Below are 111,085 nucleotides of genomic sequence, written 5' to 3'. Positions count from 1 at the left end.
GGTCGGGGGTGCTGTCGCGCGCGGACAGGTAGAGCTGCGCGCAGCCCTCGTAGTCGCCGCGCGCCAGCGCTTCCCTGGCTTCGCGCTCGTAGTACAGGGCGGCCTCGCGCGGGTCCTGCGGGGCTTCCCGGCGACTGAGTGCCAGGGCGATCTCCTGCTCGCCGAACTGACTGGCCAAGGCTGCCAGCCTATCCTGCCGCTCCTGGGGCCAGCCTTCCTGCGCCAGCTGGCGTATGTGCCGCCGCAGCCCATCGAGCAGCGCGAGCCGCCTGTCAGGCTCGCGGTCCGGGACATGCCGGTACTCGGAGTGGAGCAGGTCCCATTGCGCCCACAGCGCTTCCTTGCGCAATGCGGGGTCGGCCGAGTCCAGGGCGGGCTGCAGCGTCGTGCGCGCGCTGGCGGTGTCGCCATGGGCGATCTGGCGCTGCGCGAGCAGCAGGCGCAGGCGCGGGTTGTCGGGGTCGCTGCGCAGCAGGTTGTTCAGGTAGGCGGTGGACAGCTCGGTCTCGCCGCTCGTCGCCAGGCGCTGCTCCAGGTCCTGGCGCGGGTATAGCAGCCACAGCGCGCCGCACGCCATGGCGGTGAGCAGCGCGACGAGCCAGTTGGGCGCAAGGATGGGCCGCTCAACGCTCTGGGCAGAGGATCTGGATCTGGGCGGCGGCATCGGGCAGCTTGAACTGTTGCACTGCGGTGCGGTCCTGTGCGGCAGGGCGCAGGGCGGTGAGGGTGCGCTGGCCGGCGCGCACCTGGCAGGCCTGGGTGTTGGCCAGGGCAAACTCCAGCGGCACATGGCCCTGGAGCGTGAATTGCACGCGCCGGCCATCGCCCTCGGCCTGCCAGTCGACCAGGCGGGCGTTGGCGTCGTGCAGGTAGGGGGTGGCGGCCTCGCGGCCGTCCGTTTGCAGGAAGGCGGACGGTCCGCTCAGGTGCACGTACAGGCCTTCGCCGCCCCGGCGCCAGCCCGCCACGGCCTGGCTGGCGCCTAGCCGGGGCAGCCCCAGCGCCGGGGGCAGCCGCACGGTGCGCAGGGCGCCATTGCTGCTGCGCAGGCGCCAGCCCTCGCCATCGCGGGCCATGGCGTAGTCGTAGAAGTCCTGCACCTTGGTGACGAACTCGGAGGCGTGTACGGGGTGCAGGGGCTGCGCGAGGGCCCAGTCGTAGACTTTCTTCAGCGCCTTGAGCGCGGCGGGCTTGCTGGCCGAGTAGGTGTGGTAGTAGATGCCCACGGGCTTGATGCGCCGGGGGCTGTCCGTCATCTCGAAGGTCTCTATGGCGCGCTCGAAACCGTAGTACGGCCCCGTCCACAGGTTGGTGTAGATGTTCTCGTTGGTGATGGGGGCGTAGACCTGCAAGAACCCGCCCTTGCGGATGCCCAGCGCCCCCACGGCCGTGAGCGAGGGGTTGGCGCGGCTGATGGAGGTGTCGCCGCCGTTGATGTTCAGCAGCCCGGCGCGGTGGGTGATCTCCAGCGCACGGGCGCTGGGCGCCGTGTCGCCCGTCCATTGCAGGACCTTGACGGGCTTGCCGCTGGGCGCCAGGCGCTCGTTGATGTAGTGGCTTGAGCCCACGATCTCGCGCTCCAGGTCCATGGTGTAGCCGGGAACCACCAGGGACTGCGCCGCCTCCGGGTTCTCCTTGAAAAGACCGTGCTGCACGTTCGCGTCCCACAGGAAGGGGTGGCTATAGGTATGGCTGCCGACCTCGATGTGGGGCAGGCGGAACATCTTGCGCGCCACTTCCTCCATGCGCGGGCTCAGGCCGGGGTACAGGCCGTCGGGGGCCACCTCGGCTTCGATGACGGACATGGTCTGGGGGATGCGGTACTTCTCGAATATCTCCTTGAGCAGCACCTGGGCGGCCAGCGGGCTGCCGGGGAACTCCGCCAGCGAGGGAAAGCCGTCGCCGTCCACATGGGCCAGCAACAGGCGGCGGCCGTTCTCCGTGGTCGTGTCGGGCACCGGAATGGCGGGCAGGCGCAGGGCCTGCTGCAGGAAGGCGAAGGGATCGACCAGCCAGCGCGCGTCCTCCGTTCCGGGGATCTCGAACAGCACGTTGGGGTCGAGAATGAAGCCGCCCCAGGGGGTGATGGCGCCGCCAACGAAGGTGCGGCCGCGGGCGTCGCGCAGCTCCACCAGGGGCTGGGCCTGGCGCGCCATGTCGGGCGCCAGCTGCACCAGTTCGGTCTGCCGGGAGGGCAGGGGGAGCGGGTTCTCCAGCCCCATCATGGGGGCGAGCTGCACCTGGCGCAATGCGCCCTGGGGCTCGGCCCTGTCGAGCGCCAGCCCCAGGCTGCGCGTGAGGGCGCGGTCGGGCGCCATGCCCCAGTCGCCCACCACCGCCAGCGGCATGCCTTCGTGGATGCGCGCCTGCAGCCATTGGCTCAGGCCGGCGCGTTTCGCCGCAGGCACGTAGCCGGAGAACCAGCTCACCACGCCGGCATAGCGGTCGCGCGCCACCAGGCCGGGCAGGCTGTCGCGCACGTCCACGTAGTCCGTCACGTAGCCCATGTGGTTGAGCGGCATCTGCAGGAAGCGGTGGGCGTTGGCGTAGTTGAGCGCGGGCGATTCGCCGCCGTTGTAGAGCACCAGCACGCGTCGCGGCACCGGCTCGATGCTGCCCATGCCGATGGTCGCCAGCTGCGCGTCGGTGACCCAGGGGATGAAGCCGTCCTGCAGGATCCTCTGAGCGGTGGCGCGCGTGAGCGCCCGGTCGTGCGGCGAGACGTAGTCGATCACCAGCACGGGCAGGCCGTCGCGCTGCCGGACGGTGCGCAGCTGGTCCATGAGCCATTGCCGGTCCTGTTCGGGCACTTCCTCGTAGCGCCGGGTCCTGGCATTCCAGCGCTGGTAGAGCGATTCGGCGGCCACCATCTCGACCATGCCCCGCACCCGCGGCAGGATGTCGAAACCCCGGTTGAGGATGAGCCGTATGCCGGGGAAGCGCTGGTGCAGCGTCTCGATCACCCGCACCAGCCCCTGCTGCTGGGCCTGCTCGTCGAACGTGCCCGCCAGGCGGTAGGAGTCCAGCGTGTCGAGAAAGAACCCCCGAAAGCCCCGCTCCCACAGGGGGGCGACGACGCGGCTGGCGAAGAAATCGGGCCATGCCGCCACGCTCTGGTCGATGACCTCGGACTGCCAGTCCTGGTTGCGCGCCAGCTTCCAGTCCGCCGGGATGTCCGCGTGGTAGGCGCGCGAGGGCTGCACCTCGGTCACCGAGACATAGGCGTACACCTTGGTGGCGGGCTCCAGCGCGCGGGCCTGGCGCGCCGCCTCGTGGTCGGGGTCCACCACCAGCAGGTCGAAGGCGCGGAACTCGCCCAGGGGAATTTCATGGCCGTAGTACAGCGCCACCGCGGGCGTGGCGGCCTGGGCGCTCCAGGCCAGCGGCAGCAAGGCCAGCCCCCATGCCAGGCGCGTGCACAACTGCAACAACTGCAAAAGGAAGCGGAAGGCCATGGGACCGGAAGGGGCTGCCAATAGGGTTTTGGAGGGCTTGCGTACCCAAAATTCGAATTGTATTGGGTGCAAAATCGTATCGATTGATTTCCCAATCCATCGGATTGTCACGTTTGTTAACACTGCGTTTGCCACAATCCCGACCAGACTTGTACGCATATAGGAGGGATCTGTGATCTTGGTGACCGGAGGCGCGGGCTACATCGGCTCGCACATGTGTGTGGCGCTGGCTCAGGCGAACGAGCCGTTCCTGGTATTGGACAACTTTGGCAACAGCCGCCCCTCGGTGCTGGAGCGCATCGGGCGCATCACGGGGCGCGAGCCCGAATGCGTGCGGGGCGACGTGCGCGACGCGGCGCTGCTGCAGCAGTTGTTTGCACGCCACGAATTCACGGCGGTGATCCACTTCGCCGCGCTCAAGGCGGTGGGCGAATCGGTGCGCGAGCCCCTGGCGTACTACGACAACAACGTCGCGGGCACGGTCACGCTGCTGCAGGCCATGCGGCAGGCGGGCGTGCGCCAGCTGGTGTTCTCGTCGTCCGCCACGGTGTATGGCGACCCGGCCTCCTTGCCGATACGCGAGGACTGCCCGCTCTCGGCCACCAACCCCTACGGCTGGAGCAAGCTGATGATGGAGCAGGTGCTGGCCGACGTGGACCACGCCGAGCCCGGCCAGTGGCGCATTGCGCGGCTGCGCTACTTCAACCCCGTGGGCGCGCACGAGAGCGGGCTGATCGGCGAGGACCCGCAGGACATTCCCAACAACCTCATGCCCTACGTGGCCCAGGTGGCCACGGGCCAGCGCGAGGTGCTGAGCGTGTACGGCGGCGACTACCCCACGCCCGACGGCACGGGCGTGCGCGACTACATCCACGTGTGCGACCTGGCCGAAGGCCACGTGGCCGCGCTGCGCTACCTGCGCGCGCATCCGGGGCTGCTCACGGTGAACCTCGGCACGGGACGGCCGGTGTCGGTGCTGGAGATGGTGCGCGGCTTCGAGCAGGCCAGCGGCCGTGCCGTGCCCTACCAGGTGGTGGCGCGCCGCCCCGGCGATGTGGCCGCCTGCTGGGCCGACCCAGCCCTGGCCGAGCGCCTGCTGGGCTGGCGCGCGCGACGCGATGTGCAGGCCATGTGCCGGGATGCCTGGCGCTGGCAGGATGGCGAGGCGCGCCGACTGGGCGATGCTCCTTGATTGATAGCTGGGCGCGCTTGTCAGTCAAGGAATTGATGGGGGAAATGGTTTGGAAACCAAATCCGACGAGCGCGAAAAGCTATTGATTCAATAGCTGAGCACGGCGCCGCCCATGGTATCTTGCGGCCCTTCTTCTTCAAAAGCCGGAGTGCTGGCGCATGCTTGCCAAACGCATCATTCCCTGCCTTGACGTGACCGGTGGCCGTGTCGTCAAGGGTGTCAACTTCGTCGAGCTGCGCGACGCGGGCGATCCGGTGGAGATCGCCGCGCGCTACAACGCGCAGGGCGCCGACGAGCTCACCTTCCTGGACATCACCGCCACCAGCGACGAGCGCGACCTGATCCTGCCCATCATCGAGGCCGTGGCCAGCCAGGTCTTCATCCCCCTGACCGTAGGCGGCGGCGTGCGCACCGTGGAAGACGTGCGCCGCCTGCTCAATGCGGGCGCGGACAAGACCAGCTTCAACTCCGCCGCGATCGCCAACCCCGACGTCATCAGCCAGGCCTCGGCCAAGTACGGCGCGCAGTGCATCGTCGTGGCCATCGATGCCAAGCGCCGCCAGGGCGCGGAAGTGGCCGAGCGCGGCGAGGGCTGGGATGTGTACAGCCATGGCGGGCGCAAGAACACCGGCCTGGACGCCGTGCAGTGGGCCGTGGAGATGGCGCGCCGCGGTGCGGGCGAGATCCTGCTGACCAGCATGGACCGCGACGGCACCAAGAGCGGGTTTGATCTGCAACTCACCCGCGCGGTGAGCGACGCCGTGGGCGTGCCCGTGATCGCCTCGGGCGGCGTGGGCAACCTGGACCATCTGGCCGATGGCGTGCAGCAGGGCGGCGCGGATGCGGTGCTGGCGGCCAGCATCTTCCACTACGGCGAGTTCACCGTGCGCCAGGCCAAGGAGCGCATGCGCGAGCGCGGCATCCCCGTGCGGCTCTGACGCTGCGAATGGATGCCAAAAAGGCCTGTGGCGCGCTTCCAGTAAGCGCTATAAGCTATAAAAAAAGTAGCAAACATGGGCGTTGTAGCTGCCGATGACCGACAATGGACACCATGAACTGGCTTGATCAAGTGAAATGGGATGCGCAGGGCCTGGTGCCCGTGATTGCGCAGGAGGCCGCCACGGGCGACGTGCTGATGTTCGCCTGGATGAACCGCGAGGCGCTGGCCAAGACCGCCGAGCTGGGCCGCGCCGTGTACTACAGCCGCTCGCGCGGCAAGCTGTGGTTCAAGGGCGAGGAGTCGGGCCATGTGCAGAAGGTGCATGACATTCGCCTGGACTGCGACAGCGACGTGGTGCTGCTGAAGGTGACGCAGCTGGGCCACGAGCCCGGCATTGCCTGCCACACGGGCCGTCACAGCTGCTTCTTCAACGCCCTCCAGAATGGCGCGTGGCAGGCTGTCGATCCGGTCTTGAAAGACCCCGAATCCATCTACAAATAAGAAGCCATGACCCGCACCGATACCCATGCCCCTCTGTCGCAGGACGCGCTTGCGCGGCTGGCCGGCGTCATCGAAAGCCGCAAGCCCGCCAACGGCGGCGACCCTGACAAGAGCTACGTCGCGCGGCTGCTGCACAAGGGGCCTGACGCCTTCCTCAAGAAGGTGGGCGAGGAGGCGACCGAGGTGGTCATGGCGGCCAAGGACTTGGACCATGGCGCTGACAAGGCCAAGCTGGTGTACGAGGTGGCCGACCTGTGGTTCCACTCGATGATTGCGCTGGCGCATTACGGGCTTGCCCCCGCCGACGTGATTGCCGAGCTGGAGCGCCGCGAGGGCATCAGCGGCATCGAAGAAAAGGCCCTGCGCAAGGCCGCAGCCCGCAGCAGCGAAGAAGGAGGTGCGTGATGAACAACGATATCGTCGACGTGGAGCCCAGCGAGCGGGCCGAATCCCTCAAGACGGTCGGATGGGTCAGCTACATCCTGCACCTGATCGTGGCCGTGGCGGCGGTGCTGCCGGGCGCGCAGCCTAGCGCCGCGCTGCTCATCGTCGCGCTGGTGATCGACCTGGTGAAGAAAAGCGATGCCGCGGGTACCTGGCAGGCCAGCCATTTCTCCTGGCGCGTGCGCACCGTGATCTGGGCCGGCGTGCTGTACGCGGTCACTGCGCCGCTGTGGCTGGTTTTCTTTTTTCCGGGTTGGGTCGCCTGGGGCCTGATCTCCATCTGGTTCCTCTACCGCATCGTGCGCGGCATGGTGGCCATGAACAAGGGGCAGGCCATCGATGCCTGAGCAGGGCGCGCCGCAGCGGCTCAACCTCGCGCTGCAGGGCGGCGGCTCGCATGGCGCGCTGACCTGGGGCGTGCTGGATGCGTTGCTCGAAGACGGCCAGTTCCTCATCGACGGCGTGAGCGGCACCAGCGCCGGTGCCATGAATGCCGTTGCGCTGGCCCACGGATTCGCCCAGGCCGCGCGGGAACACAAAGACCCGCTGGAGGCGCACCGCGCCGGCTGCGAACTGGCGCGCGCCACGCTGGCGCGGCTGTGGGAAGGCGTGGGCACACTCGGCAGCCTGACCTGGGGCATCCCTTTGCCTGGTGCCGGGCCGCTGCTGGGGATGATGTCCCACTGGCTGTCGCCCTACCAGACCAATCCGCTGGACATCAACCCCCTGCGGAGGGTGCTGGAGCGCGAGGTGGACTTCGAGGCCCTGGCTTCTGCGCGTGTGCCGCAGTCCACCACTGTGCCGCAGGTGTTCGTGTGCGCGACCAATGTGCGCACCGGGCGCGGGGAGATTTTCACCGGCAAGCGGCTCAGCGCCGATGCCGTCATGGCTTCGGCCTGCCTGCCGCTGCTGTTCAAGGCGGTGGAGATTGACGGCGAGCATTACTGGGACGGTGGCTATTCCGGCAACCCCGCGCTGCACCCGCTGATCTACAAGACCGACTGCGCCGATGTGCTGCTGGTGCAGATCAACCCCATCGAGCACCAGGGCGTGCCCGACAGTGCCAGCGAGATCATGGAGCGCATGAACGAGGTCACCTTCAACGCCGCCCTGCTGTCCGAGCTGCGCGCCATCGAGTTCGTGCGGCGGCTGCTGGCCGAAGGCAAGCTGGACGCGCGCCGCTACAAGAGCGTGCGCATGCACCGCATCGATGGTGGCGCGGTGCTCGAGCCGTTCGGAGCCGCCAGCAAGCTGCGGGCGGACCTGGCCTTCGTGCGCCGCTTGTTCGACCTGGGCAGGGCGGCCGGCCAGGACTGGCTGCAGGCCCACCGGGCGGACGTGGGCGTGCGCACCACGGTCAACATCGCCGACAATGCGTGACCTTTCCACTGCCTGTTGACCGCCTTTTCGCCCTCCGCCATGCAGCACGACCCGAACTGCCTCTTCTGCAAGATCATCGTCGGCCAGATCCCCTCGAAGAAGGTGTACGAGGACGAGCGGGTGTTTGCCTTCCACGACATCCACCCCTGGGCGCCGGTGCATTTTCTCGTGGTGCCCAAGGTCCATCTGCATTCCATGGCGGCGGTCACGCCCGAGCACGCGGACCTGCTGGGGCACATGATGACGCTGGCGCCCCAGCTGGCGCAGGAGCAGGGCTGCAACCCTTACCCGGATGGAGGATTCCGCATCGTGGTAAATACCGGTTCCGAGGGCGGCCAGGAGATCCACCACCTGCACATGCACGTGATCGGTGGTCCCCGCCCCTGGCTCAAGGGGTAAGTTGGCACGCCTGCAGCCGCCGTGAAGTTGCTAGGGATATGAGGGGCCCGACATATCCGCCGTCTAGAATGGGCCGTATTCGTTAGGAGATTTTCATGGGTTCGTTTTCCATTTGGCACTGGCTCATCGTGCTGCTGATCGTCGTGATGGTGTTCGGCACCAAGAAGCTCAAGAACATCGGCTCCGACCTGGGCGGCGCGGTCAAGGGTTTCAAGGACGGCATGAAGGATGGCGCCAGCACCGATGACTCGGCCACCACCAGCGCGCCCGCGGGCCAGGTGACCAACAACAGCACGGCTGCCGACAAGACCACGATCGACGTCGAAGCCAAGCACAAGAGCTGAACGCCCACGCCTTTCCTGCCTGAGCGTTCCTCATGATCGACATTGGCCTGTCCAAGATGGCGCTGATTGGCGCCGTGGCCCTCATCGTCATCGGCCCCGAGAAGCTGCCGCGCGTCGCGCGCACGGTGGGCACCTTGCTGGGCAAGGCGCAGCGTTACGTGGCCGACGTCAAGGCGGAGGTCAACCGCTCCATGGAGCTGGACGAGCTGCGCAAGATGAAAGACACCGTGGAGAACGCGGCGCGCGACGTGGAGCAGACCATCCACACCAGCGCCAGCGATTTCCAGAAGGACATGGAGCACAGCCTGGGCGATGCCTCTGCGACCGGCAGCACCTACGGGGTGGACCAAGGCCTGTCCACCGTGGTCCCGGCGTACAAGCACCCAGCCAAGAACTGGCGCCTCAAGCGCGGTGCCATGCCCCAGTGGTACAAGGCGCGCGCGGGCGTGCGCACGCGGGTGCAGTCAGGCGCGGCGCGCGTGGCACGGTTTCGCCCCCAGAAATTCCATTGATCCCCTGATGGGCTGCGCCCTGCGCAGCCCGCGCGGGCCATGATCCCGCCCTCACCCCCACCATGTCCGAAACACCGAACCAAGAAGACGAGCTCGCCGGTACCGAGCAGCCTTTCGTGCAGCACCTGATGGAGCTGCGCGACCGCCTCGTGAAGGCCATGATCGCGGTGGGGGTCGTCGCGGCCGCCCTGTTCTTCTACCCCGGTCCCGGCCAGCTGTACGACTTCCTGGCCGCGCCTTTGGTGGCCCACTTGCCGCAGGGGGCTACCATGATCGCCACCTCGGTGATCTCGCCCTTCATGGTGCCGCTCAAGATCCTGCTGATGTCGGCATTCCTCGTGGCGCTGCCCTTCGTGCTGTGGCAGGTGTGGGCCTTCGTGGCGCCGGGGCTGTATTCGCACGAGAAGCGCCTGGTGCTGCCGCTGGTGGTTTCCAGCACGGTGCTGTTCTTCATCGGCGTGGCGTTCTGCTACTTCTTCGTGTTTGGGCAGGTGTTCAGCTTCATCCAGGGTTTTGCACCCAAGAGCATCACGGCCGCGCCGGACATCGAGGCCTACCTGGGCTTCGTAATGACCATGTTCCTCGCCTTCGGCCTGGCCTTCGAGGTGCCGATCGCCGTGGTGGTGCTGGCGCGCCTGAATGTCGTGAGCGTGGAGAAGCTCAAGAGCTTCCGCGGCTACTTCATCGTGGTCGCGTTCGTGATCGCCGCCATCGTCACGCCGCCGGACGTGGTGTCGCAACTGGCGCTGGCGATTCCCATGTGCCTGCTCTACGAGTTGGGGATCTGGGCGGCGCAGCTGTTCATCCGCCATACCAAGGCGCCCGAGGATCCGCAGGAATCCGCGCCGTGAGCGTGCGCTGAGCCACCGCCGCGCTGCGGGGGGCCGCCGGCGCCCGGTGGTGCACCGTTCAGGAGTGGAAACACAAATAGCTTCCCGCGCTTTGTAGACAACCGCGGGAAGCTATTTTTTTGATAGCAATGCCGTTCAGCGGCGCTGCTGCACGCGGGGCCGCGTGCCCGGCACGACCGATACCTCCAGCCGCGCGTCGCCGCGCTGCAGCGCAAAGCTGGCCGCGGAGCCGGGCTTGAGGGACGCCACCGCCGTGAGCAGTTGCGACACGTTGTTGGTGGCTTTGTCCTCCACGCTCAGGATCACGTCGCCCGGCCGCACCCCCGCCACTGCCGCGGGACCGCCCTGCAGCACGCCGGTGATGATCACGCCCTCCGTGGCCTTGACGCCAAAGGTCTGGGCCAGTTCCGGGGACAGTTCGTTGGGCTCCACGCCGATCCAGCCGCGCGTGACCTGCCCGTCGCGCACGATACCGTCCAGCACCAGCTTGGCCGTCGACACGGGAATGGCGAAGCCGATGCCCATGCTGCCGCCTGAGCGGGAGTAGATGGCGGTGTTGATGCCCATCAGGTTGCCATTCACGTCCACCAGCGCGCCGCCGGAGTTGCCGGGGTTGATGGCCGCGTCGGTCTGAATGAAGTTCTCGAAGGTGTTGATGCCCAGTTGGCTGCGGCCCAGGGCCGACACGATGCCGCTGGTGACCGTCTGGCCCACGCCAAAGGGGTTGCCGATGGCCAGCACCTGATCGCCCACGGCGAGCTGGTCGGAGTCGCCCAGCACGATGACGGGCAGCTTGTCGAGATCCACCTTCAGCACGGCCAGGTCGGTTTCAGGGTCGGTCCCGATGATGGTGGCGCGCGCGCGCCGGCTGTCGGTGAGCGTCACCTCGATCTCGTCGGCGCCCTCCACCACGTGGTTGTTGGTGAGGATGTAGCCGTCGGGGCTGATGATCACGCCGCTGCCCAGGCCGGTTTGCGCCTGGGTGCCTTGGTCGCCAAAGAAGAACTGGAACCACGGGTCGTTGCTGCGCGGGTGGCGCACGGCCTTGCTGGTGTTGATGCTGACCACCGCTGGCGCCGCCCTGCGCGCCGCCCCACTGAAGCTGCCCGCCGCGGGCTGGGCGGACGTGGAGGAGGGCGCCTCGATGAGCGAAATGCCAGCGCCGCTGCGTGTGGCGCCGCGCTGCAGCCAGTCGGGCTGCAGGGTGGCCACCACGAAGTACGCAGCCAGCAGCACGGTGACGGATTGGGAGAGCAGGAGCCAGAGGCGTTTCATGGGGCGTGATGCGGTTGGAAGGCGAGCGCAAATTGTAGGCGTGTGCCCCGGTTTCGGGGCGTGGGACGGCGCGGAGCGAGTCCCCACGGATGTAGTTGCGGGCCTGGCGTTGCGAGGGGCCTGCCTCGCGTCGCATCAGCGCATCTGGAACAGTTCCTGGTGGAAGGCCTGCGTGGGCAGGCCGTGCGCGGCCAGGTCTGCCCGCAGGGCAGAGGCGAACGGTATCGGGCCGCAGAACCAGACGCTGGCGTTTCGCCATTCGGGCACCAGCGCTCGCAGACGCTCGCCGTCCAGGCGTCCGTCCTGTGCATCCACGAACAGGTGCAGGCGCACGCCGGCGGCCTGCGCATCGACACGCAGCTTGTCCAGCGCCACCGGGTCGTGGTCGGCGGTGGTGTGGAACAGGTCGATGGGCCTGGTGGAGTGGGAGCCCCCGTGCGCGAGTTGTTTCATGCGTGCGATGAACGGCGTAATGCCGATGCCGGCGCCGATCCAGATCTGGCGTGGACGCGCGTCGTCGAATGTGAAGCAGCCGTACGGCCCCTCCACCGTCACGTGGTCGCCCACGCGCAGGCGGTCGGGCAGGCGGCTGGTGTGGTCGCCGAGGGCCTTGGTGATGAAAGTGACGCACGGGTCTTGTGGCATCCACGCCGATGCGATGGTGTAGGGGTGCGCGCCTTCCTTGGGGTCGGAGGTGACGAAGGCGAATTGCCCCGCGCGGTGCCCCGGCCAGAGGCCGTCGAGACGGATGCGCGTTTCCAGCACGCGCAGCGCGGGATAAGGCTGCAATGAAACGATGCGACCCTGAACGGTGCGGCGCCCGCCCACGCGGCGGGTCAGTACCAGCACGGCTGATACCGTGCCGGCGGCCACCAGCAGGGCCAGCAGCCAGCCGATCGGCTGCGACCAGTAGCTCCACTGCACCAGCACCACGGTGTGGAAGACCAGCGCCAGGTAAGCCACGGCCAGCAACTGGTGCGTCTTGGCGAACAGCCGGTACGGAAAGCGCTTGACCAGCGCCAGCACGATGAGCAGCACCGCTGCGTAGAACGCCCACTCGCCCACGCCTTCGGCGAGGCCGCGCCAATCGCGCAGCGTGGCCTCGGCAAGGCCCAGGTTCTCGGCAGGCGGGCGCGGCCCGCGCGGCGGTCGGGTGAGCCAACCCCATCCCACGGCCCATTTGGTGCCCTTGGCCCAGAGCCAGTGCACCGTGCCGATCGCCAGCGCGGCGATGCCCAGCCACTTGTGCAGACGGTACATCTTGTCCAGCCCGTCCAAATGCCGCTCCAGCCACACGGGGCGCACGGCCAGCAGCATGGCGAGCGACATCGCGCCCATCACCAGCACACCGCTGTATTGCACCCAGACGGTGCGCAGCGCGAAGTAGCCCGGCTGCGCGGGCCATAGCGTGTCGGCCATCAGCCACAGCGCGGTGAGGCCGAGCAAGAAGGCCCAGAAGGCCCACGTGATGCGTTTCATCCCAGTTCCCTGTTGGTTGTCATGGTGGTTTGCCAGGCAGTCTAGGAGCGCGTTTGCGCGGGATTTTTTAAGCAGTGTGAAGCATGGGTAAACACGTTTGATGTGGGTCAGCGCAGGGGCACATCGCGGACAATTGCCGCATGTCTCATCCTTCGCATACCGACCGGGAAGCGCTGCTGGCGGCCTTTGATGCCGAACTGCAGCCCGAACGCTTCAAGGATTACGGGCCCAATGGGCTGCAGGTGGAAGGCAGGCGCGAGATCGCGCGCATCGTCAGCGGAGTCACGGCCAGCCGCGCGCTGATCGATGCCGCCATTGCCGCGCGGGCCGACGCCATCTTCGTGCACCACGGCTTGTTCTGGCGGGGCATGGACGGCCGCGTGACCGGCTGGATGAAGCAGCGCCTGCAGCGCCTGCTGGCACACGACATCAATCTGTTTGCCTACCACTTGCCACTGGACGCGCATGCGCAGTGGGGCAACAACGCACAGCTGGGGCGCGTGCTGGGCTGGCAGCCCGACCAGCGGTTTGGCGAGCAGGACCTGGGCTTTGCTGCGCCGGCGGACTTCGCAGATGTGGGTGCGCTGGCCGCGCACGTGCAAGCGGCGCTGGGCCGTGCGGCCACGGTGGTGGCGCCGGAGCAGGTGCGTCCCATCCGTCGCGTGGCCTGGTGCACGGGCGGCGCGCAAGCGTTCTTCGAGTCCGCCATCGCCGCGGGGGCGGATGCCTTCATCACCGGCGAGATCTCCGAACAGCAGACCCACCTCGCGCGCGAGACGGGCGTGGCCTTCATCGCAGCCGGCCACCATGCCACCGAACGCTACGGTGCGCCGGCGCTCGCGGCCCATGTCGCGCAGCGGTTGGGGTTGGAGCACCGCTTCATCGATATCGACAATCCTGCTTGAGCTGTGCTATTAAAAATATAGCTACTTGCGCTTTATGGTAGAGCGCTGGAGCCCTATTTGATCTATAGGCTTATTCATGAATGCACTTCCCGCGCTTGCCATCACCCAGGGGGATCCCGCAGGCATCGGTCCGGAAATCGTGGCCAAGGCGTTTCGCGATGCGCCACAGGTGATGCGCGGCTGCTTCGTGGTGGGAGACCTGCCGACCATGCGCCGCGCGGCGTCGTGCATCATGCGGCCGGGCCAGCCCAGTTTGCCCGTGGCGCGCCTGGATGCGTACCGTGCGCCGGTCGACCTGGCCGACATTCCGCCGCGCTGCTTGCCCGTATGGCAACTGCCGGAATTGGAGGGCGTGGCCCCTGCGCCCTGGGGGCGGGTGAGCGCCGAAGCCGGGCGTGCCGCGGCGGCGTGCGTGGTGTGGGCTGCGCGTGCTGCATTGCGTGGTGAGGTTGCGGCGCTGGTGACGGCGCCTTTGCACAAGGAGGCGCTCGCGGCCGCGGGCGTGCACCATCCCGGTCACACGGAACTGCTGCAAGCCGAGTCGGCGCTCCATGCGGGCGTGTCCTTGCAGCAGATGCCCGTGCGCATGATGCTCGCGAATGACGAGCTGCGCACCGTGCTCGTCAGTATCCACGTCGCGCTGCGCGATGCCATTACCGCGGTGACGCAGGACAGCGTGCTGCAGACGCTGCGGATCACCCATGCCGCGCTCTCGCGCAGCCTGGGGCGCGCTCCGCGCATTGGCGTGGCGGGGCTCAATCCGCATGCGGGCGAGGGGGGCTTGTTCGGCCGCGAGGAGCTCGAAATCATCGCGCCGGCCGTGACGCAGGCGCTCAGTGAGGGGATCGATGCCCACGGCCCGTTTGCACCCGACACCATTTTTATGCGCGCCCGCTCCACGCCGCAGCGCGCCGGCGAGTTTGACGTGGTGCTGGCCATGTACCACGACCAGGGCCTGATCCCGGTGAAGTATTTGGGCGTGGACAAGGGGGTGAACGTCACGCTCGGGTTGCCGCTCGTGCGCACCAGCCCCGACCACGGCACGGCCTTCGACATCGCGGGGCAGGGGACGGCGGATGCGGAGAGCCTGATCGAAGCCGTGCGCATGGCGCGGCAGTTGGCGCGGCCCTGAACGTTTCCCTGAAATGCAAAGGCCCGCCGCCCCAGGAAGGGCGGTGGGCCTTTTTACGCGCCCTCTGGCGTGCTGTCAGCGCTTGAGGCTGTCGCGGATCTCGCGCAGCAGCTGGATGTCCTCGGGAGTGGCGGGCGGGGCGGGCGGCTCGACGGGTGTCTCACGCTTGAGCCGGTTGATCTGTTTGACCATCACGAAGATGATGAACGCGAGGATCACGAAATTGACCGCGACGGTGATGAAATTGCCGTAAGCCAGTACCGGCACGCCCGCTTTGCGAATCGCCTCCAGCGTATAGGGCGTGCCCTCCGGCACGCTGCCCAGCACGATGAACAGGTTGGAGAAGTCCAGCTTGCCGAACACCAAGCCCACGACCGGCATGATGAGGTCGCTGACGACGGAGTCGACGATCTTGCCGAAGGCACCACCGATGATCACGCCGACCGCGAGGTCAATGACGTTGCCCTTAACGGCAAACTCCCGAAACTCTTTGGCAATGCCCATTTCGTTTCTCCTTTGATATAGATGAAAACACTGAACTATTGCCTAGCTTAAGTCCAGCAGCAGCGTTGGAATAACCATTTTCACTCCGCTACAATTTGCGGTTGACCCCTTAGCGAAGCATACCGAGGATCCCCATGAGTGAAACTCCGATCGACTCCAGCAAGCGGACGTGGCTGATTGCGTCCGGCTGCGCTGGTGCGGTGGGCGGCGTGGCGACTGCCGTTCCTTTTGTGAGCACTTTCCAACCGTCTGAAAAGGCCAAGGCAGCGGGTGCTGCCGTCGAGGTGGATATCTCGGGTCTCAAGCCCGGCGAAAAAATCACCGTGGAATGGCGTGGAAAGCCTGTTTGGATTGTCAAGCGCACGCCCGAGCAGCTTGCCGAGCTGCCCAAGCTGGATGCGCAGCTTGCCGATCCCAAATCGGCGCGCAACCCTGCGGAGCTCACGCCGGAATATGCGCGCAACGAATGGCGCTCCATCAAACCCGAGGTGCTCGTGGCCGTGGGTATCTGCTCCCACCTTGGCTGCTCTCCCACGGAGAAGTTCGCGTCGGGTCCGCAGCCTTCCCTGCCTGACGACTGGAAGGGCGGTTTTCTGTGCCCTTGCCATGGCTCCACATTCGACATGGCGGGCCGTGTGTTCAAGAACAAGCCTGCGCCTGACAATCTCGAAGTGCCGCCGCACATGTACCTGTCGGAGACCAAGCTCCTGATCGGTGAAGACAAGAAGGCCTGAGGGAGGCACTGACAAATGGCTGCTTATCGCGAATTCAAGGAAGTCTCGCCCAACGCGTCCGCGGGCGTGAAAGTCACCAACTGGCTGGAAAACCGTTTCCCCACGGCTTTCGATGCCTACAAGGTGCACATGTCGGAGTACTACGCTCCGAAGAACTTCAACTTCTGGTACATCTTCGGCTCGCTGGCCCTGCTGGTACTGGTGATCCAGATCGTCACCGGCATCTTCCTCGTGATGCACTACAAGCCCGACGCTGCCAAGGCGTTCGAGTCTGTCGAGTACATCATGCGCGATGTGCCGTGGGGCTGGCTGATCCGCTACATGCACTCGACCGGTGCGTCGGCCTTCTTCGTGGTCGTGTACCTGCATATGTTCCGCGGCCTGCTGTACGGCTCCTACCGCAAGCCACGCGAACTGGTGTGGATCTTCGGCTGCGCCATCTTCCTGGCGCTGATGGCCGAGGCGTTCATGGGCTATCTGCTGCCCTGGGGCCAGATGTCCTACTGGGGCGCACAGGTGATCGTGAACCTGTTCTCCGCCATTCCCTTCATCGGCCCCGATCTGGCGCTGCTGATCCGTGGCGACTATGTGGTGGGCGATGCGACGCTGAACCGCTTCTTCAGCTTCCACGTGATCGCCGTGCCGCTGGTGCTGCTGGGCCTGGTGGTGGCGCACTTGCTGGCGCTGCATGACGTGGGCTCTAACAACCCTGATGGCATCGAAATCAAGGGCCCCGGCAAGCCCGTGGATGAGCATGGCCACCCGCTGGACGGCGTACCTTTCCACCCTTACTACACGGTGCACGACATCTTGGGCGTGGGCGTGTTCCTGTTCATCTTCTCAGCGGTGGTGTTCTTCGCTCCCGAACTGGGTGGCTACTTCCTGGAGTACAACAACTTCATCCCGGCCGATCCGCTGCAGACGCCTGCCCACATCGCCCCGGTGTGGTACTTCACGCCCTTCTATTCCATGCTGCGCGCCATCACCACCGAGATGATGTACGTGTTGATCGCATGTGTGGTGCTGGGTGCGGGCTTCGGTGTATTCAAGGCCCGTTTGCCTGCGCTCATCAAGGGTGGCGTAGCGCTGGCAGCCGCCGTGGCCATCGCCCTCATGCTGGCTATTGATGCCAAGTTTTGGGGCGTGGTGGTGATGGGTGGTGCCGTGATCATCCTGTTCTTCCTGCCCTGGCTGGACCAGAGCCCTGCACGCTCGATCCGCTATCGCCCGACCTGGCACAAGTACCTGTACGCAGTCTTCGTGGTTGTGTTCGTCATCCTGGCCTACCTGGGCGTGCAACCGCCATCGCCCATCGGCGAGCGGGTTTCGCAAGTGGGTACGCTGTTCTACTTTGGTTTCTTCCTGCTCATGCCCTGGTGGAGCCGCTTGGGTACACCCAAGCCCGTGCCGGACCGCGTGACTTTTGCTGCGCACTGAGCTGGAGACGACAACAATGAAAAAACTCATCCTCACGTTGGTTGCAGCTCTGGGTCTGGTGGCTGGGGCGCATGCCGCCGGTGGTGGCATGGCCTGGGACAAGGCGCCTGTCAACACCAGCGACACGGCGTCCTTGCAGAACGGTGCGAAGCTCTTCGTCAACTATTGCCTCAACTGCCACTCGGCTGCCTTCATGCGTTTCAATCGCTTGAAGGACATCGGTCTCACGGACCAGCAGATCAAGGACAACCTGCTGTTCACGACCGATAAGGTGGGCGAGACCATGAAGTCCGCCATCGATCCCAAGCAGGCCAAGGTGTGGTTCGGCGCCAACCCGCCTGATCTCACGGTGATTGCACGTTCGCGTGCAGGCGCTGGCGGAACGGGCGCCGACTATCTCTACACCTTCCTGCGCACCTTCTATCGGGACGACACCAAGGCCACGGGCTGGAATAATCTGGCGTTTCCCAATGTGGGCATGCCCCATGCCTTGTGGCAACTGCAAGGCGAGCGCCGCCCGATCTTCGAAGAGCGTGAAAGCCACGGCAAGACCGAGCATGTGCTCAAGGGCTGGGAGCAGGTCACTGCAGGCAGCATGACGCCGTTGCAATACGACCAAGCTGTAGGTGATCTCGTGAATTATCTGCAGTGGATGGGCGAGCCAGCGCAAAATACACGTGTTCGCATTGGCGTATGGGTGTTGATCTTCCTCGGCGTGTTCACGTTCATCGCATGGAGGCTCAACGCCGCCTTCTGGAAAGACGTTAAGTAAACGCTAGGTTCTTTGCCGCGCATTTCTGCGCTGCCGAGCATGTACAGAGTGGGTGCCCTGGCACCCACTCTTTTGATTTTTAGGAGCTGCTCACCATGATGGTGCTTTATTCGGGTACGACCTGCCCCTTTTCCCATCGCTGTCGTTTCGTCCTCTTCGAAAAAGGCATGGATTTCGAGATCCGCGATGTGGACCTGTACAACAAGCCCGAAGACATCAGCGTGATGAATCCCTATGGTCAGGTTCCCATCCTGGTCGAGCGCGACTTGATCCTGTACGAGTCCAACATCATCAACGAGTACATTGATGAGCGCTTCCCCCACCCGCAACTGATGCCGGGTGATCCGGTGGACCGCGCACGCGTGCGCCTGTTCCTGCTGAACTTCGAGAAGGAATTGTTCGTTCACGTGAACGCGCTGGAGTCGCGCGCCACGAAGGGGAATGAAAAGGCATTGGAGAAGGCGCGCACGCACATCCGCGACCGGCTGACGCAGCTCGCTCCGGTGTTCTTGAAGAACAAATACATGTTGGGCGAGGGTTTTTCCATGCTTGATGTGGCCATTGCCCCCTTGTTGTGGCGCCTGGACTATTACGGCATCGAGTTGAGCAAGAACGCTGCACCATTGCTCAAATATGCCGAGCGCATTTTCTCCCGCCCGGCATATATCGAGGCGCTGACGCCTTCCGAGAAAGTCATGCGCAAATAAGCTGCTGCGCCTTTTTCTTTTGCTTGCGTACGATGAAGCCCCAGGAATTTCCCTCCACGCGCCCCTATCTCATTCGTGCTCTGTATGAGTGGTGCACGGACAACGGCTTCACGCCCTATCTGGTGGTGCGTGTGAACGAATCCGTTCAGGTACCGCGTGAGTACGTCAACAACGGCGAGATTGTCCTGAACGCAAGCTACGACGCGACGAGCGGGCTGCAACTGGGCAACGATTTCATCGAGTTCAAGGCACGCTTCGGCGGCAGGCCGCACGACATCATGGTCCCGGTGCGCCGGGTCGTCGCCATCTACGCCCGTGAAAACGGACAGGGTATGGCCTTCCCGTTGGAAGAAGAAGAAGTGTCCGTGCCGCCGGCCGCTGCTGTAGTGTCATCCGAGGACTTGGACGCTGGACCGGGTGTCCCTGGCTCCGCGGTTTCCGAGCGTGGACCTGTTCAGTTGCAATCGGTTGACGGCTCTTTGAGCGATGCGCACGAGGAGGCGCCGCGACCGCCTCCGCCCACAGGAGGCGCAGGGCGTCCTTCGCTCAAGCGCATCAAATGAGGCATCTTTCAAGGTGCATCAATTTGAGCCGTGCGTTTTGAACGCTAGAATCTGGAGTTCGCCGATTTAGCTCAGTTGGTAGAGCACCCGCCTTGTAAGCGGTAGGTCGTCAGTTCGAATCCGACAATCGGCACCATTGCACAGGCCGCATGTTCGCAGGGACATGCGGCTTTTCTTTTGCGTGCGGCCTTTTCTTTACGACGCCATGCCTGCGGCATAGCTGGCGTCTTTCGCCTGAGTGCTCAGGTTTGAACTTTCAGGCGTATGGAGTTAACCTCCCATCCCCGACTGCGCAGATGTGCCTCGAATGCGGGCAGCAATTGCCGGACTTTTGCGGCGGCGGCATTGCTGCGGACCAGCAGGCACCAACAAGCGCCTTCAATCGGCCCTGCCTGAATGGCGGGGCGCAGCAGCGGGGGTATCAAGCCCTCGATGGCTTTCAGCCGGGCACTGGACTCCTGGGTGAGCGCGGTCAGCTTCGCCAACGTCGGCGACTCCTGCGTGGCTTGCTGGAGTGAGATGGCGTGGTGACGACGATTCATACAGAGACTGGTCCAACCAGCGACGAGGGAAAAACGTGCAGGTGATTATTACGGATGCGTGGCTCGCGCGAAGCCGCGCCATACACCTCAGCGGCGTGCAACTGATCTGCGCTCTAGCTGGGATTTTCATGGCACTGCTGTTCATGGCCGTGATGGCATACCACTGGGTGCTGATGCATGGCGTGCGCGAGGGCTGGCCCGTAGTGGGCTCCATGGCACGACTGGCTGTGCAGGATGAGCAAGCCCAGCGCGAGCGGTTCATGCGCGCCAACATCGATGCGATGGCGCGCAAGCTGGGAGACATGCAAGCCCGTGTGCTCCAACTGGAATCGCTGGGTGAGCGTGTGCGAGGCCTGGCCGGTCTGCCTGCTTCCGAGGTGCAGAGCCTGCCGGGCCGTGGAGGCATGCTGGTGGCTGGGCGCCCGCTGGGGCTCGACGAACTGAATGCGGCCTTGGACGACCTGGTCGCCATCACCGGCCGGCGGACGGATTTGATGACGGTGGCAGAGTCACGCCTCTTTGACCAGCACATCCGCAAGCACTTGATCCCGACCCAGGTTCCTGTGCGCGACACGGCTGTTGGTTCGCCGTTCGGCTGGCGCATTGATCCTTTTACCGGCCAGTCCGCGTTGCATACCGGGCTGGACTTCTCGGCCGGAACCGGCACGCCCATCGTGGCCGCGGCCGGCGGCGTGGTGATCGCCCAGGAGTACCACCCCGCCTATGGCAACATGGTGGAGATAGACCACGGAAGCCAACTCGTCACCCGCTACGCCCACGCCTCCAAAACCCTGGTGAAGGCGGGAGACATCGTGCGCCGGGGACAGAAAATCGCGGAAGTGGGAAGTACGGGCCGCTCCACGGGGCCGCATTTGCATTTCGAAGTGTGGGTGCAAGGCGTGCCGCAGGATCCGCAGAAATTCCTCTTCGCGGGAGAGCCCGCACCGATGTCACACGCCCTCACGGGGCGCGCTGCCATGGGGCACCTGGCGCACAGGTAGAATCTTTCGATCAGGCCCGCCACCTCGGATTGCAGGCACTTGCAATGGTGGACGGGGGTCTCCATCTGGATTCACATCATCACAGGGATTCCGGTCGCTCTGCCGCTCGTTGGCGTGTAGTGCGGTCGTGTTCGCATGGCCACCAACTTCCTCACCAAAATATTCGGCAGTCGCAATGACCGCCTGCTCAAGCAGTATCGCAAGACGGTTGCTCGCATCAATGCGATGGAGCCCGACTATGAGAAGCTGAGTGACGAGGCGCTGCGGGGCAAGACGCAGGAATTCAAGGATCGCATTGCACAGGGCGAATCGTTGGACGCTCTGCTACCCGAAGCCTTTGCCGTGGTGCGCGAGGGTTCCAAGCGCATCATGAAAATGCGCCACTTCGACGTGCAGCTGGTGGGTGGCATGGCGCTGCATTACGGCAAGATCGCTGAGATGCGCACGGGCGAGGGCAAGACGCTGACGGCCACACTGCCCGTTTACCTGAACGCCCTGTCGGGCCAGGGCGTGCACGTGGTGACAGTGAACGACTATCTTGCGGGCCGTGACGCGCAATGGATGGGGCGGCTGTACAACTTCCTGGGCCTCACGGTGGGTATCAACCTGCCTCAAATGCCCCGCGAAGAAAAGCAGGCTGCCTACCAGGCGGACATCACCTACGGAACGAACAACGAGTACGGGTTCGACTACCTGCGCGACAACATGGTGTACGACGCGCGCGAGCGCGTGCAGCGCGGCCTCAACTACGCCATCGTCGATGAGGTGGACTCCATCCTGATCGATGAGGCGCGTACCCCCCTGATCATCAGCGGCCAGGCAGAGGACCACACGGCGCTGTATGTGGCCATGAACAAGGTGGTGCCCCTGCTGGTGCGCCAGGAGGGTGAGGCCGACCCGCGTACGGGCGAGGGCGTGACCAAACCGGGGGATTTCACCCTCGACGAAAAGACGCACCAGGTGTTCCTGACGGAGCAGGGCCACGAGAATGCAGAGCGCATCCTGGCCAGCCAGGGGCTGATTCCGGAAGGGGCGTCGCTCTACGATCCGGCCAACATCACGCTGGTGCATCACTTGTACGCGGCGCTGCGCGCCAACCATCTCTACCACCGCGACCAGCACTACGTCGTGCAGAACGGCGAGATCGTGATCGTGGACGAGTTCACGGGCCGCTTGATGGCCGGCCGCCGCTGGAGCGAAGGCCTGCACCAGGCCGTCGAAGCCAAGGAAGGCGTGAACATCCAGGCCGAGAACCAGACGCTGGCCTCCATCACCTTCCAGAACTACTTCCGCCTCTATAACAAGCTCTCGGGCATGACCGGTACGGCCGATACCGAGGCCTATGAATTCCAGGAAATCTACGGCCTGGAAACCGTGGTGATCCCGCCCAACCGGCCCAGCAAGCGCGACGACCAGCTCGACCGCGTGTACAAGACGACGCGTGAGAAGTACGAGGCTGCGATTGCCGACATCCGCGAATGCCACGAGCGTGGCCAGCCGGTGCTGGTGGGTACCACTTCCATCGAGAACTCGGAAATCATCGCCGAGTTGCTGAACAAGGCAGGCCTGCCGCACCAGGTACTCAACGCCAAGCAGCACGCGCGCGAGGCCGATATCGTGGCCCAGGCGGGACGCCCCGGCATGATCACCATCGCCACCAATATGGCGGGCCGCGGTACCGACATCGTTCTGGGCGGCAACGTGGAAAAGGCGATCGCCGCGCTGGAGGCCGATGAGTCGCTGTCAGAAGCCGAGCGAGCCGCGCGTGTGCAGGAACTGCGCGCGCAGTGGAAGCTCGACCACGAGAAGGTGACGGCACTCGGCGGCCTGCGCATCATCGCGACCGAGCGCCATGAATCCCGCCGTATCGACAACCAGCTGCGCGGCCGCTCGGGCCGTCAGGGCGATCCGGGCTCTTCGCGCTTCTATCTGAGTCTGGATGACCAATTGATGCGCATCTTCGCGGGCGACCGCGTCAAGGCCATCATGGACCGGTTGAAGATGCCCGACGGCGAAGCGATCGAGGCGGGTATCGTCACGCGCAGCATCGAGTCGGCGCAGCGCAAGGTTGAGGCGCGCAACTTCGACATCCGCAAACAGCTGCTGGAGTACGACGACGTCGCCAACGACCAGCGCAAGGTGATCTACCAGCAGCGCAACGAGATCCTGGACGCCCCCGACCTGGGCGTGTTGATCGACGCCATGCGCGACGATTGCATGGCCGACGTGGTGCGCCAGTACGTGCCTGCCGAGTCCGTGGAAGAACAGTGGGACCTCGCAGGCCTGGAAAAGGCGCTGGCCAACGACTGGCAAGTGTCGTTGGCGCTGCAGAAAGAGGTGGAAGGCTCGGACGCCATCACCGACGAAGAGATTCTGGAGAAGGTGCAGCAGGCCGCCCGCGAGGCCTTCCAGGCCAAGGTGGGGCAGGTGGGCGCGGAGAACTTCACGCAGTTCGAGCGCATGGTGCTGCTGCAGAGCTTCGACACCAACTGGCGCGATCACCTCTCCGCGCTGGATTATTTGCGCCAGGGCATCCACCTGCGCGGCTATGCGCAGAAGCAGCCCAAGCAGGAATACAAGCGCGAGGCGTTCGAGCTCTTCCGCCAGCTGATCGACCAGGTCAAGAACGAAGTCACGCGCCTCATGATGACCGTGCAGGTGCAATCCAGCGCCCAACTGGACGAGGCCACGCAGGCCATGGAAGACCGGGGTGAGGGCATCAGCAACGTTACCTACAGCTCGCCCACCGAGACCGGCGAAGTGGAGACGGTGGCCGATGCCGCCACCGCCGCGCAGCCTGCCGCCGCCGGCGTGCGCGTGGGCCGCAACGACCCCTGCCCCTGCGGCAGCGGCAAAAAGTACAAGCAGTGCCACGGCAAGCTGGCGTGATGCCGGCACAATGAAGAACACGGGCTGCGGCCCGTGTTCGCACTTTGGCAGTGCCTTTTCTCCTGTTTCCCCGACGTCTCTTTCTGAAGGAATACGACGCATGCCCGTGAATCTCTCCGCTCCTCTTGCATCGGATTTGCACCCCGTGGCCGGTGTGCGCATCGGCGTGACCGAAGCCGGTGTGCGCAAGGCGCAGCGCAAAGACCTGACCGTGTTCCTGCTGGACGAAGGCACCACCGTCGCGGGCGTGTTCACGCAGAACCGTTTCTGCGCCGCGCCGGTACAGGTGTGCCGTGAGCACCTGGACGGCGGCCAGGCGATTCGCGCCATGGTGGTGAACACGGGCAACGCCAACGCCGGTACGGGCGCGGACGGCCTCGCGCGTGCGCGCGCCACCTGCGAGGCACTGGCTGGCCACCTGGGTCTGGCGGCCAGCCAGGTGCTGCCGTTTTCCACCGGCGTCATCATGGAGCCGCTGCCGCACGAGCGCATTGCAGCCGCGCTGCCCGCCGCGCTGGCCGATGCACAGCCCGGCCACTGGGCGCGCGCGGCCGAAGGCATCATGACCACCGACACGCTGCCCAAGGCGTTCAGCACGCAGGTGCAGTTGGGCGGTGCAACAGTGACCATTACCGGCATCTCCAAGGGCGCGGGCATGATCCGCCCCAACATGGCGACCATGTTGGGCTTCCTGGCCACGGATGCCTGCATCGCGCCCGAGTTGCTGCGCCCGCTCGTGCGCGAGCTGGCGGACCAGTCCTTCAACCGCGTGACCATCGACGGCGACACCAGCACCAACGACTCGTTCGTGCTGATGGCCACGCACAAGGCGCGGCACGCACCCATCACCTCGCTCGACAGCGCCGAGGGCCGTGTGCTCAAGGCCGCGTTGCTGGAAGTGGCGCAAAAGCTGGCACAGGCCATCGTGCGCGATGGCGAGGGTGCGACCAAGTTCATCACGGTGCGCGTGGAGGGCGGCCAGACGGGCGAAGAGTGCCGGCAGGTGGCCTATGCCATCGCGCATTCGCCGCTGGTCAAGACGGCCTTCTTTGCCAGCGACCCGAACCTGGGCCGCATCCTGGCGGCCGTGGGCTACGCAGGCATTGCGGACCTGGACCAGACCAAGATCGACCTGTTTCTGGACGACGTGCATGTGGCCGTGCAGGGCGGGCGCAATCCGGCCTACCGCGAGGAAGACGGCCAGCGCGTGATGAAGCAAAGCGAGATCACCGTGCGCGTGGTGCTGGGCCGCGGTGCGGCGGTGGACACGGTGTGGACCTGCGACCTGAGCCACGACTACGTGACCATCAACGCGGATTACCGCTCTTGAATGCTTCCCTTTTGATAGCTGTCAGCGCTTGTTAGATAAGCGCTAGAGCCGAAAATGACTGATAAATTCGACCAGCTGATCGCGCGTGCGGAGCAGCTCATCTCCCGTATCGAGGCGGTCTTGCCGCAGCCATTGTCGGCGCCGGACTGGGCGGCCTCCATCGCCTGGCGTTACCGCAAACGCAGCGGCGGCCATGGTGTGCTGGAGCCGGTGCGCCATGTGGCCGCCATGCAGCTGTCCGATCTCAAGGAGATCGATGCGCAGAAGGAAAAGATCCAGCGCAACACCCAGCAGTTCGTCGAAGGCAAGCCCGCCAACAACGTGCTGCTGACCGGTGCGCGCGGCACGGGCAAGTCCTCGCTCATCAAGGCATGCCTGAACAGCTATGCACCCCAGGGCCTGCGTCTGATCGAGGTGGACAAGGCGGACCTGACGGATCTGCCCGACATTGTGGACGTGGTCTCCGGCCGGCCCGAGAAGTTCATCGTTTACTGCGATGACCTGAGCTTTGAGGATGGAGAGGCCGGGTACAAGGCCCTTAAGTCGATCCTGGACGGCTCGGTCGCCGCGGCCACACCCAATGTGCTGGTGTATGCCACCAGCAACCGGCGCCACCTGCTCCCTGAATACATGAAGGAGAACCTGGGCTACACCCACACCGACGATGGCGAGGTCCATCCGGGCGAGGCGGTGGAGGAAAAAATCTCCCTGTCCGAGCGCTTCGGCCTGTGGGTGAGCTTCTACCCGTTCAGCCAGGACGAGTACCTGGCCATCGTGGCGCAGTGGCTGGCTGCGCTGGGCGTGCCCGCCCAAGCTATCGAGGCGGCGCGCCCGCAGGCGCTGGTGTGGGCGCTGGAGCGCGGCTCGCGCAGCGGCCGCGTGGCCTATCAATTTGCCCGGGATTTCGCAGGGCGGGAGGGCGAGGGCGCATGAGCGAATCGAACAGCACGCCACAGCGCAAGCACACCGAGGTCGCCGTGGGCATTCTGCTGCGAGAGGACGGGGCGATGCTGTTGTCCACCCGCCCCACGGGCAAGCCCTACGCGGGCTACTGGGAGTTCCCGGGCGGCAAGATCGAAGCCGGGGAAACCGTGGAGCAGGCGCTGCGCCGCGAACTCATCGAGGAATTGGGCGTGACCATCGGCCCGGTGGAGGCCTGGAAGGTGACCGAGCATGACTACCCGCATGCCCTCGTGCGCCTGCACTGGTGCAAGGTGCGCGAATGGAGCGGTGCGTTCGAAATGCGCGAGGGCCAGACCATGGCCTGGCAGCACTGGCCGCTGCAGGTCAAGCCGGTGCTGCCGGGCGCCTATCCCGTGCTGCAGTGGCTGGCCGAGGAGCGTGGCGAGGTGTTCGACGCTTCGCTGCTGGCGTGAGACGTTGCTTCAAAATACATAGCTGCTTGCGCTTGCTGGATAAGCGTTAGCAGCCTTTTCTTCAAATATCACGGCTGGCGCTTGGGATCGCCGAACTCCGCATCCTCCGGCGGCGCCTCGGCCGGCATGCGGAAATCTTCGGCTGCCCAGGCCCCCAGATCGATCTGCTTGCAGCGTTCACTGCAAAACGGGCGGAAGCGGTTGGCCGGGCTGTACAGGCTCGGGCCGCCGCAGGTCGGGCAAGGCACTCGCTTGCCTTGGGGCGCAGGTGTGTCGGAGCGGGAGGGTGTGCCGGTCATGTCGTGTCAGGCGCACAGGGTCAGTTCAAATGCCGCGTCCTCGGTGCTGGGAACCAGGCGGCCGCCTTCTTCCTGGCGCATCAGCCGCACCGAAACGATGAGGCGGTTGCCGCTGATCTCCGGGATGAGTTGCAGTGCAGGGTCGATTGCCAAGCGCAGCAGCTGGAAGGTGCGGCCCTGGGGCAGGTTCTGCTGGAACTGCCCGCGCTCGGCCGCCACTTTCTGCGGCAGCCCCGAATCACGCAGCAGGCGCAGCAGCACGTAGACGGACTCTGCCAACGGCCCCAGCGTGGCGGCCCAGTGGTGCAGGTCGTGCTGGCGGTCCTGGGGCGGACGGTGCTGCCACGCGTAGTAGGCGGGCAGATCGAAGCCGCAGGTGCCCCCGGGGATGCCCACGCGGCTGCGAATGCTCATGAGCCAATCGTTCTCGGTCAACGCCTGGCCGGCCTTGCCGGTTTGCGCGTTGAGTGCGGCAAAGCACTGGTCGAGCTGGGCGATCACGCCGTCCAGGGCTTCCTCGGAGATGGAGGGGTTGCCGCGATAGGCATCCAACTGGTGCTTGTGCTTTTCCAGATCCTTGAGCACGTCGGCTTTGAGATCGGCGCGGGCCGCCACGTCCATGACCTCGAACATGGTCACGAGGGCATAGTGATGGTCCAGGGGATGCGGGCGCGCGATGAGCTCGCCCAGCCGGCGAAACAGCTGCTCAAGCCGCAGATAGGTTCTCAGGCGTTCGTTGAAAGGGTATTCGTAAAGGATCACGCTACGGGGTTCCTGAGTGCGCACGGTGTGGGGCGGGGTGCGAGCGCTGCGCTGCGGCAGACCATTGCACACCACGCCGGTGCGAACACATCATAGCCCGAAGAATACGGCGATCTCGCGTGCCTTTGTTTGCAAATCTGACAGCGCCAACCCGTCGTTGTAGATCACCAGGTCGGCGGCCGCGCGGCGCGTGGCGCGTGGGCTCTGTGTGGCCATGATGGCGCGCACGGCATCGGCGGTCAGACCGCTGCGCATCTGCACACGCTGAATCTGCGTCTCCTCCCGGCAATCTACGACCAGGACAGCGTCCAGCTGCCGGGCCCAACGGGGCGACTCCGTCAGCAGCGGAATGTCGAGCACGATGAGTGCGTGGCCCGCGCGGTGCGCCTGTGCTGCAGCGTGTGCGATCTCGCGTCCCACGAAGGGGTGAACGATGGCTTCCAGGCGCTGCTTCGCCGTGGGATCGCTGAAAACGAGGGTGCGCATGCGTGCCCGGTCCAGCGCGCCGTCGGTGATGTAGTCGGGGCCGAACTCGTCGCGCAGGGCCGCGATAGCGGCGCCTTCCGCCTCGGTCACCGAGCGGGCGATGGCATCGGCGTCGATCAGTGCCGCGCCGTTCTGTCGCAACATGCCGGCCACCGTGCTTTTGCCGCTGCCGATGCCGCCCGTCACGCCCAGTTTCACCGAGCGGGGACCGGCCTGCCGAGAGCCCACCTTAGAGCCCCAGCACGGAAAAGACGGCCTGCATGATGCGCCCGGGGCCCCACAGCATGGCGGCCATGCCTCCTCCCACCAGGAACGGGCCGAAGGGGACGTACTTGCCTTCGCGCAGGGTGCTGGCCAGCTTCATGGCGATGCCGACGATGGCGCCGATGACCGAGGCCAGCAGAATGATCGGTACGAGCGCCTGCCAGCCAAACCAGGCGCCCAGGGCGGCGAACAGTTTGAAGTCGCCATAGCCCATGCCCTCCTTGCCTGTGGCCAGCTTGAACCCCCAGTACACGGACCAGAGGGACAGGTAGCCCGCTGCGGCGCCGATGACGGCATCCACGGGCTGCACTTCAATCCAGCGCAAGACGGCCGCAAGCAGGCCCGCCCACAGCAACGGCAACGTGATGTCGTCGGGTAAAAGCGTGGTGTCCCAGTCGATGCATGCCAGTGTGACCAGCGCGGCCGAGAAACCGCACCACGCGGCGGTCGTGAGGCTCCAGCCCCAGCGGAGCGCGCATGCATAGAACAAGGCACCCGTCGCCAGCTCTACCAGCGGATACCGGGGGCTGATGCGCGTGCCGCAACCCGCGCACCGGCCTCGCAGGGCTAAATAGCTCAGGACCGGAATGTTTTCGTACCAGCGGATCGCGTGGCCGCAGGAGGGGCAGCGTGAACGCGGCTTGGACAGGCTGAGGGGCTCGTTGTCGGTCTCAGGAGGCGCCGCCGTGGAAAGCAGCCCTACATCCTGCCCGTACTGCCGGCATTCTGCGGCCCATTGCCGTTCCATCATGCGCGGAAGGCGATGGATCACGACGTTGAGAAAGCTTCCGATCAGCATCCCCAGGACGCCCACCAGCACGGCGTCCACTGCTAGCGAGCCTGACATCAAACCACTTGCCCGAGCTTGAAGATCGGAAGGTACATGGACACCACGATGCCACCGATCAGCGTGCCCAGGAACACGATGATGATGGGCTCCATCAGGCTGGACAGGCCGGCCACCATTTCATCCACTTCGGCTTCATAGAAGTCGGCGGCCTTGCCCAGCATGTGGTCGATGGAGCCGGATTCCTCGCCGATCGCACACATCTGCAGCACCATGGAGGGGAATACGTTGGCATTCCCCATGGCGGCCGTCAGGCTGGTACCTGTGGAGACTTCCTGCTGAATCTTCTCCGTCGCGATGGCGTAGACCGAGTTGCCCGATGCACCGGCCACCGAGTCCAGTGCCTCCACCAATGGCACACCGGCAGCGAACATGGTCGACAGGGTGCGGGTCCAACGGGCAACGCAGGACTTGTCGATCAATGCACCGAAGATGGGCATTTTCAACAGGAAACGGTCCATGAAACGCTGCATTTTCTCGCTGCGCTTCCAGGCCTGCATGAAGAAGTAGAACCCCCCGCCGATGACGCCGAATATCAGCCACCAGTAAGCCACGAAGAATTCGCTGATGGCCATCACGAACAGGGTAGGAGCGGGCAGGTCGGCTCCGAACGAGGTGAAAACCTCTTTGAACGCGGGAATCACGAAAATCATGATGATCGTCACCACGACAAACGCAACGATGATCACCGAGATCGGGTACATCAGCGCCGACCGGATCTTGGATTTGATGGCCTCGGTCTTCTCCATGTACAGGGCCAGCCGGTCGAGCAACGCTTCCAGGATACCGGCAGCTTCGCCGGCCTCTACGAGGTTGCAGTAAAGGCTGTCGAAGTACATCGGATATTTACGGAATGCGGCATTCAGGGACGTTCCTGTCTCCACATCTCCGCGGATATCGTTGAGCAGCTTGGTCACACTGGGATTGGTATTACCCCGGCCCACGATATCAAATGCCTGAAGCAGTGGAACGCCGGCCTTCATCATCGTGGCCATCTGGCGCGTGAACAGCGCGATGTCTTTGGGCTTGATCTTTTTGCCCGCGCTCATCCGGCGCTTCTTGATCTTGGTTGGCAGAACGCCCTGCCTCCGCAGCGTTGCTTTGACCTGGTTCTCTCCCGCGGCGCGTACTTCGCCGCGCACGATCTTGCCGCTACGATCCTTGCCCTCCCACTCGAAGACAAAGTCCTTGATGCCCCTCGCTGCAACGGTCGCCATTGTTTTCTCTCTCGATTTGTTTATTCGTTGGTGACAGCCAAGACCTCTTCCAACGAGGTCAATCCCATTTTTGCCTTGTGAAGCCCGGATTCACGCAGAGAACGGACGCCTTCCAGGCGTGCCTGTTCGGCGATTTCCAGTGCGCTTCCATCGCGCAGGATGATGCGCTGGATTTCTTCGGACACCGGCATGACTTGATAAATGCCCACGCGCCCCTTGTATCCGTTATTGCAGGCGGAGCAGCCCACCGGTCGGTAGGTAACCCATGAGCCGTCGATCTCCTCGTCCCGGTAGCCGGCCTCCAGCAGCGTCTCATGCGGAATGTCCACGGGCGCCTTGCAATTGGGGCACAAGCGACGCGCCAGTCGCTGCGCCGTAATAAGAATCACGCTGGATGCGATATTGAAGGGCGCGATGCCCATATTGCGCATGCGCGTCAATGTCGTGGGAGCGTCATTGGTGTGCAGGGTAGAGAGCACCAAGTGACCCGTCTGCGCGGCTTTGATTGAAATGTCTGCCGTTTCCAGATCCCGGATTTCACCCACCATGATGATGTCCGGATCTTGGCGAAGGAATGACTTAAGCGCGACGGCAAACGTGAGGCCGGCTTTCTCATTGACGTTGACTTGGTTCACGCCCGGGAGATTGATTTCCGAGGGGTCCTCAGCGGTCGCAATATTGACGCCGGGCTTGTTCAACAAATTGAGACATGTGTAGAGCGACACGGTCTTCCCGGAGCCCGTGGGTCCGGTCACCAGGATCATTCCATAAGGGCGGTTGATGGCCTGCAGTAAACGCTCCTTTTCCTCGGGCTCATATCCCAGTGCGTCAATACCCAGCTTGGCGCTGCTCGGATCGAGAATACGGATCACGATCTTCTCGCCAAAGAGCGTAGGCAGTGTGCTGACGCGGAAATCGATAACCCGGTCCGGCCCAACCTTGAGCTTCATGCGGCCATCCTGGGGCACGCGTTTTTCCGAAATATCCAGACGGGAGATCACCTTGATGCGCGAGGCCAGCTTCTCCTTGATTGCAATAGGCGGCGATGCGATTTCGCGCAATTCGCCATCTATGCGGAAGCGGACACGGTAATGGTGCTCGTAGGGCTCAAAATGCAGATCGGATGCACGCATATTGAAGGCATCCAGCAGCATCTTGTGCAGAAATTTGACAACGGGAGCATCCTCGACTTCCGCGGGATTGTCGGCATCCTCGTCCGGAGCTTCATCAACGGGAATGTCGCCGAACTCAAAATCATTACTACTGTTAATGCCGTCGAGCGTTTCTGTACCGCTCTTTGTGCTCGCCTCAATCAAGCGGAGCAGTTTGTCATATTCCGCGATGATCCAGTCCACCCCCATTTGTGTGGTGAACTTGATCTTTTCTGCGGCCTCTTGAAATGTCGGATCCGCGGTGGCGACTATGAGCCGGTTATTGCGCTTACTGAGAGCGATGACTTTGTAGGACTGGCACAGTTTGACGTCCAACAGATCTTTGGGGATGCGCTGCCGGTCGATCGCATCGACATCTAGCAAGGGGGCACCAAATACGGTGGATACCGTATGGGCTAGATCACTTGGCGTGATGATTTTCGATTCCGTGAGCTCTGCAATAAAGCTACTGCGGCTATTTTGTGACTTTTTGTAAATCTCTTCCGCCGCTTTTTGATCCAATTTGCCCACAGACATCAACGCGCGCGCCAGTCCGGGTAAGGCAATGGGTTGAGCTTCTTTCTGTGTGTCGATAGCAGCCATGTAACTAGCGGATTCTTATGGAAGGAAGGGAAACTCTTCAATCATCGCCGATCGCCCAAGGTGTGTACAGGCTTAATGGCGCAAGCGTTGTGTGAGTGACATTTGCCCCAGCCGGCGGCTCAAGGGCAGCATGGGCTCTGCGAGGGCAACCGCATTAAAGATATGCGGTTCCTTGGCACCCGCGCGGCGTCCAGATGCAAAAAAGCCCCGCGATGCAGGGCTTGGGCATGAAAATAACTGGTCGGGGTGAGAGGATTCGAACCTCCGGCCTCTACGTCCCGAACGTAGCGCTCTACCAGGCTAAGCTACACCCCGATTCTGCCGCGGTCGCCGATGCTAAGTTCGACGCTCCAACAGCTGAGCCGCTAATTGTAGCAAACCTTTGGTGTATGGATTGGCGGGAAGCTTGGCGGCGGCATCCATCGCCAGCCGGGCCTGGGCGGCGGCCGCGTCGCGGGTGGCGGTCAGGGCGCCTGTCTCGCGGATGATGGCGATGACGGGCTGGAGTTCGTCGGCGCTGCCCGTTTCGATGACGTTGCGCAGCAACTCGCGCTGCGCCTGGCTGCCGCGCTGCATGGCGATGATGAGGGGGAGCGTGACCTTGCCCTCGCGCAGATCGTCGCCGAGGTTCTTGCCCATCTCCTGCGCGTCGCCGTCGTAGTCCAGCACGTCGTCGATGACCTGGAAGGCCGTGCCCAGCGCCTGGCCGTAGTCGGCGCAGGCTTGCTCGATGTCGGGCGTGCTGCCGGCCAGGATGGCGGCGAGCCGGGCGCTGGCCTCGAACAGCTTGGCGGTCTTGGAGCGGATGACGTGGAGGTATCCGGCCTCGTCCAGGGACGCGTCATGGGTGTTCATGAGCTGTTGGACTTCCCCCTCGGCGATCACGTTGGTCGCGTCGGCCAGCACTTGCAGGATGCGCATGCTGCCTGCCTCCACCATCATCTGGAAGGAGCGTGTGTGCAGGAAGTCGCCCACCAGCACGCTCGCCGGGTTGCCGAAGGTCTCGTTGGCGGTGGGCCGGCCGCGGCGCAGGGTGGATTCGTCCACCACGTCGTCGTGCAGCAGGGTGGCCGTGTGGATGAATTCCACTACCGCCGCGAGGTTGAATCGCTGCTCCCCCTTGTATTCGAGCGCGCCGCAGGTCAGCAGCAGCAGCGCCGGGCGCAGGCGCTTGCCGCCCGCCGAGATGATGTACTGGGCTACGCTGCCCACAAGCGGGACGGACGATTGCAGCCGCGCTGCAATGACCTTGTCCACCTCCCGCATGTCGTCGGCAATCAGGGCGAGGGTGGCGGCGGTGCTGGGGGAGTTGGCGGCCAAGGTGATCGGTGGTGGTGAAGTGAAGCGGCAATTATAGGAAGCGCCCCAGGGGGGCCTGGGGGACCCTCCGGCGCTGTGTCGCGTTGCCTGGATCGGTTTCGGGTGCTTGTGATAGAATCTTTGGTTCTGTGGAAATCCGTCCGCAGAACTCCAATTTCAGATTCGAGGTTTACATGTACGCGGTCATAAAAACCGGCGGCAAGCAGTATCGCGTTGCCGCTGGCGAAAAAATCAAGGTAGAACAGATTGCTGCGGAAGTAGGCCAGGAGATCGTGATCGACCAGGTTCTGGCAGTCGGCAACGGCGCTGAACTCAAGGTCGGCACGCCCCTGGTGTCCGGCGCAACGGTGAAGGCTACGGTCGTGGCCCACGGCAAGCACGACAAGGTGCGCATCTTCAAGCTGCGCCGTCGCAAGCACTATCAGAAACGTCAAGGCCATCGTCAGCAGTTCACCGAACTGCAGATCCAGGCGATTGCTGCTTAAATCAGGGAGCTGATCTCATGGCACAGAAAAAAGGCGGCGGCTCTACGCGAAACGGGCGCGACTCGAAGCCCAAAATGCTCGGCGTGAAGGCTTACGGTGGTGAGCTGATCAGCGCGGGTTCCATCATCGTGCGCCAGCGTGGCACGCGCATCCATCCCGGCGTGAACGTCGGCGTGGGCAAGGACCACACGCTGTTTGCCCTGGTGGATGGCCACGTGTCGTTCGGCACGAAGGGCGCTCTGTCCAAGCACACGGTCAGCGTGACGCCTGCTTAAGGCCCTTCGCCGCTGAAGCGACAACAAAGCCCCGACCCGTCGGGGCTTTGTTGTTTTCAGCGCCTGGCGCAGCCGCGCGCATGCGTGATGGCGCTCTTTTGCGCACCCTCCGGCGCCCAGGTGCGCTTTTTGTAAACTGGATACCCATGAAGTTCGTCGACGAAGCCTTTATTGACGTAGCCGCCGGTGACGGTGGCAACGGCTGTGTCTCGTTCCGGCACGAGAAATACAAGGAGTTCGGGGGGCCCGACGGTGGAGACGGCGGGCGTGGGGGGCATGTGTTCGCCGTGGCCGACCCCAATCTCAACACCCTGGTCGACTTCCGCTATTCACGCCGGCACGAGGCCAAGCGTGGCGAGCACGGCATGGGCTCCGACATGTTCGGCGCGGCAGGCGCCGACATCACGCTCAAGATGCCCGTGGGCACCATCATCAGCGACGCGGATACCGGCGAGCTGCTGTACGAGCTGCTCACGCCGGGCGAGGTGGTCACGATCGCCAAGGGCGGGGACGGCGGCTTCGGCAACCTGCGCTTCAAGAGCGCCATCAACCGCGCGCCGCGCCAGAAGACGCCGGGCTGGCCCGGGGAGCGCAAGAGCCTGAAGCTGGAGCTCAAGGTGCTGGCGGACGTGGGGCTGCTGGGCATGCCCAATGCCGGCAAATCCACCTTCATCGCCGCGGTCTCCAACGCGCGCCCGAAAATCGCCGACTATCCGTTCACCACGCTGCACCCCAACCTGGGCGTGGTGCGCGTGGGGCCGGAGCAGAGCTTCGTGGTGGCCGACATCCCCGGCCTGATCGAGGGCGCATCCGAGGGCGCGGGCCTGGGCCACCAGTTCCTGCGCCACCTGCAGCGCACGCGGCTGCTGCTGCACGTGGTGGACATGGCGCCGTTCGACGAATCCGTCGATCCCGTGGCGCAGGCCAAGGCCATCGTGGCCGAGCTCAAGAAATACGACACCCAGCTGTACGAGAAGCCGCGCTGGCTGGTGCTCAACAAGCTGGACATGGTGCCATCCGAAGAGCGCGCTGCGCGGGTGAAGGACTTCGTGAAACGCTTCAAATGGAAGGGCCCCGTGTTCGAAATCTCCGCGCTGACGCGCGAAGGCTGCGAGCCCCTGGTGCAGTCCATCTTCCAGCACGTGCACGCCCAGCAGTTGGCGCAGAATGCGCCGGCTGAGGTGGACCCGCGCTTCGCTGGTGAGCCACCGCGTGGGTGATGCGAGGATTGCTATTTAATTTATAGCTGTTGGCGCTTGCCTGACAAGCGCTAGGGCCTAATTTCTTATAAAAATGGTGTCCAGTGTATTGCGCGACGCGCGTCGCATCGTGGTCAAGGTAGGGTCCAGTCTCGTCACGAATGAGGGACGGGGGCTGGACGAGGTGGCCATTGGGGAGTGGTGCCGCCAACTGGCAGCGCTGGTGCGGGGGCAGGGGGGCGAGCCGCGCGAGGTCATCATGGTCTCCAGCGGAGCGATCGCCGAAGGCATGAAGCGCCTGGGCTGGAGCAGCCGCCCCGGCGAGATCCACGAACTGCAGGCCGCTGCCGCCGTGGGACAGATGGGGCTGGCGCAGATGTACGAGACCAAGCTGCGCGAGCAATCCATGGGCAGTGCGCAGGTGCTGCTGACCCATGCCGACTTGGCGGACCGCGAGCGCTACCTGAATGCCCGCTCCACCCTGCTGACGCTGCTGCGCCTGGGCGTGGTGCCGGTGATCAATGAGAACGACACCGTAGTCACCGATGAGATCAAGTTTGGTGACAACGATACTCTGGGGGCTCTCGTCGCCAACCTCGTCGAAGCCGACGCGCTGGTGATCCTGACCGACCAGAAGGGGCTGTACACCGCCGATCCGCGGCGCGACCCGCAGGCGCAGTTCGTCCACGAGGCACAGGCTGGCGATGCGGCGCTGGAGGCGATGGCCGGCGGCGCGGGCTCCAGCATCGGCAAGGGCGGGATGATCACCAAGATCCTCGCGGCCAAACGTGCGGCGGGCTCGGGTGCTTCCACCGTCATCGCATGGGGGCGGGAGCCGGACGTGCTGCTGCGGCTGGCCCGGGGCGAATCGATCGGCACGTTGCTCGTGGCGCAGACGCAGAAGAACCAGGCGCGCAAGCAGTGGATGGTGGACCACCTGCAACTGCGCGGCTCCGTGACGGTGGATGCCGGCGCGGCGGCCAAGCTGCGCGAAGACGGCAAGAGCCTGCTGCCGATCGGCATGGTGGCGGTGGAGGGCGACTTCGTGCGCGGCGATGTGATCGCGGTGCGCGACCCCGGCGGCACAGAGATCGCCCGCGGTCTCGCCAACTATGCGAGCGCCGAGGCGCGCCTGCTGTGCCGCAAGCCTTCCGCAGAGTTTGAGCGCCTGCTGGGGTACGCGGCCGAACCGGAGATGGTTCACCGCGACAACATGGTGGTGCTCGGCGCGCGATGACGCTTAAGAAGGGTGCGTCTTGCGGACGCGTGCCTTCTTACACACGCTAGGCATCCAGTGGCTTCTTGGGGACGGGCAGGGTAGGCAGCGCCTCCAACGGCGCTGGCACGCTGTTTTGCGGGTCAGGGTCGAAGCTGGCGCCCGGAGGCAGTTCCATACCGGGCTTGACCAACAGTGAACTGGTACGGGGCAGCGAGGCTTGACCGCTGCTTTCGTGCTCGCGCGTACGCATGCCGCTGCGCAAATAGCGGTTGCGCTGTTCGTGGCGCGGCAGAAAACGCGCCAGTTCAGTCAGCGCCATCTCATATACGCCTCGCTTGAACTCGACCACCACGTCCAGCGGAACCCAGTAGTCGTTCCAACGCCAGGCATCGAACTCTGGATGGTTGGTGGCGCGCAGGTTCAGGTCCCAGTCGTGCCCCAGCAATTGCAGCAGGTACCAGATCTGTTTCTGACCCTTGTAGTGTCCGCGTGCATCGCGGCGGATGAACCGGTCTGGCACCTCGTAGCGCAACCAGTCCCGCGTACGGGCAATCACACGCACCTGGGGCGGCAGCAGTCCTACCTCTTCGTGCAGTTCCCGGAACATGGCCTGCTCGGGGGTTTCTCCGCGGTCGATGCCGCCTTGAGGGAACTGCCAGCTATGGGTGCGTATGCGCTTGCCCCAGAATACCTGGTTTCTCTGGTTGAGCAGGATGATGCCGACATTTGGGCGGAATCCGTCCCGGTCGAGCATAATCTAACCCCAAATTTTTAAAACTGCGGTCATTATGCACGCTACCTCGCGTGCGGCAAGCGCACCCGCCCCAGTTGTCAAGCCCGTTCGATGAAAGCTTCCCAATTTTTCATTTCCACCTTGAAAGAGGCGCCTGCCGACGCCGAGGTTGTCAGTCACCAACTCATGATGCGCGCAGGCCTCATCAAGAAGTTGGGTGCCGGGATTTACAACTACATGCCCATGGGCCTGCGCGTGATCCGCAAGGTGGAAGCCATCGTGCGCGAGGAGATGAACCGCGCAGGTGCCGTGGAATGCACCATGCCCGTGGTGCAGCCCGCCGAGCTGTGGCAGGAGACTGGGCGCTTCGACAAGATGGGCCCCGAGTTGCTGCGTATTCACGACCGCCATGGGCGTGACTTCGTGATCCAGCCCACCAGCGAGGAAGTGGTCACTGACATCGCACGCCAGGAGCTGCGCAGCTACAAGCAGCTGCCCAAGAACCTCTACCAGATCCAGACCAAGTTCCGCGATGAACGCCGCCCGCGCTTCGGACTGATGCGCGGGCGCGAATTCATCATGAAGGACGCCTACAGCTTCGACCGGGACCAGGCCGGCGCCAAGGCGAGCTACCAGGTGATGGCCCAGGCCTATCGCCGCATCTTCGACCGCTTCGGCCTGCGCTACCGCGCCGTGGCGGCGGATTCGGGCGCCATCGGCGGCGACTTGAGCGAAGAGTTCCAGGTGATCGCCGCCACGGGTGAGGACGCGATCGTCTACTGCCCCGCCAGCGATTACGCGGCCAACATGGAAAAAGCCGAAGCGCTGGCCCCCGCGGGCGCGCGTCCCGCGGCCAAGCAGCCGCTGACGGTGACACCCACGCCCGGCAAGAGCACCTGCGCGGACGTGGCCGAACTGCTGAGCGTGCCGCTGAGCACCACGGTGAAGTCGCTGGTGCTGGCCACGGACGAAACCGACGCGGCGGGCGAGATCATCCGCAGCCAGGTCTGGCTGCTGCTGCTGCGCGGCGACCACGACATGAACGAGATCAAGGTGGCCAAGGTGCCGGGCCTGGACGCGGGTTTCCGCTTTGCCACCGTGGCCGAGATCGTGGACCACTTTGGCTGCAAGCCGGGCTACCTGGGCCCGCTGAACCTGCAGAAGCCGGTGAAGCTGGTGGTGGACCGCGACGTGGCCGTGATGGCCGACTGGATCTGCGGAGCCAACCAGGAAGGTCACCACCTCACCGGCGTGAACTGGGGCCGCGACCTGCCGGAGCCCGACATGGTGGCCGACCTGCGCAATGTGGTGGCTGGCGACCTGTCGCCGGACGGCCAGGGGGAACTTGCCATCGAGCGCGGCATCGAAGTCGGCCACGTGTTCTACCTCGGCACCAAGTATTCCAAAGCCATGAATGCCACCTTCCTCGGCGAAGACGGCAAGCCCGCCTTCTTCGAGATGGGCTGCTACGGCATTGGCGTCACGCGCCTGCCGGCAGCGGCCATTGAGCAGAACCATGACGAGCGCGGCATCATCTGGCCCGACGCCATCGCCCCGTTCACCGTGGTCATCTGCCCCGTGGGCATGGACCGCAGCGAAGCCGTCAAGGCACAGGCCGAGTCGCTGTACGCCGACCTGCTAGCCGCCGGTGTGGACGTGATCCTGGACGACCGCGGCGAGCGCCCGGGCGCCATGTTTGCCGATTGGGAATTGATCGGCGTGCCCCATCGCGTGACCATTGGCGACAAGAGCCTCAAGGAAGGGCAGGTCGAATACCAGCACCGCCGCGATGCATCTGCCACCAAAGTGGGCGTGGCGGACATCCTGGCGCATGTGAAGGAACGGCTGGCAGCATGAACGCGGCGGGAGGTGGTCCAATGAGCGACGAACGGCAGGGCCGGCTGTCGCGCCGCGCCTGCCTGGCTTCGCTGGCGGCGGGGCCGGCTGCATGGCTGGGCGTGGCTGCACCTGCGCATGCGGGGAGCCAGCTGGAGGAGCCGTTGATCGATTCCGTGCGCACCGCGCTCAGCTCCGCCGTGGCAGACCTGGCACCGCCCGAGCCGCTATTTGCCTCCACCGAGGCACGCCTGCTGTATCTGCGCTGGCTTGGCACCATGAGCGACCGCCTGCGCCGACGCAAGCCCGAATGGGAAGTGCGCCGCGACTTCCTGCAGACGGTGTGGTACGAGTCCAAGCGCTCGGGGCTGGATGTGTCGCTGGTCATGGGCCTGATCCAGGTGGAGAGCGCATTCCGCAAGTTCGCCGTCTCTCCGGTGGGTGCGCGCGGCTATATGCAGGTGATGCCATTCTGGACCCGCGTGATCGGTGACGGCGACCCGGGCAAGCTGTTCCACATGCAGACCAACCTGCGCTTTGGCTGCGTGATCCTGCGCCACTACCTCGACCGCGAGCGGGGCGACCTGTACATGGCGCTGGGCCGCTACAACGGCAGCCGGGGCAAGGCGCCGTATCCGAGCGCCGTGTTCGCAGCGCAGCGCAACTGGTTCTTCCAGGAGCGTACTTCGGACGCCTGATCTGCCGTCGGCCAGCGGGCCATACCGCGTCTTGCAGATGGCCACACACGCCGGCTGGTGCTGCCCTTGTCAGCAGCGCCGCCCCTTATTCAACGGGCAGCACTGGTTTGGACGCGCCTTCCAGCCTTGATACCATCACCTGGTCGATGCGATAGCTGTCCACGTCCAGCACTTCGAACTTGTAGCCCCCGAAGGTCACGCTGTCGGTGCGGCGCGGCACCCGGCGCAGCATCACCATCAGAAAGCCCGCCAGGGTCTCGTACTCATCGGCGTGCGGCAGCTCGTCCAGGCCGAGGGCGTGCAGCACGTCGGACACGGGCGTGGTGCCGTCGATGAGCCAGGAATTATCGTCGCGACGCACGATCTGCTCCTCATCCGCCGGGCCCACCAGGTCACCCATCACCGTGCTCATCACATCGTTGAGTGTGACCACGCCCACGACCAGGCTGTATTCGTTGACGATGACGGCGAAGTCCTCATGCACCTGGCGGAACTGCTCCAGCACTTCGGCCAGCGACAGCCGGTCCGGCACGATGAGCACCTTGCGTACCAGGCCCTCGTCGGCCAGCGAGATGGGTTGGTTGTTCAGCACGCGCTGGAACAGGTCCTTGGCGTCCACGTAGCCGACCACGTGGTCGATGTCGCCTTCGCACACGGGGTAGGTGGAAAACGGCTCGGCCGCAATGCGTGCGCGGATCACCGTGTCGGGATCGTCGCGCAGGAAATAAGCCACGCGGTCGCGCGGCGACATGCTGCTCGCCACGCTGCGCGTGTCCAGCTCGAACACGTTCTCGATCACCTGCTGCTCGCGCGCGGCCAGCACGCCGGCGCGCGCGCCGGCTTCCATCATGGCCAGGATGTCATCGGAGGTGACGCGGTCGTCGCGCAGCGCGTTCATGCCCAGCACGCGGAACAGCAGGTCCGCGCAGCGGCTGTACAGCCATACCACGGGCCGCAACAGTGCCATGGTGGCCTGCATGGGCGCCACCACGCGCAGCGCCAGGCGCTCGGGCTCCGCCATGCCCATGCGCTTGGGGAACAGGTCGGCAAACAGGATGAACAGCGACGTGATGACGGTGAATGACAGCAGGAAACCCGCCGTCTGCGCATGCGATGCGCCCAGCCACATACTGAAGAAGCCGGAGAAGTGCGGGCTCAAGGTGCCTTCGCCCACGATGCCGCCCAGCACGGCCACGGCGTTCTGGCCGATCTGTACGGCGGTGAAATAGTCGCCCGGGTTTTCCTGCAGCCGCAGCACGCGGTCGGCGCGGTGGTCCCCCTCGTCGGCCAGTTGGCGCAGCCGCAGGCGGCGCGATGCCGCAAGGGAAATCTCGGCCAGCGAGAAGAAGGCACTGGCCCCGATGAGGGCGGTGATGACGATCAGGCTTTCGGACAAAGGCATGGAGCGAGGATGCAATGCCGCGCGCCTGTCGTGCAGCGGGGTGTGCCAAGCACGCAGACACGGGGCCAGGTGCCGCCAAGTGTAGCGGGCCCGCGTGGCGGGGCGCTGCGCGCGCCGGCGAACATAAAAAAACCGCCCGGTGTGGGCGGTTGGTCCATTGGCGGCAGGACGCGGCGCTTCAGGCGGCGTCGCCGGTGCCCAGCACCTGCTGCAGTTCGCCGGATTCGTACATCTCCATCATGATGTCCGAGCCACCGATGAACTCGCCCTTCACGTAGAGCTGGGGGATGGTGGGCCAGTGGCTGTAGTCCTTGATGCCCTGGCGGATTTCCTGGTCGTCCAGCACGTTCACGGTGGCGATATTCTTGGGGTCCACGCCGCAGGCCTTGAGGATCTGCACGGCGCGGCCCGAGAAGCCGCACATCGGAAAGCTGGCGTTGCCTTTCATGAACAGCAGAATGTCGTTGGTCTTGACCAGTTGGTCGATGCGTTGCTGGACGTCGCTCATGGGGTTCTCCTGAAGGGGGGCGCCCTGGGGCAGGGCGGCGATGGGGGGATTATTTCACTGCGGGGCGCCGCCGGGCATTGACCCGCCGGAGCATCGGGCTATGCCGGCCAGATCGTGGCGGCTTTGCACCTGGTCAAAGCCTGCGTCGCGCAGCAGTGCTTGCACGGCCTCGGCCTGGTCCCACCCATGCTCCAGCAGCAGCCAGCCGCCGGGCGCCAGCCGCGCAGGCGCCTGCGCCACGATGGTGCGGATGTCCTCCAGGCCGTCGGCGCCGCTGGCCAGCGCGGACAGCGGCTCATGGATGAGCGCGGCCAGGTGCGGGTCCTGCGCGGGGATGTAGGGCGGGTTGCTCACGATGGCATCGAACGGACCGTCCACCCCGTGCAGCCAGTTGCCCTGGATGAAGCGCACGGGCAGGCCCAACTGCCCGGCATTGGCGCGGGCCACGGCCAGCGCGTCGGCGCTGGCGTCCACGGCCAGCACCTGAGCGTCGGGGCGCTCATGCTGCAGCGCCAGGGCGATGGCCCCGCTGCCCGTGCCCAGATCGGCCACGCGCGGCGCGGTGCGGGTGGCCAGCATCTCCAGCGCCCACGCCACCAGTGTCTCGGTGTCCGGGCGCGGGTCCAGCACGCGCGCGTCCACGGACAGCGGCAGGCCCCAGAACTCTTTGCGCCCAAGAAGGTAGGCCACGGGTTCTCCCTTGGCCCGGCGCGCGCACAGCGCGGCGTACTGCTCCATGGCCACCGCGGGCAGCGTGTCGCCGTCGTGCGCCAGCAGCCAGGCGCGGTCGGCCGGCGCACGCCCCAGCACATGCAACAGCAGCATCTGCGCGTCGATGCGCCCCAGCCCTGCGGCTTGGGCCTGGGCCAACGCCTGGGCCAGCGTGATTGAAGGCATGGGTGCTTCTCTATAGATAGCTGTTGGCGCTTGCTGCGTGGGCGCTAGAGGCCAAAATCACTCCAAACCCAGTTCGGCCAGCAGTTCGGCTTCACGCGCATGCTGCAGGGCCTGCAGCACCTCGCCCAGGTCACCTTCCATGATGGCCAGCAGCTTGTACAGCGTGAGGTTGATGCGGTGGTCGGTGAGGCGCCCCTGCGGGAAGTTGTAGGTGCGGATGCGGTCGCTGCGGTCGCCGCTGCCGATCAGGCCCTTGCGCATCGCGGCTTCCTTGGCCGCGCGCTCGCTGCGCTCCTTTTCCTGGATGCGCGCCTGCAGCACCTGCAGCGCCTTGGCCTTGTTGCTGTGCTGGCTGCGGCCGTCCTGGCACTCGGCCACGATGCCGGTGGGCAAGTGCACCACGCGCACGGCCGAGTCGGTCTTGTTGATGTGCTGGCCGCCCGCGCCGCTGGCGCGGAAGGTGTCGATGCGCAGGTCCGCCGGGTTCAGCGTGATGGCCTGGTGCTCGTCGGGCTCGGGCATCACCGCCACGGTGCAGGCGCTGGTGTGGATGCGGCCCTGCGTCTCGGTGGCGGGCACGCGCTGCACGCGGTGGCCTCCGGATTCGAACTTGAGTGCGCCGTACACACCGCTACCGGAGGGGCTCGTACCGGGCTGGCCCTCGATGCGCAGCACCACTTCCTTGTAGCCGCCGATCTCGCTCTCGTTGGCGCTCATGACCTCGACCTTCCAACCCACGGTGGCGGCGTAGCGCGTGTACATGCGCGCCAGGTCGCCCGCGAACAGGGCGGATTCGTCGCCGCCCGTGCCGGCGCGGATTTCGATGAAGGCGTTGCGCTCGTCGTCGGGGTCTTTGGGCAGCAGCAGGCGCTGCAGCTCGTCCTCCAACTGCACCAGTTCGGTTTCTGCGGCGTGGATTTCCTCCTGCGCCATCTCGGCCATGTCGGGGTCTTCGAGCATCTCGCGCGCGCCGGCCAGGTCGGCCTCGCGCTGCTGGTAGCGAGCGTAGCGGCCCGCGACCTGGGTGACCTCGGCGTGCTCGCGCGAGATGCTGCGGTACTGCTGCATGTCCGCCATGATGTCTTCGCGCGAGAGCAGGAAGTCGAGTTCCTGCAGGCGTTGCGCGTAGCGTTCCAGCTGGCTGCGGAGAAAGGGTTTCATCAAGGGGTGTGAAAGAAGGGTTTTGCTACCAGTCTGGTAGCTGCTTGCGCTTGTCTGGTAAGCGCGGTAGGCCGATGGGGCTTATGAAATCAGGGGTGCGCGAGCGAGCGCCGCTACAGCCCGTTTTTGCTGTGCGAGCGCAGGAACAGGCGCGAGACGGCCTGTGCAGTCTGGGCGCGCGCTTCGGCATCGCCCGCGCGCAGCTCGGCCATGGTGCCGTGCAGCATCTTTTGCGTGAGGCCGCGCGACAGCGCCTCAAGCACGGTCTCGATGTCCTCGCCCTTGGCCAGGCGCTTCTTGGCGCGGGCGATCTCCAGGGCGCGCCATTCGTCAGCCTGGGAGTTGAGTTGCTGGATCAGCGGCACCACGCCGCCGTTCTGCGCGGCGGGGCTGCGCAGCTCCATCCAGTGCACGAAGCTCTGCACGCCCGCGTCGATGATGGCCTCGGCCTGCGCCACGGCGGCCTGGCGATGCGCCTGTGCCGTCTGTACCACGCTGGCCAGGTCGTCCACGGTGTACAGGTACACGTCTTCGAGCTGCTTGACCTCGGGCTCGATGTCGCGCGGCACGGCCAGGTCCACCATGAAGATGGGGCGGTGGCGGCGCTTTTTCAGCGCGCGCTCCACGGCGCCCAGGCCAATGATGGGCAGCGTGCTCGCGGTGCAGCTGATGACCGCGTCGAACTCGTGCAGGTGGTCGGGCAGGTCGGCCAGGCGCATGACCTCGCCGCCAAAGCGCGTGGCGAGCTTTTCTCCGCGCTCCAGCGTGCGGTTGGCGATCGTGATCTGCTGGGGCGTCTTGGCCGCGAAGTGCGTGGTGCACAGCTCGATCATCTCGCCCGCGCCCACGAACAGCACGCGGATCTTCGTCAGGTCTTCGAACAACTGGCCGGCCAGCCGCACGGCCGCGGCGGCCATGCTGATGCTGTGTGCGCCGATGTCGGTGCTGGTACGCACCTCCTTGGCCACGGCAAAGCTGCGCTGAAAGAGCTGGTTGAGCGTGGTGCCGAGCGCTCCTGCGCCTTCAGCGGCGCGCACGGCGTCCTTCATCTGGCCGAGGATCTGGGCCTCGCCCAGCACCATGGAATCAAGCCCGCTGGCCACGCGGAAGGCGTGGCGGGCGACGAGGCTGTTTTCCAGGCTGTAGGAGTGCGAACGCAGCAGCGCGGGGCTCACGCCGCCGCTGTGGGCCAGCCAGTCCAGCGTGTGGTCCAGCGCCGGGGCCTCGGCTGCGCAGTAGATCTCGGTGCGGTTGCAGGTGGAGATGATGGCCGTCTCCACGCCCGGGTGGCGGCCCGAGGCGCTGGACAGCGAATCGCGCAGCCCGTGCAGCGTGGGTGCGATCTGGTCCAGGGCGAACGCGAACCGGCCCCGCAGATCGAGCGGAGCGGTGTGGTGGTTGATGCCGAGGGCCCAGACTGCCATGGGGTGGGATTATAAAATCCGCCGCGCACTCAGGCAGGCCACCGCGCCAATGGCTTGATCTGCATCATGACTCCATGGACCTGCTGCTCGCCCTCAACCATCTGCTGAACTTCACCGCACCGGCGCTGGCGGTCGCCGTGCTGCTGGTGGCATGCAGCCACGTCTTTATGCGAAAACTGGCCAGAGCGCACGGCTGGATTGCGCCAATAGCTATCAACTTTGTAGTGGGGTGTTGCGTCCTCGTGGCGGGGTTGGTGCTGCTGGGGCGCGACGGCCGCATGGCCACCTACGCCGGCTTGGCGGCGGCCTGCGCCACCAGTCAGTGGTTGCTGCTGCGCGCCTGGCGCGGCTGATTCAACCCCCGCCCTGTCCGCACGCCTGCGCCAGCAGCCAGCCGCGCAGGTCGTCCAGGGCCGGATTGGGCGCGCGCCCCGTCGGAATGCACAGGTGGTAGCCGCGGTCCAGCAGCACGGGGTGGTCGATGGCGATGGCGATGCGCCCGGCGGCCAGCTCCGGCTCCACCAGCGCGCGCTGCACCACCGCCACGCCCAGGCCGGCGATCACCGCCTGCACCAGCAGCGACACCAACTCGAAGTCCGCCGCCGGCGTGAGCGGCCCGTGGACACAGCCCACACCGGCGAACCAGTGCGCCCAGTTGTCCGGGTAATTCGTGTGGAACAGCAGCGGCCGCGCGAGCAGGTCGGCCGGTGCGCAGATGGCCTGGGGCCCCTGCAGATCGGCCGGGCGGCAGATGGGTACCAGCTCGCGCCCCACCAGGTAGTCGGCCGCGATGCCCGCAGGCCAGTCGGCGCGGCCCACACGGATCCAGGCATCGATCTCGGGCGCGCTCAGAGGGTCGTCGCGCCGGTAGGGTGCGAACGACAGTGCGATGCCGGGGTGGCGCGCGTGGAAATCGGGCAGACGCGGGATCAGCCAGTGGCTGAACAGCGTGGGCGCCACCGACAGGCGCAACTGGCGCGGGTTGCGCCGCGTGCGCACGGCCAGCGTGGCGGATTCGATGGTGGCGATCGACGGGCCCACGGCCTGCAGGTAGTCGGCCCCCGCGCGCGTGAGCACGCTGCGCCGGCCCTCGCGCGCGAACAGCGCCACGCCCAGGTGCTCCTCCAACCGGGCGATGGCGCGGCTGATGGCACCCTGGGTCACGCTGAGTTCGTCGGCCGCCTGCGAGAAGCTGCCCAGCCGCGCCGCGACGGCAAAGGCGTGCAGTTCGGGCAGCGACGGCGAGTGGATGCGCATGGGCGGTCGATTGATGAGTGTTGGTAATGGATTGCCGCCATTTTGTCGCTTTTCGTCAACGCGGGAGCGCTCAAGAATGGGGCTGCCCCCATTCATTCAAATACCGAGGAGATCCCCATGGCACTGCGCCGTACCCTGCTGTCCACCCTGGCCGCCTGCGCCGCCGCTGCGGCCTTCGCACCCCTGGCGCACGCCCAGGCGGGCGACTACCCCAACCGCCCCATCAAGCTGATCGTGCCGTTCGCGCCCGGCGGCTCCACCGACATGGTGGCCCGCCTGCTGGCCGACAAGATGGGCCCCATCCTGGGCAAGGCCGTGGTGGTGGACAACAAGGGCGGAGCCGGCGGCTCCATCGGCGCCGACGCCATCGCCAAGGCGGCACCGGACGGCTACACCATCGGCATGGCCACGGTGAGCACCCACGGCGCCAACCCCGCCATCTACGCCAAGCTGCCGTATGACGCGGTGAAGGACTTCGCCCCCATCACCAACGTGATGAGCGTGCCCAGCGTCTTCGTGGTGCACCCCAGCGTGCCCGCCAAGACCATGCAGGAGTTCGTGGCGCTGGCCAAGGCCAACCCCGGCAAGTACACCTTTGCCTCGCCAGGCACGGGCTCGCTGGGGCATGCCAACATCGAGAACTTCATGAACCTGGCGGGCATCGACCTGCTGCACATCCCCTACAAGGGCGCGGGCCAGGCCGCGACCGATGCACTGGCCGGCCAGGTCAACGCGATGACGGACAACCTACCCTCCACGCTGGCCAACATCCAGTCGGGCAAGCTGCGCCCGCTGGCCGTGCTGGCCCTGAAGCGCAGCCCCGTGCTGCCCGACGTGCCCACCTACACCGAGCTGGGCTACGCCGGCATGGGTGACGGCGGGTGGTTCGGCCTGGTGGCGCCCGCGGGCACGCCCAAGGAGATCATCGCCAAGCTGAACGCCGCCGCGCACAAGGCCATGGCCATGCCCGACTACCTGGAGAAGCAAAAGAGCATCTCCGGCGAATCCATGGCCAACACGCCCGCGCAGTTTGCCAAGCAGATCGACGCCGCCATCGCGCGCTACACGGCCGTGGCCAAGCGCGCCAACATCAAGCTGGACTGATGGTGCGCCTTTGACAGCGTTGCATGACGACCTGAGCCCCAGGCCGGACACCCCGGTCGAGGTCTGGCAACCCACGGGGCAGCCGCTGCCGCTGGTGTGCGACTCGCCCCACAGCGGCACGGCCTACCCCGACGATTTCGGCCACGCCGTGCCGCTGGCGCTGCTGCGCCGCGGCGAGGACACGCACGTGCACCGCCTCTGGCATACCGCGCCCGCGCACGGTGCCACGCTGATCGCCGCGACCTTCCCGCGCACCTACATCGACGTGAACCGTGCCGACAACGACCTGGATCCCGCGCAGATCGACGGCGCGTGGCCCGTGCCGCTCGCCCCCGGCCCCAAGACGCGCCAGGGCCTGGGCCTGGTCTGGCAGCAGATCAGCAAGGACGGCGTGGCCACGCCGCTGTATGCGCGTGCGCGCACGGTGGCCGAGGTGCAGCGGCGCATCGAGGGCTACTGGCGTCCCTACCATGCGCAGCTGCAGCAGGCGATCGACGCGAGCGTGCAGCGCTTTGGCCGCGTGTGGCACCTGAATTTGCATTCGATGCCCAATGACGTGTACCGGCGCCTGGGCCGCACGGACGCGCCGCCGCTGGCCGACTTCGTGCTGGGCGACCGCGACGGCACCACCTGCGCGCCCGAGTTCGTGCACCTGATCGCCGAGCAGCTGCGCGGCTTTGGCTACAGCGTGGCGCTGAACGAGCCCTACAAGGGCGTGGAGCTGATCGGCCGCATCGGCCAGCCGCACCTGGGGCGCCACAGCCTGCAGATCGAGATCCGCCGCCCGGTGTACATGGACGAGGACACGCGTGCGCCCAACGCCGGCTTTGCACCGCTTCAGCAGCACCTGGACCAGTTGCTGGGAGTGGTGGCGGGCTATGTGCGGTCGCAGCTGTCGGTTTGAAGCAAAATTGGCCTGTAGCGCTTGTCTGATAAGCGCTAGCAGCTATTGAAACAGGAGCGAATCGGGCGCCGTTCAGACGCGCTCCGACAGCGGCGGCGCTTCCTGGGCGGCGTCGCGCGGCGCCTGCGCCACCGAGGTGGTGGCTGGAGGCGATAGCGATAGGCCCGCGTCGCGCAGCGCCTCCAGGATGGCGAACAGCACGTCGCTGCGCACGCCTCCCGCGTTGCGCGGGCTGCTCACGTAGCCGATCGCCAGGAAGGTGAGCGTGCCGCTCTGGATGCCTTCCAGCGTCACCGATGGCGCGGGGCTCTCCAGGATGTCCTCGTGCGCATGAAAGGCCTGCAGGATCAGCTCGCGCATGCGCCGCGCGTCGGTGTCCAGCGGTGCGGGCAGGCGCAGCAGCACCCGGCCCTGGGCGCTGCCCAGCGTCATGTTGCGCACGGTCTTGGTGATGAATTCCGAGTTGGGCACGATCACCGTGGAGCGGTCGCCCAGCTGGATCTCGGTGGCGCGCACGTTCACGCGGCGCACGTCGCCCTCGGTGTCGCCCAGCACCACCCAGTCGCCCACCTTCACCGGCCGCTCGGCCAGCAGGATCAGGCCCGAGATGAAGTTCTGCACGATGGCCTGCAGGCCGAAGCCGATCCCCACCGACAGCGCGCTCGCCACCCAGGCGATGCGCTCCACGCTGATGCCCAGGCCCGCCAGCGCCACGGCGATCACCACCACGCCGCCCACGTAGCCCAGCAGCGTGACGATGGAGCTGCGCATGCCCGGCTCCAGCGATGTGTGGGGGAAGTAGCGGTCGCTGAGCCAGCGCTTGACGATGCGTATCGCCAGGAAGCCCGCGCAGATCACCGCCAGCGCCGTGAGCAGTGCCTGGGGCGCCAGCGTGAAGTCGCCGATCTGCAGGCTGTGGTCCAGCTTGCTGCCGCGGCGGAACAGCTCGTCCGGGTTGGTGCCCAGCGGCGCCATCAGCGCGATCGCCATGTAGAAGAACAGCGCCACACGCAGCACGCCGGCCAGCAGCACCGCGGCCTGGTCCAGCAACTGGGCGTCGATGGCCAGCGCGGCGTGGATGCGCGCGCCCAGGCCGCCGTGGGAGGAGAGCAACGCGTCGCACAGGTCGTCCACCAACTGCATCAGCAGATAGGTGGTGGCAAACACCACGCCCGACCACACCATCTGCCGCGCCAGCGTGCCGCCCAGCGCCACGAAGCCCAGCAGCACGGCCAGCGCGGCCGCGGCCGCGGCAAGGCCCGCGCTGGCCAGGATCAACCCCACCCAGAGGGGGCGGCCCGCCTTCTCCGCGGGCGCCGCGTCGGTGGCGCTATCGGCCGCGTCCGCTGCCTGGGGCGTTGCCCGCAGCCGGCCCAGCGCGACGGCCACCGTCACCGACAGCAACACCGCGGACACGGCGTGCACCAGCACTTCGGCCGCCAGGCTGGCGCCCACGATGGCGTTGACCTGTGTGGCCAGCCCGCCCAGCGCCGACAGTGCCCCGATCCACCACGGGAAGGGGCTGAGCCGGCGGGCGAGCGCGTCGGAGATGGGCAGCAGCCGCCAGGAACTGCGCCGGCGCGACAGCAGTGCGTGCCCCAGCGTGATAACGAAGGTGGCGTAGGCCGCGGCACGCAGGCTGGCCTGCTGCACGGCGCGCACGTCCTCGTCCAGCACGCCGCCGAGCTTGACCCCGCTCCACGCGAGTTGCAGCGCAGCGCTGACGATCAGCACGTTCGCCACCACCGCCGCCGCCGCCAGCAGCGTGCGCCGCAGCCGGGTGGCCGGCAGCCGCGCGGGCAGCGCGCGCACCAGCACACGCTCCGCCAGCCAGGTGCCCCCCACGGCGAGGGCGACGGCCAGGGCCAGGTAACCCAGGAAGGTGCCGCGGCGCGGCGAGTCCAGCGTGGCCTGCACGGCGCGGCGCAGGTTGGCGCCCAGCGCCTGCAGCCGCGCACTGTCGCCGGGCGCGGCGTAGCGCAGGCTGCGCCAGAAGGCGGGGGCCAGTGGCGAATCGACGCGCGTTGTGAGGGCCGCCTGGAATAGCGCTCGCCGCTGGCGCCCGATCTCCGCGCTGCGCTGCTCGGCATCCACGGCCACCAGGCGGGCGAGCTTGAGTTCCGCATCGATCACGCCGCGCTGCTTGTTCAGCGCGGTGCGCTGCTCGGCCACGTCGGGCGCATCCGCGGGTGCGCCCTTTTCGGGCGTGGGGCCCAGGCCTTCCAGGCGGCGGTCCAGGTCCGCCAGGTCTCTGGTGCGCTGGGCGACCACGCGCTCGGCCACGGTGCCGATGGCGGCCAGCTCGGTCAGCAGCTTGCGGCCGTCGTCCTCCTCGCCGAGCTTTGCGGGAATGGCGTCGAGCTGCTTGCGCAGTTCATCCACCGAGGGCAGGGGGGCGTTGTCCTCACCCAGCGTGTCCACCGCGCTGGCCGCGGCGGAGGCGGGGGCCGCAGCGGGCCGGGTCTGGGCAAGGGCGGGCGTGCCGCCCAGCCACAGGCAGCAGGCCAGTACCAACCACTGCCAAAGGTGGCGTGCGCTCTGCGGGGGGAGACGGCGGCGCAGCGGGCGCGCGCCGGTGCGGGAAAGGCGATGCATGCGCGCATTGTCCGCTGCCGAGCGGCCCCGGCCTTGCCAGACGGCAGCGCGAGCGGCGTGCCCGGCACCGCCCGCCGGCGTGGACGGGTGGCGCCGCGTCAGGCCCCGGCGGGGCTGAACAGGTCCACGCGGTCGGTGATGATGCCGTCGGTGTGCAGCGCCAGCAGCCGCTGGGCGGCCCAGTCGTCGTTCACGGTGTAGCTCAGGGCGCGCATGCCGGCCAGGTGCACTTCGGCCACGGTGGCGGCGCTCCACAGCGCATGGTTGCAGACCACGGCCACGCAGCCCCACTGGCGCGCGGTGTCCAGCCAGCCGTCATGCAGTTGGTCCAGCAGCAGGCCGCGGGGCAGATGCGGCGCGGTCTCGCGCGCGCCGGCCAGCGCCTGCGGTTTGAACGAGGTGAGCAGCGGTGGCACGCTCTGGCCGTGCCACAGGCGTGCCGCCAGCGCGGCCACGGCGCGGCCGGTTTCGGCTTCGGTACCGGGCGTGGGCTTGATCTCGATGTTGAGGAAGTGGCCGTTGGCGATGCACCAGCGCGCCAGGTGCTCCAGCGTGGGCAGCGGCTCGCCCGCGTACGTGCGCGAATGCCAGGCACCGGCGTCCAGCTGGGCCAGCGTGCCCCAGGGCTGATCGCCTGCGGTGCCGTGGCCGTTGGTGGTGCGCTCCAGCGTGGCGTCGTGCAGCAGGAAGGCCACGCCGTCGCTGCTTAGCTTGGCGTCGCACTCGAACATGCGGTAGCCGTGCTGCGCGCCCAGGCGGAAGGCGGCCAGCGTGTTCTCGGGCGCCAGCTTGCCGGCGCCGCGGTGGGCGATCCAGCGGGGGTAGGGCCAGGCGGAAGGTGTCGTCATGCGCGGTGCTCCAGGCGGTCGGGTGCTACAGGCGCTTGCCGGTGCCGGCATCGAAGGTGTGCAGGCGGTGGGCGCGCGGCGTGACGTGGATGGTGTCGCCCGGCTGTGGCGCGGGGGCGCCTTCCTCGATGCGCACGATGAGCTGCTCGTCGCCCACGCGGCCATACACCAGGCGCTCGGCGCCCAGCAGCTCCACCGTCTCTACCTGCACGGCCCAGCCGCCGTCGGCGGTGATGTCCAGGTGCTCGGGGCGGATGCCCAGCGTGGTGCCGGGCTGGGCGCCCGGCGCGTGGTTGAGCAGGTTCATCGGCGGCGAGCCGATGAAGCTGGCCACGAAGGTGGAGGCCGGTGTGTGGTAGACCTCCTCGGGCGTGCCGAACTGCTCCATGTTGCCGGCGTTCATGACGATCATGCGCTGCGCGAGCGTCATGGCCTCCACCTGGTCGTGGGTCACGAACAGGCTGGTGATGCCCAGTTCGCGGTGCAGCTTCTGGATTTCGATACGGGTCTGCGCGCGCAGCTTGGCGTCCAGGTTGGACAGCGGCTCGTCGAACAGGAATACCTGGGGCTGGCGCACGATGGCGCGGCCCATGGCCACGCGCTGGCGCTGGCCGCCCGAGAGCTGGCGCGGCTTGCGCTCCAGCAGGTGGCCCAGTTCGAGGATCTTGGCGGCCTTGTCCACGCGCGCCTTGATCTCGTCCTTGGCCACCTTGGCGATCTTCAGGCCGTAGGCCATGTTGTCGAACACGCTCATGTGCGGGTACAGGGCGTAGTTCTGGAACACCATGGCGATGTCGCGCCTGGCGGGCTCCAGGTTGTTGACCACGCGCTCGCCGATGGCGATGGTGCCGCCGGTGATTTCCTCCAGGCCGGCCACCATGCGCAGCAGGGTGGATTTGCCGCAGCCCGAGGGGCCGACGATGACGATGAACTCGCCGTCCCGGATCTCGGCGTTGACGCCGTGGATCACGGGCACGATCTGCTTGCCGCTGCCGTAGTGCTTGACGACGTTGGTGAGGGTAAGGGATGCCATATGTGCTATTTAATCAATAGCTGTTTGCGCTTGAAGGGTGGGCGCTACAGCCGGTTTGGATGTTTATTTCTCGGTGTCGACCAGGCCCTTGACGAACCACTTCTGCATCAGGATCACCACGGCCGTGGGCGGCAGCATGGCGACGATGGCGGTGGCCATCACGATGTTCCAGTCCACGGCGGCCTCGCCGCCGGCCAGCATGCGCTTGATGCCGATCACCACCGGGTACATGTCTTCGGAGGTGGTCATCAGCAGCGGCCACAGGTACTGGTTCCAGCCGTAGATGAACTGGATCACGAACAGCGCCGCGATCGAGGTGCGCGACAGCGGCACCAGCACGTCCTTGAAAAAACGCATGGGCCGGGCGCCGTCGATGCGCGCGGCCTCCACCAGCTCGTCGGGCACCGTCAGGAAGAACTGGCGGAACAGGAACGTGGCGGTGGCCGAGGCGATCAGCGGCAGCGTGAGGCCGGCGTAGCTGTTGAGCAGGCCCAGGTCTGCCACCACCTTGTAGGTGGGCAGGATGCGCACTTCCACCGGCAGCATCAGCGTCACGAAGATGGCCCAGAAGCACAGCATCTTGAACGGGAAGCGGAAGTACACGATGGCGAACGCCGACAGCAGCGAGATGGCGATCTTGCCCACGGTGATGACCATGGCCACCACGAAGCTCACCCACATCATGTGCACCACGTTGGTGTTGGAGCCCAGCTTGCCCGAGCCGAACAGCGCGGCCTGGTAGTTCTCCCACAGGTGGCTGCCCGGCAGCAGCGGCATGGGCGACTGCACGATGGCATCCGCCGTGTGGGTGGAGGCCACCAGCGCCAGGTACAGCGGGAAGGCCACGATGGCCACGCCGAGGACCAGCACGGCGTGCGAAATGAAATTGAGCCAGGGGTTACGGTCGATCATGGTCAGTACTGCACTTTCTTCTCGACGTAGCGGAACTGCACCACGGTGAGCGCGATGACGATCAGCATCAGGATCACGGACTGCGCCGCCGAGCCGCCGAGGTCCAGCGCCTTGAAACCGTCCTGGTACACCTTGTAGACGAGGATGGACGTGGACTGCCCCGGCCCGCCCTGCGTGGCCGCGTCGATGATGCCGAAGGTGTCAAAGAAGGCGTACACGATGTTGATCACCAGCAGGAAGAACGTGGTGGGCGACAAGAGCGGCAGCTGGATGTTCCAGAAGCGCCGCCATGCACCCGCGCCGTCGATGGAGGCCGCCTCGATCAGCGCCTTCGGAATCGACTGCAGGCCCGCCAGGAAGAACAGGAAGTTGTAGGAGATCTGCTTCCACACCGAGGCGATGACGATCAGCGTCATGGCCTGGTTGTCGTTCATCATGTGGTTCCAGCCGTAGCCCAGCTCACCCAGGTAGTAGGTCACCACGCCGATGGAGGGCGAGAACAAGAACACCCACAGCACGCCCGCGATCACCGGGGCCACGGCATAGGGCACGATGAGCAGGGTCTTGTAGACCATGGCAAAGCGCACGATGCGGTCCGCGAAGATGGCCAACGCCAGCGACACCACGATGCCGATGCCCGCCACCAGCACCGAGAACAACGCCGTGCGCTGGAAGGATTCCAGATAGGACGGATCGTCGATAAGCTGCTTGAAATTGTCCAGCCCCACCCACTCGGTGCTCATGCCAAACGCGTCTTCCATCTGGAAGGACTGCAGGATGGCCTGGCCCGCGGGCAGGAAGAAGAAGATGCCGATGATGAGCAACTGCGGGGCGATCAACACCCAGGGCAGCCACGCCGAGCGGAAAAGTACGCGTTTTTCCATGACGTTCACAAACGAGAAAACCGCTGGCGCAAGGCTGCACCAGCGGGAAAAGGAAAAGCGGCCCCCAGGCAGGGGCCGCTGACCGAAGGGGCGTTCATGGGAACGCCTCGCCCGTCACGGATGACAGGGCTTACTTCTTGTACGAGCGCTCGAAGCGCGCCAGCAGTTCGTTGCCGCGGCTCACGATGGAGTCCAGGGCTTCCTTGGCCGTCTTTTTGCCGGCCCACACCTGTTCGAGTTCTTCGTCCTCAATGGTGCGGATCTGCACATAGTTGCCCAGGCGGATGCCGCGCGAGTTGTCGGTCACCTTGCGCACCATCTGGTTCACGGCCGTGTCGGTGCCGGGGTGCTTGGCGTAGAAACCGGACTTGTCGGTCAGCTCATACGCGCCCATGGTGATGGGCAGGTAGCCCGTGCGCTGGTGGCTGGCGGCCTGCACCTTGGTGTCGGACAGGAACTCGAAGAACTTGGCCACGCCCTTGTATTCGGCGGGCTTCTTGCCGGCCATGACCCACAGCGATGCGCCGCCGATCACGGTGTTTTGCGGTGCACCCTTCACGTCGGGGTAGTAGGGCAGGGGCGCCAGGCCGTAGGCGAACTTGGCGTTCTTGGCCACGTCGCCGTAGAAGCCCGACGACGTCTGGATCATGGCGCACTCACCCGAGGTGAACGACGCCTGGGCCGCCGAGCCGCGGCCCTTGTAGACGAACTCGCCCGCCTTGGCGGCCTGCGACAGGTTGTCGATGTGGCGCACGTGCAGCGGCGAATTGATCTTCATGCGGGCCTTGTAGCCGTTGGGCGACAGGCCGTTCTTCTCGGTGGCGAACTCCACGTTGTGCCAGGCGGAGAACGATTCGAGCTGCGTCCAGCCCATCCAGGCCAGCGTCATGGGGCAGCTGTGGCCGCTGGCCTTGAGCTTCTTGGCAGCCTCGAACACTTCGGGCCAGGTGGCGGGAGCCTTGTCGGGGTTCAGGCCGGCCTTCTTGAAGGCGTCCTTGTTGTAATAAAAGATGGTTGTGGAGCTGTTGAACGGGAAGCTCAGCATCTGGCCGTTGGGGTCGGTGTAGTACGCAGCCACGGCGGGGATGTACGCGCTCGGGTCGAAGGCAGCGCCCGCGTCCTTCATCACCTTGCCCACGGGTACCGTGGCGCCCTTGCTGGCCATCATCGTGGCCGTACCCACCTCGAACACCTGCAGGACGTGCGGTGCATTGCCCGAGCGGAACGCGGCGATCGCGGCCGTCATGCTTTCGTCATACGACCCCTTGAAGGTAGGGATGACCTTGTACTCCTTCTGGCCCTCGTTGAACTGCTTGGCCAGGTCATTGACCCACTCGTTGTTGACAGCCGTCATGGAGTGCCACCACTGGATCTCTGTTTGAGCTTGTGCGGCCAGGCTGGTGGCGGCCACTGCGGCGGCCAGCGCCAAGTGTTTGATCTGCATGAATACTCCTCGTTGATAGACGATAGGCAGGAAAGCGGCGATGGTGGTCGCGTTCCGTGACAGGAATGTGTCGTTCTCGCACACTGCAAAAAGCGCAGCAACGGGGTAAACCCCGCGGCGCTTGGGTGACGAATTGTGTCACTGGCATGACGGTGTTGTGACAAACATCCGGCCGCGGCGGGGGCATGCATGGGCCGCCGCGGGCTATCGCATGGATGCCGACAGGGATTTGTGCATTGCACAATGATCCCCTCTCCTGTCCAGCGGCGCGCGCCGCCTGGGTGTTTTCATCTCTTCTCAATTTGCACGCCATGGCCAAGACTTCCCTGGATAAAAGCAAGATCAAGTTCCTGTTGCTGGAGGGCATCCATCCCTCTGCGGTGGAAGTGTTGCGGTCCGCGGGGTATACGCAGGTCGAGGTGCTGGCCGGGGCGCTGGAGGGCGAGGAGCTGCGCCGCAAGATCGCCGACGTGCACTTCATTGGCATCCGCTCGCGCACGCAGCTCACGGCGGACGTGTTCGCGCATGCGCACAAGCTCGTGGCCGTGGGGTGCTTTTGCATCGGCACCAACCAGGTAGACCTGAACGCTGCGCGCGAGCGCGGCATCGCCGTGTTCAATGCGCCGTATTCCAACACCCGCTCCGTGGCCGAGCTGGTGCTGGCCGAGGCCATCCTGCTGCTGCGCGGCGTGCCCGAGAAGAACGCCGCGGCCCACCGCGGCGGCTGGCTCAAGAGCGCCACGAACGCCTACGAGATCCGCGGCAAGACGCTGGGCATCGTGGGCTACGGCTCCATCGGCACCCAGCTGTCGGTGCTGGCCGAGGCGCTGGGCATGCACGTGATCTTCCACGACGTGGTGCACAAGCTGCCGCTGGGCAATGCGCGCCAGGTGGGTTCGCTGCACGAGCTGCTGGGCCAGGCCGACATCGTGACCCTGCACGTGCCTGAGCTGCCTTCCACCCAGTGGATGATTGGCGCCGCCGAGATCGCGGCCATGAAGCCGGGCGGCATCCTCATCAACGCCTCGCGCGGCACGGTGGTGGAGATCGACCCCCTGGCCCAGGCGCTGAAGGGCGGCAACTTGCTGGGCGCGGCCGTGGACGTGTTCCCGGTGGAGCCCAAGAGCAACAAGGACGAGTTCGTCTCGCCGCTGCGCGGGCTGGACAACGCCCTCCTTACGCCCCACATCGGCGGCTCCACCATGGAGGCGCAGGCCAACATCGGCCTGGAGGTGGCGGAAAAGCTTGTCAGGTACAGCGACAACGGCACCAGCACCTCGTCGGTCAACTTCCCCGAGGTGGCGCTGCCCGAGCATGCCGGCAAGCACCGCCTGCTGCATGTGCACCACAACGTGCCGGGCGTGCTCTCGCAGATCAACAGCATCCTGTCGGACAACCACATCAACATCGCGGCGCAGTACCTGCAGACCAACGAGAAGATCGGCTATGTGGTGATCGACCTCGACGCGCGCTCGTCCGACCTGGCGCTGGAGAAGCTGGCCCAGGTGCCCGGCACCATCCGCAGCCGCGTGCTGTATTAAATAGCTATTGTTTTAATAGCTGCTTGCGCTGAATGGACGGGCGCTGGGGCCTGATTTGGCTCTTGCCCGTCCTTGGCCGCCCCGCGCCAGCGGCGGGGCTCTGCGGGCAGGACAGTGCGGTAACGGGCACTGGCTTAAAATCCCGACCCCGAGGCACGAGGGCGCCCTGCACGCCCAACCCAGGTTGATCCCATGAATGTTCCGATTGCGCTGGCCGCCCTGCAGACGCAAGGCGCCGAGCCTGCCCGTTTGCGCGAAATTCCGTACAACTACACCTCGTTTTCCGACCGGGAAATCGTGATCCGCCTGCTGGGCGCCTCCGCCTGGGATGTGTTGGACCAGTTGCGCCGCGAGCGCCGCACGGGCCGATCCGCCCGCATGCTGTACGAAGTGCTGGGCGACATCTGGGCCGTGCAGCGCAACCCCTACCTGCAAGACGACCTGCTGCACAACCCCGCCCGGCGCAAGCTGCTGGTGGATGCGCTGCAGCACCGCATGGCCGAGATCGAAAAGCGCCGTCTGCCGCAGGAAGACGCCGAGCGCGACCGCCGCGTGGGCGTGCTGGTGGACGCAGCGCGCCGCGCCATCGACGAGTTCGACGCCACGCTGGTCGAGGCCAGCGACCTGCGCAAGAAGGTGGCGCGCCGCCTGGGCCGCCACACCGCCAAGGACAACATCAAGTTCGACGGCCTGTCGCGCGTGTCGCACGTGACCGATGCGACCGACTGGCGCGTGGAATACCCGTTCGTGGTGCTCACGCCCGACACCGAGGCCGAGATGGCCGCGCTGGTCAAGGCCTGCATCGAGCTGGAGCTGACCATCATCCCGCGCGGGGGCGGCACCGGCTACACGGGCGGCGCCATTCCGCTCACCTGGCGCAGCGCCGTCATCAACACCGAAAAGCTCGAGGCCATGACCGAGGTGCAGATGCGCCACCTGCCGGGCCTGGACGCCGAGGTGGCCACCATCTGGACCGAGGCCGGCGTGGTCACCCAGCGCGTGGCCGACGCGGCCGAGGCCGCCGGCTTCGTGTTCGCCGTGGACCCGACCAGCGCCGAGGCTTCGTGCGTCGGCGGCAACATCGCCATGAACGCGGGTGGCAAGAAGGCCGTGCTGTGGGGCACGGCGCTGGACAACCTGGCCAGCTGGCGCATGGTCACGCCTGAAGGGCAGTGGCTGGAGGTCACGCGCGTGGGGCACAACCTGGGCAAGATCCACGACGCAGACGTCGCCAGCTTCGAGCTGCAGTACTTCCAGGCCGACGGCAAGACGCCGATCCGCACCGAGCGCCTGGACATCCCCGGCAAGACCTTCCGCAAGGAGGGCCTGGGCAAGGACGTGACGGACAAGTTCCTCAGCGGCCTGCCCGGTGTGCAAAAGGAAGGCACCGACGGCCTGATCACCAGCGCGCGCTGGATCGTGCACCGTATGCCCGAGCACACGCGCACCGTGTGCCTGGAGTTCTTTGGCAACGCCAAGGACGCCGTGCCCAGCATCGTGGAGATCAAGGACTTCATGTTCGCCGAGCAAAAGCGCAGCGGCGTGCTGCTGGCGGGCCTGGAGCACCTGGACGACCGCTACCTGCGCGCCGTGGGCTACACCACCAAGTCCAAGCGCGGCGGACTGCCCAAGATGCTGCTGGTGGGCGACATCGTGGGCGACGACCCCGACGCCGTGGCCCGCGCCACCGCCGAGGTGGTGCGCATCGCCAACAGCCGCAGCGGCGAGGGCTTCACGGCGGTGAGCGCCGAGGCCCGCAAGAAGTTCTGGGCCGACCGCAAGAAGACGGCCGCCATCAGCCGCCACACCAACGCCTTCAAGATCAACGAAGACGTGGTGATCCCGCTGCCGCGCATGGCCGAGTACACCGACGGCATCGAGCGCATCAACATCGAACTCAGCCTGCGCAACAAGATCGAGCTGGCCGACGCGCTGGAGGAGTTCCTCGCGCGCGGCAACCTGCCGCTGGGCAAGCCCGAGGCAGGCGGCGAGCCGCCTTCGCCCGAGCTGCTGGAGGAAAAGCTGGCCCTGGCCCTGGCCCTGGTGCGCGAGACGCGCGCGCTCTGGCAGGACTGGCTGCAGCGCGTGGAAGAACTGTTCCCCCAGCTGCAGGACCACCGCCTGCGGGCCAGCTGGAAGACGCAGATCCGCGATCCGCTGCGCAACATCTTCACCGGCAGCGACTTCGAGCCGCTGATGCAGGCGCTGGGCGACGTGCAAAAGCGCGTGCTCAAGGGCCGGGTGTGGGTGGCGCTGCACATGCACGCCGGCGACGGCAACGTGCACACCAACATCCCCGTGCACAGCGACAACTACGCCATGCTGCAGACCGCACACGAGGCGGTGGCGCGCATCATGGTGCTGGCGCGCAGCCTGGGTGGCGTGATCTCGGGCGAGCACGGCATCGGCATCACCAAGCTGGAGTTTTTGACCGACGAGGAACTGGCGCCGTTCGCCGAGTACAAGCGCAAGGTGGACCCGCAAGGCCGCTTCAACCGCGGCAAGCTGCTACGCAATCAGGAGCTGCTCGCGCAGGACGGGCAAGCACTGCAGGCCCATTTGGCGCACAAAGGCTCGCGCACCTCGCTGATGTTCGCGGACCTGACCAATGCCTACACGCCCAGCTTCGGGCTGATGGGGCACGAGTCGCTGATCATGCAGCAGAGCGACATCGGCGACATCGTTGCCAGCGTGAAGGACTGCCTGCGCTGCGGCAAGTGCAAGCCCGTGTGCTCCACCCACGTGCCGCGCGCCAACCTGCTGTACAGCCCGCGCAACAAGATCCTGGCCACCTCGCTGCTGGCCGAAGCGTTCCTCTACGAGGAGCAGACGCGCCGCGGCGTCAGCATCCAGCACTGGCAGGAGTTCGAGGACGTGGCCGACCACTGCACCGTGTGCCACAAGTGCTACTCGCCGTGCCCGGTCAAGATCGACTTCGGCGACGTGACCATGAACATGCGCAACCTGCTGCGCAAGATGGGCAAGAAAAGCTTCCGCCCCGGCAACAAGATGGCCATGGCGATGCTCAACGCCACCAACCCCGACACCATCAAGCTGCTGCGCGCGGGCATGGTCAACGTAGGCTTCAAGGCCCAGCGCATGGCCGTGGACGTGCTGCGAAGCGTGAGCCGCAAGCAGACCGCGCACCCACCCGCTACCGTGGGCACGGCGCCGGTCAAGGAGCAAGTGATCCACTTCGTGAACAAGAAGCTGCCCGGCGGCCTGCCCACCAAGACGGCGCGCGCGCTGCTGGACATCGAGGACAAGGACTACGTGCCCATCATCCGCAACCCGGCCGCCACGTCGGCCGACACGGAGGCGGTGTTCTACTTCCCCGGCTGCGGCTCCGAGCGCCTGTTCAGCCAAGTGGGACTGGCCACGCAGGCCATGCTCTGGCACGCCGGCGTGCAGACCGTGCTGCCGCCGGGCTACCTGTGCTGCGGCTATCCGCAGCGCGGCAGCGGCCAGTTCGACAAGGCCGAGAAGATGATCACCGACAACCGGGTGCTGTTCCACCGCGTGGCCACCACGCTGAACTACCTGGACATCAAGACCGTGGTGGTCTCGTGCGGCACCTGCTACGACCAGCTGCAGGGCTACCAGTTCGACAAGATCTTCCCCGGCAGCCGCATCATCGACATCCACGAATACCTGCTGGAAAAGGGCATCACCCTGCCCGCGGGGCAGGGCGGCTACCTGTACCACGAGCCCTGCCACAACCCGATGAAGCAGGGCGACTCGATGAAGACCGTGCGCGCCCTGGTGGGCGACAAGGTGCTCAGGAGCGACCGCTGCTGCGGCGAGTCGGGCACGCTCGGCGTGACGCGCCCCGATGTTTCCACCCAGGTGCGCTTTCGCAAGACCGAGGAAATCCGCAAGGGCGAGGCGGCCTTGCGTTCCAGCGGCGCGGTGGGCGCGCAGGACAACATCAAGATCCTGACCAGCTGCCCCAGCTGCCTGCAGGGCATCTCGCGCTACCAGGACGACCTGTCCACCGGCCTGCTGGAAGCCGATTACATCGTCATCGAGATGGCCAAGCAGATCCTGGGCGAGAACTGGCTGCCCGAGTACGTGCAACGCGCCAACGCCGGCGGCATCGAGCGGGTGCTGGTATGAGCCAGGCCGCCATGCCCGGCATGTCCGCGCCTTCCACGGGTGGTGCTGGCGCGTGCCCCCTGTGTGACTCCGACGCGGGTGCGTTGGTCTGGCGCGGCGCCAAGCTGCGCGTGATCCATGCGCAGGAGGCCGGCTTTCCAGCCTTCTACCGCGTGATCTGGGCGGACCATGTGGCGGAGTTCTCGGACCTCTCCCCCGCCGACCGCCAACACTGCATGGAGGCCGTGACGCTGGTAGAGCAGGCGCTGCGCGAGCAACTGGCGCCGGCCAAGATCAACCTGGCCAGCCTGGGCAACGTGGTGCCGCACCTGCACTGGCACGTGATCGCGCGCTACGAGTGGGACAGCCACTTCCCCGCACCCGTCTGGGCGCACCCCCAGCGCGAGTGCGACACCGCGCGCGAGACGCTGGTGGCCGAGCGCTTGCCCGCACTGCACGCGCTGATGCGCGAGCGCCTGGAGCGCTGGGCCGACCTGGGTGAGCAGTGATGCTCATCAATTGATAGCTGCCAGCGCTTTCCCCTTGGGCGCTGGGGGCTGATTTGGCTCGCATCGCGCCGCCTTGGCTCCGGCGGCGGACAATAGCGGCAGGGCGGCGGTGCGCGGTCTCCGCCGCCGGTGTTCATTCCTTTTCATTGCGCAGGTGAAATCCATGGCAGGTCTGACGGCGGGCGCGCCCATGCCCCAATCCATCACGGTGCACGAGCAGTCGCGCGTGCTGGAGGTGACGTTTTCCGACGGCGCACACTTTCGCATCCCGTTCGAGCTGATGCGCGTGTATTCCCCCTCGGCCGAAGTGCAGGGCCATGGGCCGGGCCAGCAGGTGCTGCAGACCGGAAAACGCGACGTCACGTTGACGCGGCTGGAGCCGGTAGGCAACTACGCCGTGCAGCCCGCCTTCTCCGACGGGCACGACAGCGGCATCTTCTCGTGGGACTACCTGTACGAACTGGGCCGTGACGAGCAGGCGCTGTGGGCAGACTATGTCGAGCGGCTGGCCGCCGCCGGCGTGGACCGTGATGCACCCATGGCGCCCAAGGCCGGCGGCCACGGCTGCGGCGGGCATTGAGGCGCAGCACGGCCCGCCCGCGTGGCCGCGCCGCGCCACGCTTTAGCCTAAATAGCGACAGATGACCTAGGCGCATGCGGGGTTGCCGCTGTACGCATGGTCAGTGGGCGCTTAGCATCGTGGTATGAGTACCACGCATTTCGGATTCCAGTCGGTTCAGGAAGAGGACAAGGCGCGCCACGTGCGCGGCGTGTTCGATTCTGTCGCGCCCAAGTACGACCTGATGAACGACCTGATGTCGGCCGGGTTGCACCGCGCCTGGAAGGCCTACACCGTCATGGTGGCCAACCTGCGCGAGGGCGACCAGGTGCTGGACATCGCGGGCGGCACGGGCGACCTGTCGCTGGCCTTTTCCAAGAAAGTGGGCGCCACGGGCCGCGTCGTGCATACCGACATCAATGAGGCCATGCTGCGCGTGGGACGCGACCGGCTGATCAACGAAGGCGTGGTGCTGCCCACGACGGTGTGCGATGCCGAGCACCTGCCGTTTCCTGACAACCACTTCGACCTGGTGAGCGTGGCCTTCGGCCTGCGCAACATGACGCACAAGGACGCTGCGCTGCGCGAGATGTGCCGCGTGCTCAAGCCGCGCGGCCGGCTGCTGGTGCTGGAGTTTTCCCGCGTGGCCAAGCCGCTGGAAAAGGCCTATGACTGGTATTCGTTCCAGGTGTTGCCGCGACTGGGCAAGCTGGTGGCGGGTGACGATTCGAGCTACCGCTACCTGGCCGAGTCCATCCGCATGCACCCGGGCCAGGAAGAGCTCAAATCCCTCATGCAGCAAAGTGGCTTTGGGCATGTGGACTATCACAACATGACTGGCGGCATCGTCGCCTTGCATGTTGGAATCAAGTGCTGAAAGAGTTCATTGAAAACTATCGATATTTCGGAGAAGCCATGATGAAACTGTGGTCAGTGGTCTTGGTCGCCATGTTGGCGGTCGTGCATCTGGATGCGGATGCGCGCCGTCTCGGGGGCGGCAAATCCATCGGCAAGCAGTCCAGCAACGTGACCCAGCGCGACGCTGCGACGCCCCCCGCCGCTCCTGCCGCACCCACGCAGAATGCGGCGGCAGGCACCACTGCGGCCAAGCCCGCCGCGGCGCCCAATACCGCCGCAGCCGCCCCCAGGAAGCCTTGGGGCGCCATGCTGGGCGGCCTGGCCGCGGGCCTGGGCCTGGCCTGGCTGGCCAGCTCGCTGGGCCTGGGCGCAGAGTTCGGCCAGTTCCTGCTGATCGCCCTGCTGGCACTGGTGGTCATGGTGGTGGTCGGCATGGTCATGCGTGCGCGCAAATCCGCGGGCGCACCGGTGAACGCCTCGCCCTTCGCCTTCCAGGGCGCGGGTTCCGCGCCCGCCGCAGATGCGCGCATGCCGCGCCAGTACAGCCCGGACAAGGTGGGTAACGACGCGTCCGCGCGCCCGTGGGAGCGCGGCGGGATGGCCTTCCAGGCGCCGGCCGCTGCCGCTACCGGCGGGATCATCGGCTCGGCGCTGTCGGGTTCGCAGAACTGGGGCGTGCCGGCCGGCTTCGACACCGAAGGCTTCCTGTCGGCCGCCAAGCGCAACTTCACCACGCTGCAGGCCGCATGGGATCGCTCGGACGTCGCCACGCTGCGCTCCATGATGACCGACAGCATGGTTGACGAGATTCGCACGCAGCTCAACGAGCGCGAATCGCACCGCGGCGACCAGCAGCCCAATCAGACCGATGTGATCATGCTCGAGGCGCAACTGCTGGGCATCGAGGACCTGGGCGACGGCTACATGGCCAGCGTGGAGTTCTCCGGCATGATCCGCGAGGAGCCTTCGGCCGGCCCGAGCCCGTTCCGCGAGGTCTGGAACATGACCAAGCCCAAGAACGGCGCCAGCGGCTGGCTGGTTGCGGGCGTGCAGGCGCTGCAGTAAGCATGGCGCCGCTGGAACCGGGCGGCGCACGGCGAAAAAGCCTGCTGCGCTGCGCCCAGTTCGGGGAATAATCGGGGACTATGGCAACACGGTCCCCTTTTTCTTTCCTGGACGGGCTCTTCGAACGCGTCATGTCTGGCCCCCTGCCGCCCGCGTGGCTGGTGCATGAGGTGCAGCACCGCACGGTGCTGTTCCTCAACCATGTGCTGATGCAGGAGCGGGAAGCCATGGACCGTCTGGCACGCCAGCGCGGCCGCGTTGCGCGCGTGCAGTGGCGCATCTTCTCGATGGCGCTGCAGGTGACGCCCGCCGGGCTGTTCGATCTCGCGCCTGCAGAGGCCGTGGCCGACCTCCGGCTGGAAGTGTCCGAGACCTCTCCGCTGTCGCTGGCCGGCAGTGCGCTGCGCGGCGACAAGCCCACCATCCGCATCGAAGGCGACGTGCAGTTCGCGGCCGAGATCAATTGGCTGGTGGACCATGTGCGCTGGGATGTCGAGGAAGACATGGCGCGCGTGATCGGCGACGCCCCGGCCCGCGCCGTGGCATCCGTCGTGGGGCGCGCCGTGCAGGCGTTGCGCAGCTTCGTGGGCGCACGCGTGCCCGGCGGCCAGGCGCCCGCGCCCGCAGCGGGCGAGTTGTCGGACCGCTCCCCGCCATGAGCCGCTTTGCCCGCGGCATCACCATCGTCTGGGTGGTGCTGCGCTATGGACTCGACGAACTGGTGCTGTCGACCTTCCGGCAGCCGTGGCTGCGCGCCGTCACGCGGGTCATCACCTTCGGTCGCAAGCTGGACGCGCCGCGCGGCCAGCGGCTGCGCGAGGCCTTGGAGAGCCTGGGTCCGATTTTCGTGAAGTTCGGGCAGGTCCTGTCCACGCGCCGCGACCTCATGCCGCCGGACATTGCGGACGAGCTGGCGCTGCTGCAGGATCGTGTGCCGCCGTTCGACCCTGATGTGGCGATCGCCACCATCGAGCGCGCATTTCGCCGCCCGATCGGCGAGGTGTTCGTCTCGTTCGACCGGCAGCCCGTGGCCAGCGCGTCCATCGCGCAGGTGCACTTCGCGGTGATCCGTGACCGCCAGGGGCACGCGCGTGAAGTCGCCGTGAAGGTGCTGCGCCCCGGCATGCTGCCGGTGATCGACAAAGATTTGGCGCTCATGCGCATGATGGCCGGGTGGGTGGAAAGCCTGTCCGCCGACGGCAAGCGTCTCAAGCCCCGCGAGGTCGTGGCGGAGTTCGACAACTACCTGCACGACGAACTCGATTTGGTGCGCGAGGCGGCCAACGCGGCGCAGCTGCGCCGCAACATGCAGGGGCTGGATCTGGTGCTCATCCCGGAGGTGTTCTGGGATTTCTGCCATGCCGAAGTGTTGGTGATGGAGCGCATGAAGGGCGTGCCCATCAACCAGGTGGAGCGCCTGCGCAGCGCGGGCGTGGACATTCCCAAGCTGGCCCGCGACGGCGTGACCATCTTCTTCACCCAGGTGTTCCGCGACGGGTTCTTTCATGCCGACATGCATCCCGGCAACATCCAGGTGAGCCTGGCGCCCGAGACCTTCGGCCGCTACATCTCGCTGGACTTTGGCATCGTCGGGACGCTGACCGAGTTCGACAAGGAATACCTTGCGCAGAACTTCACGGCTTTTTTCAGGCGCGACTACAAGCGCGTGGCCGAACTGCACATCGAAAGCGGTTGGGTTCCCGGCCATACCCGCGTGAACGAACTGGAAGCCGCTATCCGCACCGTGTGCGAGCCGTATTTCGACCGGCCGCTCAAGGAAATCTCTTTGGGCATGGTGCTGCTGCGGCTGTTCCAGACCTCGCGGCGCTTCCAGGTGGAGATCCAGCCGCAGCTGGTGCTGCTGCAAAAAACCTTGCTCAACATCGAAGGGCTGGGCCGGCAGTTGGACCCCGACCTGGACCTGTGGAGCACGGCCAAGCCCTTCCTGGAGAAGTGGATGCTCGATCAGCTGGGTCCCCAACGCCTGTGGCGCGAGCTGCGTGCCGAGGCGCCGCACTACGCCAAGATCCTGCCTGACCTGCCACGCCTGCTCCACGACTTCCTGCGCCAGCGGCCCCATGACAACCGGGTCGATCTGCAGGAACTGCTGGCCACCCAGAAGCGCACCAACCGGCTGCTGCAAAGCATCATCTATGGCGGCCTGGGCTTCGTGCTGGGGCTGCTGGTCATGCAGCTCTTCGTGCGCGTGCGCATCTTCTAACTTCCTTCCCTCTCTCATTCCTCAGGAGTACCAGCGTGTTGCTCTTCATGGTGATTGCCTACCTGTTTGTCACCATCGGCATTGGCTTGTGGGCTGCCCAACGGGTGAAGAACACGGCTGATTTCGCGATTGCCGGGCGCCACCTGCCCATGTACATGATCATCACCACCACGTTCGCCACGTGGTTCGGCTCCGAGATCGTGCTGGGCGTGCCCGCCAAGTTCATCGAAGGCGGGCTCAAGGCCGTGGTGGAAGACCCGTTCGGCGCCGGCATGTGCTTGATTCTGGTGGGGTTGTTCTTCGCGGCCAAGCTCTACCGCATGACACTGCTGACCATCAGCGACTACTACCGCGAGCGCTACGGCCGCGCAGTGGAGGTGATCTGCTCGCTCATCATCATGCTCAGCTACCTGGGCTGGGTGTCGGCGCAGGTCACGGCGCTGGGGCTGGTGTTCAACCTGCTGTCCGGCGGTGCGGTGAGCATCCCGATGGGCATGGCCATCGGCGTGCTGTCCATCCTGGTCTACACGCTGTGGGGTGGCATGTGGTCGGTGGCGGTGACCGATTTCATCCAGATGATCATTCTGGTGGTCGGCCTGGTGGTGCTGGCCTGGTTCGCCAGCGACATGGCGGGGGGCGCGGGCAAGGTGATCGAGCTGGCCACCAGCCGCGACCTGTTTCAGTTCTGGCCCGAACCCACCTGGCACGAGATCATCTTCTTCTTCGGTGCCGCCATCACCATGATGCTGGGCTCCATCCCGCAGCAGGATGTGTTCCAGCGCGTCATGTCGGCCAATACCGAGCGTGCCGCCACGCATGGCACGGTGATCGGCGGTACGGCCTACATCTTCTTCGCCTTCGTGCCCATGTTCCTCGTGGCTAGCGCGCTGCTGATCATGCCGCAGGAGACGGCCGAACTGCTCAAGGATGACCCGCAGAAGGTGCTGCCCACACTGGTGATGGACAAGATGCCGCTCGTCATGCAGGTGCTGTTCTTCGGTGCGCTACTGTCGGCCATCAAGTCCTGCGCCTCGGCCACACTGCTGGCGCCCAGCGTCACCTTCACCGAGAACATCTGGCGGCAGTTCCGCCCTGAAAAGATCAGCGACCGCGAGAACCTGCTGGCCATGCGCATCAGTGTGCTGGTGTTCGCGGTGGGTGTGCTGGCCTATTCCATCAAGATGGAAGGCACGCCCATTTACGAGCTGGTGTCCAGCGCCTACCAAGTGCCGCTGGTGGGGGCGTTCGTGCCGCTGGTATTCGGCCTGTACTGGAAGCGTGCCAACACGCAAGGCGCGCTGTGCGCGGTGGCGCTGGGCATTGGCGTGTGGCTGGTGTTCATGGTCACCCCCGCGCTGCATGAGGCGTTCCCCCAGCAACTCGCCGGCCTGCTGGCAGCCATGGTCGGCATGGTTGCCGGTTCGCTTGCGCCGCAGGTGGTGCGCAATTCCCATGCGCCGCACCACCGGGTGGTGGGGGTGGAGTGACGCACGGGCGCACGGTGCGGCCTGGGGTGCATGCCTATAATTGAAGGTTTTGCACATTCTTCGCACTTCTTCGTAATGCCTATTTACGCCTATCGATGCGGTTCCTGCGGCCATGCCAAGGACGTGCTGCAAAAAATCTCCGACGCGCCGCTCACCGTCTGCCCGTCCTGCGGTGCGCCGGCTTTTTCCAAGCAGCTGACGGCCGCGGGCTTTCAACTCAAGGGCACGGGCTGGTATGCCACCGATTTCAGCGGCCGTGCCAGTGCGCCTGCTGCGGCATCGGACGCTCCTAAAACAGAAGCTGCCAGCGCTGCTCCAGCAAGCGCTACGGCCACTTCTGACTCCTAACCTCGGATAACTCGCATGGCTGCCTTGCGCAAGTGGCTGTTCACGGGTCTGCTGGTCATCGTGCCCGGCGTCATCACCGCATGGGTGTTGAGCTGGATCGTGAGCACCCTGGATCAGACCCTCGCCATCCTGCCGGGCTCTTGGCAGCCGGACAAACTGCTGGGCTTTCACATCCCGGGCTTCGGGGTGCTGCTCACGCTCAGCATCCTGCTGGTGGTGGGGGCCTTGGCGAGCAACTTCGCGGGGCGCAAGCTGGTGGAGTGGGGCGACCGCCTGGTCAGCCGCATTCCCGTGGTGCGTTCGATCTACTCCAGTGTCAAGCAGGTTTCCGACACGCTGTTCTCTGAAAGCGGCAACGCCTTTCGCACCGCCGTGCTGGTGCAGTGGCCGCGCGAGGGGGTGTGGACGGTGGCCTTCATCACCGGCGCGCCCAGCGGCGAGGTGGCGGCTTACCTGCGTGACGAGTATGTGAGCGTCTACGTGCCCACCACGCCCAATCCCACGGGCGGGTACTTCGTGCTCATGCGCAGGAGCGACTGCATCGAGCTGGACATGAGCATCGATGCGGCCCTCAAGTACATTGTGTCGATGGGGGTGGTGTCGCCACCCGACCCCGTTGCCACGGAACCCGCTCCATAAGAAAACCGTCGTCGCCCGCCCGTGCCTGTGCGCCGAGTGGGTGGAAAGAACAACCATCGTCGCGTCCCACGAGGACGCAGGAAGACTGATCCATGGCCATGCGCTCCCACTACTGCGGTCTTGTGACCGAAGCCCTCCTGGGCCAAACCGTCACCCTGTCGGGCTGGGTGAACCGTCGCCGCGACCATGGCGGCGTGATCTTCATCGACCTGCGCGACCGCGAAGGCTATGTGCAGGTGGTCTGCGACCCTGATCGTCCCGAGATGTTCAAGGTGGCCGAGGACGTCCGCAACGAGTTCTGCGTGCAGGTCAAGGGTTTGGTGCGCGCGCGCCCCGAAGGCACGACCAACGACAGCCTCAAGAGCGGCAAGATCGAGGTGTTGTGCCAGGAGCTCAACGTCCTGAACCCCTCCGTGACGCCGCCCTTCCAGATGGACGACGACAACCTGTCGGAAACCACGCGCCTCACGCACCGCGTGATGGACCTGCGCCGCCCGTACATGCAGCGCAACATGATGCTGCGCTACAAGACGGCCATCCAGGTGCGCAACTTCCTGGACAAGGAAGGCTTCATCGACATCGAAACGCCCATGCTGGGCAAGAGCACGCCCGAAGGTGCGCGCGACTACCTCGTGCCCAGCCGCGTGCACGACGGCCAGTTCTTCGCGCTGCCCCAGTCGCCCCAGCTCTACAAGCAGATGCTGATGGTGGCCGGCTACGACCGCTACTACCAGATCACCAAGTGCTTCCGCGACGAGGATCTGCGCGCCGACCGCCAGCCCGAGTTCACGCAGATCGACTGCGAGACCTCGTTCCTGAATGAGGACGAGATCCGCGCCATCTTCCAGCGCATGATCAAGGAAGTGTTCCAGCAGCAACTGGGCGTGGACCTGGGTGAATTCCCCACCATGACCTACCAGGAAGCGGCGCACCGCTTCGGCTCCGACAAGCCTGACCTGCGCGTGAAGCTCGAATTCACCGAGCTGACCGATGTCATGAAGGACGTGGATTTCAAGGTCTTCTCCGGCGCCGCCAACATGAAGGGCGGCCGTGTGGTGGCCCTGCGCGTGCCCGGTGGCGCCCGTGAAGAGGGCGGCCTGTCGCGCGGCGAGATCGACGGCTATACCGAGTTCGTGAAGATCTACGGCGCCAAGGGTCTGGCTTACATCAAGGTCAATGATAAGGCCAAGGGCCGTGACGGCCTGCAGTCGCCCATCGTCAAGAACATCCATGACGCCGCACTGGCCGAAGTGCTCCAGCGCACGGGCGCACAGGACGGCGACCTGCTGTTCTTTGGCGCCGACAAGGAAAAGATCGTCAACGACGCAATCGGCGCACTGCGCCTGAAGGTCGGCCACAGCGAATTCGGCAAGAAGAATGGTCTGTTCGAGAACCGCTGGGCGCCGCTGTGGGTGGTGGACTTTCCCATGTTCGAGCATGACGAGGAAGAAGACCGCTGGGTGGCCGTGCACCACCCCTTCACATCGCCGAAGGACGGCCATGAGAACCTCATGGACACCGACCCCGGCAAGTGCATTGCCAAGGCCTACGACATGGTGCTGAACGGCTGGGAGCTGGGTGGTGGCTCGGTGCGTATCCACCGCGCTGATGTGCAGGCCAAGGTGTTTGCGGCGCTCAATATCGGCCCGGAAGACCAGCGCGCCAAGTTCGGCTACCTGCTGGACGCGTTGCAGTATGGCGCGCCTCCACACGGCGGCCTGGCCTTCGGCCTGGACCGCCTGATCACGCTGATGACGGGAGCCGAGTCCATCCGCGACGTGATCGCCTTCCCCAAGACCCAGCGCGCCCAGGATCTGCTGACCCAGGCCCCTTCGCCTGTGGACGAAAAGCAGCTGCGCGAACTGCACATCCGCCTGCGCAACCCGCTGCCTGCAGCCCACTGAGGAGCGCGCGGGCTCCGACACCTAAGCGGCAGGCGCGTTCACGTGCCTGCCGTTTTTGTTTGCCATAACGTGTCCACAAGCTCTTGGAGGGAGACCATGCGCATGCTGTTTCGACGGCTGTCCCATACCGGTTTGCTGCTGTGCGTGGCGCTGGGGGTATCGGCTTGCGGCGAGAAGAAAACCGAGCTGGGCGAAGGCGGTTCGGTGGTCACTGGCTCGGCCGGGCCCCAGGGCCCGCGCAACGCCGCGCGCGAGCTGCTGCGCTGCGACAGCCCCGTGGCCACCGTGGCGCTGGCCGAGAGTCCCCACGGCTATGCCACGGGTGGTTACAACCTGCCCACCTCGCCCGTGCCCCTGATCAAGCTCATGGTGCAACAAAGCGGCTGCTTTCGCGTGATGGATCGTGGCGCGGGGCTGCGTGGTACGGTACAGGAGAGCGAATTGCGTGAATCCGGCGTGCTGCGCCCCAACTCGACCGTGGCCAAGGGGCGCGGCTATGAGACGCAGTACACGCTCACTCCCAGCCTGACCTTCAGCGAAAGCGATGCCGGGCGCGGCCTGGCGGGCATCATGGGCATGATTCCGGTGCTGCGCGACCTGGCCGGCCTGATCGGCCTGGCCGAGCAGGTGAAGTTCAAGGAGGCGCAGACGGCGCTACTGCTGTCGGACAACGAAACCACCGAACAGGTGGCTGCCGCCACGGGCGCGGCCCGCACCACCGATCTGGGCATCGGCGGCATCATGATCGGGCGGCTGGGGGGCGCATCCGGGGCAGGTTGGAGCAACACCAACGAAGCGAAGGTGGTTGCCGCCGCCTTCCTGGATACGCACAACGCCCTGGTGGAGCAGGTGCGGGCGCTGCAAGCCAAGCCCCTGCCGCCGCCGGTGCCGAGCCGCTAACGCAGCGCGCGTGCACAGGGACGGCGCCATGTACAAAATTCCCGAATCCGTGCTGGTGGTGGTGCACACGCCTGCGCTGGACGTGCTGCTGCTGCGCCGTGCCGACTCGGCCGAAGATTTCTGGCAATCGGTCACCGGCAGCAAGGATTTTGCGGGCGAGGACTGGGCCGTCACCGCCGCGCGCGAGGCGGCGGAGGAAACCGGCATCCAGGCGGCCGCTGCGGGCTGCGCGCTGCGCGACTGGGGCATGGAGAACATCTACACCATCTACCCGCAATGGCGGCACCGCTACGCGCCGGGTGTCTGCCTGAATACCGAGCGTGTCTTCGGCCTGTGCGTGCCGGCGCAGACGCCAGTGGCCTTGAATCCGCGCGAACACACGGCATATGCTTGGATGGGCTGGCGCGAAGCCGCGGACCGCTGCTACTCGCCTTCCAATGCCGAGGCCATACTCTGGCTGCCACGATTCGTTGGACGATGACCGCAACACCGATCGAACTGCCTGCCGAGCATTCCGGCATCCTGCGCGTAGCGACCTATAACATCCACAAGGGTGTGCAGGGGCTGGGCCCCGCGCGCCGGCTGGAGATCCACAATCTGGGCCTGGCGGTCGAGCAGCTCGATGCAGACATCGTCTGCCTGCAGGAGGTGCGCAGGATGAACCGCAAGGAGGCCAGCTACTTCGAGCGTTGGCCCCATGTGCCGCAGGCCGAGTACCTGGCCCCCGAAGGTTACGAAGCCATCTACCGCACCAATGCCTTCACGCGCCACGGAGAGCACGGCAACGCGCTGCTCACGCGCTGGCCGGTGATCGGCCACCAGCACGAGGACATCTCCGACCATCGCTTCGAGCAGCGCGGCCTGCTGCATGTGGAGGTGGAGATACAGGGCCGCCGGGTGCATGCCATCGTGGTGCACCTGGGCCTGGTGCCCGGCAGCCGCATCCGCCAGGTGGCGCAGCTGCAGCGCTTCATCGCGCGCGAGGTGCCCGAGGATGCCCCGCTGGTCGTTGCGGGCGACTTCAACGACTGGGGGCTGCAGATCAAGCGCATGCTTGCGGGCTTCGGGCTCTTCGAGTACGACGATGCGCCCCAGGCCTTCACCTACCCCGCCCGTCTGCCCATGGTGCAACTGGACCATGTGTACGTGCGGGGCCTCACCCCGCTGGGGCTGCAGGTGCCGCGTGGGCGGATCTGGTGGCGCATGTCGGACCATTTGCCGCTGATCGCAGAGTTCAAGCTCTGACTCCATGGTCGCCCCCACGCGCGCGCACGCTACCGGCCGAGACCACCAGATCCAGCTGCTGCAGGGCACGCAGGAGTTGTTCCCGGCGCTGATCGCCGAGATGGATGCGGCGCTGTCCGATATCCAGTTCGAGACCTACATCTTTGACTGCACTGGCGCGGGCGCCGACGTGGCCGAGGCGCTGATGCGCGCAGCCCGGCGCGGCGTGCGCGTGCACCTGGCGCTGGACGGCGTGGGCACGGGGCGGCTGCCCGAGCCTTGGCGCACCCGCATGGTGCAGGCCGGCGTGCACGTGCAGGTGTATTCGCCGCTCGGCCCGCTGGGCCTGCTGCTGCCGATGCGCTGGCGCCGGCTGCACCGCAAGCTGTGCGTGGTGGATGGCTGCGTGCTGTTCTGCGGCGGCATCAACGTGCTGGACGACTTCCACGACCCCAACCACGGCGCGCTCACCGCGCCGCGCTTTGACTTTGCCGTGCGCGCCGAGGGCAGCCTGGTGCAGCAGGCCAGCGAGACCATGGAGCAACTGTGGTGGCGCATGCGCGCGGTGCGCGACGTACGCCAGCGCCGCCTGTCGCTGGCGCTGGCCGACCTGCGCGCCGCCAGCGCCGCACGCCTGGCGGCGCGGCGCGCCGAGAGCCGTGCGCGGGGCATGCGCGCCGAGCTGGTGCTGCGCGACAACGTGCGCAACCGTGCACGCATCGAGCGCGCCTACCTGCGCGCCATTGCCCGCGCGCGGCATGAGGTCATCATCGCCAACGCCTACTTCGTGCCCGGTGGCAAGCTGCGCCGCGCGCTGGTGCTGGCGGCGCGGCGCGGCGTGCGCGTACAACTGCTGCTGCAGGGGCGGTACGAATATTTCATGCAATACCACGCAGCGCGGCCGGTGTACGGCACGCTGCTGGCGGCGGGCGTGGAGATTCATGAATACGCGCCCAGCTTCCTGCACGCCAAGGTGGCGGTGATCGACGCGGACAGCCGCCGCGCTTGGGCCACGGTGGGCTCGTCCAACCTGGACCCGCTGTCGCTGCTGCTGGCGCGCGAGGCCAATGTGATCGTGCGCGACGCCCCCTTTGCCCAGGACCTGCGCGAGCGGCTGCGCCACGCCATGGTCCACGAGGGCCGCCGGCTTGACCCGCAGCGCTACGCCGAACGCCCCTGGCGCGAGCGCGCGCTGGACCGCATCGCCTTCGGCATCATGCGCGCGGCCCTGTGGGTGACGGGCAACCGCTACTGAATGCCGCGCCCCTGCCGGTGGGAAAATATTGCTATTGTTTGGATAGCTGCTCGCGCTTGTCCCATAAGCGCTAGAGGCATAAAAGGCTTATAAAGCCTGGATCGGCATTCGCTGGTACCATGCCGCCATGTCTTCAGAACCCCCAGCACCCCTGAGCGGCGCCGCGCCCGACGAGGGCACGCCCGTCTCCGTCAAGATTCGCGAACGGCTGAACGCGGCGCGCCGGCGCTTCCATGCCAACGACAACATCGCGGAGTTCATCCAGCCCGGCGAGCTGGAGCGCCTGCTGGACGAGGTCGAGGCCAAGATGCAGGGCGTCCTCGACAGCATGGTGATCGACACAGCGGGCGACCACAACACGCAGGCCACGGCGCGCCGGGTGGCCAAGATGTACCTCAACGAGGTCTTCAAGGGCCGCTACGTGCAGCCGCCGGCGATCACCGAGTTTCCCAACGCCGAGCACCTGAACGAGCTGATGATCGTCGGCCCCGTCACCGTGCGCAGCGCCTGCAGCCACCACTTCTGCCCGGTGATCGGCAAGATCTGGATCGGCGTGCTGCCCAACGAGCACACCAACGTGATCGGTCTGTCCAAGTACGCGCGCCTCGTGGACTGGGTCATGGGGCGTCCCCAGATCCAGGAGGAGGCCGTGGTGCAGCTGGCCGACCTCATCATGGAAAAGACCCAGCCCGACGGGCTGGCCATCGTCATGGAGGCCAGCCACTTCTGTATGTCCTGGCGCGGTGTGCGCGAGATGGACAGCAAGATGATCAACTCGGTGATGCGCGGGGTGTTCCTCACCAACCCCACGCTGCGCCGCGAATTCCTGGCCCTCATTCCCCGAAGGAGCTGACCCATGCTGGTCCGTCTTCTCTACGTCAGCCGCGCCGTCGATACCTCGCCCGAGGCCATCGAGGCCATCCTCACCCAGTCGCGCCAGCACAACCCCGCCAGTGGCATCACGGGCGTGCTGTGCTACGGCGGCGGCATCTTCCTGCAGGCCATCGAAGGCGGGCGCTCGGCCGTCAGCGACCTGTGCGGCCACATCCAGCGCGACCCGCGCCACAAGGACGTGGAATTGCTGGCCTTCGAGGAAATCACCGAGCGCCGCTTTGGCGGCTGGACCATGGGCCAGGTCAACCTGACCAAGCTCAACCACTCCATCGTGCTCAAGTATTCCGAGCGGCCCGAGTTCGACCCCTATGCAGCCTCGGGCAAGGTGTCGTTCGCGCTGCTCGAAGAACTCATGGCCACGGCCAGCATCATCGGCCGGGCCTGAGGGTGGACAGCCCCCTGAGCGGCTTGCGCCGCAGTCCCCGACTCCCGCGCGACGTGCGGGACGGGGGCGCCGTCAGTATGGCGGGGCGGTGGGGCCGGTCCAGGCGCTTGCCGGGCGGCGCACGTCTGGCGCATGCCGGTGCCGCCGTGGCGCACTGATGCCGCCGACCACCTCCTGAACGCCGCAGCCGGCCGCGAGGCGCTGCGGCGGCGGGCCCTTCATGTCGCTCAACGCCTTCGCACTCATCCTCCTCGCCGGCCTGATCCACGCCGGCTGGAACATCGCCGCCAAGAAGGCCGGCGGCGATGCGCGTTTCGCCTTCTTCACCTCGGTGCTCATGATGCTGGTGTGGGCACCGCTGGGCTGGTGGCTCGGGCGTGATGCCGTGCCGCTGTGGGGCGCGCGCGAGTGGGCCATCGTGGCCCTGAGCGGCGTGCTGCACGTGCTGTACTACGTGATCCTGCTGCGCGGCTACCGCAAGGCCGACCTTACCGTGGTCTACCCCCTGGCGCGGGGCACGGGGCCGCTGCTGACCGCGCTGGTGGCCGTCACGCTGCTGGGCGAGCGGCTGTCCGCCTGGGGCGTGCTGGGCATCGTGGCGGTGGTGGGCGGCGTCTTCCTGATCGCGGGCGGCCCCGGGCTGTTGCGCGCGGCGCACGATCCCCACGCGCGCCTGCGGGTGCGCGCGGGCCTGCGCTACGGCGTGCTGACCGGCATCTTCATCGCCAGCTATACCGTGGTGGACGGCTACGCCGTCAAGGCCATGCTGCTGTCGCCCGTGCTGGTGGACTAGGGCCTGTTCACACTATTTTTGCCAGATGCGTTGCGATCAAAAAGGGCCAGGCGCAAGGCGCCAAACGAAGCTGGGGTGCTACCCCAGCGAGGCTTGGCAACGCCGCGAATGGCCCTTTTTGATCGCAACCCGGAGGGAACGGAGTGAAAACCGCGCCATTCGTCGTTGCCCTCCTAGCCAAGGCCCCGGCCTTGGCGTCGTCACGCGCCTAGATTGGCGCGGTTTTCACGCCATTCGCACTGGCAAAAATAGTGTGAACAGGCCCTACATGGGCAACTTCGTGCGCGTGGCAGTGCTCGCCCCCGTGGCCCTGCGCAACCGCGCCGAGACGGCGCGCCTGTGGGCCGGGCAGTGGCGCTTTGCGCTGCTGGTGGCCGTGGTGAGCCCGATCGCCTACGTGCTGGTGCTGTTTGCCATGCAGGAGGCGCCCATGGCCCACGTGGCGCCGGCGCGCGAGGTCTCCATGCTGTTCGCGGCGCTCATCGGCGGGCACCTGCTGGACGAGGGCGACCGCGCCGCGCGCTTGGCGGGGGCGCTGGTGAGAACCGCGCCACGCGTCCTTGCCCTCCTAGCCAAGGCCCCGGCCTTGGCGTCGTCACGCGCCTAGGTTGGCGCGGTTTTCACGCCCTTCGCACTAGCAAAAATAGTGTGAACAGGCCCTGGCTGCAATGCTGCTGGTAGGGTGCGATTTTTCCAGCAGTCCCAGCCGGCGCAAGCCCATCGTGCTGGCGCTGGGCGCGCTGCAGGGCGGCAGCGTGGTGCTGCAAGACCTGCAGCCGCTGGATACGCTCGCCGCCTTCGGCCGATGGCTGGCCGCGCCGCGCGCATGGGTGGGCGGCTTCGATCTGCCCTTCGGCCTGCCCCGCGAACTGCTCACCGGACTCGGCTGGCCGCTCGAATGGGCGCGCAGCATCGCGCACTACCGCGGCCTCACGCGCGCGCAAGTGCGTGAAACCTTTGCCGCGTTCTGCGCCGCGCGCCCCGCGGGCGCCAAGCTGGCCCACCGCGCCACGGACCGGCCCGCGGGCTCCAGCCCGTCGATGAAATGGGTGAACCCGCCCGTGGCCTACATGCTGCATGCGGGCGTGCCGTTGTTGCTGGAGGCCGGTGTGCATCTGCCCGGCCTGCATGCCGGGGACCTGCGGCGCGTGGCGCTGGAGGCCTACCCCGGTCTGCTGGCCCGCGAGCTGATCGGGCGGCGCAGCTATAAAAGCGACGTGCGTGCGCGCCAGACGGCCGACCGGCACGCGGCGCGCACGGAGCTGCTGGGCCGCCTGGAGTGCGGCGACACCCGCCTGGGCCTGCGCCTGACAGTGGATGCCGCGCAGCGCGCGGCACTGCTGGACGACGGCAGCGGCGACCGCCTGGATGCGGTGCTGTGCCTGCTGCAGGCCGCATGGGCATGGCGCTGCCGGCAGCAGGGCGACCTGCGCTACGGCCTGCCGCCCGACATGGACCCGCTGGAGGGCTGGATCGTCACGGCGTAACGTCTGGTCGTGCAGGTGCCGCGTCCAGCTCCACCCAGCCTGCGCCGCATTGCACATGCGCGCCGCCATGCCGCGCCAGGCAGAGCAGCGCAGCGGCATCCAGTGGCGGGGCTGGCTGGGACGCGAATGCCGCCAGGCCGGCGTCCGCCTGTCCGTCCGCCTGCACCCGCAGGCCGCTGCGGCCTTGCACGGCCTGCAGCGTGATGCGTGCGGGAGGCGGGGAGCCCGTTTCCGCCAGGTGATAGAGGGCGCCCAGCAGCAGGCACAGGGTGGTGTGTGCCGCGACGGGCGTCTCGGGCAACGGGCCGGGCGCTTGCAGGTCGGTGCCGCGCATGGCCAGCAGCGGCCGGGCCAGCTGAGCCGCCTGGGCGGCCACGGCCGCCAGGGGCTGAGCGCTGTCCTGCGCGGGCAGGTCCCAATGGCGCAGGCGCTTGGCACTGTCGGCCAAGCGGGTCAGGTGGCCTTCGAACTGCTCCACCCGCTCCACTGCCTGTGCGGGCGGCAACTCGCCCGTGCCGAGCCGGCGCTTGAGCACGGTGGCCGCCATGCGCATGGCCGACAGCGGCCCCGCCAGGTCGTGCCGCACGGCGGGCATGGTGCGCGCAAGGATGGCGCTTTGCACGCCCAGCGCCATCCAGGCCTGGACGGGATCGTTGTCGGTGGGGAGGGTATTCATGGGCTGGCTGATTGGAACCGGGCGCCGGCGCCGGCAGGGTAGGACGGGGGCGCGAGTTGCCGCGCCGCCGCGCTTCAGCGCACTGGGCCGGTCAGGGCGAGGTAGGCGGCGCGCGTTTCCGGCGAAACCGCAGCCACCAACTGGGCGTGCGGCGTCTGGTGGCGCGCAAGCGTGCGGGCCGATGCCACGGTCTTGGACTTGCAGAACCAGTGGCAGGTGTGCTGCATCAGCAGCAGCTCGGCCGTCATGGTGAAGGCCTTGTCGCGCGGCGACAGGCCGGCGTCGTTGCGCGCCACGCGGGCGATGCCGCGCGCGTGCACGTCAATGGCCTCGCGCATGTCGAAGGTGGCGGCGGGCAGCAACTGCGTGGCAAACGGCAGGCCCAGCGCCAGGCGGCTCGCGCGCGCCAGCGGTGCGGGCACGCGGCGGAAGTCCGCCGCAAAGCGCTCAAACTGTTCGCTCAACTGTGCCTCGCTGCTGGCCAGCAGGTTCAGCACCTGCTGGCGGCGCTCGGGGTCCTGTTCGCCCATGGCGCGCAGGTAGCCCTGGGTCAGTGTCTCCATGAGCCGTTCGATCTGGTAGGGCTGCAGATGCTGCGCCAGCAGCACGATGCGCCGGCGCTGCTGCTGGGTGTTGAGCATGTAGGCGCCGGTGGCCGCGAGGGCCACCACGAATAAAAGGTCCATGGCAGACAAGTCCGTGAAAAGCGGGCGAAACCGTCGATTGTCGTGCCTGCGCACGCGCCCGCCGTGTGCGCGGTGCAGAATGGTGCGCCGCCGCTCCGGCGGTTCTCTGTCCCACCCTCAGACCGTCCCATGCCTTCGATCGAAACCCTTGTCGCGTTCTTTGGTGTTTCCGTGCTGCTGGCGCTTACGCCAGGGCCCGACAACCTGTTCGTACTGCTGCAGTCGGCCCAGCGCGGCTGGCGCGCGGGCATGTGCGTGGTGCTGGGGCTGTGCCTGGGACTGGTGGGGCACACCACGGCCGTGGCGCTGGGACTGGCGGCCGTGTTTGCCGCGTCGGCCGTGGCGTTCACGGTGCTCAAGTTCTGCGGCGCCGCCTATTTGGCCTATCTGGCCTGGGGGGCGTTGCGGGCGCCGGCCAGCGTGCCCGAGGAGGCGCCCGCCACGGGCGCGGCGATGGCGCCGGGCGCCCGCGTGCCCGGTGGTGCACTGCGCATGGTGGGGCGCGGTGTGGTGATGAACCTGACCAACCCCAAGGTGCTGATCTTCTTCCTGGCCTTCCTGCCGCAGTTTGCCGACCCCGCGCGCGGCGGCATGGCGCGGCAGATCCTGGTGCTGGGGGTGGTGTTCATGCTGGCCACGTTCCTGGTGTTCGGGGCCATCGCATGCTTCAGCGGGGCGTTCGGCGCGCTGCTGCAGCGCTCGGCGCGCGCGCAGCGCATGCTCAACCGCGCGGCGGGCCTGGTGTTCCTGGGCCTGGCCGTGCGGCTGGCCACAGCCGAGCGCTGATACTTCACTTTTTATAGCTGCTAGCGCTTGTCTATCAAGCGCTGGAGGCCATTTTGGCTTGTGCCTTCAAGGCGCGGGCGGCGCGGGCCAGGGCCGCTGCGCGCCGCGCAACTGCTCGAAGGCGTGGGCCAGTTGCAGTACGCCCAGGTCGTCAAAGCGCTGTCCGGCAATCTGCAGCCCGATGGGCAGGCCGCTGGCGCTGTAGCCGCAGTTGACCGACGCGGCCGGCTGCTCCGACATGTTGAACGGCACGGTGAAGGCAATGTGCTCCAGCGGCCGCAGCGGGTCGTCGGTGGGCGAGGGCAGCTCGGCCGCGAAGGCGGTGATGGGCGCCACGGGCGAAAGCACGTAGTCGTACCCCGCGCAGGCGCGCACCGTGGCTACGCGCGTGGCGTGGAACTGCTGGCTGGCCTCGTACACCTGGGCCGCGCTGAGCGTGGCGGCGCTATCCGCCCAGGCGCGGATGTAGGGCAGCACCTTGCCCCGCTGCTCGACGGTGAGCGTGCGCATGTCCATGTGCGAGCGCATGCGCCAGAAGTGGTCCATGCCGTCCAGCATGGCGCGCGTGAGGAACGGCTCCATGGGCTCGACGATGGCGCCCGCGTCGGCCAGGCGCTGCGCGGCGGCCTGCACGGCGGCGCGCACCTCGGGATCGGTAGCCAGGCCGCAGCCCGCGTCCAGCAGCAGCCCCAGGCGCAGGCCGCGCAGGCGCTGCGTGCCGGGCGCGAGCCGCAGCCAGTCGATGGGCTGTGCTGGCAGGCTCATGCTGTCGCGCGCGTCGGGCTGCGACAGCACCTGCATCATCAGCGCGGCGTCCTCCACGCCGCGCGTCATGGGGCCGGCCGCGCGGCCGGTGTAGGGCGGATCGATGGGAATGCGGCCCAGGCTGGGCTTGAGCGTGAAGATGCCGCACCAACTGGCCGGCAGGCGCAGCGAGCCGCCGATGTCCGTGCCCACGTGCAGCGGCCCGTAGCCCGCCGCCGCCGCCGCGCCCGCGCCGGCGCTGGAGCCGCCCGGGCCCTTGGACAGGTCCCAGGGGTTGCGCGCCAGCGGATGAAAGCTCGACAGCCCCGAGGACAGCATGCCGTAGTCGGGCATGGTGGTCTTGGCCAGCAGTACGGCGCCCGCCTCGCGCAGACGGGCCGCAGGCGGTGCGTCGGCCGCGGCGGGCACCAGGGGGAGCGCCGCGGTGCCCAGCGGCGTGGGATCGCCCTGTGTAGCGATGTTGTCCTTGAGGGTGACCGGCACGCCGTCCAGCGGGCCGCAGGGGGCGCCGCGCAGCCAGCGGGCCTCGCTCTGGCGGGCCTGGGCCAGCGCAGCCTCGGGGCGCAGCAGGTAGGTGGCCTGCAGGTGGGGCTCCCACCGCGCGACGTGGGCGAGCACGTCGAGCAACGCGTCCACCGGAGAGATCTGGCGGCTGCGGTAGCCGGCGAGCAGTTCGCTGGCGGACAGCTCGTGCAATTGCGTCATGGCGATCCTTGTGTCATCGCGGAGGCGGTGTGGAGAGAACGGCTGTTCCACCCGGGCGGAAGTGGCCGTGCCGAGGGGGCTGGCGCTACCACGCGCCAGCTCCTTATGCCCAGTGCAATGCCGACAGGTCGTTGACGAACACCGGCATGTCCTTCCACAGACCGCGCAATTGCTTGTGGGCCACGGTGACCCATTGCGGCTGGTACAGGAAGGCGTGCACCGCGTCCTCGGCCAACAGGCGCTGCGCGTCGCCCAGAAGGCGGGCGCGGTCGGCCGGGCGGGTGGCGGTCTTGATCTGCTCGTACAGCTGGTCGAATTTTTCCGAGTGGTAGCCCCAGTAGTAGTCCGGCTTGGCGAAATTGCCCAGGTCGAACGGCTCCACGTGTGAGATCAGCGTCAGGTCGTAGTTCTTGTTGCCGTAGGTGCCGCTGAGCCATTGGGCCCACTCTACGTTCTGCAGCTTGGCAACGATGCCCACCTTGGCGAGCTGTGAGGCAATCAGCTCGCCGCCCTGGCGTGCGTAGGGCGCCGGCGGCAGCGTCATGGTGAGGGTGAGGGGTGTCTTCACGCCGGCCTCGGCCAGCAGGCGCTTGGCCTTCTCCACGTCATGCGGGTTGATGCCCGTGGTGTCCACGTAGCCGAAGGCGCCGGGCACGTAGTGGCTGCCGATAGGCACGCCCAGGCCGTCGGCCGCGCCCTGGATGATGGCCTTGCGGTCGATCGCTGCGGCGATGGCGCGGCGCACGCGCACGTCGTTCAAGGGCTTGCGCGCGTTGTTGATCGCGAGGATGGTCTTGGCGCGCGAGCCGCTCACGATGACCTGAAAGCGCGGGTTGTTCTTGAACTGCGCCATGCTGCGCGGCGTGACGCGCGGGAAGGCGTCCACGTCGCCCGCCAGCAGCGCGGCCACCTGCGCCGCCGCATCGGGAATGAAGCGGAACGTGGCGCGGCGGATGCGGATGCTGGACGGCTGGCGCCACCCCGGCCATGCGGCCAGCGTGATGGAGGCGCCGCGGCTCCAGCCGGCGAGCTTGTAGGGCCCCGTGCCCACGGGCTTGGTGGCGTTGGTGGCGGCGCTCTTGGGTTCCACGATGATGGCCGTGGCCTGGCCCAGCACGAACAGCAGGTCGGGGTCGATGTCCTTGTTGAGCACCACCACGGTGTACTCGTCCACCGCCTGCGTGCTCAGGTTGGCAAAGCTGCGCTTGTCCTTGTTGGTGCTCTTGTCGCCGCCCGCGCGGTCGAAGGAGAACTTCACGGCCGCGGCATTGAGCGGCTCGCCGTTGTGAAAGGTGACGCCCTTGCGCAGGCGGAAGGTGTAGGTCTTGAGGTCGGGCGAGACCTCCCAGCTCTCGGCCAGCAGCGGCGAGACGCTGCCGTCCGGGTTGATCTTCGTGAGCGTCTCGTAGATGTTGTAGAGCGTGACCTCGGCAATCGAGGACGCCGCGCCGGCCGTGGGGTCCAGCCCCGGCGGCTCCAGGGCCAGGGCCAGGGTCACGGCGTCCTTCTTGCCCTGCGCCAGCGCGTGCAGCGGCGTGGCCAGCGCGGCGGTGGCCAGGGCGCCGGAGGCGAGGGCGGTGCGGCGGGTGAACATGGGCGGGATCTCCTTGGACGGGTGGAATGCGTGCGGCGGGCTGTGCTCTGCTTTTTACTACAGGGCGCGGCCGGGCGTGGCGCGCTGGCGCCGTGCGGCTAGAGCGCGATGCGCGGCACCGCGGCCACCAGCGCCTGCGTGTAGGGGTGTTGCGGCGTGCTGAACAGCGTGTGCGGCGCACCGCGCTCCACCACGCGCCCCTCGTGCAGCACCAGCACCTCGTCGCACAGGTGCTGCACCACGGCCAGGTCGTGGCTGATGAGCAGGTAGGTGACGCCCAGGCGCTCCTGCAGGTCCTGCAGCAGGTTCAGCACCTGGGCCTGCACGGACACGTCCAGCGCGCTCACGGGCTCGTCGGCCACGATGAGGCGCGGCCGCGTGATGAGCGCGCGCGCGATGGCGATGCGCTGGCGCTGGCCGCCCGAGAATTCGTGCGGGTACTTGTGCGCATCGCCCGCGCGCAGGCCCACCTGCTGCAGCACGGCTGCAGCCTGCTCGCGCAGTTCGGCGCGTGTGGTACGGCCCAGGACCTGCAGCGGCTCGGTGACGATGCGCTCCACCGTCTGGCGCGGGTCCAGCGAGCCGTAGGGGTCCTGGAACACCATCTGGAAGTCGCGCCGTGCGGCGCGCAGCGCGTGCGCGGGCAACCGGTGCAGGTCGCGCCCCAGCAGGTGCACGCTGCCGGCGCTGGGCGTGTCCAGCGCCATCACCAGGCGCGCCAGCGTGGACTTGCCCGAGCCCGACTCGCCCACCACGCCCAGGCTGCGGCCGGTGGTGATGTCCAGGTCCACACCCCGCAGCGCCTGCACCTGCGCGCGCGGCCCCCACGGCCGTGTGCGGGGCAGCGGATAGTCCCGCTGCAGGCCGCGTACGCGCAAAAGGGGTGCATTTGGGTCGAAATGGCCTGTAGCGCTTGTAGGGAAAGCGCTGGCAGCTATTGAATTGATAGTGTTCACGCGCTCTCCCCCAGCCGTATGCAGCGCGCCATGTGGCCCGGGCCCAGCGCCGTGGTGGGCGGCAAGGAGGCGTGGCAGTCGGGCACGGTGAGCGGGCAGCGTCCGGCGAAGGGGCAACCCGGCGGCAGATCGGCCAGGTCGGGCACGGTGCCAGCGATCGTGGGCAGGCGTGCACCGGGCACGCGTGCGGAGCCCCACTGCGGGCGTGCGGCGAACAGGCCGCGGGTGTAGGGATGGGCCTGCGTGCGGAAGACTTCGCGCGTGGGGCCGGCCTCGACCACCGTGCCGCCATACATCACCAGCGTGCGCTGCACGTTCTGCGCGATCACGCCCAGGTCGTGCGAGATGAGGATCAGCGCCATGCCGCGCTCGGCCACCAGACCCTGGATCAACTCCAGGATCTGGCGTTGCAGCGTCACGTCCAGCGCCGTGGTGGGCTCGTCGGCAATCAGGAGCTGCGGCCCGCAGGCCAGCGCCATGGCGATGGTGATGCGCTGGCGCTGCCCGCCCGAGAACTGGTGCGGGTAGGCGTCCAGCCGCTGCGCGGCCTGCGCGATGCCCACACGTTCCAGCAACGCAACGGCCTCGGCGCGCGCCTGCCGGGCGGACAGGCCGCGGTGCAGGCGCAGCGGCTCGGCCACCTGCCGCCCGATGGTGTGCACGGGGTTGAGCGCGGTCATGGGTTCCTGGAACACCATGCCGATGCGGTCGCCGCGCAGCCGGCACCACTGGGGCTCGGTCATCGGCAGCAGTTCCTGCCCGTCCAGGCGGATGCTGCCCTGCACGCGCGCGCCTTCAGGCAGCAGGCCCATGAGCGCGAGCGCGGTAAGGGACTTGCCGCAGCCCGATTCGCCGATCAGCCCCAGCGTGGCGCCGGGCTGCAGGGCGAAGTCCACGTCATGCACGGCGCGCACCGGGCCGCGCGGCGTGCGCAGCGTGATGGCCAGTTGCTGCACGTCCAGCAATGGCGCAGGGGAGGGAGGTGCATGCGCTGGTGTCATCGCTGGCGGGACAGTCGGGGGTCCAGCAGGTCGCGCAGCCCGTCGCCCAGCAGGTTCAGGCCCAGCACCGCCAGCGCAATCGCCACGCCCGGCCACACGGCCAGCAGCGGCGCCTGGAACATGAGGGTCTGGGCCTCGGCCAGCATGCGTCCCCACGACGGTTGCGGGGGCTGCGTGCCCAGGCCCAGGTACGAAAGCGCGGCCTCGGCGAGGATCGCCAGCGCGAACTGGATCGTGGCCTGCACGATGAGCACGGAAGCGATGTTGGGCAACACATGCTCGAAGGTGATGCGCCATGGGCCCTTGCCGCAGGCGCGCGCCGCCAGGATGTATTCACGCGCCCACACCGCCTTGGCCGATGCGCGCGTGACACGGGCAAAGGTCGGTATGTAGAAGATGCCGATGGCGATGATGGCGTTCACCATGCCGGGGCCGAACACGGCCGTGAGCATGATGGCCAGCAGCAGCGCGGGGAACGCGAAGGTGAAGTCCGCCAGGCGCATGACGGCTTCCTCCACCCAGCCGCCGCGCGCCGCTGCCAGCAGCCCGAGCGCGGCGCCCAGCGCCAGGCCGATGCCCACGGCGATCACGCCCACCGCGATGGACGCGCGCGCGCCCACGAGCAGTTGCGAGGCCACGTCGCGCCCGTAGGCGTCGGTGCCCAGCCAGTGCTGCGCGCCGGGGGGCTGCAGGGCGGCATCCATCGCCATCTCATAAGGCGGCCATGGCGTCCAGACGAAGGAGAGCAGGGCGGAGAGCACCAGCGCCAGCGTGAGTACGGCACCGATCGCGCAGCTGGGGTGGCGCAGCGCGCGGCGCCAGAACGCCGGCGTGTGGGGGCTGGGCGCGGGGAAGGTCGGCAGCGCGCTCATAGGCCGCGGGCCTTTACGCGCGGGTCGATGGCCGCGTACAGCAGGTCCACCACGAAGTTCACCACCACCACCATGGCCGCCAGCAGCATCACGCAGTTGCGCACCACCACCAGGTCGCGGTTGGCGATGGACTGGAAGATCAGCCGGCCCAGCCCGGGCAGGTAGAACACGTTCTCCACCACGATGGTGCCGGCCAGCAGGTTGGCGAACTGCAGGCCCATCACCGTCACCACGGGGATCATGGCGTTGCGCAGCACATGGCCCCACAGCGCCGCGCGTTGCGAAAGCCCCTTGGCGCGCGCCGTGCGCACGAAGTCTTCGCGCAGCACGTCCAGCACGGCGGAGCGCGTGATGCGCGCCAGGATGGCGGCCTGCACCACGGCCAGGGCCACGGCGGGCAGCAGCAGGGCCTGCAGCGCGGGCAGCACGCCGCCGCCGGCTTCGGCGCTCCAGCCGGGAAAGCCCCCGGCCGAGAACCATTGCAGCTGTACCGAAAACAGCAGGATCAGCAGGATGGCAAACCAGAAGTTGGGAATGGCAATGCCCAGTTGCGCCAGCCCCATCACTCCCCAGTCGCCCAGGCGGTTGTGGCGCGATGCCGCATACACGCCAGCGGCCAGCGCCAGCGCGGTGGTCAGCAGCATGGCCAGCAGGGCCAGCGGAATGGTCAGCGCCAGGCGCTCGCCGATCAGGTCGGCCACGGGCGCGCTGTAGGCATGGCTGTCCCCTAACTGGCCCGTGAGCAGTCCACCCAGCCACTGCCCATAACGCACGAGCGCGGGTTGGTCCAGGCCCAGCCGGGCGGCGAGCTCGGCCACGGCCTCGGGTGCGGCGTCAGGCCCCAGCAGCACTTCGGCCGCGTTGCCCGGCAGGACCTCCAGCACCACGAACACCACGGCCGACGCGCCCAGCAGCGTGGCGATCAAAGTGGCGAGGCGTTGGAGGAAGAACAGGGCCATGGGAGTGAAGGCCGCGGCGCGCGGCCGGGGCGGTGGTGGACCGAGCATAGGACAAAAACCGCGGGCGCATGGCGGCCATCCCCACGGGGGCACAGGGGTGGGCGGATAATTGCAGGATGCTGTTCACCGCCCGCCTGTCACCGCATTGCGCCATGTGCAGCAAGGGAGTTGCGCCATGGCGTTGATGATCACGGACGAGTGCATCAACTGCGACGTGTGCGAGCCCGAATGCCCCAACGAGGCCATCTTCCTGGGCCAGGAGCATTACGAGATCGAACCCTCCAAGTGCACCGAATGCGTGGGCCATTTCGATGAGCCCCAGTGCGTGGCCATCTGTCCCGTGGCCTGCATTCCGGTCCACCCGGCCCACCAGGAAAGCCGCGAGACGCTGTGGCAGAAGTTCCAGCGCCTGAAGCCACCGAAAGTGGCTTGAATGTGGAGGTTTTTGGGCCGCTAGCGCTTATCTGGTAAGCGCTACCAGCTATCAAAATAATAGTTAATCTAGTCCCGCTTGTGGTGCGGCCTGCGCCTGGGCGGGGCGTGTGGTCTTGGGGCGGGGCGGCTTGGTGGTGTGCACGAGGAGCGTGGCCTTGTCCATGTCGCCGGCCAGCAGGGCGGGGTAGGCCTTGAGCGAATGCAGGATGCTGTCCTCGATCAGCGTGCGCTGGTCGGGCGCGGGCTTCTTGAGCACCCAGTTCACCACCTCCGCCTTCACGCCGGGGTGGCCGATGCCGATGCGCAGCCGCCAGTAGTCGCTGGTGCCCAGTTGCGCGTGGATGTCACGCAGCCCGTTGTGGCCTGCGTGGCTGCCGCCGCGCTTGAGCTTGGCCTGTCCGGGCGGAATGTCCAATTCGTCGTGTGCGACGAGGATTTCCTCCGGCGGAATCTTGAAGAAGCGCGCAAGGGCCGCCACCGACTTGCCTGAGAGGTTCATGAAGGTCTGCGGCTGCAGCAGCCAGACGCTGTGGCCGGCAACGCTGGCGCGCGCGACCAGGCCGTGGTAGCTGCGCTCGGGGACCAGGGTGACCTTGAGTTCGCGCGCCAGCGCGTCGATCCACCAGAACCCCGCGTTGTGGCGTGTGGCCTCGTACTCCGGGCCGGGGTTGCCCAGGCCCACAAACAGTTTGATCATGTTGCGATTATCCGGCGCGCCTGAAGCGGCGCGACGTGCGCTTGCAGGGAGCCACAAAACGCCAACGGCCCACGCGAGGTGGGCCGTTGAGAGGCAAGAGGCCGCCCCTGAGGGCGACGGCCCGGCAGAAGTGCTTACTTCTTGCCCTTCTTGGCGGGTGCGGCTGCGGGTGCTGCGGCTGCGGTCGCGTCGGCCACCACTTCGGGCAGCTTGATCGACACCAGGGCGGGGTTCTTGTTGGAACCACGCACCACGGCCTTCACGCCGTGGGGCAGCTTCACGGACTGCAGGCCCATGGTGGACTTGGAGGTCAGGCCGCTCAGGTCCACCTTGATGAACTCGGGCAGTTGCGCGGGCATGCACATCACGTCCAGTTCATGGATCAGCGGGGTCACCGTGCAGCCTTCCACCTTTACGGCCTGCGAGCCTTCGACGCCTTCGAAGTGCAGCGGCACCTTCAGGTGCACGCGGGTCTTCTCGTCCACGCGTTGGAAGTCCACGTGCAGCACTTGCTGCTTGAAGGGGTGGTACTGCACGTCACGCAGCAGCACCTTGGTGACTTGGCCGTTCAGCTCCATGTCCAGGATGCTGGAGTGGAACGCTTCCTTCTTGAGGGCGTGCCACAGGGCGTTGTGATCGATCTCGATCAGCTGGGGCTCGGCGGAGCCGCCATAGACGATGCCGGGGGCCTTGCCCGAAATGCGCAGACGGCGGCTCGCACCCGTACCTTGCTTGGCGCGCTCAAAAGCGACGAATTGCATGTTTGAACTCCTGAAGGGGCCGGCCGCGACCAGCCTGGCCCTGTTGATAAAGACCGCACGCCACCATGGCATGGGCCCGCGCTGTCTCCGAACAAGCAAGCCTCCCGAAGGAGGCTTGGGGCTGTGACACCTCCGCTAGCGGCGGAGCGATCATCAAGCCTGGTCGGAGAACAGGCTCATCACCGACTCACCCTTGGCAATGCGCTGGATCGTTTCGGCGATCAGCGGCGCCACGGAGAGCTGGCGAATCTTGGAACACCCCTTGGCGGCATCGCTCAGGGGGATCGTGTTGGTCACCACCACTTCATCGAGGGCCGTGCCTTGCGCGATGCGCTCGATGGCCGGGCCCGAGAAAATGGGATGCGTGCAATAGGCGTAAACGTTCTTGGCGCCGCGTTCCTTGAGCACTTCGGCGGCCTTCACCAGCGTGCCGGCGGTGTCGATCATGTCGTCCATGATCACGCAGTTGCGGCCTTCGATGTCGCCGATCACGTGCATGACTTCCGACACGTTCGCCTTGGGGCGGCGCTTGTCGATGATGGCCAGATCGGTGCCGAGCTGCTTGGCCAGGGCGCGTGCACGCACCACGCCGCCCACGTCCGGGCTCACCACGATCAGGTTCTCGTACTTCTTCTGGTTCAGGTCACCCAGCAGCACCGGCGACGCGTAGATGTTGTCCACCGGAATGTCGAAGAAACCTTGGATCTGATCGGCATGCAGGTCCATGGTCAGCACGCGGGCGACGCCCACTGCCTGCAGCATGTTAGCCACCACCTTGGCGGAGATCGGAACGCGTGTGGAACGCGGACGGCGGTCCTGGCGAGCGTAACCAAAGTAGGGAATCACGGCGCTGATGCGTTCGGCCGAGGCGCGCTTGAGCGCGTCGACCATGATCAGCAGTTCCATCAGGTTCTCGTTGGTCGGCGCGCAGGTCGACTGCACCACGAATACATCGCGGGCGCGGACGTTTTGCTTGATTTCGACGGTGACTTCGCCGTCGGAGAACCGGCCCACATCAATGGCGCCGAGAGTGGTGCCAAGATTTTGAGCGATCTCGGCAGCCAATCCAGGGTTGGCATTGCCCGTGAAAACCACGAAGTCGGGGGGATTGGTTTGCATGAGCGACTCAGCCGTCTGAATTTAAATCCCGTGTGGGAAATAATCTTTGGCAGGGGAGGAAGGACTCGAACCCTCGCATGCCGGAATCAAAATCCGGTGCCTTAACCAACTTGGCGACTCCCCTACGCAGGTCAGCTGTCTTGCGTCAGCTCACCCAGTATCTTTTCATCCAAAACCCAATCCGCTAGCGGATGAGACTTTAGATTTTCACACACTTTGACATGCCAAGCAGCGGGTGCATCGTGCAGATCGACAGCGTGTGTGATTCGTGCAAACACCGCACTTCCAGAGCCTGTCATGCGTCCTCGCAACCCTTTTGATTCAAGCCAATTGATGGCTTGCGTGATCTCGGGGCACAAGGCTTGTGCGACTGGCTGCAGGTCATTACTTCCAAATTGGTAGTGTGTTGCAGCAAAGCCTGAAATTGTAGCACAACTCGAATCACGTTTAAGGGAGGGATGCGAAAAAATCATTCTCGTATCCAGCCCCGCTTCGGGCTTGACCACCGCGAAAGCCGCAGGCGGAAGTTGGTGCTCCAACTCAAGAGGGCGAATTATGTCACCAATTCCCTCGACCCAGGCGCTTGCGCCGCACAAAAAAAACGGAACATCGGCGCCCAGCGTCAGGGCGATCGAGTGCAACTGCTGCCGAGACAGTTTCAACTTCCACAAGCGGTTGAGCGCCAGCAACGTGCTGGCCGCGTCCGAAGATCCGCCACCCAAGCCGGCTTGTGCGGGGATGTGTTTAGAGACGCCGATATGTACCCCTTGCGGGCAACCGGTGGCCTTTTGCAGCGCACGTGCGGCGCGCACGACCAGATCGTCCGCAGGCAGGGCGCTGGTAAGGTCTTCACGTGTGACGGCCCCATTGCCGCCCACCTCGAAATGCAGAACATCGCACCAATCGATCAACATGAAGACCGACTGCAGCAGGTGATAGCCATCGGGCCTGCGACCCGTGACATGCAGAAACAGGTTCAGTTTGGCCGGCGCCGGCACGTCGTACAGGGCTTGCATGGAAAGCGGTCAGAGGCTCAAGACAATGCGCAGCGTAGTGCGAGGCAGCGGCTGCTCGCGCGTGGCCGACAAGCGCCCCTGCTGCAGGGCATCGAGGTTGGTGCGCCAGCCGGCGACCTGGAGGGATTCGCCCTTCAGCCAGCTGAAAAGCGCGTAAATGGGTAGGTCGCTGCCGGTCAGGTCATGTACCAGGGTCTGCAGCGAGGCAGCCTCCCTGCGTTCCTGCCCCTGGACCAGCACGGCGCGATGCGGAGTCCATTCCACACGCGCGATGATGTTGCCCAGCGGGTTGATGAGAGTGAGCTCTCCCGCGGAGGGGTGGCCCTTCAATTCAAAACCGGCACTGAAGGATTGGCCTGCATCGTCTTCCACCTGAACGGCCAGCCGGCCCGACCAGTGGTCCGGGCTGGCGTCCGCAGGGCGTGGCGGCTGCGCGCAGGCGACCAGGGTTGCAGCTGCGACGATCCCGAGCACCAGCCGGCCGCGCAGAGGGCGGTGGTCAGCCGCCAGTTGCGGCGGGCTCACAGACGCACTCCCAGCCGGTCGAGCGTGCCCTTGAGTGTGTCGTTGTCTTTGTTGATACGCAGGCCCTCGCGCCAGATGTCACGCGCGCGATCATGCTGTCCCAGAGACCACAGAACTTCGCCGATGTGGGCCGCTATCTCTGCGTCCGGTTGTGTTTCGTAGGCGCGTTTCAGGATGGTCAGCGCTTCCTGGCGGTTGCCCAGGCGGAATTCCACCCAGCCCAGACTGTCGGTGATGAACGGATCGTTCGGTGCAAACTCCAGCGCTTTGACGATGAGCGCCTTGGCTTCCTCCAGCCGTACGCCCCGCTCTGCGAGGGAAAACCCCAGGGCATTGAGTGCGTGGTGGTAGTCGGGTTGGCGGGCGATGATGGCGCGCAAGAGGCGTTCCATGTCGTCGAGGCGGCCCGCCTTTTCCGCCAGCATGGCTTGGTCGTAGGCGAGGTCGTTGTCCGCCGGCGCCAGCGCTACGGCCTTGCCGAGGACCGTGTAGGCCTGTGCATATTGTTTTGCTTCGCGCAGCAACTGGGCTTCGGCCTGCAACTTGAGGCGTTCCTGATCCGGGGTGCTTGCGGGCACGGCGCGGATCAGTGCGCGCGCCTCTTCCAATTTGCCCTGGCGTGCGAGCAGTGCAGCGCGGCGGCTTTGAGCCGTGAGCAGTTCGGCGGCATCTTCAATGCGCGAAAGCCAACCTTCCGCCTCGGCGTAGTCGCCACGCTTCTCCGCTACTTGCGCGTGCATCAGATACGCCTGGGTGAGCGCGCGCTTGCGTTGGGGCGTGGCGGGCAGGTCTTCGAGCAAGCCGGTAAAACGCCGCAGTGCCTCCTCCGCCTGGTCCAGCCGTCCGCCTTGCAGGTGTAGCGACGCCTGCAACAACCAGGCTTCGGGCATGTCGGCCTGTTCGCGATTGACTGCATCCAGCTGGAACTGTGCGTCGGCCAGGCGCTGAGACTCCAGCAGCAGGCGTGCGTAGGCCATTCGGACTTCGGGCAGGGGCTTGCCGGCCAGGTAACCCGCGAGCAGCGGCTCTGCCTGCGTGACGCCCTCTGCGAGCAACTCGAGCGCCAGCATGGCGGCGCCATCGTCGGCGGGGTCTTGTGCATGGGCCTGGCTCGCCGCCTCCAGGGCGCCCGCCTTGTCGCTGGCTGCCAGGTCCATGCGCCCCACGGTGGTCCATGCAATGGGACCGATGGCCGGGTGGTTCAGTTCTGCCTGCAGGGCCTGGCGCACCACCTGCGCGGCCAGTGCCTTGTCGCTGGCACGGCCATAGAGCTGAGGCAGCGCGCGGATGGTGGATATCTTGTCGCGCGTCGGCGCGGTGCTCAGTTCCTGCTTCAAGGGGTCGGCGCTATCGCCGATGCGATTGAGGGCGACCAGGATGCGCAGCATGTAGCGATTGGCATCGCGCGACTGCGGCAGGGCCTCCTTCCACGCACGCGCGGCCATCAAGGCGTATTCGCCCGAGCGCGACTGCAGGGCGATCTCGGTGGCGCGGCGGTACAACTGTGGGTCGCCGCTGCGGCGTGCAGCGTCCAGCATCAGGGCATAACCGGTGCCGGGGTCGCCCCGGCTGGTGGTCATCTCGCCCAGCAGCAATTCGTAGAACAGCTCGGCATTCAAGGCGGCTGCATCGTCGCTGGCAGCCGCATCGGTATCTTCCAGCTCGGCTGGGGGGGCGGGGACGGTGGACTGGGCAGGCGTCTGGGCCATGGCCGGCAGCATGCTCGCCGCAGCCCAACATGCCAGTGCGACGGCCCTGAAACGAAGAGATTGCACCATCGGCCCATAATAATCCATGGCTCTTGAACTTCTTGACGAGTATTGCGATGCCTGAGCTGCCGGAGGTGGAAGTCACGCGGCGCAGCTTCGCTGGCGCGATCGAGGGCGCAACTGTCCGCGGCATTACGGTGGGCAAGCCCTTGCGCTGGCCGCTGGGCACGGAGCCCGCAGTATTGGTCGGGCGGCGGGTGTGCGGTGTGCGCCGGCGCGGCAAATATCTGTTGCTGGATCTGGATGAAGGGCTGCTGCTCATTCACCTGGGCATGTCGGGCAGCTTGCGCTTTGCACGCGACCTGCCCGCGCGCGGCGCCCACGACCATTTCGAACTGATAATGGACCAGGGCACGCTGCGGCTGCACGACCCGCGGCGCTTCGGCGCCGTGGTCTGGGCGGCGGGTGAGTCCGATCCCCGTGCACGCAAGCTGCTCGATGGGTGGGGATTGGAGCCGTTGGGCGAGGACTTCGCCTTCGAGTCCTTCCACGCGGGGCTGCGCGCCAAACGCACGCCCATCAAGCAACTGCTGCTCGCGGGCACGGTGGTCGTGGGCGTGGGCAATATCTATGCCTGCGAGGTGCTGTTCCTCGCGGGCATCCGGCCAACCATCCGCGCTTGCGCGATCGGACCCCAGCGAGCCCGGCGCCTGCACGGCGCAATCCGCGAGGTGCTGGCGCGCGCGGTGGAGCGGGGCGGCAGCACGCTGCGTGATTTCTCCAGCGCCGACGGCAGCGCCGGGCATTTCCAATTGGAGGCCAATGTCTATGGCCGCGCGGGCCTGCCGTGTCGCCAGTGCGGTACGCCCGTGCGTCTGTTGCGCCAGGGGCAGCGCAGCACCTATTTCTGTCCGCACTGCCAGCGCGCCTGACCGGGCTGCGTGGCGGCGGACCGGCGCAATGGCGATGCTATATTGCGCCATCTCCCGCCCACGCGGGCGCTTGCATTGATATCCGGGAGCAAAGTGGGACCTTCATTCAACGAACAGTTTGACCAGCACGGCGCATGGAGGCGTGCTTTCGCCCAGCAACTCAAGCGCCTGGGGCAATGGATGGGTTCGCACGACCTCATGGACGCGGCTGTGGAGGAGCGTCTGCAGCGGCTGGAAGAGCAGGTGCGCAGCGACAAGGTGACTGTCGCTTTTGTGGCGGAGTTTTCGCGCGGCAAGTCCGAGCTCATCAATGCGATCTTCTTCGCCGGCTATGGCCGGCGCATCATGCCGGCCAGTGCGGGGCGCACCACTATGTGTCCGACCGAGCTGGGCTATGAAAACGGCACCGCCCCCAGCCTGCGCCTGCTGCCTATCGACACGCGCATGCAGTCCCTGGGGCTGGCCGAGTGGCGCCTGAAGGCAGACCGCTGGGTGAAGGTGCCGCTGGACATGGACGACCCGGCCCAACTCGCCCAGGCGCTTGAAAAAGTATCGGAAGTGCGCCGCGTGTCCGTGGATGAGGCGCGTGCGCTGGGTTTCTGGAGCGATGAAGCCGCCGACGAGAACCCCGTGCTGGACGCTGCGGGCATGGTCGAGGTGCCGATGTGGCGGCACGCGGTCATCAACATTCCACATCCGCTGCTCAAGCAGGGGCTCGTGATTCTGGATACGCCGGGCCTGAACGCCGTGGGCGCGGAGCCCGAGCTCACCATCAACCTCATCCCGCAGGCCCACGCCGTGGTGTTCATCCTGGGCGCGGACACGGGCGTGACGCGCTCGGACCTGACCATCTGGCGCGACCACCTGGGCACGGCTGAAGACGCGACCGATGCGCGGCTGGTGGTGCTGAACAAGATCGACACGCTGTGGGACACGCTCAGTTCCCCGTCGCAAGTGCAAGCGCAGCTGGAGCGCCAGCGCCAGACATCGGCCGAATTGCTGGGCGTGCCGCTCAGCCATGTCGTGCCCGTGTCGGCCCAGAAGGGCCTGGTGGCCAAGATCAACTGTGATGACATCCTGCTGGAGTCCAGTGGGCTGCCGCTGCTGGAGGAAGCGCTGGCCGAGGGCATCATGGGCCGGCGCCAGGCCATCCTGCGGGCCACGGTGGCCAGCGGCGTGGCAAGCCTGCAGTCCGAGACGCGGCGGGTGATCAACATCCGCCGGCGCGATCTGGATGATCAGATGCTGGAGTTGCGCAGCCTGCGCGGCAAGAATGCCTCGGTGATCGACGCCATGCGCGGGCGCATCGAGCAGGAGCAGCAGGAGTTTGAAGCCAGCACGGCCAAGATCCAGGCCGTGCGGGCAGTGCACCTGAAGATGCTGCGCGAGGTGTTCCACCAGCTTGGGCCGCGTTCGCTCAAGGCGCAACTGGTGGAGCTCACCGAGGCGCTGCAGCCCAAAGGGCTCAAGCTGGGCGTGCGCAAGGTATATGGCGACACCTTCGCCAAGGTGCGCACCATCATGGAGGCCGCGCAGTCCACGGGCATCGAGATCCAGGCCATGCTGGGCGGCACCTTCCGCCAGCTCAACACGGAGTTCGGCTTCTCGTTGCAAGTACCTGCGGCGCCCCAATTGGGTAACTATGTGCAGGAGATCGTGGCCATCGAGCAGCGGCACCTGCAATACGTGGGCATGGGCAACACGCTGCGCCTGGCGCAGCCAGAGTTCGCGCAGCGCTTGTTGCGGGCCATGGGCCTGCGCCTGCGCACCGTGTTCGAGTCCGCGGCCAACGAGCTGGAGCTGTGGAGCAAGACGGCCACGGCGCAGCTGGACGCGCAACTGCGTGAGCGCAAACGCAGCTTCTCGCGGCGCATCGAGGCGGTGAACCGCATCCAGCAGGCCGCCAACGGGCTGGTGGACCGCATCGCCGAGATCGAAGAGGCCGAGCAGCACCTCGCCGAACTGGAGCAGCGGCTGACCGAGCTGACCTCCGACCTCGTGCGGCAGCCGCAAGCGCCTGAGGGCGTGGACATCGACATACCCCTTACCGAACTCCAGCCGCTCGCGGCGTCATGAGCGGTCCGTCCGCAGAGCTGGCGACCCAGGTGGTGCGCTGGCAGGCAGCGCATGGGCGCAACCACCTGCCTTGGCAGAACACGCGCGATGCATACCGCGTGTGGCTGTCGGAGATCATGCTGCAGCAGACCCAGGTGGCCACGGTGCTGGAGTACTACGCGCGCTTTCTGGCGCGCTTTCCCGACGTGCGCCAACTGGCTGCTGCGCCGCAAGACGAGGTACTGGCGCTGTGGAGCGGCCTGGGTTACTACAGCCGCGCGCGCAACCTGCACCGCTGCGCGCAGATCGTCGTGCACCAGCACGGGGGGGAGTTCCCCCGCACGGTGGATGAGCTGGCGGCCCTGCCGGGCATCGGCCGCTCCACGGCAGGGGCGATAGCCGCTTTCTGCTTCGGCGCACGGGCGCCGATCCTGGATGCCAACGTGCGACGCGTGCTCACGCGGGTGCTGGGGTTCGGCGCCGACCTGGCCGAGGCGAAGAACGAGCGCGCGTTATGGCAGCAGGCCGAGGCGCTGCTGCCACAGCAGGACCTGTCCCATGCCATGCCGCGCTACACGCAGGGCCTGATGGACCTGGGCGCCGGCATCTGCCTGCCCCGCAACCCCAACTGCCTGCTGTGCCCCTTGCAAGAGGCCTGCGTGGCGCGCCGCGACGGCAACCCGCAGGACTACCCGGTGCGCACGCGCAAGCTCAAGCGCAGCGCGCAGGCCTGGTGGCTGCTGCTGCGCCAGGATGGTGCGGGCCGGCTGTGGCTGGAGCGGCGTCCGCCCATCGGCATCTGGGCGGGGCTGTACTGTCCGCCGGTCTATGACAGCCGCGCGGCGCTGGACGAGGCGCTGCAGTTGCACGCCAGCTGCGATGCGCGGGATCTGCCGGCCTTCACCCACGTGCTGACGCACCGCGACCTGCACCTGCATCCGGTGCTGGCGCGCGATGCAACGCCGCAGCCGAGCGCGCATTGCGCTGAGCAGCAGTCGGGGTGGTTCGCTCCGGCGCAATGGCCGGCGCTGGGGCTGCCCGCGCCCGTGCGCAAGCTGCTCGCCTCCCTTGGGGACGGCTGTCAAAAATGAGAGCTGGTAGCGACCGTAGATAGGCGACTTCCGGTAGAAAACTATTGCAAGTCGTTCAATAGCAAGCGCTAGCAGCTACTAAAACAATAGCTGTCACCTAGCGGTGCATGCTAGATGCCGTCGAGCTCGCGGTGGCGGCGCAGCGTATTCCAGCGGCCCTCGAAGCGCGCCGCCAGCTGCTCCACCAGGTAGACGGAGCGGTGCTGTCCTCCCGTGCAACCGATGGCCACGGTCACGTAGCTGCGGTGGTTGTGGGCCAGCGCGTCCAGCCAGTGGTCCAGGAAGTCGCCAATGTGCGCCAGCATCAGCGCTACTTCGGGCTGCTGACGCAGGTAGTCGATGACCGGCGCGTCCTTGCCCGTGAGGGCGCGCAAGAGCGGCTCGTAGTGGGGATTGGGCAGCATGCGCACGTCGAACACATAGTCGGCATCCATGGAGATGCCGCGCTTGAACGCAAACGACTGGAACACCAGGGTCAGCCGACTCGGCGGCACCGACAGCAGGTCCTTCACATAGCTCAGCAATTGCGCGGACCGCAGGGTGCTGGTGTCGATGACGTGTGCCTGCTCGCGCAGCGGGGCCAGTAGCTCGCGCTCCAACCGCATGGTGTGCAAAAGCGGGCGCGGACCTTCGCGCATCTCGGCCTGGGACAGAGGGTGGCGGCGCCGGGTTTCTGAAAAACGCCGCACCAGCACGTCGTCGGTGGCGTCCAGGAACAGTTGGCGCACCTGCACGCCCTGCTCGCGCAGGCCGGCCAACTGCTGCGGCACCAGGGGCAGGGCGGTGGCGCTGCGCACGTCCATGGCCACGGCAACGCGGTGGCCGTGGTGCGCGTGCTCCAGCTCCACGAAGGAGGTCAAAAGTTCCGGCGGCAGGTTGTCCACGCAGTAGTAGCCCGCGTCTTCGAGTGCATGCAGCGCGACGGACTTGCCCGAGCCGGACATACCGGTGATGACGACGACTTCCAGATCCATGGCTCAGGGTGTGGGTTTGGCGGCGCCCTGCAGCATCTCGCGTGCATGCGCCAGGGTGGTAGGGGACAGACGCTCGCCGCCCAGCATGCGCGCAATCTCGGCCACACGCGCCTCCTCGTTGGCGGCGGCCACGCTGCTGGTGGTGCCCTTGGCGTGCTTGTGTTTGGCCACCACAAGGTGATGGTCCGCGCACGCGGCCACCTGGGGCAGGTGGGTGACGGCCAGTACCTGCCGGGCCGTCCCGAGCTGCTGCATCAGACGGCCCACGGTCTCCGCCACGGCGCCGCCCACGCCCGAGTCCACCTCGTCAAAGATCAGTGTGGGCGCCTCGCCCAGCTCGCTGGTGGTGACCGAGATCGCCAGCGCCATGCGCGACAGCTCGCCCCCCGACGCCACCTTGCCGATGGGCCGCGGCGTCATGCCCGGGTGGCTGCTGACCAGGAAAGCCACCTGGTCGATGCCGTGCGGCCCAGGCTCGGCCTTGTCCAGTTGCACCTCGAAGCGCCCGCCCGCCATGCCCAGGCCCTGCATGGCGCGGGTGATGGCCTGCGCCAGTAGCGGCGCAGCCTTGGCGCGCTTTTGCGACAGGGCGCGTGCGGCCTTCTGGTAAGCGGCGCCATGGGCTTGCTCGGCAGCCTGCAATGCGGCCAGGTCAGTGGCGCTGTCCAAACGGTGCAGCGTGTCCTTCCAGTCTTGCAGCAGCGCGGGTAGTTCGGGTGGGGTGCGCTTGTAGCGGCGCGCGAGCTGCATCCACTGCGATACGCGGGCGTCCAGCTGCTGCAGCCGATCCGGGTCGGGCTCCGCGTGGCGCAGGTAGCTTTGCAGAGAGTGCGCCACATCGCCCGCCTGGGCGATGCAGGAGGTCAGCACCTCATTCATGGTGCGAAACGACGGGTCCACATGCTCGTAGTCCTGCAGCAGGTGCTGTGCCTGCGCCAGGGCCCGCAGCGCGCCGCCTGCGTCTTCGTCCTCCAGCACAGTCAGGGCGGCCTGGGCGTTGTCCAGCAGCGACTGGGCGTTGGATAGTCGCGCATGCTCGGCATTGAGCTCCTCCCATTCGCCATCGCGCGGCGCCAGCTTGTCCACTTCGCCGATCTGCCACTGCAGGCGCTCGCGTTCCTGTTGCAGCGTGTCCTGGGCAGCGCGGGCGTGGGTCAGCGCCTGCTGCGCGTCGCGCCAACTCGTCCACAGCGCGGCCAAGGGTTGCACCTGCGCACCGGCATAGGCGTCCAGCAGGCCGCGCACGGCGTCGGGCCGCGTCAGGCTCTGCCAGGCGTGCTGCCCATGAATGTCCAGCAGATGCTCGCCCACGGCACGCATCTGCGCTGCCGTGGCGGGGATGCCGTTGATCCAGGCGCGGCTCTTGCCTTGCACATCGACGGTGCGGCGCAGCAGCAGCGTGTCGTCGCGCGGAAAACCCGCCTCGTCCAGCCAGGCTGCCAGCGCGATGGTGCCACCGTCGAATTCGGCGCAGACGTCGGTGCGCTGCGCGCCTTCGCGGATCACACCGGAGTCGGCACGCGCGCCCAGCACCAGTTGCAACGCGTCGATCAGGATGGACTTGCCGGCACCGGTTTCACCGGTGAGCACGGTGAAGCCGGCATGCAGGTCCAGCTCGAGCGATCGCACGATCACGAAATCGCTCAGGGCGATCCGCCTCAGGGCCATGGTCAGGAACCTCCCTCGTACCAGCCCAGCTTCTTGCGCAGGGTGGCAAAGTAACTCCAGCCGCGCGGGTGCAGAAAGCACACCCGGTGCGCGGAACGGCGCACCAGTATGCGGTCGCCATGTTGCAGCGATGCGAGCGACTGCATGTCGAAGTTGGCGCTGATGTCGCGCCCGCCGGCCACCTCAATGGCCACCTCAGTCGCGTCGGAAAGCACGATCGGCCGGTTGGACAGGGTGTGCGGCGCGATCGGCACCAGCACCCAGCCGGGGATCGATGGGTGCAGCATCGGGCCGCCTGCAGACAGGGCATACGCCGTGGAGCCGGTGGGCGACGCGACGATCAGGCCGTCGGCGCGCTGGTTAGAAACGAATACGCCGTCCACCTCCACGCGCAGCTCCACCATGCCGGAGGTGGAGCCGCGGTTGACCACGACGTCGTTGAGGGCCAGCGCCTCGAACACGCACTCGCCACCGCGCATCACGCAGGCCTGCATCAACGGGCGCACGTCTTCTTCGTAGTCTCCGTGCAGGATGGGCGTGAGCGCGTCCTGGTAGCCCTCCAGCGGAATGTCGGTAATGAAGCCCAGCCGCCCCTGGTTGATGCCCACCAGCGGCGTGCCGTAGCCGGCCAGCCGCCTGCCCACGCCCAGCATGGTGCCGTCGCCGCCTACGACCAGGCACAGGTCGCATTGCCGGCCGATCCCCTCCACATCCAGCGTGTGGTATTGCGTGAGGCCCGTGTGGGCGGCGGTTTCGGCCTCCAGCGTCAACTCGCAGTCCTGCTGGGTGACGAACTGGGCAATGCTCTCGATGATCTGCCGTGCGCTGTCGGACGCTGAAACGGCGCCAGGCCCCGGGTATTTGCCTATGACTGCAACGCGGCGGAAGATGGGCTTCATGCAGAAATTACATCATTAAAGTGATGTCATTTTGCGGACGCGCTTGAGCATGCGTTCTTTGCACGCGCTGTCACGCTCCGATTCCAGCGCGGCCACGACGATCCAGTCCTTGGGGTCCTTGCCAAGCTCTTCCGCGAGGGCTCCGGCAATGGCGGGGCTGAGGCTTCCTCTGTACTTCGCTGTGTACAGGGCGCGCTTTGTGAGTCCAAGCGATTCAGCCCAGGCGCTGAGGTCTTTAACTTGCTCTGCATCTGCTAGCAAATTCATAGTGCTGTGCATCTTCACTCCTTTACTCGTGTTGTATAAAAGTTACACGAGTTGAATAAATCATACTAGGCTCTTGTTATTCCTTGTGAATAACGATAGGCTCCGTTCGTTACGCGACTTGTGTAACGCATCTAGGAGCCGGCAATGCCCCATTCCCCCATCACCGCAGGAACCCAGGTCGTCTACCAAGACGGTATCTACACCGTCCGCGCCGTAGACGGCAACGTCCTCGAGCTGGCCTACCACACGGGCGATTTCTTCCGCCTGGTGCACGCCTCCAGCGTTCTCGTTTGCCCACCCCCTGCCGCCCCAACGGTACCGGCCAGCTTGCCGGCTCCAGCCGATGCCGGGCAGGGGGCGGGCACCCATCAAGGCCGAACAGTTGATGTCGAGCTTGCCCATTGCACTGAATGCGACTGGGAGGGGCCTCTTTGCAACGCTGAGTTCTTCTGTCATCGACCGCCCGATGTTGTGATTGGGTGTCGCTTTTGTGGCAGTGCATTGAGGCTCATGCGATGAGGCTCGTTTCCAAACACGCCCAGGTCGGCTACCAGACCCCTGGCGATCGCCCCGGCTGCCGCAACTGCGCGCACTTTGAAGTCACGCGCCATGACAGCCCGGTCATCGCCCCGCGCACGGCCTGCACGCTGCATGACCTCGAGGTGACCAGCGGCGGTATCTGCAACAGCCACAAGCTCCAGCGCAAGGCCGGCGAGGCCGAGCTCGCATTCCTGGCCCGCCAGTGCGATCTGTTTAAGCGCCAGGTGCAGGAGCTGCAGCCGCGCCTTGTCGATACCCGCGTCTTTCCCTCGGTTGGGGAACTGTACGAAGGCAAGCCCATGACTGTGGCCAAGCACCGCCGCTTGACGGTCGAGCAACTGGTGACCAATGAGGAAGCCTCGGGCGATCCCGAGCTGGTGGCCATCGCGGCCAAGCGCCGCCGCTGGGCGGGCATGCCTCCCCAAGCTAGGGAGCGCCGCGCATGAAGCCCATCAACGGCGGCCAGTCGGCCTTGATCCACATGCAGGGCCGCCCCGCGCCGGTTCGAACCTGGCTTGTCAAGCACCCTCCGGGGGTGTTGGTTCCCGGGTCCACTGTCGAAGTGCATCCCACGCACAGCATCAAGAAGTTCTACACCGTTGACTCGTTCGATGGCTACGTGCGCCAGCTGCGCGCATTTGGCTACACGGTGCAGTTCACATCTCCCTTCACCGCTACGGTGGTCACGTCCCCCTTCACGGCGAACGTGGAGGCCAAGCAATGACAGCAGCACAGCTCCACGACTCCCCCCCATCCGCATGGGGAGGGAGTCGCTTTTCCTGGCGCCTGCGGCCGGTTCCGGCTGTTGGCGCGACAGCGCCTTCCGCCCGTGCTGTAACACGGGTGGAAAGTTCATCCGCCACGGCCCAAGACAGCCCGCGCGCCAAGATCGATTGGTTGAACGCCACGTTCGAGAAACCTGCCATGACGGTGCACGGCCTTGTCCGGTTCCTCAACGGACTCATGCCTGGCCGCCTGGATGCCACGCTGGACGGCGGCCTGTTCGGCTTCACTGAGCGCTACAGGTTGCAGCTACGCCTGGACGATGGCGCGAAGGTCGAAGTCGGTGCCATCGCCCTCGGCGGCGAATCACAGGTAGGCAAATGGCTGCTGCAGCTCAACGGCAAGGGCTGCGGCATGGTCACTGACTGGGAGAGCGTGCAGGAGCTGCTGGAAGGCCTGGGCGCGGCTATCTCCCGCGTTGATTTGGCGGTGGACTTCCTCGAGGGCGAATACAGCGTAGACGACGCGCTGACCCTCTACGACACAGGCGCATTCATCAACCGTGGGCGGAACCCTGAACTCGACACGCAGGGTAGCTGGCACGAATCAGGCCACAAGGGGCGAACCATGTACGTGGGCAAGTTGAAGCACGGGAAGACGCTGTGCGTCTACGAAAAGGGCCGCCAGCTCGGCATGCCCGATAGCGACTGGACGCGTTTTGAAGTGCGCCTGGGCAACCGCGATCGCGTCATCCCTCTGAGCGTGCTCACCAACCCTGACGAGGCATTCGTGGGTGCCTATCCGGCCTTGCGCGACTTGCTCCAAGCGGCCGCCCTCGAAATCCCCACGCAGCGCGAAGAAACCAAGGGCACGCTTGCCCACGCGCTCTATCACATGCGCCGCTGCTTTGGCGCGCATGCACACCAGGCAATGGAGGCCACCGGCTGCACGGCAGGAGACCTCATTGAGGAAGTGCGGGTGCACCGAATGCCCCGCAAGTTGGACCCCTCCGGCGTTGTTGCCGGACTCGCATGGCCCGAGCTGCAGGCCCAGATTGAAAGACTGAAGACATGAACGCACCCGCCACCGCATCCCCATCCCAGGGAATCAAGCTCGTCCCCATGCAAGTGCTCATCCGGGGCCGCATCGACGCTGTGCGCCGCCACGACAAGACTACGTACACGCGCATCGTCACGCCCGCGCCCGATCCGTACAGCCGTCCCCAGACAGTCGAGGTGCGTAGCCGCCAGCGCCTGGGCCAGACCGGCGACGAAATCACCGTGCTGGCCCAGCTCGGGGGCTACACGCGCAAGCCGTTCCGCAGCATTGACAAGGAAACCGGCGAGACCACCATGGTGACGCCGGTGGACCACACGGTGGATGCCGTCGAATGACCTCCCTCGACCTTGAGCACTTTGCCAAGGCCGTGGCGGAGATCGGCTTCATTGCCGGTGTCGTCGGCGGCATCTTCGGCCTGGCGTGCGCCAGGGTTTTGCAAGACTTGACTGACATGTTCTTGGCCTGGGAAGAGCGCCGCAGTCGCATCGGTCAAGCGAGGCAGCGCAGCTTCGACAGGGCGTGCGCCAGCGCGCAGGCCGACCAGGCGCGAGCTTGCGAGCGCGAGGGCGGCATGCGCCCTATGCACGAGGAGTAGATATGGACGATTACGAAGACTTTGACGATGACGCCGAGCGCTGCGAAGAGCGTGGCTCGGAAGACATTGAAGACTCTCCGGAGGAGCTCTCCGGCGTGTTCTTGTACCGTTGCTGCTCCTGCGGCCATGTTGCGATGTAGCCGTCATGTACTGCTTGCGCAATGACGTTCAGGGCTATCTGGAAGTGTCTTGCGACACGCCCGACGCGCTTATCGTTGTCACCAGGTTGGAACTGGCTCAGTTGAGCCCGTTCTACCTGGACCCCCAATCTGCAGTGGAAATCGGAGGTGCCCTGCTGATGGTCATGACCGTAGCTTGGTTGCTGCGGCAGGCCCGTAAATACCTCGAATCGGAGTGAGAAAAATGAACCTCGTGAACGTTGAGAAACGCCGCGCTCTGTCTGCTGTGAACGCTGCTGTGGACCTGGCCCGCAAGGCTGGTGACGCACTGGCGCGTCCTGCGGTGGTGGGCCTGACGGGCTTGGTCGTGGCTGGTGGCGCTCGTGCCCAGGCCGTGACCATCGACACCACGGAAATCGTGGGCACGATCAGCGGTGGCGTGACTGCCGTCAGCGCCATCGGCGTGGCCGTGATCAGCCTGATTGTCGTGATCAAGCTCTACAAGTGGGTTCAGCGCGTCCTGTAAGGACGGCTTTTGGAAGGGGCGTGCTCGCAAGGGTGCGCCCCTTTTTTCTTCACCAACCTGGGGACGGTCATGGGGTTTTGGATTCTCGTCGCGCTGGTGCTGGCTGGCGCAATCATCTTTTGGCCATGAGGTGCGGCATGGCTTATATTCTCCGCTTGATCCTTCTAGCTTGCGTTGCATTTTTCTCTGCGCAATCTAATGCCGCTACCCTGTATCAAAACTGCAAAGGGCAAGGCTATGACTATGGTGATCTAAAGACTTCCCTTCTTCCGGCTGGTCACTATTGGGCCTATTATGATGAGTTTTTTTTACCAACTAATACAAACTGTAAGCAGGTTAATGGCTGGCATTGCCCTAACAATCAATCATATAAAGCCGTCGATCAGTGCGTTGCCGCCCCAAAGTGCGCTGACAATGAAGTTTTAAAAGACGGCGTTTGCGTCGCGCGATCTGATCCTGTTGCTGAGTTCTGTGCTGCTCTACCTGGAGCGCAGTATTCCAATCAGGAGGTGGTGACCGGTAGCAGTGCGCCGCCCTCTGTTGGCTGCACGCCGACGATGTATGTTGATCAGACGACGCGGGGGTGTGGCGGAACGTTTCAGCGGGAGTTCAGCGCGCAGCACGACGGAAAGTGGTACCACTACGGCACGCTCACGCTGACGGGTGGTACCTGCAACCTCGTAGAAGGTGCCACGGGAGAGAACCCGGACGGCACCACGCCCACGGACGCTGCGCCGCCTGCTGATGATCGCAAGTGTCCTAATGGCTTCCCTGGTACGGTGAACGGCATTGAAACCTGCGTTCCGTATTCCGGTCAGAACGGTGTGGGCGTGTCTGGTGGCACGACGACGACGACGAACCCTGACGGAAGCACGACCACGACAACGACGCAGGGACAGACTTCGTGCACTGGTGCTTCGTGCACCACCACAACCACCACGACGACGACAACTGGTGGTGGCACGCCGTCAACAACGACCACCAGCACTACGACCACGCGCAATGAGTTCTGCCGCAAGAACCCGACTGACCCTGTTTGTACTGGGTCGGCTACTGGCGGTGATGGCGGTGGTGACGGCAACGGTGATGAAGAGGCTTCTAGCTTTGGTGGCTCCTGCGGTGCCTGGACATGCGAAGGTGATGCGATCCAGTGTGCGATAGCCCGAGAGCAGCATCAGCGTAATTGCAAGTTGTTAGACGAGCCGCCTGACAGCGTCTATGCGGCCGCGGCTGACGGCAGCGACGGCATCAGCGCCGACAAGCTCAAGAGCGAAGCTCAGCAAGTCAGCGTCGGTAGCTTCGATTCTTCCGGCTTCGGCTGGGGCAGTTCATGCCCCGCGGACCCGTCCATTCCGCTCAACTTCGGTGGCATATCTGCCGAGTTCAGCATTCCGTTCTCTCGCATCTGCGGTCCTTTGGGCGTTCTGTCCATGGCCGGCGTCGGCATCACGCTGCTTGGCTCCATGGTCTGGGTGCTCGGTGGCCGCAATAACAGGGGGTAGGCTATGCCGTGGATCATTTCCGTCTTGCTCGGCGGCCTGCTGCGCTTGGTCAGCAGCTTCGTTGGCCGCGTGCTGGTGGCCCTGGGCTTCGGCTTTGTCGAGTACACGGGCATCAGCGCCCTGGTCGATTCTGTCAAGGCCCAGGCGACAGGCTTGCTGTCGTCGGTGGGAGCGTCCAGCCTGGCCGAGTGGGCCGGCTTCTTTCGCATCGATCAGCACTTGTCCATTGTGATCAGTGCCATCGGCGTGAAGGTGCTCTTGAATTCCCTCGGCGGTGACAAGGTGCGCCGCTTGGTGCAGAGGTAAGCCATGCCTATCAATTTCGTCACCGGTCTCCCCAGGCAGGGGAAAACGCTCTTCACGTTCATCCAGGTGCAGGAGCGCGCCAAGAAAGAGGGCCGCCCGGTCTTCTACTGCAACATCCCCGAAGTCACGCTTGACGGTTGGCAGGAAATCGACCACCCCGACAAGTGGATGGAGTGCCCCAACGACTCCATCATCGTCGTCGACGAGCTGCAAGACTTCTGGGGCATGGCTCCGCCTGGCGCAAAGGTCCCGCTACCCATCCTGGAGCTATCCAAGCACGGCAAGCGCGGGATCGACTTCTACTTCATCACCCAAGACCCTACGCTGGTGCACGCCACGCCGCGCAAGCTCTGCGAGACCCACTGGCACGTGGTGCGCGCCTTCGGCAGCGAGAATGCCGTCGCCCACAAATTCAACCGCATGCAGACTGACCCGGAGCGGGTCAAGGCCAAGAGCGAGAAATACCCCTGGCGCTACCCTAAAGAAGCGTTTGGCAAAAAGGACAAGGCAGGCAATTGGATCAGCAAGCCTTGGTACAAGAGCGCCGATGTGCACAACATCAAGCGCCAAATCCCGCTCAAGCTCTGGGCCATTCCCGGCGGCCTCGTCATGGCCGGCCTGGCCGTGTGGGCCGGCATACATCTGTTCGGTGGCGTGCTGGAACGCGCCAAGGGGGCCAATGCGCAGCTTCCGGGCGTTGCAGTGGCGCCTGGTGCCGGTGCTCGGGCAGTAGATGCCCCTGGTCCTGGTGCGTCTCCGCCATCTGGCCGCGCTTTGGCAGTTGCGGAGTATGTTGATCAGCGCAAGCCGCGCCTGCCTGGGTTCCCCAACACGGCCCCGGTGTATGACCAGGCCACGCAACCCGTCGAGGCTCCATACCCTGCAGCCTGTGTCAAGATGGGCCAGCGTTGCGACTGCTATACCCAGCAAGCGACGCTGCTACAGGTGGCTCACGACGTGTGCATACAGATCGTCCAGCGTGGCTATTTCATGGACTGGAAGCGCCCGACGACGGAGGTAGTGCGACAGCCGCGGCGCGACGAACCAATGCGCCAGGCTGCGCCAGTGCAGCCGCCCGTGGTCATCAACATGCCGACCCAGGCCCAGCCGGTGCAGCCGGTGTCTGAATGGTCGCAGGGGCTCGCGGCCCGCAACGCCGAAGTGCGCTCCATGGTGCGCTAGTCGGCGCGCAGGTCCTGGTCGTCTACGGTTTCCTTGACCAGTGCCCAGCGATAGCCGGCAGGGGCGGGCGGTCTTTCGTGGGTGCGGCGGTTGCCTCCCGCTTCACGGATGCCATCGCGCACCCCGGCTTTGATCACCCAGTACGTAGCCCAAAACAGCAAAATCAGGATGATCAAGCCCACGACGGCTTCAAAGATCATGGCTCGCATCGCCATTTGTTCAAGCTGCTGGTAGTTCATGGGCGGGAGTCTATCTTCCCCAACTCAGGGAAAAATGATCCCCTTGGGGTATGGGGCAACGCCCCATGGTTCCGCCTGGCCGCGCCCCTGGCCCCATGGCACGGGGCACCAGGTGACCCCGCGCCCGCAGCAACCATGCCCACCAGGCCGAAGGCAACCCGAAGGTGTCGCGGCATTCGCGCCCCTGCAGCAGTTCGCCGCGAAGCGCACGGGTGAAGCCACTGGGAGGCCTACTCGTGCTTGAAAAACACGGTATTGCGCGAAGCGCTCCAACGCCTGCAGCGCGATAGCATCGCCCCATAGGGAGGTGAGAGTTGACAGTCTGGGGCTACGCGAGAGTGTCAACGCTGGAACAGAACACGGCGGCGCAGATGGCCGCGTTCCGGCGTGCTGGGATAGATCGTGTGATTCAAGAAAAACGCTCTGCAGTGAAGGACAGGCCAGAGCTCGAAAAGCTGCTGGCAAGGCTCCAGGCCGGCGACGTGCTGGTGGTCTACAAGTTGGACCGTCTGGCGCGATCTGTGTCCCACTTCGTCAAAGTGTTCGACGCGCTCAAGGCCAAGGGCGTAGGGTTCCGCTCGCTGACTGAAGCGATTGAGACCGACACGGCGCAAGGGCGCATGTTCGTGCACCTGCTGACGGCGTTCGCTGAGTTTGAGAGGGAGTTGATCCGGGAGCGTTGCCTAGCTGGGCAACGTGCTGCGAGGGCAGCGGGGAAGACATGGGGCAGAAAGCACTAGCCGTTCTCGGAAAGAGTTGCTAAGGTAGCCCTGATTGGCCCACAATGCGCCCCAGTCAACGACTGGGGCGCTTCTTTGTCTGAGGTGAAATCGCTTCCAGGAGCGGTTTCGTCCGGCGAATGGCCTTGGCGGTTCCCTCCGACCGCCGCCGGCATCCAGGTCAACCACTGCCGGAACCCTAAGTGCGCCAACTTTGGCGTACCGCCCCACAACGAGTCCAAGCGTGGGGCCGCCGCCCGAAAGCCGGGTGGATACGCACCCGGAGACTACCGCGTTGTCGCCAGCGGTAAGGGTCAACCAAATCTGTTTTGCCACCTTTGCAGGGAAAGCTTTCCCATGCAGAGCAATCTGGCCATCGCGGAAGAGTTATTGCGAATCGGCAGATACCTGGAGCCCCAGCTTCCAACGTGTCCCAACGAGGACTGCGAGCTATTCCGCAAAGCCGAACCTGAACATAGTGGGCGGCACACAAGATTCGGAACTAACGCACACGGCACGCCGCGATTCAAGTGCGGAGCCTGTCGAAAGATATTCGTCTTTGGCGGTCGCTCGACAAAGCGCCAACAGAAAACCCATCCGAACATTGGCATATTCGAGCATCTGATGAATTCGATGCCCTTGCGGCGAATCATCAAGGTGCTGGGAATTTCGCCTGCTATTCTCTACGACCGAATCGACTTTATCCACGAGCAATGCCAGATTTTTGCTGGCGAGCGAGAGCGCGGGCTTCTTGACCGGGAGGACCTCGGCAAGAGGTATATCTCGACCGACCGACAAAAGCTCATTGTCAACTGGTCGGACCGGAAGAGCAGAAAGAACACTGTCCTCCTTTCCATCGCGAGCGCCGACCAAATAACAGGCTACCTGTACGCGGCGAACGTCAACTTCGATGGCGAGATGGATAGTGAGAAGGTCAAGGAGGAGATGACCAAATTCGGCGACCAGCGATTGGCAAAACCCTTTCGACGGTTTGCTCGGGTTTGGTTACCCCAAGACTGGGATGACGCTGCGGTACGGGCTGCCGCGAGCCGTAAGGGCACCCGACGGGCCAGCGAGGAGCCAACTGAGCTGCCTGGGGAGCTGCTCGCGGCTGTCAAGGACACCTATGACGCGGCTCAGGAGCGCGAGGACATCGAGAGCGGCGACGACCCCTCGACGGCGACCAGGGCGCCGGCCAAGGGCATGCTCTTGCACGAGCAGACCGTCATGGCGGCACATATTCAGTTCGTGACGAGATTGCTGCAGAAGGCAGAGAAACTAAGATTCTTCGTTGACCAAGAATCTGGTATTCGGGCTGCAATCTTGGTGAGCGTTCCGGAGCGCGTTCTAAATAGGACCGCAGACGCATTCTACGTAAAGGTCCTCAAGGAATTCACGGTTGACCAGAAGAAGGGGATTGTTGGCGCTGCCAAGCGGCGACTCCGGAAGGTAATGAGTGACGCCGGAGTTGACGAGGAAGAGGCCAGCTTAATCCTGGCCCTGGAAGAGTTAAGCAGCCCAACACTTATTGGCAAGTGGGGCGACCCTTGGTTTCGACATCCAATCGCGGACATGCGAGAGCCACAAAAGGGAGTTTCGTGGCTCACTGATATTGACGAACCCGAGACTGACCCGGAAAAGCGGAGTGACCAGCTTCGTCATTTTGCCCGGCTGCACCTGAAGGCGTCATTGACGGCTGTTGATAGATTCTTCATGCAAGTTCGACGGGCGCTCACGGTAGCCGAACGAGGGGTTATCAGCGCGAGCGCCGACAGAAGACTTTGGTTTGGTAAGAATGCCTATAACCCAGCGGTTCTGGTGAAACTGGTAGA

At 66.0% G+C, this 111,085-nt stretch carries 113 protein-coding genes, 3 tRNA genes and 2 pseudogenes (1 of these 118 cut by a window edge); 71 read left to right on the top strand and 47 right to left on the bottom strand.

The window, feature by feature from the left end; all coding sequences use genetic code 11:
• A protein-coding gene (locus tag BV908_RS08275; protein WP_246867474.1) for a tetratricopeptide repeat protein crosses the window boundary here: on the bottom strand, positions 1-664 show its 5' portion. 3,227 nt of this gene lie to the left of the window's left edge; the window shows 664 of its 3,891 coding nt (coding positions 1-664); its start codon is at positions 662-664; the stop codon falls past the left edge of the window.
• Positions 624-3,476, bottom strand: coding sequence for an endo alpha-1,4 polygalactosaminidase (locus BV908_RS08270; RefSeq protein ID WP_246867473.1), 2,853 nt, complete (start codon positions 3,474-3,476; stop codon positions 624-626). Before BV908_RS08270 ends, BV908_RS08275 begins: the two co-directional genes overlap by 41 nt.
• Positions 3,477-3,627: 151 nt before the next feature.
• On the opposite strand from BV908_RS08270, the gene galE reads away from it, so the two are divergent.
• The 10 genes from galE (at position 3,628) to tatC (ending at position 10,018) form a co-directional block, all read left to right on the top strand.
• A complete protein-coding gene (gene galE / locus BV908_RS08265; protein ID WP_103737805.1) occupies positions 3,628-4,647 on the top strand; it encodes a UDP-glucose 4-epimerase GalE in 1,020 nt (339 codons plus the stop codon).
• A 158-nt stretch (positions 4,648-4,805) separates the two neighbouring features.
• Positions 4,806-5,585, top strand: a complete 780-nt coding sequence (gene hisF, locus BV908_RS08260) for an imidazole glycerol phosphate synthase subunit HisF (protein WP_011804224.1) — start codon at positions 4,806-4,808, stop codon at positions 5,583-5,585.
• A gap of 104 nt (positions 5,586-5,689) precedes the next feature.
• Positions 5,690-6,088: a phosphoribosyl-AMP cyclohydrolase gene (gene hisI / locus BV908_RS08255; protein ID WP_210434003.1), complete on the top strand. Its 399-nt coding sequence runs from the start codon at positions 5,690-5,692 to the stop codon at positions 6,086-6,088.
• 6 nt (positions 6,089-6,094) lie between these two features.
• The gene (locus BV908_RS08250) at positions 6,095-6,493 is read left to right on the top strand and encodes a phosphoribosyl-ATP diphosphatase (RefSeq protein WP_011804226.1); all 399 of its coding nucleotides are present in this window, start codon (positions 6,095-6,097) and stop codon (positions 6,491-6,493) included.
• Positions 6,493-6,879 carry a membrane protein gene (locus BV908_RS08245; RefSeq protein ID WP_011804227.1) on the top strand — a complete coding sequence of 129 codons (387 nt, stop codon included), beginning with the start codon at positions 6,493-6,495 and terminating at the stop codon, positions 6,877-6,879. The genes BV908_RS08250 and BV908_RS08245 overlap by 1 nt, the downstream gene beginning before the upstream one ends.
• Positions 6,872-7,912, top strand: a complete 1,041-nt coding sequence (locus tag BV908_RS08240; protein WP_011804228.1) for a patatin-like phospholipase family protein — start codon at positions 6,872-6,874, stop codon at positions 7,910-7,912. The genes BV908_RS08245 and BV908_RS08240 overlap by 8 nt, the downstream gene beginning before the upstream one ends.
• Before the next feature lie 39 nt (positions 7,913-7,951).
• Positions 7,952-8,311: a histidine triad nucleotide-binding protein gene (locus BV908_RS08235; RefSeq protein ID WP_103737823.1), complete on the top strand. Its 360-nt coding sequence runs from the start codon at positions 7,952-7,954 to the stop codon at positions 8,309-8,311.
• Positions 8,312-8,406: 95 nt separating this feature from the next.
• On the top strand, positions 8,407-8,655 hold the full coding sequence (tatA, locus tag BV908_RS08230) for a Sec-independent protein translocase subunit TatA (RefSeq protein ID WP_011804230.1): 249 nt from the start codon (positions 8,407-8,409) through the stop codon (positions 8,653-8,655).
• Between the two features lie 32 nt (positions 8,656-8,687).
• Entirely contained in the window at positions 8,688-9,167 is a 480-nt protein-coding gene (tatB, locus tag BV908_RS08225; protein ID WP_011804231.1) for a Sec-independent protein translocase protein TatB, read from the top strand.
• Between the two features lie 62 nt (positions 9,168-9,229).
• Positions 9,230-10,018 (top strand): twin-arginine translocase subunit TatC, encoded by a 789-nt coding sequence (gene tatC, locus BV908_RS08220; protein WP_047349954.1) that lies wholly within the window; start codon positions 9,230-9,232, stop codon positions 10,016-10,018.
• 135 nt (positions 10,019-10,153) lie between these two features.
• On the opposite strand, the gene BV908_RS08215 is transcribed toward tatC, so the two are convergent.
• Positions 10,154-11,293, bottom strand: a complete 1,140-nt coding sequence (locus tag BV908_RS08215) for a trypsin-like peptidase domain-containing protein (RefSeq protein WP_088887547.1) — start codon at positions 11,291-11,293, stop codon at positions 10,154-10,156.
• Between the two features lie 135 nt (positions 11,294-11,428).
• A complete protein-coding gene (locus BV908_RS08210; RefSeq protein WP_103737804.1) occupies positions 11,429-12,772 on the bottom strand; it encodes a ferric reductase-like transmembrane domain-containing protein in 1,344 nt (447 codons plus the stop codon).
• Positions 12,773-12,912: 140 nt separating this feature from the next.
• On the opposite strand from BV908_RS08210, the gene BV908_RS08205 reads away from it, so the two are divergent.
• Positions 12,913-13,677 (top strand): Nif3-like dinuclear metal center hexameric protein, encoded by a 765-nt coding sequence (locus tag BV908_RS08205; RefSeq protein ID WP_103737803.1) that lies wholly within the window; start codon positions 12,913-12,915, stop codon positions 13,675-13,677.
• Between the two features lie 76 nt (positions 13,678-13,753).
• Complete coding sequence (gene pdxA / locus BV908_RS08200) at positions 13,754-14,809, top strand: 4-hydroxythreonine-4-phosphate dehydrogenase PdxA (RefSeq protein WP_103737802.1); 1,056 nt, start codon at positions 13,754-13,756, stop codon at positions 14,807-14,809.
• A gap of 75 nt (positions 14,810-14,884) precedes the next feature.
• Here the strand turns inward: pdxA and mscL are convergent, their stop codons facing one another.
• On the bottom strand, positions 14,885-15,313 hold the full coding sequence (gene mscL / locus BV908_RS08195) for a large conductance mechanosensitive channel protein MscL (RefSeq protein ID WP_011804237.1): 429 nt from the start codon (positions 15,311-15,313) through the stop codon (positions 14,885-14,887).
• 134 nt (positions 15,314-15,447) lie between these two features.
• Between mscL and petA the strand changes: the two genes are divergently transcribed.
• The 6 genes from petA to BV908_RS08165 all read left to right on the top strand — a co-directional run bounded on the left by petA (position 15,448) and on the right by BV908_RS08165 (position 19,662).
• On the top strand, positions 15,448-16,047 hold the full coding sequence (petA, locus tag BV908_RS08190; protein WP_012655737.1) for a ubiquinol-cytochrome c reductase iron-sulfur subunit: 600 nt from the start codon (positions 15,448-15,450) through the stop codon (positions 16,045-16,047).
• A 15-nt stretch (positions 16,048-16,062) separates the two neighbouring features.
• The gene (locus BV908_RS08185) at positions 16,063-17,484 is read left to right on the top strand and encodes a cytochrome bc complex cytochrome b subunit (protein WP_047349958.1); all 1,422 of its coding nucleotides are present in this window, start codon (positions 16,063-16,065) and stop codon (positions 17,482-17,484) included.
• 16 nt (positions 17,485-17,500) lie between these two features.
• Positions 17,501-18,256: a cytochrome c1 gene (locus BV908_RS08180; protein WP_103737801.1), complete on the top strand. Its 756-nt coding sequence runs from the start codon at positions 17,501-17,503 to the stop codon at positions 18,254-18,256.
• A gap of 95 nt (positions 18,257-18,351) precedes the next feature.
• Positions 18,352-18,963 (top strand): glutathione S-transferase N-terminal domain-containing protein, encoded by a 612-nt coding sequence (locus BV908_RS08175; protein WP_011804241.1) that lies wholly within the window; start codon positions 18,352-18,354, stop codon positions 18,961-18,963.
• A 32-nt stretch (positions 18,964-18,995) separates the two neighbouring features.
• Positions 18,996-19,526, top strand: a complete 531-nt coding sequence (locus BV908_RS08170) for a ClpXP protease specificity-enhancing factor (RefSeq protein ID WP_103737800.1) — start codon at positions 18,996-18,998, stop codon at positions 19,524-19,526.
• A gap of 60 nt (positions 19,527-19,586) precedes the next feature.
• Positions 19,587-19,662, top strand: a tRNA-Thr gene (locus BV908_RS08165).
• A gap of 106 nt (positions 19,663-19,768) precedes the next feature.
• Here the strand turns inward: BV908_RS08165 and BV908_RS08160 are convergent.
• On the bottom strand, positions 19,769-20,068 hold the full coding sequence (locus tag BV908_RS08160; RefSeq protein WP_012655741.1) for a hypothetical protein: 300 nt from the start codon (positions 20,066-20,068) through the stop codon (positions 19,769-19,771).
• A 35-nt stretch (positions 20,069-20,103) separates the two neighbouring features.
• Between BV908_RS08160 and BV908_RS08155 the strand changes: the two genes are divergently transcribed.
• From BV908_RS08155 to BV908_RS08135, 5 genes are all read left to right on the top strand, one after another.
• Positions 20,104-21,069, top strand: a complete 966-nt coding sequence (locus BV908_RS08155) for a M23 family metallopeptidase (RefSeq protein WP_103737799.1) — start codon at positions 20,104-20,106, stop codon at positions 21,067-21,069.
• A gap of 135 nt (positions 21,070-21,204) precedes the next feature.
• A complete protein-coding gene (gene secA, locus BV908_RS08150) occupies positions 21,205-23,958 on the top strand; it encodes a preprotein translocase subunit SecA (RefSeq protein WP_103737798.1) in 2,754 nt (917 codons plus the stop codon).
• A gap of 100 nt (positions 23,959-24,058) precedes the next feature.
• Entirely contained in the window at positions 24,059-25,288 is a 1,230-nt protein-coding gene (gene argJ, locus BV908_RS08145; RefSeq protein WP_103737797.1) for a bifunctional glutamate N-acetyltransferase/amino-acid acetyltransferase ArgJ, read from the top strand.
• 54 nt (positions 25,289-25,342) lie between these two features.
• Positions 25,343-26,221, top strand: a complete 879-nt coding sequence (locus tag BV908_RS08140; RefSeq protein WP_011804247.1) for an ATP-binding protein — start codon at positions 25,343-25,345, stop codon at positions 26,219-26,221.
• Positions 26,218-26,664, top strand: coding sequence for an NUDIX domain-containing protein (locus tag BV908_RS08135; protein ID WP_047349963.1), 447 nt, complete (start codon positions 26,218-26,220; stop codon positions 26,662-26,664). The genes BV908_RS08140 and BV908_RS08135 overlap by 4 nt, the downstream gene beginning before the upstream one ends.
• Before the next feature lie 68 nt (positions 26,665-26,732).
• Here BV908_RS08135 and BV908_RS08130 read toward each other — a convergent pair whose 3' ends face one another.
• The 8 genes from BV908_RS08130 to BV908_RS08095 all read right to left on the bottom strand — a co-directional run bounded on the left by BV908_RS08130 (position 26,733) and on the right by BV908_RS08095 (position 33,613).
• Entirely contained in the window at positions 26,733-26,963 is a 231-nt protein-coding gene (locus tag BV908_RS08130) for a DNA gyrase inhibitor YacG (protein ID WP_011804249.1), read from the bottom strand.
• A 6-nt stretch (positions 26,964-26,969) separates the two neighbouring features.
• The gene (gene zapD, locus BV908_RS08125) at positions 26,970-27,725 is read right to left on the bottom strand and encodes a cell division protein ZapD (RefSeq protein ID WP_012655747.1); all 756 of its coding nucleotides are present in this window, start codon (positions 27,723-27,725) and stop codon (positions 26,970-26,972) included.
• Between the two features lie 90 nt (positions 27,726-27,815).
• Complete coding sequence (coaE, locus tag BV908_RS08120; RefSeq protein WP_103737796.1) at positions 27,816-28,439, bottom strand: dephospho-CoA kinase; 624 nt, start codon at positions 28,437-28,439, stop codon at positions 27,816-27,818.
• A gap of 1 nt (position 28,440) precedes the next feature.
• Positions 28,441-29,322: an A24 family peptidase gene (locus tag BV908_RS08115; RefSeq protein ID WP_103737795.1), complete on the bottom strand. Its 882-nt coding sequence runs from the start codon at positions 29,320-29,322 to the stop codon at positions 28,441-28,443.
• Positions 29,322-30,539 (bottom strand): type II secretion system F family protein, encoded by a 1,218-nt coding sequence (locus tag BV908_RS08110; protein ID WP_103737794.1) that lies wholly within the window; start codon positions 30,537-30,539, stop codon positions 29,322-29,324. The genes BV908_RS08115 and BV908_RS08110 overlap by 1 nt, the downstream gene beginning before the upstream one ends.
• 20 nt (positions 30,540-30,559) lie before the next feature.
• Positions 30,560-32,293 (bottom strand): type IV-A pilus assembly ATPase PilB, encoded by a 1,734-nt coding sequence (gene pilB, locus BV908_RS08105; RefSeq protein ID WP_012655751.1) that lies wholly within the window; start codon positions 32,291-32,293, stop codon positions 30,560-30,562.
• A 238-nt stretch (positions 32,294-32,531) separates the two neighbouring features.
• Positions 32,532-32,608 (bottom strand) — tRNA-Pro (locus tag BV908_RS08100).
• 21 nt (positions 32,609-32,629) lie between these two features.
• Positions 32,630-33,613, bottom strand: a complete 984-nt coding sequence (locus tag BV908_RS08095; RefSeq protein WP_011804284.1) for a polyprenyl synthetase family protein — start codon at positions 33,611-33,613, stop codon at positions 32,630-32,632.
• Between the two features lie 173 nt (positions 33,614-33,786).
• Between BV908_RS08095 and rplU the strand changes: the two genes are divergently transcribed.
• The 4 genes from rplU to proB all read left to right on the top strand — a co-directional run bounded on the left by rplU (position 33,787) and on the right by proB (position 36,809).
• A complete protein-coding gene (rplU, locus tag BV908_RS08090) occupies positions 33,787-34,098 on the top strand; it encodes a 50S ribosomal protein L21 (protein ID WP_011804285.1) in 312 nt (103 codons plus the stop codon).
• A 17-nt stretch (positions 34,099-34,115) separates the two neighbouring features.
• The gene (rpmA, locus tag BV908_RS08085) at positions 34,116-34,373 is read left to right on the top strand and encodes a 50S ribosomal protein L27 (protein ID WP_011804286.1); all 258 of its coding nucleotides are present in this window, start codon (positions 34,116-34,118) and stop codon (positions 34,371-34,373) included.
• 146 nt (positions 34,374-34,519) lie between these two features.
• Positions 34,520-35,593 carry an Obg family GTPase CgtA gene (gene cgtA, locus BV908_RS08080; protein ID WP_103737793.1) on the top strand — a complete coding sequence of 358 codons (1,074 nt, stop codon included), beginning with the start codon at positions 34,520-34,522 and terminating at the stop codon, positions 35,591-35,593.
• Between the two features lie 73 nt (positions 35,594-35,666).
• Entirely contained in the window at positions 35,667-36,809 is a 1,143-nt protein-coding gene (gene proB, locus BV908_RS08075; protein WP_011804288.1) for a glutamate 5-kinase, read from the top strand.
• Positions 36,810-36,855: 46 nt separating this feature from the next.
• On the opposite strand, the gene BV908_RS08070 is transcribed toward proB, so the two are convergent.
• Positions 36,856-37,545 carry an RNA pyrophosphohydrolase gene (locus BV908_RS08070; protein WP_011804289.1) on the bottom strand — a complete coding sequence of 230 codons (690 nt, stop codon included), beginning with the start codon at positions 37,543-37,545 and terminating at the stop codon, positions 36,856-36,858.
• Between the two features lie 90 nt (positions 37,546-37,635).
• On the opposite strand from BV908_RS08070, the gene BV908_RS08065 reads away from it, so the two are divergent.
• Positions 37,636-39,381, top strand: coding sequence for a proline--tRNA ligase (locus BV908_RS08065; RefSeq protein WP_047349968.1), 1,746 nt, complete (start codon positions 37,636-37,638; stop codon positions 39,379-39,381).
• Between the two features lie 20 nt (positions 39,382-39,401).
• Positions 39,402-40,058, top strand: a complete 657-nt coding sequence (locus BV908_RS08060; RefSeq protein ID WP_011804291.1) for a lytic transglycosylase domain-containing protein — start codon at positions 39,402-39,404, stop codon at positions 40,056-40,058.
• Between the two features lie 85 nt (positions 40,059-40,143).
• Here the strand turns inward: BV908_RS08060 and BV908_RS08055 are convergent, their stop codons facing one another.
• The 5 genes from BV908_RS08055 to hemA form a co-directional block, all read right to left on the bottom strand.
• Positions 40,144-41,460 carry a hemolysin family protein gene (locus BV908_RS08055; protein ID WP_103737792.1) on the bottom strand — a complete coding sequence of 439 codons (1,317 nt, stop codon included), beginning with the start codon at positions 41,458-41,460 and terminating at the stop codon, positions 40,144-40,146.
• A 178-nt stretch (positions 41,461-41,638) separates the two neighbouring features.
• The gene (gene grxD / locus BV908_RS08050; protein ID WP_011804293.1) at positions 41,639-41,968 is read right to left on the bottom strand and encodes a Grx4 family monothiol glutaredoxin; all 330 of its coding nucleotides are present in this window, start codon (positions 41,966-41,968) and stop codon (positions 41,639-41,641) included.
• Positions 41,969-42,022: 54 nt separating this feature from the next.
• Positions 42,023-42,865: a peptide chain release factor N(5)-glutamine methyltransferase gene (gene prmC / locus BV908_RS08045; protein WP_103737791.1), complete on the bottom strand. Its 843-nt coding sequence runs from the start codon at positions 42,863-42,865 to the stop codon at positions 42,023-42,025.
• A gap of 57 nt (positions 42,866-42,922) precedes the next feature.
• Positions 42,923-44,026, bottom strand: a complete 1,104-nt coding sequence (gene prfA / locus BV908_RS08040) for a peptide chain release factor 1 (RefSeq protein ID WP_103737790.1) — start codon at positions 44,024-44,026, stop codon at positions 42,923-42,925.
• A gap of 113 nt (positions 44,027-44,139) precedes the next feature.
• A complete protein-coding gene (gene hemA / locus BV908_RS08035; protein WP_103737789.1) occupies positions 44,140-45,450 on the bottom strand; it encodes a glutamyl-tRNA reductase in 1,311 nt (436 codons plus the stop codon).
• Between the two features lie 74 nt (positions 45,451-45,524).
• Between hemA and BV908_RS08030 the strand changes: the two genes are divergently transcribed.
• Complete coding sequence (locus tag BV908_RS08030; RefSeq protein ID WP_012655762.1) at positions 45,525-45,803, top strand: hypothetical protein; 279 nt, start codon at positions 45,525-45,527, stop codon at positions 45,801-45,803.
• Between the two features lies 1 nt (position 45,804).
• Here BV908_RS08030 and BV908_RS08025 read toward each other — a convergent pair whose 3' ends face one another.
• On the bottom strand, positions 45,805-46,707 hold the full coding sequence (locus BV908_RS08025) for a LysR substrate-binding domain-containing protein (protein WP_103737788.1): 903 nt from the start codon (positions 46,705-46,707) through the stop codon (positions 45,805-45,807).
• 117 nt (positions 46,708-46,824) lie between these two features.
• Here BV908_RS08025 and BV908_RS08020 point away from each other — a divergent pair, with 117 nt between their 5' ends.
• Both BV908_RS08020 and BV908_RS08015 read left to right on the top strand, forming a co-directional pair.
• Positions 46,825-47,811, top strand: a complete 987-nt coding sequence (locus BV908_RS08020; RefSeq protein ID WP_012655764.1) for a tripartite tricarboxylate transporter substrate binding protein BugE — start codon at positions 46,825-46,827, stop codon at positions 47,809-47,811.
• Between the two features lie 10 nt (positions 47,812-47,821).
• Positions 47,822-48,715: an N-formylglutamate amidohydrolase gene (locus tag BV908_RS08015; RefSeq protein WP_103737787.1), complete on the top strand. Its 894-nt coding sequence runs from the start codon at positions 47,822-47,824 to the stop codon at positions 48,713-48,715.
• Between the two features lie 72 nt (positions 48,716-48,787).
• On the opposite strand, the gene BV908_RS08010 is transcribed toward BV908_RS08015, so the two are convergent.
• From BV908_RS08010 to ugpB, 6 genes are all read right to left on the bottom strand, one after another.
• On the bottom strand, positions 48,788-51,310 hold the full coding sequence (locus tag BV908_RS08010; protein ID WP_103737786.1) for a DUF3772 domain-containing protein: 2,523 nt from the start codon (positions 51,308-51,310) through the stop codon (positions 48,788-48,790).
• A gap of 98 nt (positions 51,311-51,408) precedes the next feature.
• On the bottom strand, positions 51,409-52,158 hold the full coding sequence (gene ugpQ / locus BV908_RS08005; RefSeq protein WP_012655767.1) for a glycerophosphodiester phosphodiesterase: 750 nt from the start codon (positions 52,156-52,158) through the stop codon (positions 51,409-51,411).
• Positions 52,159-52,183: 25 nt separating this feature from the next.
• Entirely contained in the window at positions 52,184-53,191 is a 1,008-nt protein-coding gene (locus BV908_RS08000; RefSeq protein WP_012655768.1) for a sn-glycerol-3-phosphate import ATP-binding protein UgpC, read from the bottom strand.
• Positions 53,192-53,254: 63 nt separating this feature from the next.
• Positions 53,255-54,103 carry a sn-glycerol-3-phosphate ABC transporter permease UgpE gene (ugpE, locus tag BV908_RS07995; protein ID WP_103737785.1) on the bottom strand — a complete coding sequence of 283 codons (849 nt, stop codon included), beginning with the start codon at positions 54,101-54,103 and terminating at the stop codon, positions 53,255-53,257.
• Between the two features lie 2 nt (positions 54,104-54,105).
• Positions 54,106-54,987, bottom strand: coding sequence for a sn-glycerol-3-phosphate ABC transporter permease UgpA (gene ugpA / locus BV908_RS07990; protein WP_103737784.1), 882 nt, complete (start codon positions 54,985-54,987; stop codon positions 54,106-54,108).
• A 130-nt stretch (positions 54,988-55,117) separates the two neighbouring features.
• Positions 55,118-56,431 (bottom strand): sn-glycerol-3-phosphate ABC transporter substrate-binding protein UgpB, encoded by a 1,314-nt coding sequence (gene ugpB, locus BV908_RS07985; RefSeq protein ID WP_103737783.1) that lies wholly within the window; start codon positions 56,429-56,431, stop codon positions 55,118-55,120.
• A 311-nt stretch (positions 56,432-56,742) separates the two neighbouring features.
• Here ugpB and serA point away from each other — a divergent pair, with 311 nt between their 5' ends.
• The 21 genes and pseudogenes from serA (at position 56,743) to BV908_RS07880 (ending at position 78,595) form a co-directional block, all read left to right on the top strand.
• Positions 56,743-57,972 (top strand): phosphoglycerate dehydrogenase, encoded by a 1,230-nt coding sequence (gene serA, locus BV908_RS07980; RefSeq protein ID WP_041835901.1) that lies wholly within the window; start codon positions 56,743-56,745, stop codon positions 57,970-57,972.
• A gap of 192 nt (positions 57,973-58,164) precedes the next feature.
• A complete protein-coding gene (locus BV908_RS07975; protein ID WP_103737782.1) occupies positions 58,165-62,088 on the top strand; it encodes an FAD/FMN-binding oxidoreductase in 3,924 nt (1,307 codons plus the stop codon).
• Between the two features lie 20 nt (positions 62,089-62,108).
• The gene (locus tag BV908_RS07970) at positions 62,109-62,576 is read left to right on the top strand and encodes an HIT family protein (protein WP_041836196.1); all 468 of its coding nucleotides are present in this window, start codon (positions 62,109-62,111) and stop codon (positions 62,574-62,576) included.
• 163 nt (positions 62,577-62,739) lie between these two features.
• Complete coding sequence (locus BV908_RS07965; RefSeq protein ID WP_103737781.1) at positions 62,740-63,156, top strand: DUF971 domain-containing protein; 417 nt, start codon at positions 62,740-62,742, stop codon at positions 63,154-63,156.
• A gap of 124 nt (positions 63,157-63,280) precedes the next feature.
• The gene (gene ubiE, locus BV908_RS07960) at positions 63,281-64,012 is read left to right on the top strand and encodes a bifunctional demethylmenaquinone methyltransferase/2-methoxy-6-polyprenyl-1,4-benzoquinol methylase UbiE (protein WP_012655775.1); all 732 of its coding nucleotides are present in this window, start codon (positions 63,281-63,283) and stop codon (positions 64,010-64,012) included.
• A gap of 38 nt (positions 64,013-64,050) precedes the next feature.
• Complete coding sequence (locus BV908_RS07955) at positions 64,051-65,058, top strand: Tim44-like domain-containing protein (protein ID WP_011804312.1); 1,008 nt, start codon at positions 64,051-64,053, stop codon at positions 65,056-65,058.
• An 80-nt stretch (positions 65,059-65,138) separates the two neighbouring features.
• On the top strand, positions 65,139-65,717 hold the full coding sequence (locus tag BV908_RS07950; RefSeq protein WP_103737780.1) for a hypothetical protein: 579 nt from the start codon (positions 65,139-65,141) through the stop codon (positions 65,715-65,717).
• On the top strand, positions 65,714-67,279 hold the full coding sequence (gene ubiB / locus BV908_RS07945) for a ubiquinone biosynthesis regulatory protein kinase UbiB (protein ID WP_103737779.1): 1,566 nt from the start codon (positions 65,714-65,716) through the stop codon (positions 67,277-67,279). Before BV908_RS07950 ends, ubiB begins: the two co-directional genes overlap by 4 nt.
• A 35-nt stretch (positions 67,280-67,314) precedes the next feature.
• Entirely contained in the window at positions 67,315-68,766 is a 1,452-nt protein-coding gene (locus tag BV908_RS07940; RefSeq protein WP_012655779.1) for a sodium:solute symporter family protein, read from the top strand.
• A gap of 75 nt (positions 68,767-68,841) precedes the next feature.
• Positions 68,842-69,114 (top strand): FmdB family zinc ribbon protein, encoded by a 273-nt coding sequence (locus BV908_RS07935; protein ID WP_012655780.1) that lies wholly within the window; start codon positions 68,842-68,844, stop codon positions 69,112-69,114.
• A 15-nt stretch (positions 69,115-69,129) separates the two neighbouring features.
• Positions 69,130-69,753, top strand: coding sequence for a DUF502 domain-containing protein (locus BV908_RS07930; RefSeq protein WP_011804317.1), 624 nt, complete (start codon positions 69,130-69,132; stop codon positions 69,751-69,753).
• A 92-nt stretch (positions 69,754-69,845) separates the two neighbouring features.
• Positions 69,846-71,657 (top strand): aspartate--tRNA ligase, encoded by a 1,812-nt coding sequence (gene aspS, locus BV908_RS07925; RefSeq protein ID WP_103737778.1) that lies wholly within the window; start codon positions 69,846-69,848, stop codon positions 71,655-71,657.
• 96 nt (positions 71,658-71,753) lie between these two features.
• Positions 71,754-72,557: a curli production assembly/transport component CsgG gene (locus tag BV908_RS07920; RefSeq protein WP_103737777.1), complete on the top strand. Its 804-nt coding sequence runs from the start codon at positions 71,754-71,756 to the stop codon at positions 72,555-72,557.
• A gap of 28 nt (positions 72,558-72,585) precedes the next feature.
• A complete protein-coding gene (gene nudB / locus BV908_RS07915) occupies positions 72,586-73,038 on the top strand; it encodes a dihydroneopterin triphosphate diphosphatase (RefSeq protein ID WP_103737776.1) in 453 nt (150 codons plus the stop codon).
• A complete protein-coding gene (locus BV908_RS07910; protein ID WP_011804321.1) occupies positions 73,035-73,802 on the top strand; it encodes an endonuclease/exonuclease/phosphatase family protein in 768 nt (255 codons plus the stop codon). The genes nudB and BV908_RS07910 overlap by 4 nt, the downstream gene beginning before the upstream one ends.
• 4 nt (positions 73,803-73,806) lie before the next feature.
• Positions 73,807-75,036 (top strand): cardiolipin synthase ClsB, encoded by a 1,230-nt coding sequence (clsB, locus tag BV908_RS07905; protein WP_103737775.1) that lies wholly within the window; start codon positions 73,807-73,809, stop codon positions 75,034-75,036.
• 127 nt (positions 75,037-75,163) lie between these two features.
• On the top strand, positions 75,164-75,889 hold the full coding sequence (gene folE / locus BV908_RS07900) for a GTP cyclohydrolase I (protein WP_011804323.1): 726 nt from the start codon (positions 75,164-75,166) through the stop codon (positions 75,887-75,889).
• A gap of 3 nt (positions 75,890-75,892) precedes the next feature.
• Positions 75,893-76,315 carry a BLUF domain-containing protein gene (locus tag BV908_RS07895; protein WP_103737774.1) on the top strand — a complete coding sequence of 141 codons (423 nt, stop codon included), beginning with the start codon at positions 75,893-75,895 and terminating at the stop codon, positions 76,313-76,315.
• A 220-nt stretch (positions 76,316-76,535) separates the two neighbouring features.
• Positions 76,536-77,105: pseudogene (locus BV908_RS07890) on the top strand (SMR family transporter); the annotation flags it as partial.
• A gap of 268 nt (positions 77,106-77,373) precedes the next feature.
• Positions 77,374-77,715: pseudogene (locus BV908_RS07885) on the top strand (EamA family transporter); the annotation flags it as partial.
• A 61-nt stretch (positions 77,716-77,776) separates the two neighbouring features.
• On the top strand, positions 77,777-78,595 hold the full coding sequence (locus BV908_RS07880) for a DUF429 domain-containing protein (protein ID WP_103737773.1): 819 nt from the start codon (positions 77,777-77,779) through the stop codon (positions 78,593-78,595).
• Here BV908_RS07880 and BV908_RS07875 read toward each other — a convergent pair.
• Positions 78,585-79,271: a hypothetical protein gene (locus BV908_RS07875; RefSeq protein WP_103737772.1), complete on the bottom strand. Its 687-nt coding sequence runs from the start codon at positions 79,269-79,271 to the stop codon at positions 78,585-78,587. The genes BV908_RS07880 and BV908_RS07875 overlap by 11 nt on opposite strands.
• A gap of 74 nt (positions 79,272-79,345) precedes the next feature.
• Positions 79,346-79,957, bottom strand: coding sequence for a hypothetical protein (locus tag BV908_RS07870; RefSeq protein ID WP_047349991.1), 612 nt, complete (start codon positions 79,955-79,957; stop codon positions 79,346-79,348).
• A 129-nt stretch (positions 79,958-80,086) separates the two neighbouring features.
• Here BV908_RS07870 and BV908_RS07865 point away from each other — a divergent pair, with 129 nt between their 5' ends.
• Positions 80,087-80,743 carry a LysE family translocator gene (locus tag BV908_RS07865; RefSeq protein ID WP_103737771.1) on the top strand — a complete coding sequence of 219 codons (657 nt, stop codon included), beginning with the start codon at positions 80,087-80,089 and terminating at the stop codon, positions 80,741-80,743.
• 66 nt (positions 80,744-80,809) lie between these two features.
• Here the strand turns inward: BV908_RS07865 and BV908_RS07860 are convergent, their stop codons facing one another.
• From BV908_RS07860 to BV908_RS07835, 6 genes are all read right to left on the bottom strand, one after another.
• Positions 80,810-82,213 carry an amidase gene (locus BV908_RS07860; protein WP_103737770.1) on the bottom strand — a complete coding sequence of 468 codons (1,404 nt, stop codon included), beginning with the start codon at positions 82,211-82,213 and terminating at the stop codon, positions 80,810-80,812.
• 103 nt (positions 82,214-82,316) lie between these two features.
• Positions 82,317-83,807 carry an ABC transporter substrate-binding protein gene (locus BV908_RS07855; RefSeq protein WP_103737769.1) on the bottom strand — a complete coding sequence of 497 codons (1,491 nt, stop codon included), beginning with the start codon at positions 83,805-83,807 and terminating at the stop codon, positions 82,317-82,319.
• A 98-nt stretch (positions 83,808-83,905) separates the two neighbouring features.
• Entirely contained in the window at positions 83,906-84,763 is an 858-nt protein-coding gene (locus tag BV908_RS07850; RefSeq protein WP_011804332.1) for an ATP-binding cassette domain-containing protein, read from the bottom strand.
• Complete coding sequence (locus BV908_RS07845; protein ID WP_047349995.1) at positions 84,760-85,764, bottom strand: ABC transporter ATP-binding protein; 1,005 nt, start codon at positions 85,762-85,764, stop codon at positions 84,760-84,762. Before BV908_RS07845 ends, BV908_RS07850 begins: the two co-directional genes overlap by 4 nt.
• Positions 85,761-86,636 carry an ABC transporter permease gene (locus BV908_RS07840; RefSeq protein ID WP_011804334.1) on the bottom strand — a complete coding sequence of 292 codons (876 nt, stop codon included), beginning with the start codon at positions 86,634-86,636 and terminating at the stop codon, positions 85,761-85,763. Before BV908_RS07840 ends, BV908_RS07845 begins: the two co-directional genes overlap by 4 nt.
• Positions 86,633-87,595, bottom strand: coding sequence for an ABC transporter permease (locus BV908_RS07835; protein ID WP_012655792.1), 963 nt, complete (start codon positions 87,593-87,595; stop codon positions 86,633-86,635). Before BV908_RS07835 ends, BV908_RS07840 begins: the two co-directional genes overlap by 4 nt.
• A gap of 175 nt (positions 87,596-87,770) precedes the next feature.
• Here BV908_RS07835 and BV908_RS07830 point away from each other — a divergent pair, with 175 nt between their 5' ends.
• The gene (locus BV908_RS07830) at positions 87,771-88,028 is read left to right on the top strand and encodes a YfhL family 4Fe-4S dicluster ferredoxin (RefSeq protein WP_011804336.1); all 258 of its coding nucleotides are present in this window, start codon (positions 87,771-87,773) and stop codon (positions 88,026-88,028) included.
• A gap of 63 nt (positions 88,029-88,091) precedes the next feature.
• On the opposite strand, the gene pth is transcribed toward BV908_RS07830, so the two are convergent.
• The 7 genes from pth to BV908_RS07795 all read right to left on the bottom strand — a co-directional run bounded on the left by pth (position 88,092) and on the right by BV908_RS07795 (position 93,944).
• Positions 88,092-88,727 carry an aminoacyl-tRNA hydrolase gene (pth, locus tag BV908_RS07825; RefSeq protein ID WP_103737768.1) on the bottom strand — a complete coding sequence of 212 codons (636 nt, stop codon included), beginning with the start codon at positions 88,725-88,727 and terminating at the stop codon, positions 88,092-88,094.
• Between the two features lie 134 nt (positions 88,728-88,861).
• Positions 88,862-89,488: a 50S ribosomal protein L25/general stress protein Ctc gene (locus tag BV908_RS07820; RefSeq protein WP_011804338.1), complete on the bottom strand. Its 627-nt coding sequence runs from the start codon at positions 89,486-89,488 to the stop codon at positions 88,862-88,864.
• 153 nt (positions 89,489-89,641) lie between these two features.
• The gene (locus BV908_RS07815; protein ID WP_011804339.1) at positions 89,642-90,607 is read right to left on the bottom strand and encodes a ribose-phosphate pyrophosphokinase; all 966 of its coding nucleotides are present in this window, start codon (positions 90,605-90,607) and stop codon (positions 89,642-89,644) included.
• Positions 90,608-90,654: 47 nt separating this feature from the next.
• A tRNA-Gln gene (locus tag BV908_RS07810) sits at positions 90,655-90,731 on the bottom strand.
• A gap of 7 nt (positions 90,732-90,738) precedes the next feature.
• Positions 90,739-91,623 (bottom strand): 4-(cytidine 5'-diphospho)-2-C-methyl-D-erythritol kinase, encoded by an 885-nt coding sequence (gene ispE / locus BV908_RS07805; RefSeq protein ID WP_103737767.1) that lies wholly within the window; start codon positions 91,621-91,623, stop codon positions 90,739-90,741.
• A 9-nt stretch (positions 91,624-91,632) separates the two neighbouring features.
• Positions 91,633-92,148 carry a lipoprotein insertase outer membrane protein LolB gene (locus tag BV908_RS07800; protein WP_103737766.1) on the bottom strand — a complete coding sequence of 172 codons (516 nt, stop codon included), beginning with the start codon at positions 92,146-92,148 and terminating at the stop codon, positions 91,633-91,635.
• Positions 92,145-93,944 carry a tetratricopeptide repeat protein gene (locus tag BV908_RS07795; protein WP_103737765.1) on the bottom strand — a complete coding sequence of 600 codons (1,800 nt, stop codon included), beginning with the start codon at positions 93,942-93,944 and terminating at the stop codon, positions 92,145-92,147. The genes BV908_RS07800 and BV908_RS07795 overlap by 4 nt, the downstream gene beginning before the upstream one ends.
• Positions 93,945-93,973: 29 nt before the next feature.
• On the opposite strand from BV908_RS07795, the gene mutM reads away from it, so the two are divergent.
• From mutM to mutY, 3 genes are all read left to right on the top strand, one after another.
• The gene (gene mutM, locus BV908_RS07790; protein WP_103737764.1) at positions 93,974-94,789 is read left to right on the top strand and encodes a bifunctional DNA-formamidopyrimidine glycosylase/DNA-(apurinic or apyrimidinic site) lyase; all 816 of its coding nucleotides are present in this window, start codon (positions 93,974-93,976) and stop codon (positions 94,787-94,789) included.
• A gap of 93 nt (positions 94,790-94,882) precedes the next feature.
• Positions 94,883-96,865, top strand: a complete 1,983-nt coding sequence (locus BV908_RS07785; protein WP_103737763.1) for a dynamin family protein — start codon at positions 94,883-94,885, stop codon at positions 96,863-96,865.
• A complete protein-coding gene (gene mutY, locus BV908_RS07780; protein ID WP_103737762.1) occupies positions 96,862-97,935 on the top strand; it encodes an A/G-specific adenine glycosylase in 1,074 nt (357 codons plus the stop codon). The genes BV908_RS07785 and mutY overlap by 4 nt, the downstream gene beginning before the upstream one ends.
• 110 nt (positions 97,936-98,045) lie before the next feature.
• Here the strand turns inward: mutY and rapZ are convergent, their stop codons facing one another.
• Genes rapZ through BV908_RS07760 form a run of 4 tightly spaced genes read right to left on the bottom strand, consistent with a single transcriptional unit; the run spans position 98,046 to position 101,755 of the window.
• Positions 98,046-98,909: an RNase adapter RapZ gene (gene rapZ / locus BV908_RS07775; RefSeq protein WP_011804346.1), complete on the bottom strand. Its 864-nt coding sequence runs from the start codon at positions 98,907-98,909 to the stop codon at positions 98,046-98,048.
• A 3-nt stretch (positions 98,910-98,912) separates the two neighbouring features.
• The gene (gene recN / locus BV908_RS07770) at positions 98,913-100,577 is read right to left on the bottom strand and encodes a DNA repair protein RecN (protein WP_103737761.1); all 1,665 of its coding nucleotides are present in this window, start codon (positions 100,575-100,577) and stop codon (positions 98,913-98,915) included.
• 2 nt (positions 100,578-100,579) lie between these two features.
• A complete protein-coding gene (locus BV908_RS07765) occupies positions 100,580-101,476 on the bottom strand; it encodes an NAD kinase (protein ID WP_012655803.1) in 897 nt (298 codons plus the stop codon).
• 15 nt (positions 101,477-101,491) lie between these two features.
• Entirely contained in the window at positions 101,492-101,755 is a 264-nt protein-coding gene (locus BV908_RS07760; protein WP_012655804.1) for a hypothetical protein, read from the bottom strand.
• A 503-nt stretch (positions 101,756-102,258) separates the two neighbouring features.
• On the opposite strand from BV908_RS07760, the gene BV908_RS07750 reads away from it, so the two are divergent.
• The 11 genes from BV908_RS07750 to BV908_RS07705 all read left to right on the top strand — a co-directional run bounded on the left by BV908_RS07750 (position 102,259) and on the right by BV908_RS07705 (position 108,295).
• Positions 102,259-102,729 carry a hypothetical protein gene (locus tag BV908_RS07750; RefSeq protein ID WP_103737759.1) on the top strand — a complete coding sequence of 157 codons (471 nt, stop codon included), beginning with the start codon at positions 102,259-102,261 and terminating at the stop codon, positions 102,727-102,729.
• Positions 102,726-103,007: a hypothetical protein gene (locus tag BV908_RS07745; protein ID WP_103737758.1), complete on the top strand. Its 282-nt coding sequence runs from the start codon at positions 102,726-102,728 to the stop codon at positions 103,005-103,007. Before BV908_RS07750 ends, BV908_RS07745 begins: the two co-directional genes overlap by 4 nt.
• A gap of 173 nt (positions 103,008-103,180) precedes the next feature.
• A complete protein-coding gene (locus tag BV908_RS07740; RefSeq protein ID WP_172751360.1) occupies positions 103,181-104,080 on the top strand; it encodes a replication initiation factor domain-containing protein in 900 nt (299 codons plus the stop codon).
• Complete coding sequence (locus BV908_RS07735) at positions 104,077-104,400, top strand: single-stranded DNA-binding protein (RefSeq protein ID WP_103737756.1); 324 nt, start codon at positions 104,077-104,079, stop codon at positions 104,398-104,400. Before BV908_RS07740 ends, BV908_RS07735 begins: the two co-directional genes overlap by 4 nt.
• A complete protein-coding gene (locus BV908_RS07730; RefSeq protein WP_103737755.1) occupies positions 104,397-104,660 on the top strand; it encodes a hypothetical protein in 264 nt (87 codons plus the stop codon). Before BV908_RS07735 ends, BV908_RS07730 begins: the two co-directional genes overlap by 4 nt.
• A 2-nt stretch (positions 104,661-104,662) precedes the next feature.
• Positions 104,663-104,800, top strand: a complete 138-nt coding sequence (locus BV908_RS22415; protein ID WP_172751359.1) for a hypothetical protein — start codon at positions 104,663-104,665, stop codon at positions 104,798-104,800.
• Between the two features lie 5 nt (positions 104,801-104,805).
• A complete protein-coding gene (locus BV908_RS07725) occupies positions 104,806-105,018 on the top strand; it encodes a hypothetical protein (protein WP_103737754.1) in 213 nt (70 codons plus the stop codon).
• Positions 105,019-105,023: 5 nt separating this feature from the next.
• Positions 105,024-105,305: a major capsid protein gene (locus BV908_RS07720; protein WP_103737753.1), complete on the top strand. Its 282-nt coding sequence runs from the start codon at positions 105,024-105,026 to the stop codon at positions 105,303-105,305.
• Positions 105,306-105,442: 137 nt separating this feature from the next.
• Positions 105,443-106,807, top strand: coding sequence for a hypothetical protein (locus tag BV908_RS22080; RefSeq protein WP_146052209.1), 1,365 nt, complete (start codon positions 105,443-105,445; stop codon positions 106,805-106,807).
• A 3-nt stretch (positions 106,808-106,810) separates the two neighbouring features.
• Positions 106,811-107,113 carry a DUF2523 domain-containing protein gene (locus tag BV908_RS07710; protein ID WP_103737751.1) on the top strand — a complete coding sequence of 101 codons (303 nt, stop codon included), beginning with the start codon at positions 106,811-106,813 and terminating at the stop codon, positions 107,111-107,113.
• A gap of 3 nt (positions 107,114-107,116) precedes the next feature.
• Positions 107,117-108,295 (top strand): zonular occludens toxin domain-containing protein, encoded by a 1,179-nt coding sequence (locus tag BV908_RS07705; protein WP_103737750.1) that lies wholly within the window; start codon positions 107,117-107,119, stop codon positions 108,293-108,295.
• Here BV908_RS07705 and BV908_RS07700 read toward each other — a convergent pair.
• A complete protein-coding gene (locus BV908_RS07700; protein WP_103737749.1) occupies positions 108,292-108,534 on the bottom strand; it encodes a hypothetical protein in 243 nt (80 codons plus the stop codon). The genes BV908_RS07705 and BV908_RS07700 overlap by 4 nt on opposite strands.
• 314 nt (positions 108,535-108,848) lie before the next feature.
• Here BV908_RS07700 and BV908_RS07695 point away from each other — a divergent pair, with 314 nt between their 5' ends.
• Both BV908_RS07695 and BV908_RS07690 read left to right on the top strand, forming a co-directional pair.
• Positions 108,849-109,274, top strand: coding sequence for a recombinase family protein (locus BV908_RS07695; RefSeq protein ID WP_281631029.1), 426 nt, complete (start codon positions 108,849-108,851; stop codon positions 109,272-109,274).
• A 336-nt stretch (positions 109,275-109,610) separates the two neighbouring features.
• The coding region (locus BV908_RS07690; RefSeq protein WP_146052208.1) for a hypothetical protein at positions 109,611-111,085 on the top strand (1,475 nt) is incomplete at its 3' end.

It is taken from the genome of Diaphorobacter sp. LR2014-1, from assembly GCF_002916785.1.
In the GTDB taxonomy this organism is placed as follows: domain Bacteria; phylum Pseudomonadota; class Gammaproteobacteria; order Burkholderiales; family Burkholderiaceae_C; genus Diaphorobacter; species Diaphorobacter nitroreducens.
Note: the sequence above shows the minus strand (reverse complement) of the source record. Positions and strands in the feature narration are given on the sequence as shown.

Excerpts from the sequence above, each read along its gene's own strand:
- BV908_RS07970 (WP_041836196.1), top strand. The coding sequence starts at position 62,109 with ATGTCCGCGCCTTCCACGGGTGGTGCTGGCGCGTGCCCCCTGTGTGAC.
- tatA (WP_011804230.1), top strand. The coding sequence starts at position 8,407 with ATGGGTTCGTTTTCCATTTGGCACTGGCTCATCGTGCTGCTGATCGTC.
- clsB (WP_103737775.1), top strand. The coding sequence starts at position 73,807 with ATGGTCGCCCCCACGCGCGCGCACGCTACCGGCCGAGACCACCAGATC.
- ugpE (WP_103737785.1), bottom strand. The coding sequence starts at position 54,103 with ATGATCGACCGTAACCCCTGGCTCAATTTCATTTCGCACGCCGTGCTG.
- BV908_RS08205 (WP_103737803.1), top strand. The coding sequence starts at position 12,913 with ATGTCTCATCCTTCGCATACCGACCGGGAAGCGCTGCTGGCGGCCTTT.
- BV908_RS07835 (WP_012655792.1), bottom strand. The coding sequence starts at position 87,595 with ATGGCCCTGTTCTTCCTCCAACGCCTCGCCACTTTGATCGCCACGCTG.
- hemA (WP_103737789.1), bottom strand. The coding sequence starts at position 45,450 with ATGGCAGTCTGGGCCCTCGGCATCAACCACCACACCGCTCCGCTCGAT.
- prmC (WP_103737791.1), bottom strand. The coding sequence starts at position 42,865 with ATGCCTTCAATCACGCTGGCCCAGGCGTTGGCCCAGGCCCAAGCCGCA.
- ugpQ (WP_012655767.1), bottom strand. The coding sequence starts at position 52,158 with ATGACGACACCTTCCGCCTGGCCCTACCCCCGCTGGATCGCCCACCGC.
- BV908_RS07710 (WP_103737751.1), top strand. The coding sequence starts at position 106,811 with ATGCCGTGGATCATTTCCGTCTTGCTCGGCGGCCTGCTGCGCTTGGTC.
- BV908_RS07720 (WP_103737753.1), top strand. The coding sequence starts at position 105,024 with ATGAACCTCGTGAACGTTGAGAAACGCCGCGCTCTGTCTGCTGTGAAC.
- BV908_RS07705 (WP_103737750.1), top strand. The coding sequence starts at position 107,117 with ATGCCTATCAATTTCGTCACCGGTCTCCCCAGGCAGGGGAAAACGCTC.
- BV908_RS08235 (WP_103737823.1), top strand. The coding sequence starts at position 7,952 with ATGCAGCACGACCCGAACTGCCTCTTCTGCAAGATCATCGTCGGCCAG.
- BV908_RS22080 (WP_146052209.1), top strand. The coding sequence starts at position 105,443 with ATGGCTTATATTCTCCGCTTGATCCTTCTAGCTTGCGTTGCATTTTTC.
- BV908_RS07955 (WP_011804312.1), top strand. The coding sequence starts at position 64,051 with ATGATGAAACTGTGGTCAGTGGTCTTGGTCGCCATGTTGGCGGTCGTG.
- BV908_RS07815 (WP_011804339.1), bottom strand. The coding sequence starts at position 90,607 with ATGCAAACCAATCCCCCCGACTTCGTGGTTTTCACGGGCAATGCCAAC.
- BV908_RS07820 (WP_011804338.1), bottom strand. The coding sequence starts at position 89,488 with ATGCAATTCGTCGCTTTTGAGCGCGCCAAGCAAGGTACGGGTGCGAGC.
- BV908_RS08175 (WP_011804241.1), top strand. The coding sequence starts at position 18,352 with ATGATGGTGCTTTATTCGGGTACGACCTGCCCCTTTTCCCATCGCTGT.
- BV908_RS22415 (WP_172751359.1), top strand. The coding sequence starts at position 104,663 with ATGGACGATTACGAAGACTTTGACGATGACGCCGAGCGCTGCGAAGAG.
- BV908_RS08180 (WP_103737801.1), top strand. The coding sequence starts at position 17,501 with ATGAAAAAACTCATCCTCACGTTGGTTGCAGCTCTGGGTCTGGTGGCT.
- pth (WP_103737768.1), bottom strand. The coding sequence starts at position 88,727 with ATGATCAAACTGTTTGTGGGCCTGGGCAACCCCGGCCCGGAGTACGAG.
- BV908_RS08060 (WP_011804291.1), top strand. The coding sequence starts at position 39,402 with ATGAGCGACGAACGGCAGGGCCGGCTGTCGCGCCGCGCCTGCCTGGCT.
- tatC (WP_047349954.1), top strand. The coding sequence starts at position 9,230 with ATGTCCGAAACACCGAACCAAGAAGACGAGCTCGCCGGTACCGAGCAG.
- BV908_RS08210 (WP_103737804.1), bottom strand. The coding sequence starts at position 12,772 with ATGAAACGCATCACGTGGGCCTTCTGGGCCTTCTTGCTCGGCCTCACC.
- BV908_RS07855 (WP_103737769.1), bottom strand. The coding sequence starts at position 83,807 with ATGTTCACCCGCCGCACCGCCCTCGCCTCCGGCGCCCTGGCCACCGCC.
- BV908_RS07920 (WP_103737777.1), top strand. The coding sequence starts at position 71,754 with ATGCGCATGCTGTTTCGACGGCTGTCCCATACCGGTTTGCTGCTGTGC.
- folE (WP_011804323.1), top strand. The coding sequence starts at position 75,164 with ATGTCTTCAGAACCCCCAGCACCCCTGAGCGGCGCCGCGCCCGACGAG.
- BV908_RS07725 (WP_103737754.1), top strand. The coding sequence starts at position 104,806 with ATGTACTGCTTGCGCAATGACGTTCAGGGCTATCTGGAAGTGTCTTGC.
- BV908_RS07735 (WP_103737756.1), top strand. The coding sequence starts at position 104,077 with ATGAACGCACCCGCCACCGCATCCCCATCCCAGGGAATCAAGCTCGTC.
- BV908_RS07975 (WP_103737782.1), top strand. The coding sequence starts at position 58,165 with ATGAATGTTCCGATTGCGCTGGCCGCCCTGCAGACGCAAGGCGCCGAG.
- BV908_RS07870 (WP_047349991.1), bottom strand. The coding sequence starts at position 79,957 with ATGGACCTTTTATTCGTGGTGGCCCTCGCGGCCACCGGCGCCTACATG.
- BV908_RS07860 (WP_103737770.1), bottom strand. The coding sequence starts at position 82,213 with ATGACGCAATTGCACGAGCTGTCCGCCAGCGAACTGCTCGCCGGCTAC.
- BV908_RS08000 (WP_012655768.1), bottom strand. The coding sequence starts at position 53,191 with ATGGCATCCCTTACCCTCACCAACGTCGTCAAGCACTACGGCAGCGGC.
- BV908_RS08240 (WP_011804228.1), top strand. The coding sequence starts at position 6,872 with ATGCCTGAGCAGGGCGCGCCGCAGCGGCTCAACCTCGCGCTGCAGGGC.
- BV908_RS07765 (WP_012655803.1), bottom strand. The coding sequence starts at position 101,476 with ATGAAGCCCATCTTCCGCCGCGTTGCAGTCATAGGCAAATACCCGGGG.
- BV908_RS08130 (WP_011804249.1), bottom strand. The coding sequence starts at position 26,963 with ATGACCGGCACACCCTCCCGCTCCGACACACCTGCGCCCCAAGGCAAG.
- rpmA (WP_011804286.1), top strand. The coding sequence starts at position 34,116 with ATGGCACAGAAAAAAGGCGGCGGCTCTACGCGAAACGGGCGCGACTCG.
- BV908_RS07760 (WP_012655804.1), bottom strand. The coding sequence starts at position 101,755 with ATGCACAGCACTATGAATTTGCTAGCAGATGCAGAGCAAGTTAAAGAC.
- ispE (WP_103737767.1), bottom strand. The coding sequence starts at position 91,623 with ATGCAAGCCCTGTACGACGTGCCGGCGCCGGCCAAACTGAACCTGTTT.
- pdxA (WP_103737802.1), top strand. The coding sequence starts at position 13,754 with ATGAATGCACTTCCCGCGCTTGCCATCACCCAGGGGGATCCCGCAGGC.
- ubiE (WP_012655775.1), top strand. The coding sequence starts at position 63,281 with ATGAGTACCACGCATTTCGGATTCCAGTCGGTTCAGGAAGAGGACAAG.
- petA (WP_012655737.1), top strand. The coding sequence starts at position 15,448 with ATGAGTGAAACTCCGATCGACTCCAGCAAGCGGACGTGGCTGATTGCG.
- BV908_RS08160 (WP_012655741.1), bottom strand. The coding sequence starts at position 20,068 with ATGAATCGTCGTCACCACGCCATCTCACTCCAGCAAGCCACGCAGGAG.
- BV908_RS08025 (WP_103737788.1), bottom strand. The coding sequence starts at position 46,707 with ATGCGCATCCACTCGCCGTCGCTGCCCGAACTGCACGCCTTTGCCGTC.
- proB (WP_011804288.1), top strand. The coding sequence starts at position 35,667 with ATGGTGTCCAGTGTATTGCGCGACGCGCGTCGCATCGTGGTCAAGGTA.
- BV908_RS07930 (WP_011804317.1), top strand. The coding sequence starts at position 69,130 with ATGGCTGCCTTGCGCAAGTGGCTGTTCACGGGTCTGCTGGTCATCGTG.
- BV908_RS07700 (WP_103737749.1), bottom strand. The coding sequence starts at position 108,534 with ATGAACTACCAGCAGCTTGAACAAATGGCGATGCGAGCCATGATCTTT.
- hisI (WP_210434003.1), top strand. The coding sequence starts at position 5,690 with ATGGACACCATGAACTGGCTTGATCAAGTGAAATGGGATGCGCAGGGC.
- nudB (WP_103737776.1), top strand. The coding sequence starts at position 72,586 with ATGTACAAAATTCCCGAATCCGTGCTGGTGGTGGTGCACACGCCTGCG.
- BV908_RS08245 (WP_011804227.1), top strand. The coding sequence starts at position 6,493 with ATGAACAACGATATCGTCGACGTGGAGCCCAGCGAGCGGGCCGAATCC.
- tatB (WP_011804231.1), top strand. The coding sequence starts at position 8,688 with ATGATCGACATTGGCCTGTCCAAGATGGCGCTGATTGGCGCCGTGGCC.
- BV908_RS07745 (WP_103737758.1), top strand. The coding sequence starts at position 102,726 with ATGAAGCCCATCAACGGCGGCCAGTCGGCCTTGATCCACATGCAGGGC.
- rplU (WP_011804285.1), top strand. The coding sequence starts at position 33,787 with ATGTACGCGGTCATAAAAACCGGCGGCAAGCAGTATCGCGTTGCCGCT.
- BV908_RS07865 (WP_103737771.1), top strand. The coding sequence starts at position 80,087 with ATGCCTTCGATCGAAACCCTTGTCGCGTTCTTTGGTGTTTCCGTGCTG.
- BV908_RS08215 (WP_088887547.1), bottom strand. The coding sequence starts at position 11,293 with ATGAAACGCCTCTGGCTCCTGCTCTCCCAATCCGTCACCGTGCTGCTG.
- cgtA (WP_103737793.1), top strand. The coding sequence starts at position 34,520 with ATGAAGTTCGTCGACGAAGCCTTTATTGACGTAGCCGCCGGTGACGGT.
- secA (WP_103737798.1), top strand. The coding sequence starts at position 21,205 with ATGGCCACCAACTTCCTCACCAAAATATTCGGCAGTCGCAATGACCGC.
- BV908_RS08250 (WP_011804226.1), top strand. The coding sequence starts at position 6,095 with ATGACCCGCACCGATACCCATGCCCCTCTGTCGCAGGACGCGCTTGCG.
- BV908_RS07875 (WP_103737772.1), bottom strand. The coding sequence starts at position 79,271 with ATGAATACCCTCCCCACCGACAACGATCCCGTCCAGGCCTGGATGGCG.
- pilB (WP_012655751.1), bottom strand. The coding sequence starts at position 32,293 with ATGGCTGCTATCGACACACAGAAAGAAGCTCAACCCATTGCCTTACCC.
- BV908_RS08020 (WP_012655764.1), top strand. The coding sequence starts at position 46,825 with ATGGCACTGCGCCGTACCCTGCTGTCCACCCTGGCCGCCTGCGCCGCC.
- BV908_RS07910 (WP_011804321.1), top strand. The coding sequence starts at position 73,035 with ATGACCGCAACACCGATCGAACTGCCTGCCGAGCATTCCGGCATCCTG.
- BV908_RS08135 (WP_047349963.1), top strand. The coding sequence starts at position 26,218 with ATGAGCGAATCGAACAGCACGCCACAGCGCAAGCACACCGAGGTCGCC.
- BV908_RS08110 (WP_103737794.1), bottom strand. The coding sequence starts at position 30,539 with ATGGCGACCGTTGCAGCGAGGGGCATCAAGGACTTTGTCTTCGAGTGG.
- BV908_RS07880 (WP_103737773.1), top strand. The coding sequence starts at position 77,777 with ATGCTGCTGGTAGGGTGCGATTTTTCCAGCAGTCCCAGCCGGCGCAAG.
- BV908_RS07935 (WP_012655780.1), top strand. The coding sequence starts at position 68,842 with ATGCCTATTTACGCCTATCGATGCGGTTCCTGCGGCCATGCCAAGGAC.
- hisF (WP_011804224.1), top strand. The coding sequence starts at position 4,806 with ATGCTTGCCAAACGCATCATTCCCTGCCTTGACGTGACCGGTGGCCGT.
- BV908_RS08055 (WP_103737792.1), bottom strand. The coding sequence starts at position 41,460 with ATGCCTTTGTCCGAAAGCCTGATCGTCATCACCGCCCTCATCGGGGCC.
- serA (WP_041835901.1), top strand. The coding sequence starts at position 56,743 with ATGGCCAAGACTTCCCTGGATAAAAGCAAGATCAAGTTCCTGTTGCTG.
- BV908_RS08070 (WP_011804289.1), bottom strand. The coding sequence starts at position 37,545 with ATGCTCGACCGGGACGGATTCCGCCCAAATGTCGGCATCATCCTGCTC.
- BV908_RS07840 (WP_011804334.1), bottom strand. The coding sequence starts at position 86,636 with ATGAGCGCGCTGCCGACCTTCCCCGCGCCCAGCCCCCACACGCCGGCG.
- BV908_RS07830 (WP_011804336.1), top strand. The coding sequence starts at position 87,771 with ATGGCGTTGATGATCACGGACGAGTGCATCAACTGCGACGTGTGCGAG.
- ugpB (WP_103737783.1), bottom strand. The coding sequence starts at position 56,431 with ATGCAGATCAAACACTTGGCGCTGGCCGCCGCAGTGGCCGCCACCAGC.
- ubiB (WP_103737779.1), top strand. The coding sequence starts at position 65,714 with ATGAGCCGCTTTGCCCGCGGCATCACCATCGTCTGGGTGGTGCTGCGC.
- mscL (WP_011804237.1), bottom strand. The coding sequence starts at position 15,313 with ATGGGCATTGCCAAAGAGTTTCGGGAGTTTGCCGTTAAGGGCAACGTC.
- prfA (WP_103737790.1), bottom strand. The coding sequence starts at position 44,026 with ATGAAACCCTTTCTCCGCAGCCAGCTGGAACGCTACGCGCAACGCCTG.
- BV908_RS07795 (WP_103737765.1), bottom strand. The coding sequence starts at position 93,944 with ATGGATTATTATGGGCCGATGGTGCAATCTCTTCGTTTCAGGGCCGTC.
- BV908_RS08115 (WP_103737795.1), bottom strand. The coding sequence starts at position 29,322 with ATGTCAGGCTCGCTAGCAGTGGACGCCGTGCTGGTGGGCGTCCTGGGG.
- BV908_RS08065 (WP_047349968.1), top strand. The coding sequence starts at position 37,636 with ATGAAAGCTTCCCAATTTTTCATTTCCACCTTGAAAGAGGCGCCTGCC.
- BV908_RS08185 (WP_047349958.1), top strand. The coding sequence starts at position 16,063 with ATGGCTGCTTATCGCGAATTCAAGGAAGTCTCGCCCAACGCGTCCGCG.
- rapZ (WP_011804346.1), bottom strand. The coding sequence starts at position 98,909 with ATGGATCTGGAAGTCGTCGTCATCACCGGTATGTCCGGCTCGGGCAAG.
- ugpA (WP_103737784.1), bottom strand. The coding sequence starts at position 54,987 with ATGGAAAAACGCGTACTTTTCCGCTCGGCGTGGCTGCCCTGGGTGTTG.
- BV908_RS08140 (WP_011804247.1), top strand. The coding sequence starts at position 25,343 with ATGACTGATAAATTCGACCAGCTGATCGCGCGTGCGGAGCAGCTCATC.
- BV908_RS07950 (WP_103737780.1), top strand. The coding sequence starts at position 65,139 with ATGGCAACACGGTCCCCTTTTTCTTTCCTGGACGGGCTCTTCGAACGC.
- BV908_RS07845 (WP_047349995.1), bottom strand. The coding sequence starts at position 85,764 with ATGACACCAGCGCATGCACCTCCCTCCCCTGCGCCATTGCTGGACGTG.
- BV908_RS08030 (WP_012655762.1), top strand. The coding sequence starts at position 45,525 with ATGGACCTGCTGCTCGCCCTCAACCATCTGCTGAACTTCACCGCACCG.
- mutY (WP_103737762.1), top strand. The coding sequence starts at position 96,862 with ATGAGCGGTCCGTCCGCAGAGCTGGCGACCCAGGTGGTGCGCTGGCAG.
- mutM (WP_103737764.1), top strand. The coding sequence starts at position 93,974 with ATGCCTGAGCTGCCGGAGGTGGAAGTCACGCGGCGCAGCTTCGCTGGC.
- recN (WP_103737761.1), bottom strand. The coding sequence starts at position 100,577 with ATGGCCCTGAGGCGGATCGCCCTGAGCGATTTCGTGATCGTGCGATCG.
- grxD (WP_011804293.1), bottom strand. The coding sequence starts at position 41,968 with ATGAGCGACGTCCAGCAACGCATCGACCAACTGGTCAAGACCAACGAC.
- aspS (WP_103737778.1), top strand. The coding sequence starts at position 69,846 with ATGGCCATGCGCTCCCACTACTGCGGTCTTGTGACCGAAGCCCTCCTG.
- BV908_RS08170 (WP_103737800.1), top strand. The coding sequence starts at position 18,996 with ATGAAGCCCCAGGAATTTCCCTCCACGCGCCCCTATCTCATTCGTGCT.
- BV908_RS07730 (WP_103737755.1), top strand. The coding sequence starts at position 104,397 with ATGACCTCCCTCGACCTTGAGCACTTTGCCAAGGCCGTGGCGGAGATC.
- BV908_RS07895 (WP_103737774.1), top strand. The coding sequence starts at position 75,893 with ATGCTGGTCCGTCTTCTCTACGTCAGCCGCGCCGTCGATACCTCGCCC.
- BV908_RS07750 (WP_103737759.1), top strand. The coding sequence starts at position 102,259 with ATGAGGCTCGTTTCCAAACACGCCCAGGTCGGCTACCAGACCCCTGGC.
- BV908_RS07965 (WP_103737781.1), top strand. The coding sequence starts at position 62,740 with ATGGCAGGTCTGACGGCGGGCGCGCCCATGCCCCAATCCATCACGGTG.
- BV908_RS08010 (WP_103737786.1), bottom strand. The coding sequence starts at position 51,310 with ATGCATCGCCTTTCCCGCACCGGCGCGCGCCCGCTGCGCCGCCGTCTC.
- argJ (WP_103737797.1), top strand. The coding sequence starts at position 24,059 with ATGCCCGTGAATCTCTCCGCTCCTCTTGCATCGGATTTGCACCCCGTG.